We start from the raw sequence: 114483 nt of genomic DNA, 5'->3' as shown, positions 1-114483 counted from the left end.
GCACGAAGACGTCGACGGCGATGGCGTCGACCAGCTTGGTCATGCCGCCGAAGTGGGTGTAGACGGCCATTGTCGAGGTGCCCGCTTCGGCGGCGACGTTGCGCGCGCTCAGCGCGTCCAGGCCGTCGCGTTCCAGGAGCCGCACGCCGGCCACAACCAACGACTCCTTCGCACTCATGGTTGTCATCGTGCCATAACGGTGTTATACAGAGGCGGTATATAACGCTGTTATAGGGAGGCGGGCATGACGAACCGCTATCTGAGCGGAGTGTTCGCTCCGATCGCCGAAGAGCACACGCTGACCGACCTCGAGGTGACCGGCCACCTTCCCGGCTATCTCGACGGCCGCTATCTGCGCAACGGGCCGAACCCGATCGGCGAGATCGACCCCGCGTTGTATCACTGGTTCATCGGCGACGGTATGGTGCACGGAATCCGCATCCGCGACGGGCGCGCCGAGTGGTATCGCAACCGGTGGGTGCGGGGGCCGCAGGCGGCGCGCGCGCTGGGGGAGCCGGTGCCGGCCGGAGACGTCGCGATCTCGGGAATCGGCGCCAACACCAACGTCATCGGACGCGCGGGCAAGACGCTCGCACTGATCGAGGCCGGCGTGGCGAACTACGAACTGACCGAGGAGCTGGACACCGTCGGCCCGTGCGACTTCGACGGCACGCTGACCGGCGGCTACACCGCGCACCCCAAACGTGATCCCGACACCGGCGAACTGCACGCGGTGTCCTACAGCATGCTGCGGGGAAACACCGTGCAGTACTCCGTGATCGGCGCCGACGGCCGTGCCCGGCGCACCGTGGACATCGACGTCGGCGGCAGCCCGATGATGCACGACTTCTCCCTGACCGAGCGCTACGTCGTGTTCTACGATCTTCCGGTCACCTTCGACGTGCGGACCGCGGCCACCATGGGAGTGCCTCGCGCCCTGCGGCTTCCGGCGCGGCTGATGCTCTCCGCGGTGATCGGACGGATCCGCATCCCGGACCCGCTCGCCGCGCGCAGACCGAAGGGCCCGTCGTCGGACCGCCGCTTTCCCTACTCGTGGGACCCGAACTATCCGGCCCGGATCGGGGTGATGCCGCGCGAGGGCGGCAACCGTGATGTGCGCTGGTTCGACGTGGAGCCGTGCTACGTCTTCCACCCGATGAACGCCTACGAGTCGGACGACACCACCATCGTCCTCGACGTCATCCGACATCCGAAGATGTTCGACACCAACCGTTCCGGGCCCGACGAGGGTCCGCCCACGCTGGAGCGGTGGACCGTCGACCTCGCTGACGGCAAGGTGCGGGAGTCGCGGATCGACGACCGGCCGCAGGAGTTCCCGCGCGTCGACGAGCGGCGCGTCGGCAAGCGCCATCGTTACGGGTACGCGCCCTACGTCGGCGACAGCGATGGCGGTGACACCCTGCTCAAACACGATTTCGTCGGCAGCTCCACTACGGCCCACTCCTTCGGCGCCGACAAGGTGGTGGGTGAGTTCGTGTTCCAGCCGTCGTCACCGGTGGCCGCCGAGGACGACGGTGTGCTGATGGGCTTCGTCTACGATCGCCGCACCGACCGCAGCGAGTTGGCGTTCCTGGACGCCCAGACCCTCGACGAGGTCGCCAGCATCGCGCTGCCGCACCGCGTCCCCTCCGGTTTCCACGGCAACTGGGTGCCTGCCGACTGACGGGCCCAGAGCCGGGGTAGGTCGGTGCCGACGTGACAGATGGCCTACATTCTGTTGCATGTATGACACTGCTCTCGATGTCGGCGTGCTCATCCTGCGGGTCGTGCTGGGTCTGACCATGGCCGCGCACGGCTACAACAAGTTCTTCGGAAAGGGCGGACTGAGCGGCACTGCCGGCTGGTTCGACAGCATGGGCATGAAGCCGGGCATGTTCCACGCCCGTGTCGCCGCCACCACCGAGATGGCCGCGGGCCTCGGTCTGGCGGTCGGCCTGCTCACCCCGGTGCCGGCGGCCGGCTTCGTCGCGCTGATGCTGGTGGCCGCGTGGACGGTGCACAAGGACAACGGCTTCTTCATCGTCAAGGAGGGCTGGGAGTACAACCTGGTGCTGGCAGTGTCCGCGGTCGCGGTGGCCACGATCGGGGCCGGCAAGCTCAGCCTCGACTACCTGCTGTTCAGCGGCACCGGCTTCTACGACCTGCTGCACGGCTGGTGGGGTCTGGTGATCGCCGCGGTCCTGGGCCTGGCCGGCGGCATCGGTCAGCTGGTGATCTTCTACCGGCCGCCGGCCAAGACCGGAGCCTGAGACCGGCCGCCGGCCAAGACCGGAGCCTGCGACCGCCCGGCAGCCGAGACCGGGCCTGCGACCGCCCGGCGGCCAAGACCGGGGCCTGCGACCGGCCGCCGGGGATGGCGGCCGGTCCCGGCCGTCAGTCCGCCGGCGCCACCTTCGAGGCCATCACGGCAGGTGCCCGGTCCCACACCCGGTGCAGGCCGACCATGTTCGCCAGTGCCTCGCCGAAGTCCTTGTCGACCTTCTTCGCCACCAGGACACCCGGTGCGTCGGGGTCGATACCGGCTGCGGTGAGCGCCTCGACGCCGTCACCCCACGCCGCTATCGGCTTGCAATGCCGGTAGGCCTCCTGCAGCAACAACACCAGCTTGATGTCGCCGGTCGGCCGGGTGCCGTCGGCGACGACGAGCGCGTCGTACTCGATGGAGCGCGCCGTCAACAGGGTGCGCTCGATGACCGCTTGGTGCCGCCCGGACTCCAGCACACCGCCGAACGGGGCGGTCACCAGCACGCTGGCCTTGCGGTCCTCGATCGCCTCGGTGAGCGCGCCGACGCCCGCCAGATCGGAGTCCGCCGCGGCGATGATGCCGATCTTGCGGCCGTCGATCGGACCGGGGGTGTCCACGATCTGCGACAGCGCGGGCGACACCTCGACGTCGGCCGGCGGATTGCCGGTCGGTGCGGGCAGGCCCAACCCGGCCGCCACCTGCTCGCACAGCTGGGTGTCGACGTTGGCGAGGACCTGCAGTTGGCGTTCCTTGATGGCCTGCTCGTAGCACTTGCCGAGCTCGAAGGTGAAGGCCTCGACGAGATGGACCTTCTCCACCTCGGTGAGGCTGCGGTAGAACATCGCCGGCTGGGTGAAGTGGTCGTCGAAAGACGCGGGCTGGGCCCGCTCCGCCGGTCCGTCCACCTGTCTCGGGGTCTGCACATAGCCGCCTTCGTCGGCTCCGGCGACGACGGGCTCGCCGTCGTCGATGCTGTTGGGCCGGTAGGGCGCCTGGCCGGTGTGGATCGCCGTCTGGTGCATACCGTCGCGCAGCATGTCGTTGACCGGGCAGCGCGGCCGGTTGATGGGCAGCTGCGAGAAGTTGGGCCCGCCCAGCCGGGTCAGCTGCGTGTCCAGGTAGGAGAACAGGCGGGCCTGCATCAGCGGATCGTTGGTCGGTTCGATGCCCGGTACGAAGTGGCCGGTGTGGAAGGCGACCTGCTCGGTTTCGGCGAAGTAGTTGGTGGGGTTGCGGTTGAGGGTCAGCTTGCCGATCGGCTGCACCGGCACCAGTTCCTCCGGGACGATCTTCGTCGGGTCGAGCAGGTCGATGCCGGAGTGGGTCTCCGAGCCGTCGTCGGGCATCACCTGCACGCCCAGTTCGTACTCGAGGAACGCCCCCTCGTCGATGCCGTCGGCCATGTCGCGGCGGTGGAAGTCGGGATCGCAGCCGGCCGCGATCTGCGCCTCCTCCCACACCAGCGAGTGCACCCCGGCCACCGGCTTCCAGTGGAACTTCGCCAGACTGGTCTCGCCCTCGGCGTTGACCAGCCGGAAGGTGTGCACGCCGAACCCTTCCATCGTGCGGTACGAGCGCGGTATGCCGCGGTCGCTCATGTTCCACATGACGTGGTGGGTGGCTTCGGTGTGCAGCGACACGAAGTCCCAGAAGGTGTCGTGCGCCGACTGCGCCTGGGGGATCTCCCGGTCCGGGTGCGGCTTGCCCGCGTGGATCACGTCGGGGAACTTGATGCCGTCCTGGATGAAGAACACCGGCATGTTGTTGCCGACGAGGTCGAAGTTGCCCTCCTCGGTGTAGAACTTGACGGCGAAGCCGCGGGTGTCGCGCACGGTGTCGGCGGAGCCGCGCGAGCCCAACACCGTCGAGAAGCGGCAGAACACATCCGTTTTCGTGCCCTTCTTGCCGAGGAACCCGGCCTTGCACACCGATGCCGCGGTGCCGTAGGACTCGAACACGCCGTGCGCGGCGGCGCCGCGGGCGTGCACGACGCGCTCGGGAATTCGCTCGTGGTCGAAGTGGGTGATCTTCTCCCGGAGGTGGAAATCCTCGAGCAGGGTCGGGCCGCGTGATCCGGCCTTCAGTGAGTGGTCGGTGTCCGGGATCCGGACACCCTGTGCGGTGGTGAGGTACTCGCCCTGCTGAGCGCGGGGATCCTGGCCGTCGACGACGTCGTCGAGTCGGGCGCCGGTCGCGCTCGTCGGTCGGGGAGCAGCTTGCGATGGTTTACGTGAAGGGGGCATGGAAGAACTTCCTGCGTCGCGTGCCGGCCGCCCGCGGGTCTGGCGTGGCGGAGATCCGGCCCCCGGCCTGTACCCGAAAGTCCGCGGTTCAATCAGACGGCTGCGGTAGCTCGCCGGTGACCGCCAGGCTCTCGGCGACGTCGACGAGCTTGCGGTTCGCTCGGCGCGACGCCTGCTTCAACATCTCGAACGCCTCGTCGCCGGTGATGCGGTGCCGTTCCATCAGCACGCCCTTGGCCTGCCCGATCACGTCGCGGCTGGCCATCGCGCGTCTGAGCTGATCGGTGCGTTGCGCGTCGGCGAGGGCCACCGCAGCGTGCGTGGCGTACAGATCGGCCAGTTGCCCCGCCGCGGCGTCGAAGGCCTGCGTCGTCGCGCTGTACAGGCTCACCGAGCCCAGCCGCCGGTCGTCGACCCACAGCGGCACGCACAGCATCGAATGCACCTCCAACTCGAGTGCTGTCGACGCGAACTCGGGCCAGCGGGATTCGCAGGCCATGTCGGCCACGGTGATCACGCACTGCTCGCGCGAAGCGTCGAAGCACGGCCCCACACCGGTGCGTTGCTGCAGGGCGTCCAACCGCGGTGGTGCGGACCCGAGGGTGGCCTGCGGTTCGAGGCGGTCGCGCACCAGCAGGTTCACCCCGGCGTGATCGGCGCACCGGATCACCGAGGTCGCCGAGCGCAGGATTGCCTCCAACGTCCGGGTGAGGTCGGCCTCGTTGACGTGCAGCGCCCGGCCCAGCACCTTGAGCGTGTCGAACTGCGCGTCGTCGAGGTCCAGCAGTGCCGCCACGTCGGCGAACGCGTGCGGCGGATCGGCGGGCGATGCGCCGTCGCGGGAGCCTGACGTCTGGTGCGCAGCGGCCGTCGGGCTTTCGTGCGCAGCGGCCGTCGGGCTCTCGTGCGGAGCAGGCATCGGACCCCCGTGCGGAGCAGGCATCGGACCCCCGTGCGGAGCAGGCATCGGACCCCCGTGCGGAGCAGGCATCGGACCATTGTCACAGACCTCGTCGCGGACCCGCCGCGGCCGGGTTCACGCCGTTTTGGCGCGGTTCACCTCAGTCGAACTGGAACACGTTCTAATCTGATCCCCATGGGTTTTCTCAAGCAGGACGCGCCCGTCGTCGACTACGCCGAATGGAGCAAGGGCACGCGCGCCGAGAGGATCGTGCCGATGGCTCGGCACTGGGCCGAGGTCGGCTTCGGCACCAGGGTCGTCATGCACCTCTTCTACGTGCTGAAGATTCTGTTGTACGTGCTGGGCGCGTGGCTGGTCGTGCTGACCACGACCGGGATAGACGGATTCACGAACGTCAGTAGTTGGTATGCCGAGCCGATCGTCTACCAGAAGGTCGTGCTCTACACGATGCTGTTCGAGGTCGTCGGTCTCGGCTGCGGATTCGGGCCGCTGAACAACCGATTCTTCCCGCCGATGGGGTCCATCCTCTACTGGCTGCGGCCGAACACGATCCGGTTGCCACCCTGGCCCTCCCGGGTGCCGCTGACCTCCGGTGACACCCGCGGTCCGGTCGACGTGGCGCTCTACGCCGGGCTGTTGGTGATGCTCGTGGTCGCCCTGTTCTCCGACGGCTCCGGACCCATCCCCGAGCTCGGATCCGACGTCGGGGTGCTGCCCGTGTGGCAGACGGTGGCGATCCTGACGCTGCTGGCGCTCGCAGGCCTGCGCGACAAGGTGATCTTCCTCGCTGCCCGCGGCGAGGTCTACGGCGCGCTGGCGGTGTGCTTCCTGTTCAGTGGTGCCGACATCGTCCTGGCCGCCAAGCTCGTGTGCCTGGTGATCTGGATGGGCGCGGCCACGTCGAAACTCAACAAGCACTTCCCGTTCGTCATCTCGACGATGATGAGCAACAACCCGGTGATCCGGCCCCGCTCGATCAAGCGCAGATTCTTCGAGCATTTCCCCGACGACCTACGTCCGGGCCGGGCCTCGCGCTGGCTGGCCCACTTCTCGACCGCCATCGAGATGTTGGTGCCGCTGGTGCTGTTCTTCTCCCACGGAGGCTGGGTCACCGCGATCGCCGCGATCGTGATGCTGTGCTTCCACTTCGGCATCCTGTCGGCCATCCCGATGGGGGTGCCGCTGGAGTGGAATGTCTTCATGATGTTCAGTGTGCTGGCGTTGTTCGTCGGCAACGCCGGCATCGGTCTCGGTGACCTCAACAGCCCCTGGCCGCTGGTGCTGTTCGCGGTGTCGGCGGGGACGGTGGTGATCGGAAACCTGTTCCCGCGCAAGGTTTCCTTCCTGCCCGGTATGCGCTACTACGCCGGTAACTGGGACACCTCGCTGTGGTGCATCAAACCGTCGGCGGCGGTCAAGATCGAGAACGGCATCGTCGCGATCGCGAGCATGCCGGCCGCGCAGATGGAGAAGTTCTACGGCAGTAGGGAAACCGCCGAGATGTACCAGTACATGGGTTACGCCTTCCGGTCGTTCAACACCCACGGCCGCGCGATGTTCACGCTGGCGCACCGCCTGATGGCCGGTCACGACGAAGCCGACTACGTGCTCACCGACGGTGAACGGATCTGCAGCACCGCGATCGGATGGAACTTCGGCGACGGGCACATGCACAACGAGCAGCTGATCGCCGCGCTGCAGAAGCGTTGCCGATTCGAGCCCGGGGAGGTGCGGGTGCTGGTGCTCGACGCCCAGCCCATCCACAAACAGCGTCAGGAGTACCGGTTGGTCGACGCCGCGACCGGCGAGTTCGAGCGTGGCTATGTGATGGTCGCCGACATGGTCACGCGTCAGCCGTGGGACGACACGGTGCCGGTGCACGTGACGTGGTCGTCGTCGGTCAGCCCATGACGTCGCGCACCGGAACGCTTTCGAGCCCGGTGAGCAGCAACTCGCGTGAGGTGTCGAGGTGTTTGCGCCAGTGCGCCTCGGCGCGGTCGGCGTCGCCGGCGCGCAGGAACTGCAGCAGCTTGCGGTAGGACCGCATCAGTTTCTCGTAGTCGTCCCGCGACACCGGCCGGCGCTCGTTGAATACGAACGCGGTGTGCCGCACGGTGATCTCGTGGAGCATGCCGGCGACGATGCCCAGCGTCGCGTTGCCCGACAGCTGCACGACCCGCAGGTGGAACGCGCCGGTCGATTCGGCGAGACGGTCGGACTGGTGGTCCTCGGCCACCAGGCCGGCCAGCATCTGTTCGAGTTCGTCGAATGCCTCGGACGTGCCGGTCTCGGCGAGCAGCCGGGCCGCCATCGGCTCGATCGCCGACTTGGCGGTGAGCAGATCGGCGATCGTCGCGCCGGACAGTTCCAGCAGCAGGCCGGCCGGGCGGGCCACCACCTCGGGACCGGGCACCCGCACCCGCGCCCCGGTCCGCGAGCCACGCCGCACCTCGACCAGACGCTCGGACTCCAGGACCCGGACCGCTTCGCGCAACGTGGGTCTGCTGACGCCGAAGTGGGCCATCAACTCGGCTTCGTTGGGCAGGAAGTCACCGTCTTTGAGCTGGCCTTCCACGACCATGCGGCGCAGGGTCCCGGCGACCAGCTCGGCCGTCTTGGGGGACCGGACCGCGGTGCGGGACGCCACGGCGTCGGCGCCGATCATCGGGGCCAGGGGAGTGCTGCGTGCCACGGCACCCTCCTCCCGGTCGACTCCGCTGCCACAAAGCTGTGCAACTCAGTAAACCATGTGGGGCTGTTACCGGGCGGCATCGGACGGAACCGGCGGTCAGCCCCAGATACTGCCAGCGCGAGCGCGGGAAGGCTCAGCGGCGGGCGAACCCCTTGTTGCGCATCAGGAAGTCGGCCAGGTATCCGTCGTGCGGGATGTGCGGGGCCCCGTGGTGGGTCGCGACGGCGCCGCAGTAGAGATTGGTCACCGACGGCTCCCGGGCCAGGCTGTCGAGCAGCGTCTGGTCGGCGGTGATCGCGGTGACGACGAGGCTGTCGCGCAGCGGTGCCAGTCCGTTGTCGCGCGACCACCCCGCCACCCACACGCAGGGGAACGGCAGCTCCGTCCCGAGTGTCACCGGGTCCGGTGAGTCGAGCAGATGCACCGCGGGCCGCAACGCCGCGACGCCACCGCCCAGGTCGGCGACCACCTGCTCGGCGCCCAGGATGGGCTCTGTCGCGACCGCGCAGCGCGCCAGCCGGTCGGCGACTGCCCGGGCGTTGCCGATCGCCGACGTGGGAAGCGCCGCACGGGGGTCGGCGGCAGGGAGCACGGGCATCGCGCTGAGCCGTTCGGCGACCGCCCGCGCCAGCGGCCCGGCGTCGCCCTCGTACAGCACGGCGGTGGCGTTGACACACGCCGTGCCCGCCAGCGCCGCGACCGAGTCGACGATGACGTCGAGGTGGGCACGCCAGTCCTGCTCGGCGGTGACGACGATCTTGGCGCGGCCGGGACCGTTGACGCACACCGTCGGGTCGTCGGCGTACCGGTCGGCGACATGCTGCCCGCCGTAGACCAGCGCGAGGTCGACCGCACGCACGAGGTCGTCGGCACCGGTGTGTCCGGTCGGCAGACAGCCGGCGTCGACGTCCCGGAATCCGGCCGCCCGCAGCGCGCTCACGAGCCGGTGGGCGGTCAGGGGTTCGCGCCGCGAGGGCCGCACCGCCACGCGGTAGCCCAGCGCCAGGGCCTGCGGCCACAGTCCGTGCACACCGGGAGCGTTGCCCGGGGCGTGCACACCGAGCACCTCGCCGCGCCGCGCCCAGATCGCGCCCTCGCTCTGGTGGCGCCAGTCCAGTTCGGTTCGGGCGGGCCGCGCCGCGCGCACCGCGTCGAAGGTCGTCGCCACCGCCGACGCGACGGCGCGGGCACCGGTCTCGACCACGGCGATCGGCAATCCGGTGATGCGGCAGGTGAGCTCGACGTAGTCGGTGAAGTCCAGCCCGGCGAGCGTGGCCGAGGTGAACAGCTCGGCCGCGCGGTCCAACGCTGCGGCGCGTTCGCTGACGGGCAACGGCGCGGCTCGTCGCTGCGCGGCGACCGTTCGGGTGACGTACAGCCGCGGCGCCACCGACGTCTCGAGCACCGGAGCTCCGCCGGTGTCGGTGACGACCTCGCGCGCCCGGGTGCGGTAGACGCCCTCCGGCCCGAGCGCATCCAGATTGAGTGCGGCAGGGGCTGCAGCCATGGTCAGTACACGCCCTCGATCACCGGCTCGCCGTCGAACACCGCCACCGGCGCGACCTCGGCCAGCGAGTCACCGATCTGGCCGTCCGGGCCGGGCATCCGCAGTGCGGTGTCGCGTTCGAGGTTGTTGGGGATGAACATGCCCTTGCTGATGTGGTGCATCACCACCTGCCCGCGCTCGCCGTAGCCGACCCGCTCACCGGAGGCGGGGTCGACGACCCAGAACACCACGTAGGGCGAGCGGGGATCGAAGATCGCTGTGTCGCCGTCGATACGGGTGGCGGCCTGAGACAGGATCATGGTGCTGCCGAAGGCGATGGAGATGGCCGCGGCGGGGAAGACTGCGCGGAACAGGTCCATGGTGTCGGCATCCACGTGCGCGCCGCTGAGCAGGATGAAGCGGATGCGCCGGCGCACCAGATCGGTCAGTTCCGCGTCGGTGGCGATGGCCTCCAGCAGCGGCGGGGTGGCGTGCAGGTTCGTCACCCGTTGCGAGCGCAGGATGTGGCGAGCCTGGTCGAGCACGTGTGACACGTAGTCGCCGACCACGGCGGCCGAGCGTCGGTCGGGGCGCGCCGCCAGGCGTTTCACCCAGCGCGGATCGAGGTCGACGGTGTGGCACGGCGCCCCGAGCCGCTCGGCCACCGCGCGGTCGAAATAGCCGACGCCGTGCGGTCCGCCCGGCACCAGTGCCAGCAGCCCGGCGTCGGCGACGAAGCCGCCGGCGCTGAAATCCTCGACCTGCCAGCGGGTGACCTGCTCCACCCAGTCCGGCAGCTGTGCGGTGCGCTTCGGCGCACCGGTGGTGCCGCCGGACTCGAACACCTTCGGCACCGGGGCGGGGCACCCGTAGCCGCGGGGGATGAGGTCCTCGACGGCGGCGTCGCGCAACCGGTCGACGAGGGCGGGGAACCGGGCGAGGTCGTCGTAGCCGCGCACCTCGACACGCGGATCGAAATCCAGGATCTCAGCGATGCGCAGCCAGAACGGTGACCCGGTGTCCGCGCTGAAATGCCAGTCCAGCGCCGCGCGCAGGTACGCCCCCGGCTCGGGTGCGGTCGCTGTCGGGACGTCGAGCACCGGGTCGTGACGTGCGGCTGGGAACGCCATCAGCTCATCGTGTCCCAGCTGCGGGTGCGCGCCGGCGGACCGTCGGTGAGCGTCCGCTGTCCGGCCGGTGAATTCCCGGCGGAGCGGGCAGGCGCTCACGGGGTTGGTCGGGATCGGGGACGAGACGGCTGCGCCGCGTGGAAGGCTGGCTGCATGCCGCAGGAGCTCACCGCCGAGGACGCCGCCGCCCGCATCGATCGCCGCGACACGCTGGGCATCCCGCTCGGACCCGGCCAACCGCCCGGATTCCTGCGCGCGCTGGGCGAACGGACCGACTGGGCCGATCTGCGCGTCTACGGGGCGCTGCTGGCGGTGAGCACCGAACTCTTCGGCCGCTCCGGCGTGCACTACCAGTCGGGGTTCTACGGCCCGCTGGAGCGGGCGCTGCGCGACTCGGGCGCCGACATCGAGTTCACCCCGGCGGACTTCCGCCGCTTCGGGCCGCTGCTGCAACGCCAGTGCCCCCGCGTGATGACGACGGTCGCCGCCGCCCCCGACGCCGACGGATGGTGCTCGCTGGCGCTGCACGCCGGCGGCACGACCGACGAGCTACGGCGCGCCGGAGCCGACCCGGACCGGTTGCTGATCGTCGAGGCGTCCGACGGCTATCCACGCACGTTCGGGCACGGCGACCATCGGCATGCGCTGCACGTCGACGAGATCGACATCCTGATCCGCTCCTCGGAGAGCCCGCTCGAACTCCCCGAACCGGAGCCGTCGGATGCCGACCGGGCGATCGCCGAGCACGCCGTCGCGTTCATCCGGCCCGGCTCCACGCTGCAGACCGGCATCGGCTCGATTCCCAGTCAGATCGCGACCCTGCTGGCAGACGGGGACGGCGGCGGCTACGGCCTGCACAGTGAGATGTTCACCGACGGCTGCATGCGGCTGCACCGGGCGGGCAAGGTCACCAACGACGCGAAGGGGATCTTCGACGGGGTCAGCGTCACGACGTTCGCGTTCGGATCGGCGGAGCTCTACACGTGGCTGGACGGCAACGCCGATGTGGCGTTCCTGCCGGTCGAGATCGTCAACGCGCCCGAGATCATCGCGGCCAACCACACCATGGTGTCCATCAACGGCGCGCTCGCGATCGACCTCCACGGCCAGGTCGTCGCCGACACCGTCGCCGGGAACCAGTTCAGCGGGATCGGGGGCGCCGAGGACTTCGTGGCCGGGGTCGGGCTCGAGCTGACCGACCGCTCGCTGATCTGCCTGCCGTCCACGTACGACAAGGACGGCGAGCTCGTGTCGCGGATCGTGCCGTGGTTCGGTCCCGGCGCCGTCGTCACGACGCCCCGCCACCACGTCGACGTCATCGTCACCGAGTACGGGGTCGCCGAGCTGGAAGGCAAGACGGTGCGGCAACGCGGTCACGCGCTGGCCGAGATCGCCCATCCGAGGTTCCGCGACGAACTGGCCGAGGCGGCCGACCGCGCCGCCGCCGGCCGCTCGCCGGTGCGCTGAGTTACCGAATCCGCCTACCAACCAGTAGGTTGACCTAGTAAACCTTGTTCGTTTACGTTCGGGGTACCACATTTTTCGAAGGAGATCTTCCATGGCTGAAGCCGTCATCGTCGAGGCTGTCCGCTCACCCGTCGGCAAGCGCAACGGTGGCCTGTCGGGCGTGCATCCTGCCGATCTGTCCGCGCAGGTGCTCAACGGCCTCGTCCAGCGGGCCGGCGTCGACCCGGCGCTGGTCGACGACGTCATTTGGGGCTGCGTCATGCAGGCCGGTGAGCAGGCGCTCGACATCGGGCGCACCGCGCTGCTGACGGCAGGCTGGCCCGAGACCGTGCCGGGCGTGACCGTCGACCGTCAGTGCGGGTCCAGCCAGCAGTCGGTGCACTTCGCCGCCGCCGGGGTGGTGGCCGGGCACTACGACGTCGTCGTCGCCGGTGGCGTCGAGTCGATGTCGCGCACGCCGATGGGTTCGTCGCTCGCCAACGGCGGAAATCCGTACCCGGGTGCCTTCAAGGACCGCTACAGCCAGACCCCCAACCAGGGCCTCGGCGCCGAGATGATCGCCGAGCAGTGGGGCCTGTCGCGCACCCAACTCGACCAATTCTCCCTCGACTCGCATGAAAAGGCCGGGGCCGCACAGGATGCCGGCGCCTTCGACGACCAGATCGTCGCCATCAAGGATGCCGAGGGCAACACCGTCCTGAAGGACGAGGGCATCCGTCGCGGCACCACGCTGGAGAAGATGGGCCAGCTCAAGCCGGCGTTCAAGGAGGACGGCGTGATCCACGCCGGCAACTCGTCGCAGATCTCCGACGGTTCGGCCGCGCTGCTGTTCATGTCGGCCGAGAAGGCCAAGGAACTCGGCCTCAAGCCGCTGGCCAAGGTGCACACCGCGGTCCTGGCCGGTGCCGACCCGGTGATCATGCTGACCGCGCCGATCCCGGCGACGCAGAAGGCGCTCAAGCGGTCGGGCCTGTCGCTCGACCAGATCGGCGCCTTCGAGGTCAACGAGGCGTTCGCGCCGGTGCCGATGGCCTGGCTGAAGGACATCGGTGCCGACGAGAAGAAGCTCAACCCCAACGGCGGCGCCATCGCGTTGGGTCACCCGCTGGGTGGGTCCGGCGCCCGCATCATGACCACGCTGCTGTATCACATGCGCGACAACGGAATCCAGTACGGTCTGCAGACCATGTGCGAAGGCGGCGGCCAGGCCAACGCCACTATCCTGGAACTGCTGTGACGCAGGACAGTCCCGGCGCTCTGGTCGAGCGCCGGGGCAACGTCATGGTCATCACGATCAACCGGCCCGAGGCGCGCAACGCGATCAACTCGGCGGTCAGTATCGCGCTCGGGGACGCGCTCGAGGAAGCGCAGCAGGATCCTGAGGTGTGGGTGGTGGTGGTCACCGGCTCCGGTGACAAGTCCTTCTGTGCGGGAGCCGATCTCAAGGCGCTGTCCCGGGGCGAAAACATCGGGCACCCCGACCAGCCCAAGTGGGGCTTCGCCGGCTACGTCCGGCACTTCATCGACAAGCCGACCATCGCCGCGGTCAACGGCACCGCACTCGGCGGCGGCACCGAACTGGCGCTCGCCAGTGACCTGGTCGTCGCCGGCGAGAGCGCGAAATTCGGCCTGCCCGAGGTGAAGCGGGGTCTGATCGCTGCCGCCGGCGGGGTTTTCCGCCTGGTCGACCAGGTGCCGCGCAAGGTGGCACTGCAGATGATGTTCACCGGTGAACCCATCACTGCCGACGACGCGCTGAAGTGGGGCCTGATCAACGAGGTCGTCCCTGACGGAACGGAGTTGGAGGCCGCGCTGGCGCTGGCGCAGCGCATCACCGTCAACGCCCCGCTGGCCGTTCAGGCCAGCAAGCGCGTCGCGGTGGGTGCCGACGACGCCGTCGTCGCTGCCGACGAACCCGGGTGGAAACGCACGATGCGCGAGGTGGCGGTGGTCTTCAACTCCGAGGACGCCAAAGAAGGGCCGTTGGCATTCGCGCAGAAGCGCGAGCCGGTCTGGAAAGCCAAGTAGGCGCAGTAAGCCTTACAAGCGAAGGAAACTCATGAAGCGAACCATCTACGAGGCCGAGCACGAGGCGTTCCGCGACACCGTCCGGGGCTACATCGACAGCGAGCTGGTGCCCAACGCCGAGAAGTGGGAGGCCGACCGCATCGTCGACCGGTCAGCCTACGTGGCCGCAGGCAAGCACGGGCTCATCGGATTCAACATGCCCGAGGAGTACGGCGGTGGCGGCACCGACGACTTCCGGTTCAACGCGATCATCGACGAGGAGATCGCCAAGTCAGGCGTTCCGGCACCGGCGCTGAGCCTGCACAACGACGTCGTCGGCCCGTACTTCAAGGACCTGTCCAACGACGAGCAGAAGCAGCGCTGGCTGCCGGGTATCGCCAGCGGCGAGACCATCATCGCGATCGCGATGACCGAACCCGGTGCGGGCAGCGATCTGGCCGGTATCCGCACCTCGGCCGTGCGCGACGGCGACGACTGGATTGTCAACGGCTCCAAGACGTTCATCTCGTCGGGCATCAACAGCGACCTCGTCGTCGTGGTGGCGCGCACCGACCCCGAGGCCGGGCACAAGGGCTTCACGCTGCTGGTGGTCGAGCGCGACATGCCTGGCTTCACCAGGGGGCGCAAGCTCGAGAAGATGGGCCTGCACGCCCAGGACACCTCCGAGCTGCATTTCGAGAACGTGCGGGTGCCGGGCGCCAACGTGCTGGGCAAGGAGGGCCGCGGCTTCTACCACCTGATGCAGAACCTGCCGTCGGAGCGGTTGTCGATCGCGATCTCCGCGATCGCCGGGGCTCGCGAAACCTGGCGTCAGACAGTGCAATACGCCAAGGATCGTAAGGCATTCGGCCAGCCGATCGGCAGCTTCCAGCACAACCGGTTCCTGCTGGCCGAGATGGACACCGAGCTCGAGGTCACCGAGACCTACCTCGACCGCTGCCTGCAGGGCGTCGTCGACGGTGAACTCACCGCCGTGGAGGCGGCCAAGGCCAAGTGGTGGGGCACCGAGGTCGCCAAGAAGGTCGTCGACCAGTGCGTGCAGTTGCACGGCGGCTACGGCTACATGATGGAGTACCGGGTCGCCCGCGACTACGTCGACGGACGCATCCAGACCATCTTCGGCGGCACCACCGAGATCATGAAGGAGATCATCGGCCGGGACCTGGGCCTCTAGCCGGACGATTCCACAGCGAACGGGGCGCGCACAGCAATGCTGTGCGCGCCCCGTCCTTGCTGAGTTCTGCCGGCCCGCTGAGTTACTACGGCGCCTCGGCGGCCGGGGTCGGCGTCGGAGCGCTCTCCGCCGGCAGCGGAGTCGACGGAGCCGTCGTCTCCGTCGTCTCGGTCGAGGTCGTCTCGGTCGAGGTGGACTCGCTCGACGTGGTCGGCTCCGGGGTGATCGGCGCCGGAGCGTCGGCCGGGTTCAGCACCTGGTCGATGATGTAGATGCGGGCGTTCTGCGCCGTGATGCCGCCGCACTCCACCTTGGTCGTCTCGTTGACCGCGATGTCGCCGCCGGAGCCGGTCACCTCGACCTCGGTGCCCTCCTGCGTGGGGCGCTGGCCCTTGACGTCGTCGGGACCCAGCAGGCCCAGGAACGCGTGGTAGTACACCAGGCTGGTCAACACGGCCGGATCGGTGCGCAGGACCTCGAGCTGCTCGGGAGGCAGGGCCGCGAACGCCTCGTTGGTGGGGGCGAACACCACGTACGGGCCGTTGTCGAGCACGCCGGTGATGTCGACCGCCGGGTTCAGCCCGCCGGAGATGGCGGAGTTGAAGGTGCTGATCTGCGGGATGCTGGCCAGCGCGCTGCTGACCGGCAGGTTCGCCAGGCTCTTCCAGTTGGGCAGCGCTTCCTTGAAGGCACCGCACTCGGGGCCCTGAGGATCGGGGATCTCCGCGACCGGGGTGGTCGGCTCGGCGTAGGCGGTGACAGCCAGCGGAACCGACAGCGCGATCGCGGCGGCGCTCGCTACGACACCGATGGTCTTGCTGGTGCGGGACTTCACGATTCTGTTCCTCCTGCTTGTCAGGTCGCCTGGCATGGTAAGGGCACGAAATGATCACGGCCAAGTCGAGGCAGCGCCGCAGAACGCGGTAGCGGTCCGTGTTCAGCACGTTGACCTGCGTGTTCCACCGGTCGAGGGTGCGACAGCTCCGTCGCACCTCCTTGTTCATCGCGCCGCGGACACGGCGGCGTTACCGACGGCTGTTCTCAGCCGTCCACGCGAAACTCAGACCGTCGAGCCCAGACTCGGGCGGCCCGAGATGCAGATCTGTTCCGAGAGCTCCCACAGTTCCAACGCGCGGGCTTCGTCCACCGCGTACGGGGCGGCCGCGGCGATCTGGCAGTCCGACAGGTACACCCCCCCGACGTCGTCGAGGTCGCTGCTGACGGCGGCCCACACCTGGGTCGTGGCCCCGTGGTCGGGGGTGGTGAAGTCCTTCGTCACATCCAGGCGCCGCGCCGGCTTGTCCCGGCCGGTTCGGGGCGCCCGGTTGAGGCTCTCGAAATCCTCGGCGGTCATGTGCCGGGCCAGCGACGTCGCGACGATGCCCGGATGCACCGCGAAGGCCCGCACCCCGCTGTCGCGCAACCGGCGGTCCAGCTCGACCGCGTGCAGCACGTTGGCGGTCTTGGAGGCGCCGTAGGCGGCGAACTTGTCGTACGGACGGTGTTCCCAGTGCAGGTCGGTGACGTCGACGTCACCCATGCGGTGTCCCTCCGAGGACAGCACGACCACCCGGGCGCCGTCGGCGGCCAGCAGCACCGGCAACAGCGCGCGGGTCAGCTCGAAGTGACCCAGGTGGTTGGTGCCGAACTGGGTTTCGAAGCCGTCGACGGTGCGCCCGAACGGGGTGAACATCACCCCGGCGTTGTTCATCAGGACGTGCACCGCGGGGGTGAGGTCCTGGATCGCCGCGGCTGCCGCGGTCACCGACGCCAACGAGGTCAGATCGAGGTGCACGCTGGACAGCTCGGCGGCGGGAACCGACGTGCGCACCCAGGTCAGGGTGTCGGCGACGTCGTCGGCGTTGCGCGCAGCCAGGATCACGTGCGCCCCGGCGGCGGCCAGCGCCCGTGTCGACTCGCGTCCGAGACCGGACGACGCCCCGGTCACCACACAGGTCTTGCCGGTGAGGTCGACACCGTCGACCACCTCAAGAGCGGTCGCTGTTGAAGTCATCAGGCGAGGATCGCACGGACCGTCGGCGGTTCCCCCCGGCGGGGCCGTCCGATCGCCGCCCATACGATGGCGGCCATGCCGCAGCCGCTCATCCTGTCCGTCGCCGGACGCCGCCCCCAGCTGGACCCCGAGAGCTGGGCGGCCCCCAACGCCACTCTCGTGGGCCACGTGATCCTCGGGGCCCGGGCCAGCGCCTGGTACGGCGCGATCCTGCGGGCCGAGGCCGAACCCATCGAGATCGGCGCCGGCAGCAACATCCAGGACGGGGTCACCATTCACGTCGACCCCGGATTCCCGGCCCGCGTCGGGTCCGGAGTCAGCGTCGGACACAACGCGGTGCTGCACGGCTGCACCGTCGAGGACGACTGCCTGATCGGGATGGGCGCCGTCGTCCTCAACGGTGCGACGATCGGCGCCGGATCGCTGGTGGCGGCGGGAGCCGTCGTGCCCCAGGGCGCGGTGGTGCCGCCCGGTTCGATGGTCGCCGGGGTGCCCGGCAAGGTCCGGCGCGAACTCGGCGACGACGAGATCGCCGGAATCCGGACCAATGCGGAGCTCTACCAAAAGCTGGTCGAGCTCCACCGTGACGCGGATGACACCTGATCCGACGTAGGTCACACCCGGGTTCTGTTCTGAGGGGTTCGGGTACAGCCGTACCGTGAAAGCTGTGCGCACCTTGGTCACCGGCGCCACCGGGTACATCGGCTCCCGTCTCGTCACGGCGTTGCTCAGCGACGGCCATGACGTGGTCGCCGCCAGTCGCAACACCGACCGGCTCGCCGACTTCGGTTGGTCCGACCGCGTCTCGACGGTCGCGCTGGACGCCCACGACGAGGACTCCGCCCGGGCCGCGTTCGATCAGGCCGGGCCGATCGACGTCGTCTACTACCTGGTGCACGGCATCGGGCAGCCCGGTTTCCGGGAGGCCGACAACCGGGCCGCCGCGAACGTCGCCACCGCGGCCAAGGCCGCCGGAGTCCGTCGCATCGTCTATCTCGGTGGGTTCGTGCCCGACGACGACTCGCTGTCCGAGCATCTCACCAGCCGCGCCGAGGTGGCGGCCGCGCTGCACGTCGACGGCGGACCCGACGTGGTGTGGCTCGGCGCCGCGATCGTCATCGGCGCAGGTTCGACGTCGTTCGAGATGCTGCGCTACGTCGCCGACCGGTTCCTGCTGCTGCCCATGCCCGACTGGTCGGCCAACCCCATCGACCCGATCTCGGTGCGCGACGCGCTCTACTACCTGGTCGCCGCGGCCGACGCCGACACCGTGCCCGCCGGGAACTACGACATCTGCGGGCCCGAGACCACGACCTACGGGGACCTGCTGCGGACCTACGCGAAGGCTGCCGGCATCTGGCGCACCCCGGTGGCGGTGCACGGCATCGACACCGGGCTGGTCTCGAAGGTGACCGGCATCATCCTGCCCGTGCCCGGCGGCCTGGCCGGTGACCTCGTGGAGTCCCTCGACTACCCGATGATGGCCTCCGAGGACGGTCTGCTCGAACGGGTGCCCGATCCGCCCGGCGGGCGGATCGGCGTCGAGGACGCCATCCGGCGGTCGGTGACGAGCCCGCGCCGGCGTCCAATCGACGAGCTGGCCGACCCGCACCACCTCGCCGACACCGATCCCGACTGGGCCGGCGGCGACGCGTTGCGGCTGCGGCGCCTGGCCTGTGCGGTGACGCCGTCGCTGGTGCACCCGGTCCTCGGGTTGATCGACGAGATCCCCGGCCCCGTCGCCGCGGCCGTGCGCACCGGCGTGGACACGATGCTCGGGCTGGTACCGAAGGTCGGGCCGGCGTGACCCAGGACGACCGCTCCGGACTGCCCGGCGAGCTGTACGACATCGCCCGCACGAAGGCGCCCCAGTACAACGAGCCTCCGGCGGTGATCAGGCGCCGCAAGATCATGGTCGGAGTCGTCCTGCTCGTCGGCGGATCGCTGCTGGGGTATTCGCTGAGCCGTCCACCCGAGGACGCGACATTCATCTGGCTCACGCTGGCCCTGGCCGCCGTGTGGGCCCTCGGCGCGTTCGTCTCGGGCCCGCTGCACCTCGGGCACGTCAACTTCCGCGGCCGCAACCAGCGTCCCCTGATCACCGGTACCGGGGTCGGGCTGGCGCTGGGGGCGGTGTTCGTCGTCGGCGGGCTGGTGTGCCGGCAGATTCCTCCGGTGGCCGACTACATCACCCGGGTGCTGGAGTACTCCAACGTCGGCCCGCTGTGGCTGGTCGTCTTCATCACGGTCGTCAACGGAATGGCCGAAGAGCTGTTCTTCCGCGGGTCACTGTTCACCGCGTTGGCCAAGTACCGGCCCGTGCTGGTCTCCACCGTGCTCTACGTGATCGCCACGGGCGCCGCGACCGGCAACCCGATGCTCGGCTTTGCGGCGATCATCCTGGGCACGGTGTGCGCGCTCGAGCGCCGTGCGACCGGCGGCGTGCTCGCACCGATGCTGACCCACTTCTTCTGGGGCCTGATCATGGTGCTCGCCCTGCCCCCGATGTTCGGGGTGTGAACCGCGATCCCACGGCTAGAACCGCGCCCGGGCCAGGAAACGCTGCAGGGCAGCTGGTTCGCCGTCGACCTGAAGGCCATCGGCCGGGCGGCGACCCCACAGCAGCAGCAACAGATCCGACGCGGTGGCGGTCACGGTGACGTCGGCGCCCAGGCGCCCACGTGTCAGTACGGCCGCGCCGTCCCCGACGCGGATCGTCCAGTCGGTGCCGACATCGGAGGCACACAACCCGACGGTCTGCGCCGGACCGGCCAGGTCGGGTGAGAGGCCGGGCAGAACCTCGTCGAGGAACTCGTCGACCCCGTCGGCGGCGATGCACTGTTCGATCGGCTCTTCGGCCGCGACGGCGGACAGGGCGTCCCAACCATGCACCGCGGTCTCCTGAGCCACTCTGCGACAGATGAATCCCACGTCGTGCCGGCGCCCCCACGTCCAGGCGGGCCGTTCTGGATCCAGACCGGCCAAGGCGTCGACCGCGGTCTCCGCGCCCGTGCGAAACCACGCCAGCAGCTGGTCGTCGGTGGGACGGGCAGGTTCGGTCCACTGCTGCGGCCCGGACAGTTCGCCACGGGCGACCAGCTGCCAGAACAGCTGGACGATGCCCACATGCCAGACCAGATCGGCAACGTGCCAACCGGGGCAGCTGGGCACCGTCGCGGTGAGCCGCCCTTGAGCCGCGACGGCGATGCGGTGGCTGTCGCGTCGCACGGACACGAGGTGATCAACGGGTTTCATGGCTCGGGCATGGTATCGCCGGCGATCGAGGGGGCGACGTCGATGTCACTGCGCTGCCGTCATGTTCGGCGTCTACGTCAGCGGATGGGCGAGCTCGTCGCGCCGCATCTTCGCCGCCCAGACCGCCACCGCCCCCAACACCATCGGCGCCAGCCCCGCCGCCAGGAAGATGGTCTGCATCGAGACGACGGTCGACAGCGGGCCGGCGATCGCGAACGACACAGGCAGGAACGCCAGCGACACGAAGAAGTCCAGACTCGACACCCGGCCCAGCATCGCCGCGGGTACTCGGCGCATGAGCAGCGTCCCCCAGATCACCATGCCGGCGCCGTCGGTGAGCCCGACGACGAACGTGGCCGCAGCCATCGCCGGAAACGACGATGTGACACCGATGATCGCCAGCGGCGCCGAACCGAGGCCCCACGCCGCCATCATCACCGTCAGGTAGCGGCGGGGCAGCGGTCGTGACGACACCGCGACCGCGCCGAGCGCGCTGCCCACCCCGAAGCAGGCCAGGATCAATCCGAAGGCACGCTCGCCGTGCACGAATCGCTCGGACACGACGAACGGCAGCAGCACCTCGATCGGGCCGAGGACGACGAGCACGAACACGCTGGCGAACAGCAGCGTCCACAACAGCCACGGGGTGCCCACCACGAAGCTGAACCCGTCCCGCAGATCGCGCAGCAGATGCGGTCGATCCTGTTCTGCGACAACGGCTCGCAGGCTCGGTCGGGTCGCCACCAACAGTGCCAGACCCGCACCGAACAGAACCGCCACAGCCACCGCGCCCAGCGCCGGGAACGTCGCACCCACCAGCAGGCCGGCGACGGCCGGCCCGACAGCGCGCTGGAACACCGGCCGCACCACCCCTTCGACACCGTTGGCGGCCAGCAGGTGATCGGCCGGCAGGATCCGGGGCAGCAGTGCACTGTAGGCGGGGAAGAAGAACGCCGCGGCCACGCCGAGAGCGCCGGCGGCCACCGCCATGTGCCAGATCTGCAGTGTGCCAGTACTTCCCAGCACAGCAACGGCGGTGGCGATCACGGTGTTGACCGCTTCGACCACGATGATGATCGTGCGTTGGTTGAACCGGTCGGCGGCCAGTCCGCCCACCAGCACGAAGGCGACCAGCCCGGTGCCCAGGCACGTGGCGACCAGCGACAGTGACCTCGGATCGTCGTCCAGCGCGATCACCTGGAAGGCCATCACCACCGCCCACATGCCCTCGGCGAAGATCGACAGCGTCACCGCGGCCATCAGCAGCCGGTACTCGCGGAACCTGAAGGGTGCGACCACCCGCCAGCCGGCGGCGTGCGCCGGCTGTTGAACCGTCTCGGGTGTGTTCACGCCCTCGATGGTGACCGACGAGCGGTGTTGCCGTCGAGCGATTTTCGGGCGCTTGGCTGTCGTTCAGACTGCACCGGTGGCGGGGTCTACTCGCAAAACCTCGCGCGCAGCGCAGTCTCAACGAGGGTGGGTCAGCGGTCGGTGAACTTCGCCGCCCGGCGCTGCTGGAACGCCCGGGTGCCCTCGCGGAAATCGTCGGATTCCAGCAGCGTCAGCTGTCCCTTCTTCTCCCGCTCGAGCGCGTTCTCCAGTTCGGTCAGCGTCGCGGCATTGATCGCGTCCTTGGTCTTGCGCAGCGCCGCCGCGGGCCCGCCGACCAGCGTGTCGATCACCTTGTCGACCTCCGCGTCGAGGTCCGCAGCCGGATGCACCGCGCTGACCAGACCCCACTCGAAGGCTTCCGGCGCCGGAATGCGTTCGGCGAGCAGGGCCATCCGCATCGCCCGGGTGCGGCCGACCGCGGCGGCGATCAGCGCCGACGCGCCGCCGTCGGGCATCAACCCGATTTTGGTGAACGCGAGCATGAAGAACGCGTTGTCCGAGGCCAGTACCACGTCACAGGCCAGTGCCAGCGAGACGCCCACCCCGGCGGCGGGGCCCTGCACCACCGAGACGGCCGGCTGAGGCAGATTGACGATCGCGCGGATGCAGCGGTTGGCCGCGTCGAGTACGTCGGCGGGTGTCCCCGCCGCGCCGGGATTGGCGTGGTCCTCTTCGCTGATGCCCGCCCCGGAGGAGAAGCCGCGGCCGGCGCCGCCGATGCGCACGACCCGCACCCGCGGGTCGGTGGCGGCCTTCTCCAGGGCGTCGGCGAACGTGGCGAGCATCGGGGCGGTCAGGGAGTTCAGGCTGCCGGGCCGGTTGAGCGTCACGACCAGCACGCCACCGTCCAGCGTCACGGTGAGGTCGTCGATGCCGGCGTAGGTACCGGTGAATGCGTCGGTGGAGGTCATGCGGCATCCCTGCTGTCGTGGGGGCCGTCTCGAGCTGATGCCCCGCGGCCAGTCCGACTTGGTTATACAAGTAAGCTATGTCGGCGGTCAACCGAGCAGGCGCAACGAAGGGCGGTTAGGCATGACTGGACCCCAGCAGGGAGCTCCGACAGGACCTCTGGACGGACTACGTGTCGTAGAGCTGGCCGGCATCGGCCCGGGCCCGCATGCGGCCATGATCCTCGGCGACCTGGGCGCCGACGTGGTGCGCATCGAGCGTCCCGGCAAGGGCGCCGGCCCGGCCACCAAACCCGGCGGCGACTATCTGTTGCGCAACCGGCGTTCGGTGGCGGCCAACCTGAAGGATGAGCAGGACCGCGACATGGTGCTCGGTCTGATCGCCAAGGCCGACGTGCTGATCGAAGGCTTCCGGCCCGGCGTCACCGAACGGCTCGGGCTGGGCCCCGAGGACTGTGCCCGGGTCAACGAACGGCTGATCTATGCCCGGATGACCGGCTGGGGTCAGGACGGGCCCCGTGCCCAGCAGGCCGGTCACGACATCAACTACATCTCGCTCAACGGCACGCTGCACGCGATCGGCCGGGCCGGTGAGCGACCCGTCCCGCCGCTGAACCTGGTGGGGGACTTCGGCGGTGGGTCGATGTTCCTGATCGTCGGGGTTCTCTCGGCGCTGTGGGAACGGGAACGCTCGGGCAAGGGCCAGGTGGTCGACGCCGCGATGGTCGACGGCTCGAGTGTGTTGTCGATGATGATGTGGGCGTTCCGCGGAATGGGGATGTGGAGCGACGAGCGGGGCGTGAACATGCTCGACACCGGCGCCCCGTACTACGACACCTACACCTGTGCCGACGGACGGCATGTCGCGGTGGGTGCGATCGAACCGCAGTTCTACGCCCAGCTGCTGCAGGGGCTGGGGCTGGACGGCGCGGAGCTGCCCGAGCAGAACGACATGGGTCGCTGGCCGGAGCTGCGGGCCCGTCTCACCGAGGCGTTCGCCGCCCACGATCGTGATCACTGGGCCGAGGTGTTCTCCGGCACCGACGCGTGCGTGACGCCGGTGCTGTCGTTCGCCGAGGTGGAGTCCGAGCCGCACAACACCGAACGCGACACGTTCTACCGCGAGAACGGCTATCTCTATCCGGCGCCCGCTCCGCGGTTCTCGCGCTCCGTCCCGTCGGCGCCCAAGCCGCCGGGGGTTCCCGGTGCCGACACCGAAGCTGTTCTGCGGGAATGGGTTTGACGTCCGCATAGGACCGGTCAAGTAACAGAAAGGAACCGATCTGTGGAGATCAAGGACGCCGTAGCAGTCGTCACCGGAGGTGCCTCCGGGCTCGGTCTGGCGACCACCAAACGCCTGCTGGATCGCGGCGCATCCGTCGTCGTGATCGACCTCAAAGGTGAGGACGCGGTCAAGGAGCTGGGTGCGCGCGCCAAGTTCGTCGAAGCCAACGTCACCGACCCCGAGCAGGTCAGCGCAGCGCTCGACGCCGCCGAGGAGATGGGCCCGCTGCGCATCGACGTCAACTGCGCCGGCATCGGCAACGCCATCAAGACGCTGAGCAAGGACGGCCCGTTCCCGCTGGACGGTTTCACCAAGGTCATCCAGGTCAACCTGATCGGCACGTTCAACGTGATCCGGCTGGCCGCCGAACGCATGGCCAAGACCGAGCCGATCAACGGCGAGCGCGGGGTCATCATCAACACCGCCTCGGTGGCCGCGTTCGAGGGTCAGATCGGTCAGGCCGCCTACTCCGCGTCCAAGGGCGGCGTCGTCGGCATGACGCTGCCGATCGCGCGCGATCTGTCCCGCGAGCTGATCCGGGTGTGCACCATCGCCCCCGGTCTGTTCAAGACCCCGCTGCTGGGTTCGCTGCCCGAGGAGGCGCAGGCCTCGCTGGGCAAGCAGGTTCCGCACCCGGCCCGCCTCGGCGATCCCGACGAGTACGGCGCGCTGGCCACGCACATCGTGGAGAACCCGATGCTCAACGGTGAGACGATCCGCCTCGACGGCGCGATCCGGATGGCGCCGCGATGAGCATCAGGACGAAGTTCACCGAGACGTTCGGCGTCGAGCACCCCATCGCCCAGGGCGGCATGCAGTGGGTGGGGCGCGCCGAGCTCGTCGCCGCGGTGGCCAACGCGGGCGCGCTGGGTTTCATCACGGCGCTGACCCAGCCCACGCCGGCAGACCTCGCCAACGAGATCGCCAGGACGCGTGACCTCACCGACAAGCCGTTCGGGGTCAATCTGACCATCCTGCCGGCGATCAACCCTCCGCCCTACGACGAATACCGGCAGGTGATCGTCGACGCCGGTATCAAGATCGTCGAGACCGCCGGCTCGAACCCCGCGCCGCACCTGCCGATGTTCCACGACAACGGCATCAAGGTGCTGCACAAGTGCACGTCGGTGCGGCACGCGGTCAAGGCGCAGTCACTCGGGGTGGACGGCATCAGCATCGACGGGTTCGAATGCGCCGGGCATCCCGGCGAGGACGACATCCCCGGCCTTGTCCTGATCCCCGCCGCGGCCGACAAGATCGAGATCCCGATGATCGCCTCCGGTGGGTTCGCCGACGCTCGCGGTCTGGTCGCGGCGCTGGCCCTGGGCGCCGACGGCATCAACATGGGGTCGCGGTTCATGTGCACTGTCGAGTCGTGCATTCACCAGAACGTCAAAGAGGCGATCGTCGCGGGTGACGAGCGGGGTACGGAGCTGATCTTCCGCAGCCTGCACAACACGGCGCGGGTGGCGTCGAACGTGGTGTCGCGGGAAGTGGTCGACATCCTCAAAAACGGCGGTCAGTTCGAGGACGTCAAGGATCTGGTGGCCGGCGTGCGCGGCCGGAGGGTGTTCGACGAGGGCGACACCGACGCCGGCATCTGGACGGTCGGTACGGCGATGGGTCTGATCAACGACATCCCGACGGTGCACGAGCTGGTGTCCCGGATGGTCACCGAGGCCGAGGGGCTGATCACCGGCCGGCTCGCCGGCATGGTGGCCACCTCAGCGCAGTCGGCGACGGTCTGAGCTCACCTCAGCGGCAAACCGCATCAACGAGGAACGCGCGCCCCGCGGGGCGCGCGTTTTCTCATACTGCGGTAGGGAGGGTGATCTCGTCGTCGAGCTGCTCCGAGGTCTCGCCCTCGACCAGGACATCTCCGTGGTAGAGCGCGTCGAAGTCAACCTTGATGACATCAGCGTTGGTGTCGTCGATCCACATGTACTGAACAGTAACCAGCGCGATTAAGGATTCTTTGAGTCACGATTCGGAGTTTGGTGGCAATCCTTACCGCTGGGTAGGGTCCGCGGTCTACCGGCCGGTAGCAATCAGGACGACGGCGGCGTGAGGTGGATCGGGTTCACCCCGTAGAGCGCGACCCACGTCACCACCGCGGCGATCACCGCAAGCCCCACCAGCCCCAGGCGTACCGGCATCGACCAGGTGATGCGGGCCAGCGGTCCAGCGTCGACCGAGAACTGGCCGGCACCGGCGAACAACAGCGCCGCCGCGCCGACGCCGATCAGGAACGGCAGGTTGAACGGCTCGGACCAGAAGGCCGCGGCCGAGACGTTGACGGCCCACGCGCACAACATCGCGCTGAGCACCGCGCACGCTGCCAGCGGGGTCAGTGCCCCCAGCAGCAGACCGATCCCGCCGAGCGTCTCGGCGGCGGTGACCATGAACGCGGCCAGCCCCGGAAGGCGCCAGCCCGCGTCGGCCATGAAGCCGACGGTGGTGGAGAAGTCGAGGGCCTTGATCAGTCCGGCCTGCAACGCCGCCGCCCCGATGCCCAGTCGAAGGATGGCCAATCCCACGGAGCCGCCGACGCCCGCGCAGGGCGCGGGTGCGGTGAGGTCTGTCGCCATGACCGACGAGCTTAGGGCGGTGGAACCGCCTCGGGTGGAGTCGTGGTTCATGCAGGACTCGACTTCGCGGAGCCCGGAAAGTCATCGCGCGGCGGTGAACCCTCCCGTTGACCGGCCAACTTAACGTTGATAACTTAGCGCCGGTAACCTGCGTCGGTAACCAAAGGGGGACCCCGATGTTGCAGCGCATCGCACTGTTGGCCATCGCGGCGCCGCGCCGCATCCTCGTCGTCGCCCTGCTGGTGATGGTGGCCTGCGGGATCTTCGGAGTGCCGGTTGCCGGCACGCTGTCCGCCGGTGGATTTCAGGACCCGACCTCTGAATCGGCGAAGGCCACCCGGCTGTTGGTCGACGAATTCGATCAGGGCGACATGGAGCTCATCATCAGCGTCACCGACGAAGACGGGGTGCGGGCCCCCGCGGCGCGCGCGGTCGGCACCGACATCGCCGACCGGCTCGCGCAGTCGCCGCACGTCGGTGCCGTCACCTCGGCGTGGAGTGCGCCACCGGCCGCCGCCCCGGCTCTGGTCAGCGAGGACGGCAAGACCGGACTGATCGTCGCCGGAATCACCGGCGGGGAAAGCGAAGCGCAGAAGCACGCCAAAGCCCTCACCGACGAATTGGTCCACGACCGCGACGGGGTGACGGTGCAGGCCGGCGGCGTCGCCATGACCTACGTCCAGATCAACGCCCAGACCGAGCGCGACCTGTTGCGCATGGAAGCGATCGCGATCCCGCTGAGCTTCGTGGTGCTGGTCTGGGTGTTCGGCGGGCTGCTGGCCGCGGCGCTGCCGCTGGCCGTCGGCGCGTTCGCGATCCTGGGCTCGATGGCGGTGCTGCGGGCGTTCACGATGGTGACCGACGTGTCGATCTTCGCGCTGAACCTGTCGATCGCGATGGGGCTGGCGCTCGCCATCGACTACACGCTGCTCATCATCAGCCGCTACCGCGACGAGTTGGCCGCGGGCGAAGACACCGACACCGCGCTGGTGCGCACCATGGCCACCGCCGGGCGCACGGTGTTGTTCTCGGCGCTGACGGTGGCGTTGTCGCTGATCGCGATGGTGCTGTTCCCGATGTACTTCCTGAAGTCGTTCGCCTACGCCGGAATCGGTGTGGTCGGGTTCGCGGCGTTCGCCGCGATCGTGGTCGCGCCGGCCGCCATTGTGCTGCTGGGCGACCGGTTGGATTCCCTGGACGTGCGCCGGCTCCTCCGGCGCGCGCTGGGCCGGCCCGAACCGGCGCCCAGACCGGTCGAGCGGATGTTCTGGTACCGGTCGACGAAGTTCGTGATGCGCCGGTCGATCCCGATCGGGGTCGCCGTGGTGGCGCTGCTGCTGGTGCTCGGCGCGCCGTTCCTCTGCGCCAACTGGGGGTTCCCGGACGACCGCGTGCTCCCGGAGTCCGCGTCGGCCCGCCAGCTCGGTGATCAGCTGCGTGAGGACTTCGCGGTGGATTCGTCGACGAACGCGACCATCGTGTTGCCCGACACCCAGGGGCTCACCCCCGCCGACCTCGACGGCTATGCCGCCGAGCTGTCCCGGGTGCCTGACGTCTCGTCCGTGTCCGCTCCCGGCGGCACCTTCGTCGACGGGTCCCGAAACGCGCCGCCGGCCGCGGCGACCGGCTTCGCCGACGGCAGCGCGTTCCTGACCGTCGGCAGCACCGCGCCGCTGTTCACCGACGCCTCGGAGACCCAACTGGACCGCCTGCACGCGGTCGCACCGCCCCGAGATGTGCCGGTGCTGGTGACCGGGCTGGCCCAGATCAACCGGGACAGCTCCGAGGCGATCACGTCACGACTGCCCCTGGTGCTCACCGTCATCGCCCTCATCACCTATGTGCTGCTGTTCCTGCTGACCGGAAGCGTCGTGCTGCCGTTGAAAGCGTTGGTGCTCAACGTGCTGTCGCTGACCGCGGCGTTCGGCGCGCTGGTGTGGATCTTCCAGGACGGCCACCTCGGCGCGCTGGGCACCACCCCCACCGGCACGTTGGTGGCCACCATGCCGGTGCTGTTGTTCTGCATCGCGTTCGGGCTGTCGATGGACTACGAGGTGTTCCTGGTCTCGCGTATCCGGGAGTACTGGCTGGCCTCCGGCCACCGACCGGACACCGCCCACCTCGACGCCCACGCCCGCAGCGACGAGAGCGTGGCCCTCGGCTTGGCCCGGACCGGGCGGGTGGTGACCGCCGCGGCGTTGGTGATGTCGATTTCGTTCGCGGCGCTGATCGCCGCCGAGGTGGCGTTCATGCGCATGTTCGGGCTCGGGCTGACCCTGGCGATCCTGGCCGACGCGACGCTGGTGCGGATGTTGCTGGTGCCGGCGTTCATGCATGTGCTGGGCCGATGGAACTGGTGGGCGCCCGCGCCGCTGGTGGCCCTGCACAACCGCGTGGGTCTGAGCGAGGGCGGCGAGGACGACCGGCCGGGTGAACCGGCATCGGCCGGGCGGCACCGCATGCCCACGGGTAAGGGGGTCGGCTGAGGTGAGTGTGCCACCACTGCGGCGTCGCCGCGCCGCCCGCGGTGCCGGCGAGCACCTGCGTGAGGAGATTCTCGACGCCGCAACCGGTCTTCTGCTGGAAACCGGTGACGCCAAAGCGGTCTCGATCCGCTCCGTGGCGCAGCGGGTGGGGGTGACCCCGCCGTCGATCTATCTGCATTTCGCCGACAAGCAGGCGCTGCTGGACGCGGTGTGCAGCCGCTACTTCGAGAAGCTCGACGAACAGATGCAGGCGGTGGACGGTGCGGGTCGGCCGGACGTGCCGATGGTCGAGGTGCTGCGCGCCCAGGGCATGGCCTATGTGCGGTTCGCGTTGGCCAACCCGGAGCTCTACCGGATCGCCACCATGGGCCACGGTCACCCCGGGGGCGAGGTCGATGTGGCACTGACCAGTTCGGCGTTCCTGCACATCCGCGGGTCGATGGAGGCGATGATCGCCGACGGTCTGTATCCGCCCGCAGACCCGACCGCGCTGGCCCTCGAGATGTGGGCGGCTGTGCACGGCGTCGCCGCGCTGGTGATCTCGCGGCCCTACCTACCATGGGGAGACGTCGAGGAGTTCGCCGACCGTGTGCTGCGGTCCCTGTGTCTGGGCCTGGTCGCCACCACCGGGACCACAGCCACCGACTCGGCGGCCGACATGGTGAACTGGTTGAAGGAGGCCGCCGATGAGCGACGCAGTCGATAATCCGTTCTTCGCCCGGTTGTGGACGACCATGTCGAGCCGGGAGCCCGAGTCGTTGCGGCGACTACGCCGGCAGAACCTGGCAGGTCTGTCGGGGCGGGTGCTGGAGGTGGGCGCCGGCACGGGCACGAACTTCGAGTTCTACCCCGCCACGGTCACCGAGGTGGTGGCCGTCGAACCGGAGCGCAGGCTCGCCGTCGTGGCCGAGCGCGCCGGTGCCGCCGCGCCGGTCCCCGTCATCGTCACCGGCCAGACCGTCGAGGAGTTCACCGACGGTCAGACGTTCGACGCCGTGGTGTGCTCGCTGGTTCTGTGTTCAGTGCATGACCCCGAACAGGTTGTCCGGCAACTGTATTCGCTGCTGAGTCCGGGTGGGGAATTGCGCTACCTGGAACATGTCGCCGAAGGCGGGGGACGGGGCAGGCTGCAGAAGTTCGTCGACGCGACCTTCTGGCCCCGGCTGCTGGGCAACTGCCACACTCACCGCGACACCGAGTCGACGATCGCCGCGGCGGGATTGCAGGTCACCGGCGCCCACCGCGAGCGCGTGATGCCCGCGTGGGTGCCGATGCCGGCTGCCGAGTTCGCGATGGGCGTCGCCGTACGGCCGGACTGACCCGCTCGGCGTCGCCGCGTTGCAGCAACCGGCGAGGGGCAGGTCAGCCCAACAGCACCGGAAGGCGCTGCAGCAGCCCGGGCAGTGCGCTGGCCGCCTTCTCGCGCAGCGTCACCGTCGCGCTGTCGGACAGCGGCGTGGGCTCCGGGTTGACCTCGATGACGGGCGTGCCGTTGGCGACGGCCAACTCGGGCAGCCCGGCCGCGGGGTAGACCACCGACGAGGTGCCGACCACCACCACCAGGTCGGCGTTGACCACCGCATCGACCGACCGCTGCCACGCGTCGTCGGGCAGTGGCTCGCCGAACCACACCACGTTCGGGCGGATGAGCCCACCGCAGCCGCACCGAGGTGGTTCGACCGTCGCCACGGGCTCGGGCATGTCGGGCACCTCGTCGAGATAGCCGGCACGGCACCGGTCGCAGTGGAATTCGAACAGGCTGCCGTGCACGTGGTGCACCCGGTTGCTGCCCGCTCGCTCGTGCAGGTTGTCGACGTTCTGGGTCACGACGTGGACGTCGGCGTAGTCCTCCCAGGCGGCGACCGCGCGGTGGGCGTCGTTGGGTGCCACCGCGCTCATCATGTGGTGGCGCCACAGGTACCACGCCCACACCCGCTCGGGGTGAGCGCGCCAACCGTGCGAACTGGAGATCTCGTAGGGGTCGACCTCGGCCCACAACCCGGTTTCGGCGTCACGGAAGGTCGGCACGCCGCTCTCGGCGGAGATGCCCGCACCGCTGAATACCGTCACCTGCACCCCACCAAAGTAGCGGCTGTGGGTGATACTGGGCACGTGGCCGATTTGGGGGAATGGGTGCGCGTGGATCCGAACGCCGCCAGGCCGCTGTTCGATCAGCTGAGAACGCAGATCGTCGGCGGGATCCGGGACGGTCAACTCGAACCGGGCACCAGGCTGCCGACGGTGCGCGAGTTGGCCGGTCAGATCAACCTGGCAGTGAACACCGTGGCCCGCGCGTACCGGGAGCTCGAGGCAGCGGGGGTGTTGGAGACCAGGGGCCGGTTCGGCACCTTCGTGGCGCGGTCGGATCCGGCGGACGTGGCGATGGCCACCGCGGCGAACACGTTCGTGTCCGCGGCGCGGGCCCTCGGCGTGGACAAGGGCGAGGCGTTGCGCTACGTGGAGGCCGCGTTCGGCTGAGCAGCGTTGGGCTGAGGCTGCGACGGACGACGTGCCGTCAGCCGAATTCCAGCAGCGTCACCGTCGGTCGCACCGGGTCCAGCAGCGGCGTGCGCTGCACCGCCCAGACGAGCGCGCTGAGCAATCGCCCGCGCGGCGCTTCGCTGGGCAGATCGTGCACGGCGCGTACTCCCGGAACGGTGTCGACCAGTTCGGCAGCCTCGGCGACCGACAGCGTGAACGGCATCGGCGGCACCCGGTAACGCAGCGACGTCCGCATGCCCCGGCGCGCGAGCGCATGGAACGCCGACGGTGGCAGATCGAACATCATCTGCCCGCCCGGGAACCGTGCCGCGCAGGCGGTGATCAGCGCCATCGCGTCCTCCGGCGGCAGGTACATCAGCAGACCCTCGGCGGTGATGAACACCCCGTCGTCGGGGTTCACCCGGTCCATCCAGCTGAAGTCCAGGGCTGACTGGGCACACATCTGTATCCGGTCCGAGGCCGGCAGCAGCTTGCGGCGCAGCTCCACCATCGGCGGCAGGTCGACGGTCAACCACCGGAACTGGTCGCCCACACCCGCGGCGTCGAGCCGGTAGAAACTGGTCTGCAATCCCTCGGCCAGCGCCACCACCGTCGCACGCGGATGGTCGACGAGGTAGCGCCGGGTGTACTTGTCGAACACCTTCGCGCGCAGCGCCATGTCCTGGCGTTTGGTGTAGCCGAACTTGCCGAAGTCGACGTCGATCGAATCGACGAGGTGCACGGCCATCGGGTCGTCGATGATCCCGTCGGGCCGACGCGCCTCCGAGGCCCGTACCTGCAGCGTCATCAGTGCGGTCTCGGAGACCCCGGTCAGGTCTGCGGAATGCTTGGCGGTCATTGGCCCTCCCGGCCGGTCGGTGCGGCTAACCCCGCAGGACCTTGTCGATCGTGCGCAGGTTGCGCGTGGTGGTCGAGGATTTGTAGCGCTTGCGTCCCATTGTCCTGCCCATGACGCTCTGCAGAGTCGCCGAGCGCGGCACCTGCCAGTACACGACGCCGTCGCCGGGGGCGATGCGCTCACCCGGACCGGCCCGGCGGGCCAGCTCGGCCAGCTCGCGCAGCACGTCGTCATCGCTGACGAACGTGACGTAGGAGTGGTGGCCGTCGACCTCCCGCGGGAACGGGTACGCCGACGAGAGCTGCGCCAGGGTGTCCAGCCCGTAGACCAGAACCCATGCCTCGTAATCGAATTCGTCCCGCAGCGCCCGCTCGGCCCGGTCTCTGACCGCGGCGGCGTCCGCCTCGCTGTCGAGCAGCACGTTGCCGCTGGCCAGGATCGTCCTGACCCCGGTGAACCCGGCCGCTTCGAGCGCCCCGGTGAGGGCGGCCATCTTCAGGGTGACCCCGCCGACGTTGACCCCACGCAGGAACGCGGCGTAGCGCGTCATCGTCTCCGCTCCATCTGTTCGATGATCCCAGACCCGCGATCGTTCTAGTCTCGTGTCATGACGCGCGATGTCTTCGACGACAAGCTGTTGGCCGTGATCGCCGGGAACTCCCTGGGCGTGCTGGCCACGATCAAACGAGACGGACGGCCACAGCTGTCCAACGTCTCCTACCATTTCGATCCGCGTGCGTTGACGATCTCGGTGTCGATCACCGAGCCGCGGGCCAAGACTCGCAATCTGCGGCGCGACGCGCGGGCCTCGCTGCACGTCAGCTCCGACGACGGCTGGTCCTATGCGGTCGCCGAGGGAGACGCCCAGCTCAGTCCACCGGCGGCCGAGCCCGGGGACGACACCGTGGCCGGCTTGGTGCAGCTCTACCGCGAGCTGGCCGGCGAGCACCCCGACTGGGACGACTACCGCCAAGCGATGGTCGACGACCGCAGAGTGCTGATGACACTGCCCATTTCACATGTCTACGGCATGCCGCCGGGCAAGCGCTGAGCGACTAGGATTCGATCATGACAGCCACAGGTCAGGAACAGACCGGCGACGACGACACCAAGCGCAAGTTCCGCGAGGCGCTGGAACGCAAGAACGCCAAGTCCGCCAACGGAACCGCCCACCGCGACGGCGGCGCCAAGCAGCCCCGCTCACACGGCCCGGTGGAGAACCGCCGCGAATTCCGCCGCAAGAGCGGATAACGGCGGCTCACACGCGGACACGCCGGGTCTCGCGGGCGAGGATGGCGGCCAGGCAGCCGGCGGCCAGCGCCGCCACCGCCACCGCGAACGTCAACCCGGCGGTGTCCAGACCCCAGGCCTGCGCGGCGAGACCCTCGCCCATCACCGGCAGCGACAGAGCGACGTAGGCGACCACGAAGTACGTTGACGTCACCTCGGCGCGGCGGTCGGCCGGGGTGCAGTCGGAGACCGCGGCGAGCCCCCGGCCGAAGCTGACTCCCTGACCGATGCCGCACACGACGGCCGCGGCGATCATCAACGTCAGCGAGGCGACGTGCACCGCGAGCGCCAGGATCGCCATCCCCGCGATGAGGACCGCGCACCCGAACGCCACGGCCCGTTGCGGGTCGGCGCGCAGCGAGGCCAGTTGCGCCAGCGCGGACGACGCGAAGATCGAGCAGACGATCGCACCCGCGGTGGCGTGGTTGTCGATGCCCACGACGTCGGACAGGAACGACGGCGCCACCGCGGTGAACAGCCCGGTGGTGGCGAAGCCGGCGAACCCGGCCAACGCGGCGACGACGAACACCGCGCGTGCCTGTGGCGGCACCGCGAGCCGCTGGACGCCGAGTCGCCCGGTGCGTGGCGAGGTCTCGGGCACCATCAGCACGGCTACCGCGGCCAGCCCGGCGAGCACGAGGTGGACGACGAAGCTGAGTTGCAACGGATGCGGGGCGTACTGCACCAGCAGGCCGGCCAGCAGCGGGCCCGCTCCGAGCCCGCCGATGTTGGCCACGGTGGCGACCGCCGGCGCCCGTCCCCGCCAGACCGGCGGTGCCGCCTCCACCACCGCCGCGGTGGCGGTCCCGGTGAACAGCCCGGCGGACAGGCCCGACAGCACCCGACCCGCCAGCAGCACCGGCACCGAGTCGGCGAACAGGAACACCACCGCGCTGGCCATCGCGAACCCCACCCCGGCCAGCAGCACCGGACGCCGGCCCACGGTGTCCGACCACCGGCCGAACGCCAGCAACCCGACCAGCACCCCACCGGCGTAGGTGGCGTAGACGACCGTCGTCGTCAGCACCGAGAAGTCCAGGTGCTCGGCATAGAGCGCGTACATCGGCGTCGGCAGCGTGGTGCCGGCCATGATCGCGGTGAACGCGTAGGCGAGCAGGGCCATCGGATACGTGCGCACGGGACTCACAACGCGCAGGGGTACCCAGAACTTTCCCGGACACAGACCGGGCTCGCCCCGCGGCGGCGGGACGAGCCTGGCCTGGCGCCCAGAAGGGGACTAGTGGGCGACCGCCTTTTCGGCTCCGATGCCGGTCAGTGAACGCACCTCCATCTCGGCGGCGATCTTCGGATCCTCGTCGTCGGGCGAGGTCAGGGTCCCGACGATGCCGAGGATGAATGCCAGCGGGATCGAGACGATGCCCGGGTTGGCCAGCGGGAAGTACGAGAAGTCGACGCTGGGGAACATCGACGTCGGCCCACCCGACACCGCGGGGGAGAACACGATCAGCACGATGGTCGAGATCAGACCGCCGTACATGCTCCACAGGGCGCCGCGGGTGTTGAACCGCTTCCAGTACAGCGAGTAGACGATGGTGGGCAGGTTCGCCGCCGCCGCGACCGCGAAGGCCAGGGCGACCAGGAATGCGACGTTCTGGCCGTTGGCCAGGATGCCCAGCCCGATGGACAGCGCGCCCAGCACCACCGCGGTGATACGCGACACCCGGACCTGTTCGGCCTCGGTCACCGTGTGCCCCTTGCGGATCGTGGCGTAGATGTCGTGGGCGAACGACGCCGACGCGGTGATGGTCAACCCGGCGACCACGGCCAGGATGGTCGCGAACGCCACCGCCGAGATGATGCCGAGCAACACCACCCCACCCAATTGGAAGGCCAGCAGCGGTGCCGCGGAGTTCACTCCGCCCGCGGCGCCGAGGATCGTGTCCGGGCCGACCAGCGCGGCGGCGCCGTAGCCCAGCACCAGGGTGAACAGGTAGAAGGCGCCGATCAGCGTGATCGCCCAGACCACCGAGCGGCGGGCCTCCTTGGCGGTGGGCACGGTGTAGAACCGCATCAGCACGTGCGGCAGACCCGCGGTGCCCAGCACCAGCGCGATCGCCAGCGAGATGAAGTTGATCTGCGAGGTCAGCGACCCGCCGTACTGTGCGCCGGGGGCCAGCACGTCGCGGTTGGCGACGGCCTCGGTGGTGCTTCCACTGATCGCCGACTGTGCGGCGCCGAGGATTTCGGAGAAGTTCAGCCCGAACTTGCCGAGCACCATCAGCGTCATCGCTCCCGCACCGGCGATCAGCAACACGGCTTTGATGATCTGCACCCAGGTGGTGCCTTTCATGCCGCCGACCAGGACGTAGAGGATCATCAGCACGCCGACCACGGCGATGACGATGGCCTGTCCGCCGCTGGAGTTGACGTTGAGCAGCAGGGCGACCAGACCGCCGGCGCCGGCCATCTGGGCCAGCAGGTAGAACAGCGACACGGTCAGCGTGTTGGTGGCCGCAGCCAGCCGGACCGGCCGCTGCTTGAGCCGGAAGCTCAACACGTCGGCCATCGTGAATTTGCCGGTGTTGCGCAACAACTCGGCCACCAGAAGCAGCGCCACCAGCCAGGCCACCAGGAAGCCGATCGAGTACAGGAAGCCGTCGTAGCCGTACACGGCGATCGCGCCGGCGATCCCGAGGAAGCTGGCCGCCGACAGATAGTCACCGGCGATGGCGATGCCGTTCTGCGGCCCGGTGAAGCCGCGACCACCGGTGAAGAACTCGGCGGCCGTCGCGTTGCGCTTGCTGGCGCGGATGACGACCACCATGGTCACGACGACGAACAGGCTGAAGATGCCGATGTTGGCGGCGGTGTTGCCGACCGTCTCGGTCTGGGCGAGCAGAGTGGTCATTTGACTTCGCTTTCCAACTCGGTGCGGATGGCTTCGGCGCGGGGATCGAGCTCACGGTTGGCGAATCGCACGTACAGGCCGGTGATCAGGAACGTCGTGACGAACTGGCCCAGGCCGATGATCAGGCCGACGTTGATGTTGCCCCACACCTCGATGGCCATGAAGTCGTGGGCGAACGCCCCGAGCAGGACGTAGGTGGCGTACCAGATGAGGAAGAAGGCCGTCATCGGGAAGACGAAGCGGCGCAGGCGGCTTCGCAGCTCCTGGAACTCGGGGCTGGCCTGCACCTGCAGGTATCGCTCGCCGCTGATGGCCTCCGGGCGAATGGGTAGGTCGGTTTCGGACACCGTGGTCTCACTTCCTGGCTGTGTGTGAACAGGCTCTGGTCAGGAAGCTAGTTGAGACGTGAGTCACATATCTATGGCTGACGGTGCCCGCACGGTGAGGTCGGGAGCCCGTGCGGTGAACGGTCGATCGCCGGCGACGAACGGCGCCGCCTGGAATCGGCCGGCTCAGCCCCGCGGCATCCGCTCGATCCCCATCCCCAGATGCTCCGGCACGTGCATCCGGGCGAAGATCCGCGCGACGTCGGCGGGGATCTTCGCTCTGGTGGCCCAGCTGACGACGATCATCGTCGCGAATGCCAACGGCACGCTGACCGCGGCCGGGTAGCCGATCAGCACGGCCGGCCACCCGCCGAACATGTCCTCGTCCACGCCTCCGGCCACGGCGACGCTGACGGTGACCCCCGAGAGCAGCCCGCCGACGGCCAACCCGCTGGCGGCCCCCAGCGCTGTCAGCCCGCGCCACCAGATACCGAGCACCAGCAGGGGACACAACGTCGAGGCCGCCACCGCGAACGCCAGCCCGACGCTGCGGGACAACTCCAGCCCGCCGGCGGTGGTCAGCGCCAACGGAATCGGGATCAGCCCGCCAACCACGGCGGCGAGTCGGAAGTCGCGCACGCGGCCGGGCAGCACATCGGTGGCCAGCGCCCCGGCGAAGCTGACGAGCAGACCCGACGACGTGGCCAGGAACGCGGCGATCGCCCCGGCCGCCACCAGAGCGGCCACCACCTGCCCGACCGGACCGCCGATGGCCGCGGCGGGCGCCAGCAGCACCGCGGCGTCGGAGTTGCCGGTGATCAGCAGTTGCGGGACGTAGAGCCTCGAGAACACTCCGATCAGCGTCGGGAACAGATAGAACAGCGACAGCAGTGCGATCACGGCCAGCGCGGTGCGCCGTGCCGCGCGCCCGTCGGGGTTGGTGTAGAAGCGCACCAGCACGTGCGGCAGTCCCATCGTGCCCAGGAACGTGGCCACCATGATCGAGATGACCTGGTACAGCGGGTGATGGCCACCGAAGCCGCGACCCGAGGCGATCCAGTCGGCGCCGGTGCTCGGCGCGCCTGCCACCACGGGCGTCGCCGCGCCGGCCGCCAACGTCAGGGTGCTGCCCGCCCCGAGCGTGTGATCACCCGCGCCGCCGATGGCGGACGCGTCGACCGCGCGGCCGTCCAGCGTGCCCGACACCGCGACCCCCTCGGGTTCGGTGACGCTGACGACGACATCGGTGTCGATGCTGACAGTGGTGTCCTGCTGCACCGTCGGCGGCAGCGCGCCGCCCAGCTTCCAGCCCTCCGCGCCGCCGTTGTCGCTGAAGAACAGCGCGGTCAACGCCAGCGCGGGGATCGCGATCGCGGTGAGCTTGAGCCAGTACTGGAATGCCTGGACGAATGTGATCGACCGCATGCCCCCGGCGACCACATTGGTGATGACGATGGCCCCGACCGCGACCGGACCCAGCCACACCGGTGTGCCCAGCAGCGTCTTGAGCGCCAGCCCGGCGCCCTGGTACTGCGGTACCAGATAGAAGATGCAGACCACGACGACGACGAGCATCGCGACCTTGCGCAGCCGCGCCGAGCCGAGCCGGAATTCGGCGAAGTCGGGCACGGTGTAGGCGCCGGAGCGACGCAGTGGCGCCGCCACGAACAACAGCAGACCCAGATACCCTGCGGTGAATCCCACGGGGTACCACAGCGCGTCGGCGCCGTATTTGGCGATGAGTCCGGCTACGCCGAGAAACGAAGCGGCTGAAAGGTACTCACCCGAGATCGCGGCGGCGTTCCACTGCGATCCGACGGTGCGGGACGCGACGAGGAAGTCCGACGTCGTGCGGGAGAAACGCACACCGTAGGCGCCGATGGCGACGGTGGCCACGGCTGCGACGAGCAGCGCGGCCGCGGTCAGCGGGGAGCCGGTCACAGCTCGGCGTCGACGACGCCGACGAAATCGCGCTCGGCCTGTTCGGACAGGCGTACGTAGAACCAGCCGATGCCGTAGAGCAGCGGATACACCAGCACGGTCAGCACCAGCCAGTTCAACTGGATGCCGAACACGGTGATCGCGCCGAGGCCGGGGAACAGTGCGTTGAGCAACGGGATGGCTCCGGTCAGCACCACCACCACGGCGGCCAACCGCAGCGCCAGACCCAGCTGGGCCCGCATCAGGCCGCGCACCAGAGCGTCGCCGACCTGGGTCTGCTCGTGCACCTCGACACGAGTACGCACCATGCGGGCGCCACGGCGATGGGCCAGGACCACGCGTTGTCGCTGTGGCCGTTCGCCGCTAGTCATCGGCGCCGCCCGCCGGTCGTAGGTTGCGCATCGGGTTGCGCACCACCCGGTCCCGCAGCTCGCGGGCCTGGCGTCGGCTGACCGGAAGCTCGACCGCGGGGGAGGCGCCGTTGGCGCGCAGCCGGACCAGCATCGCGCCGTCGGTCGAGCGCAGACCGGTGACCAGGCGCAGCGCGACCAGATACGAGCGGTGTACCCGTTGGAAACCGTGGTCGCGCCAGCGTGTTTCGAGGGTGGACAGCGGGATGCGCACCAGGTGCGAACCCGACGCCGAGTGCAGGCGCGCGTAGTCGCCCTCGGCCTCCACCCAGCCGATGCTGTCGCGCGGCACCAGATGCGTGACGCCGCCGACTTCGGCGGGCACCACATCGGATTCGGGTTCCTTGGCCGGCTCCCCGACGGGTTCGACGGGTCCCGCCTCGCCCGTCTGCGCGCCGGCGGCGCGGCGTACCGCCTCGTCGAGGCGGTCGTCGCGAATCGGTTTGAGGAGGTAGTCGATGGCGCCGACGTCGAACGCCGCGACGGCCTTGTCGTCGTGCGCGGTGACGAAGACGATGGCCGGCCGCTCGGAGAAGTTGGCGAGCACCCCGGCCAGTTCGATCCCGGACAACCCTGGCATGTTGATGTCGAGAAAGACGGCATCGATGCGGCGGGCGTTGAGCTCGCGCAGGGCGGAGGTGGCGTCGCCGGCGCGGATGACTTCGGCGATGTCGGGGTGTCGGTCCAGCAGGTAGGCGAGTTCGTCGAGTGCGGGCGCTTCGTCGTCGACGGCGAGAACGGTCAGCAGCCTGCTTCCCGACCTGCCCACTGGCTTGGTCATTGGCTGCCCACCCCGAACGCACCTCCGCTGGCCCACACCCCGGACCGGAATTTCGGCACCCGCATCACGACCTTCGTGCCCGCACCGATCGCCGTCTCGACGACAAGACCGTAATCGTTTCCGAACGCTGCCCGCAGCCGATGGTCGACATTCGTCAGGCCGACGTGGGCGGAGTTTCCCTCCTGCGGCGACATGCCTGCGGACAGCGCATCACTCGGCCCCGCCCGCAGCGCCTCGGGATCCATCCCCACCCCGTCGTCTTCGACGGTGATCACGCAGTCGGAGCCCTCGTCGCGGGCGATCAGCTCGATCGAACCGCCCCCGCGACCCGAGAAGCCGTGCCGGACCGCGTTCTCCACCAAGGGCTGCAGCGCCAGGAACGGGACGACGACGTTGAGCACCTCGGGCGCCACCTGCACGGTCACCTTCAGCGAGTTGCCGAATCGGGCTCGTTCCAGAGTCAGGTAGCGGTCGATGTTGCGCAGTTCGTCGGCCAGCGTCGTGTACTGGCCGGCGGCGCGGAACGAGTAGCGGGTGAAGTCGGCGAACTCCAGGATCAGCTCGCGGGCGCGGTCGGGGTCGGTGCGCACGAACGACGCGATCGTGTTGAGCGCGTTGTAGATGAAGTGCGGACTGATCTGGGCGCGCAGTGCCAGCACCTCGGCGCGGTCGAGCCGGGCGCGGGAGGCGTCGAGTTCGGCCAGTTCCACCTGGCTGGCCGCGTAACGCGCGACTTCCCCGACCGCGCCGAGCATTCCGGGGGCGGGGGAGCGGGTCGTCACCACCACGAGCACCCCCAACGGGTCGCCCGCCTCGTCGAGCAGCGGTTGCGCGATCACCGCAGACACCCGGGCCGGCAGCATCACGCGGCGCTGACCCGAGATCGCCTCCCGGGCTGCTCCGTCGCACGCCTCGAGTACCTCGGCGTCCCAGATCGGATGCTCGTCGGGATCTCGGGCGAGTTGCTGGCCGTCACCGCCGTACAGTGCGAGCCCGTCGGTTCCGGTCAACCCACGCAGGAACGGTGCGGCGGTCTCGGCCGAATCGGCGTCCAGGCCGCGGCGCAGCGCCCGCGCCGCCAGAGACGCCGTGTGCAGCGCCGCGTGCACGGCCCGCTCGGTGGGGGTGGCCACCACCCGGCGGGTGCGCACCGCGAGCACCACCGCGGCGACCGCGAGCAGGATCAGCGCGGCCGTCAGCGCGATCGCGAGCTCGCCGGACATGTCTCTGCTCCTCGCCTGCGGGTTTTGGTCACCTTAATCCGGCGATGTGGCTTGGCCCCCGGGTTGTTCGACACAGCTGCCGACATGTTGCCCGGGTGGCCCGCTATGGCTGAAGGCGGCCCTGAATGCCAGCTCATCCGGACAGCGACATCGAGACGAGAACGATCACAAGATAGGCGAGAAACAGCCAGAACTGGATGGACTCGGACAATCGGTGCGAGATTCGCACACCGAGGGGTGAACCCAGAAGCGCGCCCACCGCCATTCCCGCGAACGCGGGGAGATAGAGGAACCCGATGGAGCCCGCGGGTAATTCGCCGGCCCCGAGTCCGCCGAGTAGATATCCAGTTCCTGCGCCGATCCCGATCACCGCAGACAACGCCGCAGCGATGGCGGAAGCCTGTTGTATCCGGTATCCGGCACTTTGCAGATAAGGCACGGTGACGATGGCTGCGCCGGCACCCAGCAGCGCACCGGTAAAGCCTGTGGTGACTCCGGCAGTCAGCCGACTCACGCGGGACGGCACGACAGGAGACGCCTCGCCGATTGCGCCGCCGGTGCGTGCTGTGCGCGATTCCACGAGGCGACGACGGAGCGCGCGAATGATCATGTATCCGACGAAACAGAGGAAGAAGATGCGGAGGGCGGTCCCAGGCAGCATCCCGCCGCCGAATGCGCCGAGGACCGTACCGAGCATCACCGGCAGTATCAGTCGCCTGAGCAGCGCCCAGTCCAGATCCCCGCACCGACTGCGCAAGAAGGTCGTGTAGAGCGCAGTGCAGAACATCACCGCGAGCGACGTCCCTATCGCGAGGTGCATGACATGCCCGGGTACCACACCCTGCAGGGGCAGAGCCACCGCCAGGGCCGGCACTATGGTCAGACCGCCGCCGAGCCCGAACAACCCGGAGACCAGTCCGGCCACAGTGCCGGCCAGAAGATAGATCAGGTAGATCCCCGCGCCGCTCATCGACGGTCGCGCGCGGTGAGGTCATCCGCGGCGGCTGGCGGAGAGACCACGATTGGGCCACCCATGAGGTCATCGTGACAGCGTTCGCAACCCGCCGCTTCGAATATCTACGGATCCCATGCTGGGAACCGCAGGGGTGCAGCTCGCGCCGGATAGGGTTGACCCATGACTGGGAAGCTGTGTCTGACGCAAGAACCCAGCGCCGATGCGCTGCTGGAGGAGAATCCGTTCGCACTGCTCGTCGGGATGCTGCTCGACCAGCAGATCGCCATGGAGGTCGCATTCGGCGGGCCCAAGAAGATCGCCGACCGGATCGGTGGTTTCGATGCGGCGACGATCGCCGACTACGACCCGGAGAAGTTCGCCGCACTGTGTGCGCAAACCCCTGCGATACACCGGTTTCCAGGGTCGATGGCCACGCGCGTCCAGGCGCTGGCCAAGGTGATCGTCGACGAGTACGACGGGAACGCCGCGGCGCTGTGGTCCGACGGCGCCGACGGCAAGGACGTGCTGCGCCGGCTCAAGGCGCTACCCGGTTTCGGAGATCAGAAGGCGAAGATCTTCCTGGCTCTGCTCGGCAAGCAGTACGGCGTCACCCCGAAGGGCTGGCGGACCGCGGCGGGGGACTACGGCAAGGCCGGGACGCACATGTCGGTGGCCGACGTGACCGGACCGGGTTCACTGCAGAAGGTGCGCACGTACAAGAAAGAAGCCAAAGCGGCCGCCAAGCAGGCGAAGGCCGCGAAGGCCTAGAGACAACCGCCGCGAAGGCCTAGAGACAACCGCCGCGAAGGCCTAGAGACAACCTCGGCACCGAGCCTGCGGCCAGATCGCCAAGACGGGCCGCGTCACGATCTCTGTGCAGACTCGGTGGAATCGTCGGCGTCCAGCATGGCCAGTTCGCCGAGGACGGCGGCGACCATGCGCCCCGACGCGGAGGCGGTGTCGAGCCCGTTGCGCAGGCAGCGCAGCGTGATCCCCCGGGCACTCAGATCGCTGACGGTCCGGGCCACTTCGGCGGCCGAGCGCCCCAGCCTCTCCAGGGCCACCACGATGACGACGTCGCCGGCGCGGGCGTAACTGAGCAGGGCGAGCAGTCCGGCGCGGATCTTGTCGCTCGATCCGCCGGCCTTGTCGGTGAAGATCCGTCGCGGGTCGACGCCCACCGCGGTGAGCTCGGCGAGTTGTTCGTCGAGGTCGGCGCAGGCGCCGGCATGACTCAACGCGTAACCCAGCGTGATCGCCACCTGTCCAAGGTCTCACGACACGGTGCCGTCGTCACAGTGCCGCGCCGTGGTCACAGTGCCGCGCCGTCGAATCTCTCCCAGGTGGCGAACTGGGCGACGGTTTTACGGGTCAGCCGGGTGGGCTGCCGCTGGGGTCTGCCCAGCGGCAACACCGCGGCGACCGCATGCCCTTCCGGGATCCCCAGCAGCGCCTTGACCCGCGGTTCCTCGGCTACCGCCATCGTTGTCAACACCCCGCCGAATCCCTCGTTGCGGGCAGCCAGCAGGACGTTCCACACGAACGGGTACACCGACGCACCCGCGACGACCCCGACACGGTCGAGATCCTGGTCGACGGCAGCCACCACCGCGAGATCGACACAGATCACCAACACCACCGACGACGTCAGCAGCGGGGCCGTGAAGTCGGCGGGCACCTCCGTGGCAGCGACTTGCTCGGCTGAAATACCGATGGGCCGCAGCGGGTTCCACGGGCCCTCATCGTTGCGCTTCTGGGCGAGGTAACGACGCGCGGCCGGCATACTCAGCTCACCGAGCGACGCGCGCGTGCCGGTGTCGCGGATCGCGATGACATGCACTCCTTGCCGGTTTCCTCCGCTGGGCGCGAAGCGGGCGTGGTCGAGAATCCGGACCAGCACGTCGTCGGGCAAGAGATCATCGGTGAATCGTCGGACGGCGCCCGTCGTACGCATCACGTCGTAGAGGTCCATACCGAAATCTTGGCTTAAGGTCGGGCCACGGCTGTGCCATTGTGAACACATGAAGACTCACCTGAACTGCCCCTGTGGCGAAGCGATCACCGGTAAGGATGAAGACGACCTCGTGGAGAAGGCCCAAGAGCACCTGTCGCAGGTGCATCCCGGCCGCGACTACGACCGGGACGCCATCCTCTTCATGGCTTACTGACCGTGTTTCAGCTCGGCGGCGCGACCGCCGGCGTGTTGGCGAGGGCATCCGGGACGACCGTCGAACCGATGGTCGGCATGAACTGGCACTGCTTCTCGGTCGTGGTCACCTGACCGAAGATGGTCGACATGATGCTGCCCGACCCGGTGTCGACGATCGCGGTCAGCGTCGTCGGACCTTCGGGGTTGATGTCGGGCCGCGGCTTCAGCGTCGCGCTGCCCGACTTGCCGGTGCTCAGGTTCACCCATGTGACGTTCAGCGGCAGCTTCTGCTCGGCGGCCGGGCCGGGCGTGCCGACCGCGGTGAACACGTAGGCGGTCTGGCCCGGTCCGGGTCCCGGAGCCGGGATCTTCGCCGGTCCTGCCACCGAGATCGCGGTGGCCAGCACGTTGCCGCCGTCGGCCAGGCAGCCGTTGCTGATCGACGGGTACAGGAAGTCCTGCTTGACGGGGGCGTCCGGGCCGAAGCCGGGAGCGGGTGCGGGTGCCGCGACCGGGGCTGCAGCGACGTCCGGGGCCGGCGGCGGCGCGATGGCGTCCGGCGCGGGAGCGGGAGCCGGGGCCACCGCCTCAGGAGCCGGCGCCGGGGCCTCAGGAGCCGGGGCAGGGGCCGCCGGAGCCGGGGCGACTGCTTCGGGGGCAGGCGCCGCCGCTTCCGGCGCCGGCCCTGGGGGTGACACCTCGGGCTGAGGCGCGTGGGCCACCTCGGGCGCGGCCGCGGGTAGCGCCTCCGGTGCGGGTCCGACGGCGTGTGCCGGGTCGACACCGGCGGGCAGGTGCGCCTGCGTGCCGGGAATCGCGCCGGTGGCCGGCACGTGCGCCACCGGCTGCACGAACTGGTTGACCGCCGACGCGACATCGCGGGACGGCGGCGGAGCCGCCGAGTCTCCGGCGAACACCGCGGCGGCGGCCATCAGCATCGAAGCAGCATTGGTGGGATCAGCGGCCGCCTGCTGGATGACCGGCCCGAGGCTCTGCACCGCGGGCAGGCCGGGCGCCTGCAGGCCGTCGATCGGCAGGGGCGCCGCCGCGGGGTCGGCGTGCGCGACACCGGTCACGCCGAGCAACGCGGCTGACGAGCCCACGGCGACGACGGTGGTGAGCATCGTCCTGATCGTTGACATGATCCCCCATTGCTTTCTTTGATGTGGCTGTCGTTGATGTGCCTGGTTGGTGTGGGGCTCGATCAGGGCAGCGCCGACAGCGGGGACATCGGCCCCAGCGGATCGGTCGTGCCGACGGGCCCGGTGGGTGCCGGCGCGGTTGCCGCGGGCGCGACGGCCGCCGGTGTCACGGCTGCCGGTGCGTTGCCGGTCGGCAGCAGTCCGCCCAGCGGGTTGTCGGCGGGCAGCAGCGAGGCGAGGCTGCCGGGGACACCCAGTGAGTCGGTGATGCCGGCCAGCGGCGATGCGGGCGCGGTCGCCGGGGTGGCGACGGCGGCCGGGGTGGCGACGGCCGGCAGTGTGTTGACCGGCTGGGGCAGCGTGACCGAGGCGGTTGCTCCGGGTGCGGTGGCCGGGGCGGTCGCGGGCGTCGCGGCGGACGCGGGGCTGATGGCGTTGGCGAAGGTCTGGATCAGGCTGGACGCCGCCGCCGGATTCACCAGCTGCTGCAGCATGTCCATGCCCGGGACCGCCGGTGCGGGCGCGGGCGCGGGTGCCGGGGCCGGCTGAGCAGCAGCGGAAGCACTGAGCGCCACGGCGGCCGACACCGCGCCTGCCGCCGCGATCATCGTTGTTGCAAACAGTTTTCGGGTGCGGTGCATGAAAGCCTCCAGTTCGTTGTGGCACGGTTGGGTCGCCTGAACCGAAGCTAGCTTGTTACTGGAGTTACTCAAGTGACATGTGTGGCATTTATGGAACCGTTACTGAGGTGAAGGCGGATGGTGACCGGTCGCTAGAGTCGTGCGCATCAACGACCCCGCACCCGCCCCAGCAACGTCAGGCTCCCTTCTGGCGGCCCGGCTGTCAGCCGTAGCGCCGCTGCTGCTGATCGCGAGCATCGCCGCGCGACTGGCGTGGACGTATCTGGTGCCCACCGGCGCGAATTTCGTTGACCTGCACGTCTATGTCGGTGGCGCCGCCACCCTGGGCCGGCCCGGCGAGCTCTACGACTTTGTCTACGCCGACCAGACCCCGGACTTTCCGCTGCCGTTCACCTATCCGCCGTTCGCCGCCGTGGTGTTCTATCCGTTGACGCTGGTGCCGTTCGGGCTGTTGGCGCTGGCCTGGCAACTCGGCATCGTCGCTGCGCTCTACGGGGTGGTGCGGACCAGCCAGCGCCTGCTGACCGTCGCGCCTTGTCACGACGCCCGGCGTGTCGCAATGCTGTGGACGGCGGTCGGTATCTGGACCGAGCCCCTTCGCAGTACGTTCGACTACGGCCAGATCAACGTCGTCCTGGTGCTGGCCGTGCTCGGTGCGGTGTACAGCAGCCGGTGGTGGCTCTCCGGCCTGCTGGTGGGCCTGGCCGCGGGCGTGAAGCTGACGCCGGCGGTGTCGGGTCTGTACTTCCTCGGCGCCCGGCGTTGGGGCGCGGCGGTGTTCTCGGGCGTCGTGTTCGTCGCCACGGTCGGCCTCTCGCTGCTCGTCGTCGGTGACCAGGCCCGTTATTACTTCACCGACCTGCTCGGTGACGCGGACCGGGTCGGACCGGTCGGCACGTCGTTCAACCAGTCCTGGCGGGGTGCCATTTCGCGGATCCTCGGTTATGACGCCGGATACGGGCCGTGGGTGCTGGCGGGGATAGTGGTGACCGCGGCGCTGGCGCTGCTGGCGTGGCGAGCGGTCGGTGGTGCACGGGATCGGTTGGCCGCCATCGTGATCGTGCAGTTGTTCGGCCTGCTCTTGTCGCCGATCTCGTGGACGCATCACTGGGTGTGGGTGATTCCGCTGATGATCTGGCTGCTGCACGGTCCACTGGCCCGTCGACCCGGCGCCCGGGTGCTCGGGTGGGGCTGGCTGGCGCTCACCCTGGTCGGGCTGCCATGGCTGCTGAGCTTTGCCCAGCCGACGATCTGGGAGATCTCGCGCCCCTGGTATCTGGCCTGGGCCGGGCTGATCTACCCCGTCGCCTCGCTGGTGACACTGGCGTGGGTCGCGGTAGATGGGCGTTCTTCCCAACGTCGCGGTTGATGTCAGGAGACCGACGTCGCCGGTGACGGGGGCGGTTCCACCGAAGCCTGCGCGCGTCCGAACAGGAAGCCCTGGCCGAGTTCACAACCCCACTCGACGAGCTCGCCACACTGATCCTGTTTCTCGATTCCCTCGGCGATGACCGTCAGGCGCAGACTGGCCGCCATACTCAGAATCGCCTTGACGATCGCCTCGCACCGAGCGTCGTCGGGCAGGCCACGAACGAATTGCTTGTCGATCTTGAGGATGTCGATCGGCAGATCGAGGATTCTGACCAGGCTGCTGAAACCGGTGCCGACGTCGTCGATCGCGATGAGCACGCCCATTCGGCGCAGGCGCTCCAGGTCGGCCTTGGCCGAATCCTCGGCCCGGCCGGCGTGGGTTTCGGTCAGCTCCAGAACGAGCCGGTCCGGGCTGAGACCGGTCTTCTCGAGCGCGTCGAGCACGTCGAGCACGTCGGCGTGCAGGTCGCCCACTTCCAACTGTCTGCCCGAGATGTTCACGTGCACCGCCGAATCAGCCATTGCGCCGGTCCACTGCTGGGCGTGGCGGCATGCCAGCAGAAGTGCGCGTCGTCCGATGGCGGGCATGTGCGACGAAGTCTCGGCGGCGCACAGGAACTCGTCCGGCGCGAGCAGCCCCCATCGGGGATGTTGCCAACGCAGAAGGGCTTCGGCCGCCACCGGGACACCCGTGCGAAGGTCGACGATCGGCTGGAAATGCACGACGAACTCGTCACGCTGCACGGCTCTGCCCAACTCGGGCACCAGTGCCGCCGCGCGCAGGGCAACGAGATCCTGCGATGGATCCTCGACGGTCACGCGGTCCTTGCCGAGTTGCTTGGCGTGGTACATCAACCTGTCGGCTCGTTGGACGAGCTCTTCGGCGTTGTTCTCCCGCTCCGAGATCACCACGCCCGCGCTTGCCGACAATTGGTTGTAGCTCACTCCGTCGGCAAGCTCGACAGGTCGGCCGATCGCTTCCCGGATTCGGTCGGCCACCCGCTGCAGCTGGCCGAGGCTCGAGACATCAGGACACAACACCACGAACTCGTCCCCACCCAGGCGGGCGGCGGTGTCGGCTGCTCTGATCGATGCTTCGATGCGCTTGGCCACCACTTTGAGCACCTCGTCACCCTGGGCGTGGCCCCAGGTGTCGTTGACGGTCTTGAACCCGTCGAGGTCGAGGAAGATCAGCCCGACGCGTCGGGTGTCGTCGCGGTCGGCACCGACCATGGCCCGCTCGATGCGGTCCATGAACAGCAGCCGGTTGGCCAGGCCGGTCAATCCGTCATGCAACGCCAGCCGCTGCAGTTCAGCTTCGGCACTCTTGCGGATGGTGATGTCCTCCACCAGACAGATGCCGTACGGCCGGGAGTCCTGCGGAGCGACGACCGAGGCGGACACCGCACCCCACAGCAGCGAGCCGTCAGCGCGCCGGAACGCTGCCTCCTCGTCGAAGGTGTCGCCGGCCTCGAGGTCGGCGAGTTCGCCCAAACCGATTGCTTCTCTGTGGTTTTCGCTGCCGTCGAGGTCGTGGACCGTCAACCGCAGCACGTCGACGGTCGAGCGGCCCAGAATGTTCGCCATGGCTTGATTGCAGCGTGTGATGCGTCCCGAACCACCTGGGCCGACCTCGAACATGAACATGCCCATCGGAGCGGTGTCGAACGCGAGACGAAACCGCTCTTCGCTTTCCATCAGTGCGACCTCGGCGGCCTTCTGCTCGGTGATGTCTGTGGCGACGCCGATGTAGCCCGTGCAGCGGCCGTCCTCGCCGGTCATCTGAGAGACGGCGAGACTGACGGCGGCATGGGTCCCGTCGCGGCGTACGAACGTCCATTCGCGCACCTCGGCTCTACCCGGCGCCACCTTGTGCACCAGCACCTCGAAGCCGTCGGGGATGCCGAGTTCTTCTGCCCGGGAGCGGATCTCGGAGGCGAGGTGAAGAGTTGTCAGTTGTCGTCCGAGCATCTCGTCCTCGGTCCAGCCGAGTAGTCGCTCCGCCCCGTGGTTGAACACGGTGATGCGCCCCGTCGGGTCGGTGCCGACGATCGCCTGCTCGGACGCGGCGTTCAGCACACCGGCGAACAGGTCACGGGCGATCCGGAGTTCGGAGATCAGTCGTGCGCGCGAATCGCGGAACAAGGCCAACGCCAGCACGACGATCGTCAGACTGCACACCATGGCCTGCGAGAGCAGGGCGCGTGTCTGCACGTCGGGCACGATGAGAGAACCCCGGTCCGACAGGGTGGCCAAGGTGATCCAGACCCCGGCGAAGACGAGAAACACCGTGCTGACCGTGGTGCTGTAGCGCAGCGCCACCCAGGTCGCGGGCACCAAAGCCAGGAAGGCCAACGGGATGCCGGTGTTCAGCCAGAAGTTCCAGAGGAACACCGCCACGACGCCCGCGCCGGTCAACAGGGCCTCGGCGATCGCCCGGGGTCTCGGCTTGAGCTTCGGTCGTGCCCAGGTGAGGTCCTGCACGCGGAGATAGAGGGCGACACCCAGCAGCGCCGAGGTGCCGTTGCGCACGGCGAACAGCGCGAACGTCTCACCGAGGGCCGCCTGAGTGAGCGGTCCCAGGTAAACCGTCGCCACGGCGGCCGCGGCGCAGCTCCCCCCTGCGACGGCGCCGATCAACTGCGCGAGATCGGCGGGGTCGCGCAACGCGACATCGACGCGCCGCGAGGTGAGAAGCGAGACCGTCACCACGGCCAGAACGACGTTGACGAGGACGAACCAGGCGCTGAGTGCCAGCGCAGCACCCGTCGCGAGGTTCACGACGAAGGTGGTGGCACCCAACAGCAGCACGTGCACGAGTCGTTGTGACTGCCCACAACGACGCGTCGCGAGCAGCCAGATGACCGCCACCGCCGCGGCCGGCCACACCAGGGCCACCTCGCCACCACCGAGCCGGGTGGCCCGACCTGCGAATACGGCCAATGCATACGCCAGCGGAAACGCGATCAGAGCGAGCGCGCTCCTACGTCGATCCACCGCACCCCCTTCGGTCCCGGGTGCCCCTCACCAGGATGCGGTCAAGATCAAGCTTTCGGGGGGTTATTCGCAGACTCGGCAAATCGCCCGGGGGTATCTACTTCCGGGGCGCATGCCGACCGCCGCGCGCAGGGGGGCACGCGCTCTGCCATGGGCCCGGCCCCAATGCCCCCACGGGCAGGGGCAACGCTAAGAACTCAGCCCACGATCCCGTCGATCTCGCGAGCCATCTGCACGTCCTTGTCGGTGATGCCACCTTCAGAATGCGTGACAAGTGCGAATGTCACTGTCCGCCATCGGATGTCGATGTCGGGATGATGATCCTGGGCCTCCGCGTGCTCGGCCACCCGGCGCACGGCGTCGATGCCGTCGAGGAAGGCGGGGAACTTGATGGAACGTCGCAGCGCACCGTCAGCGCGTTCCCAGCCGGCGAGGTCGGGCAGTGCGGCGTCTACCTGGTCGTCCGTTAACACAGCCATGTCCTCGACGGTACCGTCAGCGTCGATGGCCCAACAGATCGTCGTCGCCGGAGCGCTGATCTCGGCCGCCCGTCTTCTGGTGGCCCAGCGTGCGCGACCACCGCAGCTGGCCGGCTTGTGGGAGCTGCCCGGCGGGAAGGCGGATCCGGGGGAGAGCGACGCCGCCGCCCTGGCCCGCGAACTCCGGGAGGAACTCGGCATCGAGGTGACGGTCGGGGCGCGCCTGGGTGCTGACGTGGCGCTCAGCGAGACACTGACGATGCGCGCCTACGTCGTCACCCACCAGGCCGGCGAGCTTCGACCCCACGACCACCGGGCGCTGCGCTGGATCCGCGCCGACGAACTCGACGCGCTGGCGTGGGTGCCGGCCGACCGGGCGTGGCTGCCCGACCTGGCGCGGGCACTGTGCGCCCCGCAGAGCGCCGGCCAGGCCGAGACGTCGACTCAGTAGTGCAGGCGGTCGCCGACGACCCGCACGTTCGACCGGTCGGCCGGGTGCGTCAACGCGTGCAGCGGGTGTGTGAGCACCGGATGGCGACACTGCGGGCACGAGGCCTGTGGGGCGTTGCGGGAGTTGAACGTCAGGTGATGGCACGCCGCGCAGCGCACCACGTAGAACGCCCCGATCCAATTGGCCAGACCGAGGTAGAAGGCCACCGTCGTCGTCACGGCCAGCAACGCGACGAGAACCGCTGTGGGGATCAGATAAACCGTCATGATCGGCACCTCCAGAACACGCCTGACGGATACCTCGACGGTACTCCGGAAACAGTTCGCGATCAGGACTTCCGTGCGCGCTTGTACACCTTCTCGAGCTCCTTTCCGCGCAATCCGCTCAACTCGGCTTTGTGGACCTTGTTGATCACCACCGGGCAGCGTTTGCAGCGGGGCTTGCTGCGGCAGCATTTCTTCTTCGGTTTCTGGGCGGCGAGCTTGCTCGGCTTCACGTGAGCTGTCTCTCTCGTTTTCGCGATCGGCGCTGTGCACTGCGACAATCACCGGCGTGAATTCACGCCCCGCTTTTCGCAACGTCGCCATTGTGGCCCACGTCGACCACGGCAAGACCACCCTGGTCGATGCGATGCTGCGCCAGTCGGGGGCGCTGACCCACCGCGGCGACGACGCGATCGAACGCCTGATGGACTCCGGTGACCTGGAAAAAGAAAAGGGCATCACCATCCTGGCGAAGAACACCGCCGTGCACCGGGCGCACGCCGACGGCAGTGTCACCGTGATCAATGTCATCGACACCCCCGGCCACGCCGACTTCGGCGGCGAGGTCGAGCGCGGGCTGTCGATGGTCGACGGTGTCGTGCTGCTGGTCGACGCATCCGAGGGCCCGCTGCCCCAGACCCGGTTCGTGCTGCGCAAGGCGCTGGCCGCCCACCTGCCGGTGATCCTGGTGGTCAACAAGACCGACCGGCCCGACGCGCGTATCGCCGAGGTCGTCGAGGAGAGCCACGACCTGCTGCTCGACGTCGCCTCCGACCTCGACGACGAGGCGCAGGCGGCCGCCGAGAAGGCGCTGGACCTGCCGACGCTGTACGCCTCCGGGCGGGCCGGTATCGCCAGCACCACCCAGCCCGCCAACGGCGAGAATCCCGACGGCGAGAACCTCGACCCGCTGTTCGACGTGCTCCTCGAGCACATCCCGGCCCCCCAGGGCGATCCCGAGGCGCCGTTGCAGGCGCTCGTCACCAACCTCGACGCGTCGGCGTTCCTCGGCCGTCTGGCCCTCATCCGGATCTACAAGGGACGGATCAAGAAGGGGCAGCAGGTCGCATGGATGCGCGACGTCGACGGTCATCCGGTCATCACCAGCGCCAAGATCACCGAGCTGCTCCGCACGGTCGGCGTCGAGCGCACCCCGACCGACACCGCCGAAGCCGGCGACATCGTCGCGATCGCGGGCATCCCCGAGATCATGATCGGCGACACGCTCGCCGACCCCGAACATGCGCACGCGCTACCGCGCATCACCGTCGACGAACCCGCGATCTCGGTGACCATCGGCACCAACACCTCCCCGCTGGCCGGGCGCGTGTCCGGGCACAAACTCACCGCGCGCATGGTGAAGAACCGTCTGGACACCGAGCTCATCGGCAACGTGTCCATCAAGGTCGTCGACATCGGCCGCCCCGACGCCTGGGAGGTTCAGGGCCGTGGTGAGTTGGCGTTGGCGGTTCTCGTCGAGCAGATGCGCCGCGAGGGCTTCGAGTTGACCGTCGGAAAGCCGCAGGTCGTCACCCGCACCATCGACGGCAAGCTGCATGAGCCGTTCGAGGCACTGACCATCGACTGCCCGGAGGAGTACGTCGGCGCCATCACCCAGTTGATGGCCGCCCGCAAGGGCCGCATGGAGGAGATGGCCAACCACGCCGCCGGATGGGTGCGCATGGACTTCATCGTCCCCAGCCGCGGCCTGATCGGATTCCGCACCGACTTCCTGACCGAGACCCGCGGCACCGGCATCGCCAACGCCGTGTTCGACGGGTACCGGCCCTGGGCCGGGGAGATCCGGGCCCGCCACACCGGGTCGCTGGTCTCCGACCGCTCGGGCACCATCACCCCGTTCGCGATGATCCAGCTCGCCGACCGCGGGCAGTTCTTCGTCGAACCCGGTCAGGACACCTACGAAGGCCAGGTGGTGGGAATCAATCCCCGCGCCGAGGACCTCGACATCAACATCACCCGCGAAAAGAAGCTGACGAACATGCGCAGCTCCACCGCCGACGTCATCGAGACCCTGGCCCGCCCGCTGGAGCTGGACCTCGAGAAGGCGATGGAGTTCTGCGCCTCCGACGAATGCGTCGAGGTCACTCCCGAGATCGTGCGGGTTCGCAAGGTCGAGCTGACCGCGTCGCTGCGCGCCAGGGCCAAAGCTCGGGCCAAGGCGCGGGGATAGTCGATAGCTACCCTGTACAGCGTGCCGACGACTCCGCGACGCGTCAGCGCCGTCCGGTGGTCGGCGCTGGTGGCGATCCCGATGGTGCTGGCCGTGGTGTCCGGCTGCACCGTCAGCCCGCCGCCCGCCCCGCAGAGCACCGACACCACCGAGTCGACGCCACCGCCGCCGGTCAAGGTCACCCAGATCATCATGGGCATCGACTCGATCGGCCCCGGCTTCAACGCCCATCTGCTCTCTGACCAGTCGCCGGTGAACGCCGCGATCAGCTCGCTGGTGCTGCCGAGCACCTTCCGCCCCGTCCCGGATCCCCGGACGCCGACGGGGTCGCGCTGGGAGATGGACAGCTCGCTGCTGGAATCCGCGGAGGTCACCAGCCAGGACCCGTTCACCGTCACCTACAAGATCCGGCCGGAAGCCCAGTGGACCGACAACGCGCCGATCGCCGCCGACGACTTCTGGTACCTCTGGCGCCAGATGGTCAGCCAGCCCGGCACCGTGGATCCCGCAGGCTACGACCTGATCACCGGGGTGCAGTCGGTCGAAGGCGGCAAGACCGCGGTGGTGACGTTCTCGCAGCCCTATCCGGCGTGGCGGGAGCTGTTCAACGACATCCTGCCGGCGCACATCGTCAAGGACATCCCGGGCGGGTTCGCCGCCGGGCTGTCCCGCGCGATGCCCGTCACCGGTGGGCAGTTCCGCGTCGAGACGATCGACCCGCAGCGCGACGAGATCCTGCTGGCCCGCAACGACCGGTACTGGGGTGAGCCCGCCACACCCGATCTGATCCTGTTCCGCCGTGCCGGTGCCTCCGCCGCGCTGGCCGACTCGATCCGCAACGGCGACACCCAGGTCGCGCAGGTGCACGGCGGCGCCGCGGCGTTCGCGCAGCTCTCGGCGATCCCCGATGTGCGCACTGCGCGGATCGTCACCCCCCGTGTGATGCAGCTGACGCTGCGCGCCCGGCAGCCCGCGCTGGGCGAGACCCGGGTGCGTGAAGCGATTCTCGGCCTGCTCGACGTGGACCTGCTGGCCGCGGTCGGTGCCGGCGACGACAACACGGTCACGCTGGCGCAGGCCCAGGTGCGCTCCCCGTCCGATCCCGGCTACGTGCCCACGGCCCCACCGGCGATGTCGCAGGAGGAAGCGCTGTCGATGCTGGTCGAGGAGGGCTACCAGATCGACTCGGTCGAGACCTCCGCCCCGCCCTCGCCTGTCCCCGGCCCGCCGGAGAACCACCGCGGCAGGCTCACCCGCGACGGCGAGCCGTTGACGATGGTGATCGGGGTCGCCGACGACGATCCGACGTCGGCGGCCGTTGCCAATACCGCCGCCGACCAGTTGCGTTCGGTGGGCATCGACGCATCGGTGTCGGCGCTGGATCCTGTCGTTCTCTACGGTGACGCGCTGACCAACAACACCGTCGACGCCGTCGTCGGGTGGCGGCAGGCGGGCGGCGATCTGGCGACCGCACTGGCCTCGCGGTACGGCTGCCCGGCGCTGCAGGCCACCCCGGTGCCGACCACCACGGCGCTGCCCTCGGGGACACCGGCCTCCTCGACGACCACCCCGGCACGGCCGGCGCCTCCTCCGGAGCCGCCAGGCACCACCACCGCGGTGACGCCCGCGCCGGCCCCGGAATCCGACGAACTCATCCAGGCGCCGAGCAACATCACCGGGATCTGTGATCCGAGCATCCAGCCGCTGATCGATGCGGCGCTGCGTGGCGCCCGGCCCGTCGGCGAGGTGATCGACGACGTCGAGCCGGTGCTGTGGGACATGGCGGCGGTACTGCCGATCCTGCAGGACACCACGATCGTCGCCGCGGGGCCCAGCGTGCGGAACGTCAGCCTGAGCGGGGCGGTGCCCGTCGGCATCGTCGGCGACGCCGGCGAGTGGGTCAAGCTCCGTCAGTAGCCGCTCCCCGCTGGGTCTGTTTTAGCGGCTCGCCGCTGGGTCTGTTTTAGCGGCTCGCCGCTGGGTCTGTTTTAGCGGCTCGCCGCTGGGTCTGTTTTAGCGGCTCGCCGCTGTACGATCACGTGCGCGCCCCACGCGCTCAGCCCGAACACCGCCAGCAGCCACAGCGGCGGGCGGGCGAGTTCCCACACGAACAACGCCGCGAACAGCGGTGATCGCTGCGTGATCGCCAGCACCCCGGCCGCGCACGTCAACGACACCGCCGCGACGTTCAGCCCGGCCCCGGCCCACTGGTTGAGCGCCAGCGCGACGATCGACCCCGCCGCCGCTCCGGTCGCCAACGCCGGGGTGATCAGCCCGCCGACGGCGCCGGCCCGCAGGAACAGCGCCGTCAGCAGCGGTTTGAGCACCAGGATCGCCACCGCGGCGACCAGAGTGAGCCCGCTGTTGACGCTGACCTGAAGGATGCTGCGGCCGTTGCCGGGAAGCTCGGGCAGCCACAGCGAGCAGACACCGGTCAGCAAGCCGGCCGCCGCGATCGCCGGGATCAACCGCCAGGACCGCGGCTGCACTGTCGGACGGGCGTTGGCCATCACCGCGTCGAACGTCAAACCGACCGCCGCCGCCAGCGGCGCGAGGGCCAAAGCCAGGAACACGAACAGATACGACACGTCGGCCTGAGGCCACTGCACTGCGTGCTCGAAATGGGTGACCGGCGCCGCCACCGCGACCGCCAGGCTGGAGGTGATCAGTGCGACGCCCAACACCCGGGGATGCCACGTGCCCATCAGGATCCGCGCGGCGAACAACGCCCCGCCCAATGGCACGGCGTACACGGCGCCCAGGCCGGCGCCGGCCGCACACGCGAGCAGGATGTCGCGGTCGCGGGCCGTCAACGCCAACTTCGACGTACCCAGATCCCCCCACGACGCCGCCAGCTGACGGGGCGCGCCCTCCCGGCCCAGCGACGCCCCGGACCCGACCAGCAGTACCTGCAACGCGGCGTCGATCGACAATGCGCGCCGCGGCAGCGGCCCACCGGTGCCGACCGCTTCGGGGATCGCCGCCCCCAACGTCGGAACGTCGCGCTGCCGACGCAGCCACCACCAACCCAGCCCGGCCAGCGCGCCACCGAGCATCGGGCCCAGCGCGCGGCGCAGGTGGCCGCTGCCTTCCACGCCGGACAGCAGGGTTCCCAGGCTGTAGTGATAGGTGGCGTGTTCGATCGCGTGCAGCAGCAGCGTCGTCGCCGCACCAGCCACCCCGGCGAGCAGCCCGACGATGACGATGGCGCACCAGAACTGAACGGCACGTCGTCGCACGCGCCGAATCTATGCCAATCCTGGCGACTACGTGCCGTCCCGGCGGGCCCGGGCCACCCGCGTCACCAGTGCGACGTCGTCACGGTTCGCGCGGCGGAACGCGCCACCAGCGGCCACGAACTCGTCGCCGTGGGCCTTCAGATGGCGGGCGAACAACGGGCACACCGGCACCAGGGTGAGATTCCGGCGGATGCTGTCCGCGAGCGCCTCCCGCACCAGCAGGCCGGCCAGGCCGCGACCGCCGAACTCCTCGTCGACCTCGGTGTGAAAGAAGATCCGTTCGCCCCGCTGGACTGGCGAATCCATGAACTCGGCCTTGCCGACCGGCGCCCCGTCGTCGAATCCGATGGTGTAGGCGCCGATCGGGCTCGTGTCGTCGAATCTGATCGTCACTGCGGCGCCGGTCCGGTCGGTCACGCTCACCGGACGGTCAATCCCTCGGTCATGGTCACGAAGGTCGACGCTATGGGCGCGTGCGTTCCCGCGAATCGGGCAGCCAATCCGTCATCCGCGAAGGTGGAAATCGCCGGACATGTCGACCCGGGCGAGCTCGGCGCGTGAGGTGACCCCGAGCTTGAGATAGACGTTGGACAGGTGGTGGCCGACGGTGCGGTGGCTGATCAGCAGCTGCGCAGCGATCTGGCGGTTGGTCAGGCCGTCGGCGGCCAGCCGGGCGACGCGGAACTCCTGAACGGTCAGGCCCGCCGCGTCTTGATGGGTGCCCGCCCCGCCGGCCAGGTCGAGCTCGCGCACCGCCCGGTCCCGCAGCAGCGTCGCGCCGACCCGGCCGAAAGTCTCGGCGGCGGCGCCGAGGTGCTCGCGGGCGTCCGCGCGCCGACGCGCCCGCCGCAGCCACTCCCCGTACAGCAACCGGGTGCGGGCGAGCTCGAACGGGTCGTCACCCGCGCCGGCGTCGAGGGCCGCCCGGAAGTGGGGCTCGGCATCGGATCCGGCGAGGGCACGGAGCCGGTGTGCGGCCGCGCGGGCCCAGGTCGCTCCGGTCCGTCGGACCCAGGCGTCCATCACTGTGAGCTCGGACCCGACCACATCCAGACGATCGAGTTGCGCCGCCGCCTCGGCAGTATCCACCGCGGCCAGCAAGGCCGTCGTTCGGTGCGCGGCATCGTGACCGGGTTCGTGGAGCGGCGTCAGATGATGCAAGGCTTCCTGCGGCTGACCGCTGAACAGCGCAGCACGCCCGCGAATCCAGTACGCCGAGGCGCTCAGGGCCCGGACCCCCCGCGGAATCGAACCGAGCAGGGCCCGTTCGGTGTTCTCCAGAACGACGGCCCGGTCGCCCCGGCCCGCCGCCAGCCTGGCCAGGGAGAGCCGGCATTGGGTGGCGACGTGGTCGGCGCCGACCTCCTCGGCCAGCCGTAGCGCCTCGTCCGCGGCCGCCGCGGCGGTGTCCCAGCGACCCGAGAAAAGGTCCAGGACCGTCGTCTGGGACAACGCCATCGCGAGTGCGGGCAGCTCCTGGCGCCGCCGCAGCGCGGCGACCTGCAGGCCCAGCACGTCTCTCAGCGGGCCCTCGGCTCCCCAGGCCCACACCAGCAACGTCGGCGGAAGAAGCGCCCAGGGGACGACGCCGAGCAGACCAACCGTGTCGCCGCCCCCGCCGGGGGACGAGCCGGTCAGCTCCCCGGTCTCGTCGTAACACGCCCACCAGGACTGCAGCGCCGGCATGACCGGCGACAGGTCCGGGTCGTCGTCGGCGCGCAGCGACAGCAGCCGGTTCAGCGCGTCCTGTTGGAGGTCGGTCCGACCGGCCGACCACGCCGCCCGCACCGCGACCGCGCCCAACTCCACCGCAGCCCGACCACCGTCGACGACCGCCATGTCGCCGATGAGGTAGCGGTGGGCTCGATCGACCACGCCGTGGCTGAACTCGAGGATTCCCCGCAGCCCAGCGCTCAGACGGACGACTGCTTCTTCGCCGACCAGGCGCTCCGCGTCGTCGAGCAATCTCTGTGCTGCCCCGGCATTCCCGGCGCCCCAGCTGGCGCGCGCAGCCATGGCGAGCCGGCGCGCAGCGTCGGCCCGCTCCGGTGACAGCTCCGCGGCGCGCTGCAGCGCCCGCGCCGCCGTCGGTCCCGCGTCACGCTGCAGACATGCCTGTGCCGTCTGTTCCAGCAGCTCCGCCACGTGCTCGTCCGCCGTGTCTGCCGCGGCGGCCAGATGCCAGGCCCGTTCTCCGACGGCATTGCTCGGCAAGCTCGCAGCGAGTGCCCGGTGCGCGGCCTGGCGCTCGCCGAACGGTGCTCCGTCGTAGAGGGCCGCCCTGACCAGCGGATGCCGGAAATGTACCTGCGCCCCCGACGCCTCGAGCAGACCGGAACGCAGCGCTTCCTCCCAGGCGGACGCATCGACACCCCACCCGGCGCCCGCTCGCTGCACGAGGTGCCGGTCGCCGCGTTCCTCCGCTGCCGCCAGCAGCAACAGCGCACGCGTGGCGGGCTTCAGTGTGTCGGCTCGCGCGCAGAACGCGCGCCGTAGCCGGGGGCCGACCGGGATCGCACCGGGCAGCACCTCGTCCCGGTTCAGGGTGGGTAGCTCGCGCAGCGCCAGTGGGTTGCCCGTCGCGATCTCGACCGTGCGGCGGCGCAGGCTCTCGTCGGCATCCGGTGTCACAGCGTCGACCAGACGCCGTGCGTCATCGTCGGCCAGGCCCTTGATCTCCATTGACGCCAGGCCCTCCCACGGGCCCGCGTCGGGCTCCTCGTGTGCAGCGACCAGCAACGCGACCGAATCGGTTCGCACCCGCCGGGCGACGAAGCCCAGGCACTGAGCGGTCTCCTCGTCGACCCACTGCGCGTCGTCCACCACGACGAGTACCGGTCCATCCCGGGCCAGGCCCGCAACCAGGGACAGCACGGCAGCGCCGATCAGGAAGCGGTTGGCCGGCTCGCCGCTCATCCCCAGCGCCGAGCGCAGGGCGGCGGCCTGCGGCGCCGGAAGCGTCTCCAACCGGTCGCGCACCGGCCACAGCAGTTCGTGTAGCGCCGCGAAGGCGAGACTCGCCTCCATCCGGGTGCCCCGGCAACACAGCACCGTCGCCTCGGCAGCTGCCTCGACGGCGTAATCGAGCAGCGCGGACTTGCCGATTCCCGGCTCACCCCACAGGACAAGCCCGCATCCCGCGCCGCCGGCTGCCTGTGCCAGCAACCCGTCCAGGGCCGCGGTCTCGGTCCGCCGCCCGAACAGGTCCATGACTCCGAAAGTAGCCGCTCGGCGCCCCGACCGATTCACTGACCGATTCGCCGACACCGGCGTTGCCCGACACTGGGCACGGCGGCGCCACCAGAGCCGGCTCGGCACCGCGTATCAACGTACGTCCGTGGAAGGACTCCATGCCCGACTCCCGCAGCGACCGACCCGACTTCTCCGGGCTGCGCGCGTTGTACGTCAACTGCACCCTCAACCGCTCACCCGCCCTCAGCCACACCCAGGGCGTGATCGACCGCAGCGCGGCGATCATGGTGGCGAACGGGGTGACGGTGGACCAGTTTCGCGCCGTGGACCACGACATCGCCACCGGTGTCCGACCTGACATGACCGAGCACGGGTGGGAGCGCGACGATTGGCCTGACCTGCTGCCGCGGGTACTGGCCGCCGACATCCTCGTCATCGGCGGACCGATCTGGCTGGGCGACAACAGTTCTGTGACACGGCGGGTCATCGAGCGGCTCTACGGCTACTCCGGCGTCCTCAACGAGCAGGGGCAGTATTCCTACTACGGGCGGGTCGGTGGATGCCTGCTCACCGGAAACGAGGACGGGCTCAAACACTGTGCGATGAGCATCCTGTTCAGCTTGCAGCACATCGGGTACACCGTCCCGCCTCAGGCCGACGCGGGCTGGCTGGGCGAGGTCGGCCCCGGTCCGTCCTACCTCGACGAGGGGTCCGGCGGCCCGGACAACGACTTCACCAACCGCAACATCGCGTTCATGACCTACAACCTGATGCACCTCGCGTCCATGCTCCGCGCCGCCGGCGGTATTCCGGCCTACGGCAATCAGCGCACCGCCTGGGATGCTGGTACGCACCCCGACCACGCGAATCCGGAGTATCGATGACCACGAACACGAGCTGGCCGACACTACGGGTGTCGGACTGGACCCCCACCCGCGACACCCTGCACATGTGGACGCAGATCGTCGGCAAGATCCGGATGAGACACGCCCCCTTGCTCAACCACTGGTGGCAGACAACGCTCTACGTCAGCCCGCGCGGGTTGGCGACGTCGACCATCCCGTACCGCGGTGGGGCCTTCGAGATCGAGTTCGACTTCATCAGCCACCGACTCGATATCCGAAGCAGCGACGGGGGCGCCGAGAGTCTGCCGTTGCAGCCCATGTCGGTGGCAGAGTTCTACACCCGGCTGATGGAGCGCCTCGATGCACTCGGTATCGAGGCGCAGATCCGGGCGGTGCCCAACGAGGTCGACCCGGCGATCCCGTTCGCCGAGGATCATGAGCACGCCTCCTACGACGCCGAGGCAGTCACGCTGTTCTGGCGTCAGCTGCTCCAGGCCAACCGCACGATCGGCGAGTTCCGGTCGCACTTCGTCGGCAAGGTCAGCCCGGTGCACTTCTTCTGGGGTGCGATGGACCTGGCATGCACCCGCTTCTCCGGGAACTCGGCGCCGCCGCACCCCGGGGGAGCGCCCAACTGTGCGGACTGGGTCATGGTCGAGGGCTACTCGCATGAGCTGTCCAGCTGTGGCTTCTGGCCCGGCGGCGGGGAAGAAGGCGCCTTCTACTCCTACGCCTACCCGGCCCCCGAGGGATTCGCCGACCAGCCCGTCGGCCCCGATGGCGCGTTCTACAGCAATGATTTCCAGCAGTTCCTGTTGCCCTACGAGGTCGCCCGGGCGGCCCCCGACCCGGACCGGGCGGTCGCCGAATTCCTGCACAGCACCTACGCGGCCGCCGCCGAGCTGGGTGGCTGGGACCGGGCAACGCTGGAGGACGACCCGACGCGGTTGCCGGGCGCGCGGATCGGCTGACCCGGTCGGCGTTCGATCGCTCGTCGACGGCGCGGCGCCCTGAGGCTCACAAGGGTCGCCGCGTGAGGGCAAGCTGGTGACATGGAGACCCCGCGGCTGCTGTTCGTCCATGCCCACCCCGACGACGAGACCCTGACCACCGGGGCGACGATCGCCCGCTACGTCGCCCTGGGTGCGCAGGTGCAGGTGATCACGTGCACCCTGGGCGAAGAGGGCGAGGTGATCGGGGAGCAGTGGGCGCAGCTCGCCGTCGACCACGCCGACCAGCTGGGTGGCTACCGCATCGCCGAGCTGACCGCGGCGCTGCGCGAACTCGGTGTGGACCGGCCCCGCTTCCTCGGCGGTGCCGGCCGGTGGCGCGACTCCGGAATGGCCGACACGCCGCCGCGCCGCGGGCGGCGCTTCGTCGACGGCGACGTCGCCGAGCAGACCGCCGCACTGGCCGCGGCCATCGACGACCTGCGCCCCCATGTCGTCGTCACCTACGACCCGCAAGGGGGCTACGGGCACCCCGACCACATCCACACCCACCGGGTGACGACAGCGGCGGTCGACGCCGCGCAGTGGGAGGTGCCGAAGTTCTACTGGACCGTCACGTCGGCCACGGCGATCGCCGCCGAGTTGGCGGCGCTGGCCGACGTGCCCGCCGGATGGACCCTGGTCAGCGGTGACGACATCTGGTTCGGGGTTCCCGACGACGCGATCGACGCCGCGCTCGACATCACCGAGCACCTGTCGGCCAAGGTCGCCGCGCTGCGCGCCCACGCCACCCAGGTGCAGGTGTCCCCGGACGGCCGGGCGTGCGCGCTGTCCAACGGCGTCGCGTTGCCCGTCGGAGCGACCGAGTTCTACACGCTGGCCGCCGGGTCCACCGGGGAGCGCGACGGACGCGGATGGGAAACCGATCTGCTCGCCGGGCTGAGCCTGGGGTAACTTCCCATCGAGGCGGGTAAGCTGCCGGCAACCGAACCCGCGCGGAAGGGAAACACATGGACCCGGACCTGGATCCCAACCTGCAGCACTGGCAGGACCGGCTGGACAACTTCCAGTGGGTGGTCGGTTCGCTGGTGTCGCTGCTCGACAGCATCCCGACCTGACGGCCGCCGCCCCGCCGGCGTCGGATCGGCGTCGGCCGTTCCTGCTGGGTCTGCTCGCGGTCGACGGTGTGCTGTCGGCGCTGATGGCCATCTTCTTCCTTCCCGTACATCTGGGGTCGGTGTGGATCCCGATCAGTGCCCTGCTCAGCGGTCTGCTCAACGCGGCACTGGTGTGGGCGGCGCTGCAACTGCACGCCTCGCCGCGTTGGGCGGCGCTGCCGCTGTGGGCCTGGCTGGCGACTGTCGGGGTCTTCACGCTGGGTGGCCCGGGTGACGACATCGTCTTCGGCGGGCCCGGTGTCATGGAGTACGGGCTGCTGCTGCTCCTCGTTCTGGGTGCACTGCCCGCGGGGTGGTTGCTACTGCGGCGCCCGCCGGTTGCCCGCTGACGGGCCTCGCACCGAAGCGGGGGACTCCTACTACTGTGACCCCTATGCCAGGCGCACCGGTTTCAAATAGTGAGACGCGCGGATGATCCGCGACAGCCGTGGGGTTACAGAGGCGTGGCTCTGAACTCCCAGCACGGCGCGCAGCTGCCCACTCCGGTGGTACCCCCGAAGGTCGAGACGGCCAGTCCGGCCGCCATGCGGCGCGTCCTGCGACGTGCCCGCGACGGCGTCGCCCTCAACATCGACGAAGCCGCCGTCGCCATGGGTGCGCGCGGTGCCGACCTCGCCGACCTGTGCGCCAGCGCGGCCCGTGTCCGCGACGCGGGCCTGGAGGCCGCCGGTCGGCGCGGGGCCACCGGGCGCCTGCCGGTCAGCTATTCGCGCAAGGTCTTCCTCCCGGTCAGCCATCTGTGCCGGGACACCTGCCACTACTGCACCTTCGTCACCGTTCCGGGCCGGCTGCGCGCGGCGGGCAAGGGCATGTACATGGAGCCCGACGAGATTCTGGCGGTGGCGCGCCGCGGCGCCGAACTCGGTTGCAAGGAAGCGTTGTTCACTCTCGGCGACCGGCCGGAGGCGCGGTGGGACGAGGCCCGGCAGTGGCTCGACGAACGCGGTTACGACTCGACGCTGGACTACGTCCGCGCGATGGCCATCCGGGTGCTCGAGGAGACCGGGCTGCTGCCGCACCTGAACCCCGGGGTGATGAGCTGGTCGGAGCTCTCCCGTCTCAAGCCAGTTGCGCCGTCGATGGGCATGATGCTGGAAACCACCTCGCGGCGGCTGTTCGAGACCAAGGGGGAGGCGCACTACGGCAGCCCCGACAAGGATCCCGAGGTGCGGCTGCGCACCCTCGCCGACGCGGGCCGGCTCTCGATTCCGTTCACCACCGGCCTGTTGGTTGGCATCGGGGAGACGCGTGCCGAGCGGGCCGACACCATCCACGCGATCCGCCGGGTGCACCGCGAGTTCGGGCACGTGCAGGAAGTGATCGTGCAGAACTTCCGGGCCAAGGACCACACCGCGATGGCGTCGACGCCGGACGCCGACATCGACGAGTTCCTGGCCACTCTGGCGGTGACGCGGCTGGTGATGGGTCCCAAGATGCGCATCCAGGCGCCCCCCAACCTGGTCTCACGCGCGGAGTGCCTGGCACTGATCGGTGCGGGGGTCGACGACTGGGGTGGGGTGTCGCCGCTGACCCCCGACCACGTCAACCCCGAACGGCCCTGGCCGGCACTGGACGAACTGGCCGCGGTCACCGCCGAGGCGGGCTACGACCTGGTCCAGCGGCTGACCGCCCAACCGCCCTACGTCACCGCCGGTGCGGCCTGGATCGATCCGCGCGTGGCCGGCCACGTCGCGGCGCTGGCCGACCCGCAGACCGGGTTCGCGCGCGACATCAACCCGGCCGGTCGTCCTTGGCAGGAACCCGACGAGGCAGCCGAATCGCTGGGCCGGGTCGACCTGAACGAAGAGATCGACTCCCAGGGGCGCCGGACGGAGACCCGCAGCGACCTGGGCAGCGCGTTCGGTGACTGGGACGCCATCCGGGAGAAGGTCAGCGAGCTGGCCGCCCGGGCGCCCGAACGCCTCGACACCGATGTGCTGGCCGCCCTGCGCTCCGCCGAACGTGACCCCGCCGGTTGCACCGACGACGAGTACCTGGCGTTGGCCACCGCCGACGGCCCGGCGCTCGACGCTGTTGCAGCGCTGGCTGATTCGTTGCGCCGCGACACTGTCGGCGACGATGTCACCTACGTCGTCAACCGCAACATCAACTTCACCAATATCTGCTACACCGGCTGCCGGTTCTGCGCGTTCGCTCAGCGCAAAGGGGATGCGGACGCCTTCTCGCTGTCCACCCAGGAGGTGGCCGACCGGGCCTGGCAGGCGCACGTCGCCGGCGCGACCGAGGTGTGCATGCAGGGCGGGATCGACCCCGATCTGCCGGTGACGGGCTATGCCGATCTGGTGCGTGCGGTCAAGGCCAGGGTGCCCTCGATGCACGTGCACGCGTTCTCGCCGATGGAGATCGTCAACGGGGTGACCAAGAGCGGCTCGAGCATTCGGGAGTGGTTGACCGCGTTGCGGGAGGCCGGGCTGGACACCATTCCGGGCACCGCCGCCGAGATCCTCGACGACGAGGTGCGCTGGGTGCTCACCAAAGGCAAGCTGCCCACCTCGGAGTGGATCGAGGTGATCACCACCGCGCACGAGGTGGGACTGCGCTCCAGTTCGACGATGATGTACGGACACGTCGACACGCCCCGGCACTGGGTGGGGCACCTGCGGGTGCTGACCGGCATCCAGGACCGCACCGGCGGCTTCACCGAGTTCGTGCCGCTGCCGTTCGTGCACCAGTCCTCGCCGCTGTACCTGGCCGGCGGTGCGCGGCCGGGCCCCACGCACCGCGACAATCGGGCGGTGCACGCGTTGGCGCGGATCATGTTGCACGGCAGGATCTCCAACATCCAGACCAGCTGGGTGAAGCTCGGCGTGGAGCGCACGCAGGTCATGCTGCGCGGCGGTGCCAACGATCTGGGTGGAACCTTGATGGAGGAGACGATCTCGCGGATGGCCGGCTCGGAATTCGGCTCCTACAAGAGCATCGAGGAACTGTCGGCGATCGCGGAGGGCATCGGCCGCCCGGCCCGTCAGCGCACCACGACCTACGCACCCCTGGCCGCCTGAGCCTTCTCCGCGAGCACGTGCCTGTCTCCGCGAGGGCGCGAGTTTGCGCAACGCTGCGCGCCGCGAATCATGGCATTCTGCGCGCCGTCGCAGCTGCCGACTGCGCGCAGGAAGCATGCCCGTGGTGGTATGACTTTGAGGGTGAAGCTGCGACGGGTGTACTCCGGCGACCGGCTGGAGCTGCAGTCACTGCAATCCGACGGGTCGTGGGCCTCGGGCGCTGATGCCGGTGTGTTCGGTGGCGCGGTGTTCGACCCCGCCTGGGAGTTGGACAGGGCCCGTCGACACCACGACGCGGCCGGCCATGTGCTGCCGTTCCAGCCGGTGTCCTTTCGCGATTTCATGCTCTACGAACAGCACGCGGTCGACGCCGCGCGCGGATTGGTGCGCCGTTTCCATCCCGGCCAGTCCAGGGCCGCCGAAGGCGTCGAGCGGTTGACCAGGAAGCCGTTTCCGTTGTTCAAGCCCAAGGCGCTGTTCTACCGGCAACCGATCTATTACATGTCCAACCATCTGAGTTTCGTCCCCAGCGGCACCACGGTCGCCGTCCCCTCGTACTCGACCGCTCTGGATTACGAGTTGGAGATCGGATTCGTCCTGCACGCACCGCTTTTCAATGCCGCGCCGGCCGAGGCGCTGGATGCCATCGGCGCATTCGTCGTCGTCAACGACTTCAGCGCCCGCGACGTGCAACGTGCGGAGATGGCGACCGGGTTGGGGCCGCAGAAAGCCAAGCACTTCACGTCGTCGATGTCGGTGCACGCCGTCAGCGCAGACGAGATCCTGCCGCGCATCGACGACCTGACCGGATTCGTCGCGATCAACGGCGACGCCGTCAGCGCGGTGTCCAGCCGCGGGATGAGGTGGACCCTCGGCGAGCTGCTCGCACACGCCTCCCGCGACGAACACCTCTACGCCGGTGAGCTGTTCGCCACCGGCACCCTGCCGGGCGGCAGCGGAATGGAGACCGGGCACTGGTTGCGGCCCGGGGATCAGCTGACGCTGGCCATCGACCAGATCGGGGAAATCAGCCACCCGATCTCGAGTAGTTGAGGAGACACCATGACGACTGTCGCCGGCCTACCCGCGCACGCGCTGCTGGTACACGCCATCGTGGTTCTGGCGCCGCTGACTGCGTTGCTCGGCATTCTGTGTGCCGTGTGGCCCGCCGCCCGCCGCCGATTCGTCTGGCTCGTCGTCGCGTTCGCGGCCGTCAACCTTGCGCTCACGCCGTTGACCACGTCGGCCGGCGAGTGGTTGTACAACAGTTTTCCCACCCACAGCGCGATTCTGGAGACGCACGAGGAACGCGGCGAAACCATGATCTACTTCTCGATCGCGCTGCTCGTCATGGCGCTGGCGGTCGCGTTCCTGCATCTGCGCACCGTCAGGTCCGACGCCACCCCCAAGCTGACCGCCGTCGTGGTCACGGTTGTCGCTCTCGTGATCGGGGTTGCGACGACGGTGCAGGTGGTGCGGATCGGTCATACGGGCACCGAGGCGAAGTGGGGCGTGATCTCGGAGTGATGGCGTGACGCCACCGCGACGACGGGTGCCGTCGCGGTGGCGTCACGCTGCGTGCCTCAGGCCTGCTTGACGGCCTCGATTTCGAGGGTGATCGTGACCTTGTCGCCGACGACGGCGCCGCCCGTCTCGAGCGGCATGTCGATGTCGATGCCGAAATCCTTGCGGTTCAAGACCACTGACGCTTCGAAGCCGGCGACCTCGCCGTGGCCCATGCCGGGGTTGACGCCGTTGAAGTCGAGCTCCAGGGAGATCGGCTTGGTCACTCCCTTGAGGGTGAAGTCGCCGTCGAGGACGTAGTGGTCGCCGCTCTGCCGTACCCCGGTGGAGGTGAACGTCGCCACCGGGTGGTTCTCGACGTCGAAGAAGTCCGCGGACTTGATGTGCGCGTCGCGCTGGTCGTTACGCGTGTTCACGGAGTCGACGGCGACCTCGGCGCGCACGGAGGCCACACCGTCGGCGCCGACCGTGATGGTGCCGCTGAACGTTTCGAACTCGCCGCGGACTTTGCTCACCATGAGGTGGCGTACGGAGAAGCCGACGGCGGAATGCACCGGGTCGATGGTCCAGGTGCCGGTGGACAGTGCTGCGGTGGCGGTGGTCATGGGTGTCTCTTTCTCGGGGTGGAGCCGGATGGGCCGGCGGGGTACATCCCAATCAAACGGACCATGGTCCGATTGCATTCCCGGGTGGCGCACACTGCACCGCCGGCGGTCGCGACAGCGCGGTGAAAGCCACGTCGGTCCGGCGTGTCCTGTGCAGACCCGCGCGCAGACGGAACAAACGCGGTCAGGCGATCAGGGTGCGGGTGGTCTGGGTGCGGCCATCCACACCGGAGACGGTCGGCCACACCTCGGCCATCAGCCGCACCGCCCCGGCGAGCTCGTCCTCCGGCTTCGCGAACGGGATGCGCAGCCACCCGTCGGCGCCACCTTCGACGGTGAACACCGGCCCCGGTGCCACCCTGAGGCCGTGCCGCTCCAGCTCGACGGCCAGCCGTGTCGCGCTGCCGTGCGGCAGCCGGACCCACATGCTCAATCCGCCCTGCGGGACCCGGAACCGCCAGTCGGGCAGGTCCCGGTGCAGCGCGGCCGCCAGGACGTCGCGCCGGCTGCGCAACTCGGCGCGACGCTGCGCGACGATGCCGTCGGCGCCGAGGAGCTCGGCAACGACCAGCTGATCGAGCAGCGACGTGCCCAGGTCGGCGCGCACCCGGGCGGCAATCAACCGATCGACCAGAGCTCGCGGCGCTCTGATCCACCCCACCCGCAGTCCGCCCCAGTAGACCTTGGACGCGCTGCCGATCGTGACCGCCGACGGCTCGAACGACGCGAAGGGTGCGGGCATGGGCTCGTCGGTGAACGACAGTGGCTGCAGTGTTTCGTCGACGATCGCCGTGGTGCGCGTGTGACGCAGCGCGGCGCCGTAGCGGTCGCGGTCGGCCTCACTCATGAGGAACCCGGTCGGGTTCTGGAAGTCCGGGATCAGGTACGCGAGCTTCGGTGAGGACTGCCGCAGCGTGGCATCGACGCCGTCGAGATCCCACCCCGCATCGCCCAGCGGGTCGGCCAGTGGCCAGCTCACCAGCCGGGCGCCGCCCAGGCGGAGAGCGTCGATCGCATTGGCATAGACCGGAGACTCGACCATCACCCGGTCGCCGGGCCGGGTCAGCGCCCGGGCGACGGTGGCGACGGCGGCCAGGGCGCCGGTCGTGATGACGATCTGCTCGGGCTCGGTCGGCAGCCCGCGGGCAGCGAACGACTCGGCCACCCGCGACTGCAGGTCGGGCAGTCCCGACGGCAGATAGCCGTCCTCGGCCAGATACGACGGAAGCGCGGCCAGCGCCCGCTCGACGCCGGTCATCGTCCCGGGGGTGGCGGCGCCCGCGGCGATACTCAGATCCACCGAGTCGCCGCTCGACGGCATGCCGAGCGGGTGGCGCACACGGTCGTGGACCTTGCGGCGGTCCACGGGAACGGCGGCGAAAGTACCCGACCCCTGCCGCGCCACCGCGAAGCCGGCCGCCGCGAGCTCGGCGTAGGCCCGGGTGACGGTCGACCGTGACACCGCGAGTACGGCGGTGACGGTGCGTTCACTGGGCAACCGCGTGCCGATCGGGATCCGCCCGTCGCCGATCAGTTCCTGAAGTGCCTCGCAGAGGCCGCGGTAGGCCGGGGCCCGGTCGAAGTCACCCACCAATCGGGCGAGACGGTCAGGGCTGATCGTGGTGGACACGAAGCCAGTATTACGCAATTGGCTATATACCAAAAGGCCAATACTGAGCAATCTGACCGCATGGCAATAACCAATAGCCAGCCACAGCTGGCCAATCTCGGTCCGCTGGCACAGCTCACCGCCGGACGTCTGCCCGAACGGGTCAGTCGGCTCGTCATCGGCCTCTGGCTGTACGGACTGTCGATCGCATTGATGATCGAGGGGGCGGTCGGGGCGGCGCCCTGGGACGTCTTCCACGTGGGCGTGGCGCGACACCTGCCGCTGACACTGGGCGTGATCATCATCCTGACCGCCGGCGCGGTGCTGGCGGCGTGGATACCGCTGCGCCAGAAACCCGGCCTGGGCACCGTGCTCAACACCGTGCTGCTGGGGCCGTTCGCCGACCTCAACCTGATGCTGCTTCCGACGCCGGACGCGCTGGTCGCCCGCTGCGGCTACGCCATCGCCGGCGTGGTGGTGTGCGCGCTGGCCACCGCCCTCTACGTCGGCGCACAACTCGGACCCGGCCCCCGCGACGGCCTGATGACCGGACTCGCACGGCGCACCGGGTGGCCACTTCGCCGGGTGCGCACCGGCATCGAGGTCTCGGTGCTGGTGACGGGATTCGTCCTCGGCGGCACCGTCGGACTCGGCACCGTCGTGTTCGCCTTCGCCGTCGGCCCGCTGACCCAGTTCTTCCTGCGCTACCTGACCGTGCCTGTCGTGGCCGCCGCCGAATCTACAGGCGCGCCGCCAGCACGGTGCCCTGCTCGATCGCCCGCTTCGCATCGAGCTCCACCGCTTCGGCGGCGCCGCCGATGATGTGGGCGCACAAACCGGTTCGGCGCAAGGCCGCGTCGAGATCGCGCACCGGGTCCTGCCCCGCGCAGATCACCACGTTGTCGACCTCGAGCAGGCGTGGATCGCGGTGGTCGGAGCCGAAGCTGATGTGCAACCCGGAGTCGTCGATACGCTCGTAGTTGACGCCGCACAGCTGATGGACGCCCTTGGCGCGCAACGACGCCCGATGTACCCAACCGGTGGTCTTGCCCAGGCGGCGGCCCTGCGGGCCGGGGCTGCGCTGCAACAGGTACACCTCGCGGTCCGCGGCGGTGGGCAGCGGAGTCGTCACCGCGCCGCGGGCCTCCCAGGGGTCGACCGCACCCCATTCGGCCAGCCACTCCCGGCGATTCAGCGTGGGCGAGTGCGCCGTGGTGAGGAATTCGCTGACATCGAATCCGATTCCGCCCGCGCCGATCACGGCCACGGTCCGGCCGACGGGTGCGCCGGTGAGCGCCTCGGCGTAGGACACCACCATCGGATGATCGATGCCCGCGATGGCGGGGATGCGCGGCGTCACCCCGGTGGCGAGCACGACGTCGTCGTATCCCGCCAGGTCTGTTTCGGTGGCGCGGACGCCCAGCCGGACATCGACACCGTGCTTGTCGAGCATGCGGGTGAAGTAGCGGATGGTCTCGGCGAACTCCTCCTTGCCGGGAATCCTTCGGGCGAGGTCGAACTGGCCGCCGATGTGGGGACTGGCCTCGAACAGCGTCACCAGGTGGCCGCGCTGCGCGGCGGTCACCGAGGCGGCCAGACCCGCGGGACCCGCCCCGACGACGGCCACGCGTCGGGAGCTGCGGGTGGGTTGCAGCGTCAGCGTGGTCTCGTGCCCGGCCCGCGGGTTGAGCAGGCACGACACCGTCTTGTGGACGAACACATGGTCCAGGCAGGCCTGGTTGCAGGCGATGCAGGTGTTGATCTCGTCGGCAGCGTCGGCGCCGGCCTTGCGCACCCAGTCGGGGTCGGCCAACAGCGGCCGGGCCATCGAGACCAGGCTGACGTCGGTGTCGGTGAGGATCTGCTCGGCCGCCTCGGGCATGTTGATGCGATTGGAGGCGATGACCGGGACTGCGACATGCTGGGCCAGGGCGTGCGTGATGCCCACGAACGCGCTGTTGGGCACCGACGTCACGATGGTCGGGACCCGCGCTTCGTGCCAGCCGATCCCGGTGTTGATCAGCGTCGCCCCGGCTTTCTCGACTTCCTGTGCCAGCGTGACGATCTCGTCCCAGCTCTGGCCGTCGGAGACGAAGTCGGCCATCGACAACCGGTAGCAGATGATGAAGTCCGCGCCGACGGCCTCGCGAGTGCGGCGCACGATCTCGACCGGAAGTCGGCGGCGTTTCTCGGCGCTGCCACCCCACGCGTCGGTGCGCCTGTTCGTCCGTGGCGCCAGGAATTGGTTGAGCAGGTAACCTTCGCTGCCCATGATCTCGACGCCGTCGTAACCGGCCTCGCGGGCCAGCGTCGCCGCGCGAGCGAAGTCGTCGATCGTGGCCTCGATCCCGCGCCTGGACAGCCGCCGCGGCCGAAACGGGGTGGTGGGCGCCTTGATCGACGAGGCGCTCGCCGAAAAGGGATGGAACGCATAGCGTCCCGCGTGCAGGACCTGCAACAGGATCTTGGTCCCCGGCCCGGCCGCATGCACGGCCGCGGTGACGCGCCGGTGCCGGCGCGCATCGGCGCTCGAGGTCATCTGGGCGGCGAACGGCAGCAGCCAGCCCGTCCGGTTGGGGGCGTAGCCGCCGGTGATGATCAGTCCGACACCGCCACGCGCCCGCTCGGCGAAATACTCGGCCAGCCGGCCGATGTCACGGGAGCGGTCTTCCAACCCGGTGTGCATGGATCCCATCACCACGCGGTTGCGCAGCGTGGTGAAGCCGAGATCCAGCGGGGAGAGCAGACGCGGATAGGGCTGGGTCATGCTCGGTTGTCCTCCAGTGCGGTCGTCACCTCGTCGAGCCACCCCACGGCGCTCTCCTCGGCCCGGATGCCGCCACGGAGCACGAGGTACTGGTGCAGCTCGGCGCCGGTCAGCGCTTCCGGCTCGGGGAACTGCTGCTGCTGGAAACCCCGGTAGGTGTCCAACAGCTCGGCGCGTTCGCGGCGCAGTGCGCTCACCTGTGCGCGCAGTTCGGCGATGTCGCCGTAGGCCGCGCCGCGGACCTTGACGGCCAGATCGCGGATGCGGTGATCGCCCACCGAGCCGCCTCGGCCCACCAGCGCAGCCCCGATCCACCGCGCGAGCTCGGCGCGGCCGGCGTCGGCCACGGTGTAGACCTTCTTGTCCGGGCGGCCGTGTTGAGTCACCGCGGTGGCGTGCACCCAGCCGTCGTTCTCCATCGTTCGCAGCGTCCGATAGATCTGCTGATGGGTGGCCGCCCAGAAGAACCCGATCGATCGGTCGAAGCGCCGCGCCAGCTCGTACCCCGATCCGGACTGCTCGCTCAGCGACACCAGGATCGCGTGCGGTAACGCCACCCGCGCAGCGTAGGCGTCGACGGAATCCCTATGCAACTAGTTGCACTGCACCCGAATGCATAGCGGCGTGGGTACTAGGCGCGGGGTATGTGCGACGTCTAGTATCTGTAACCACGCGCAACCCTTACTGAGGGTTGCGCGTGCAGTTAGGGCACACTGAGACAGCCGTCCGACAACCGACATGGATACTTGCTCCAGACTGTTGGGGAGACCAGCGAAGCCCCTGCCCGGACAGCAGCCCACTGGACAGGTATTTCGAGAGGACTTGAGGAGACGTTCCGTGACGTACACGATTGCCGAGCCCTGCGTCGACGTCAAAGACAAGGCGTGCATCGAGGAATGCCCCGTCGACTGCATCTACGAGGGTGCTCGGATGCTGTACATCCACCCGGATGAGTGCGTGGACTGCGGCGCCTGCGAGCCGGTGTGCCCGGTGGAGGCCATCTACTACGAGGACGATGTGCCGGACCAGTGGAGCGGCTACACGCAGATCAACGCGGACTTCTTCGCCGAGCTCGGTTCACCCGGGGGCGCGTCCAAGGTCGGCCAGACCGACAACGACCCGCAGGTGGTCAAGGACATGCCTCCGCAGGGTGAGGACTGAGCGCCCCGCCCCGTTGTCCGAGGTCACCCGGCGTTCACTGAGGTCGGCGTCGCTGCCGGTCTTCCCGTGGGACACCCTGGCCGACGTGACCGCGGCCGCCCGCGCGCATCCCGACGGCATCGTCGACCTGTCGGTGGGCACCCCTGTCGACGAGGTGGCCCCGGTCATCCGGGAGGCGCTGGCCGCGGCCAGTTCGGCGCCCGGTTACCCCACCACCGCAGGCACGCAGGCCCTGCGCCAGGCCATGGTCGACGCGCTGCACCGCCGCTACGGCATCACCGGGTTGACCCCGGCCGCCGTGCTCCCGGTCATCGGCACCAAAGAGCTGATCGCGTGGCTGCCCACCCTGATGGACCTCGGGCCCGCCGACACCGTCGTGGTGCCTGAGCTGGCCTACCCGACCTACGAGGTGGGGGCCCTGCTGGCCCACGCCCGTGCGGTCCGTGCCGATTCGTTGACCCAGCTCGGCCCCAGCGTTCCGGCGCTGGTGTTCCTCAATTCGCCCAGCAACCCCACCGGCCGGGTGCTCGGCGTCGACCATCTGCGCAAAGTGGTCGGATGGGCCCGGGAGCGGGGCGTGCTCGTCGCGTCCGACGAGTGCTACCTGGGGCTCGGGTGGGACGACTCGCGGCCCGTGTCGATCCTGCACCCCGAGGTCTGCGGTGGTGACCACACCGGGCTGCTGGCCATCCATTCGCTGTCCAAGACGTCGTCGCTGGCGGGGTACCGTGCCGGCTTCGTCGCCGGCGACCCTGACGTGGTGGCCGAGTTGCTGGCCGTGCGCAAGCACGCCGGGATGATGGTGCCGACCCCGATCCAGGCCGCGATGGTGGCTGCCCTCGACGACGACGAGCACGAACACCAGCAGCGCCGTCGCTACGCCCGCCGCCGGGACATGCTGCTCCCGGCGTTGCGTTCGGCCGGATTCACCGTCGACCACTCCGAGGCCGGGCTGTATCTGTGGGCCACCCGCGGCGAGCCGTGCCGCGAGACGCTGGCCTGGCTCGCCGACCGGGGCATTCTGGTGGCGCCCGGCGAGTTCTACGGACCGCAGGGCGCCCGGCACGTGCGGGTGGCGCTGACCGCCACCGATGAACGGATCGCTGCGGCGGCGCAGCGACTGGCGGATCCGGCGCGCTGAAACACCCAGAGCGTCGCACAACGCGCCCGATTCGCACCATCATGGGTAGATGGACGATCAGCTTGTGGCGGAGGTCGAACATCTCGTCCGGCACTGGCTCGACGACGCCGCGGGCCGGCCGGTGGCCCCTGCTGCGCGTCGCCTGGCCGACGTGCTGCGCGACCCTTCCGGACTCGACTTCACCGTCGGGTTCGTCGACCGGGTGATCCGCCCGGACGACCATCGCGTCGCGGCGGCCAACCTGCGTGAACTGGCCCGGCATTCGCCGCGCTTCCTGCCCTGGCATCTGCGCCTGCTGATCAGACTCGGCGCGGTGGCGTCGCTCGTCGCGCCCGGTGTCGTCATCCCGATCGCGCAGCGGGCGCTTCGCGAGATGGTGGGCCATCTGCTGGTCGATGCCACCGACGCTCGGCTGGGCCGATCGATCGCCCGGATCCGCGAACGCGGCGTCCGACTCAACATCAACCTGCTGGGCGAGGCGGTGCTCGGCCGCCGCGAAGCCGAGCGCCGGCTCAGCGGCACCGAGAAGCTCCTCGCGCGACCCGACGTCGACTACGTGTCGATCAAGGTCTCGGCGACGGTCCCGCCGCATTCAGCGTGGGCGTTCGACGAAGCGGTGGACCACATCGAAGCCAGCCTGCTGCCGCTGTTCACGCAGGCGGCCACGTCATCGACGCGCAAGTTCATCAACCTGGACATGGAGGAGTACCGCGATCTCGAGCTCACGCTCGCTGTGTTCACCCGACTGCTGGACCGCCCCGAGCTGCTGAGGCTGGAAGCCGGCATCGTGCTCCAGGCCTACCTGCCCGATGCGTTGGCGGCGATGATCCGGCTGCAGGACTGGGCCCGGGCCCGCCGGGCTCGGGGCGGCGCCGCCATCAAGGTCCGTCTGGTCAAGGGGGCCAACCTGCCGATGGAGCACGTCGAGGCGTCACTGCACGGCTGGCCCCTGGCCACCTGGGACACCAAGCAGGACACCGACACCCACTACAAGCGAGTCCTGGACTACGCGCTGCACGCTGACCGCACCGAGAACGTGCGGATCGGCGTCGCCGGTCACAACCTGTTCGACATCGCCTACGCGTGGACGCTGGCCGGGCGCCGCGGGGTCCGCGACGGCGTCGAGTTCGAGATGCTGCTGGGCATGGCCGAGGCGCAGGCCGAGGCGGTGCGCGGGACGGTCGGCGGTCTGCTGCTCTACGTGCCCGTGGTGCATCCGCAGGACTTCGACGTCGCGATCTCCTACCTGGTACGAAGGCTCGAGGAGGGCGCCAGCCAGGACAACTTCATGTCCGCGGTGTTCGAATTACACAGCGACGACGCACTTTTCCAGCGTGAGAAAGACAGGTTCGTGGCGTCGCTGGCCGCTCTCGACGACCACGCTGCGATGACCGACGTACCGTCGCCGAAGCGCCGCCAGGACCGGCGCAGCGACGACCCGTCGGCCGCGGTGCGCGAGCCGTTCTCCAACGTTGCCGACACCGATCCCGCGCTGCCCGGAAACCGGGAGTGGGGGCGGACGATCACCGGGCACATTGCGGACTCGAGCGCCGGGGTGGCTCTGGTGGACGAGCACACCATCACCGGCGCGGACGCACTCGACTCGGTCATCGCCGACGGCGTCCGTGCGGGGGCGAACTGGTCGGCGCTCACCGGCGCCCAGCGCGCCGTCGTCCTCCGCCGCGCGGCCGCGAGCCTCGAGGCCAGCCGACCGGCACTGCTCGAGGTGATGGCCGCCGAGACCGGCAAGACCCTCGACCAGGGCGATCCCGAGGTTTCCGAGGCCGTCGACTTCGCCAATTACTATGCCAGCCTCGCCGAGAAGCTCGATCACGTCGACGGGGCGACAGCGGTGCCGGTGGGCCTGACCGTCGTGACACCACCGTGGAACTTCCCGGTCGCCATCCCCGCGGGCGGCACACTGGCCGCGCTCGCGGCGGGCAGCCCGGTCATCATCAAACCCGCCACCCAGGCTCGCCGGTGCGGCTCGGTGATGGTGCAGGCACTGTGGGACGCCGGAGTGCCGCGCGACGTGCTGCAACTGGTGCACGTCGACGAGAGCGACCTCGGCACCCAGCTGGTGTCCGACCCGCGCGTCGCCCGGCTGATCCTCACCGGCGCGTTCGACACCGCCGCGCTGTTCCGCAGCTTCCGGCCGGAGCTGTGCCTGCTCGCCGAGACCAGCGGCAAGAACGCCATCGTGATCACCCCGCACGCCGACATCGACCTGGCGGTCAAAGACCTGGTGTACTCGGCGTTCGGGCATGCCGGTCAGAAGTGCTCGGCGGCATCGCTGGGCATCCTCGTGGGATCCGTCGCGCGGTCGGCGCGGTTCCGCGACCAGCTCGTGGACGCCGTGACGTCCCTGAAGGTCGGGTATCCGGCCGACCCGACCGTGCAGATGGGGCCGATCATCGAACCGGCCCACGGCAAGCTGCTGCGCGCGCTCACCGAACTGGCGCCGGGGGAGCAGTGGCTGGTCGAGCCGCGCAGCCTCGACGACACCGGCCGGCTCTGGTCGCCCGGCGTGAAAACCGGTGTCCGTCGCGGCTCGGAATACCACCTCACCGAGTACTTCGGTCCGGTACTCGGTCTGATCGACGCCGCGGACCTCGACGACGCGATCGCCATCCAGAACCAGGTCGACTACGGCCTGACGGCGGGTCTGCACACGCTCGATCGCGGTGAGATCGAACGCTGGCTCGAGCGCGTCGAAGCGGGAAATGCCTACGTGAACCGGTCGATCGTCGGTGCCATCGTGCGGCGGCAGCCGTTCGGCGGCTGGAAGAAGTCCTCGGTGGGGCCCGGCGCGAAGGCGGGCGGCCCGAATTATCTGATCGGGCTCAGTGATTGGCGCAGCGCGGCCGCGACCAGGCGCGGGCAGCTCCGTCGCGAACTTCGCCAATTCCTCGACCACGCAGAGCACTTCGTTCTCGACGACGCCGATCGTGATTTCCTGGCGAGGTCGCTGCACTCCGACGCGCTGGCCTGGTCGGAGGAGTTCGGGGTGGCCCGTGACGTCTCGGGCTTGACCGCCGAGCGCAACGTCTTCAGGTACCGGCCGGTGCCGGTGACGGTCCGCGCCGAGGACGGCCATCTCGCGGCTCTGCTGCGGGTTGTCGGCGCAGGTCTTCTCGCCGGCTCCGACGTGACCGTCTCGACGCCGGCGCCGCTCGACGGCGCTGTGGCCGAACGGCTCCGGTCGTGCGGGGTCACCTATCGCGTCGACGACGCCGACGCGTGGCGTGCGGTGCTGCGCACCGATCCGCCGGCCCGGGTGCGTCTGCTCGGCGGCAGCAGAGCGGATTTCGCCGAGGCCAGCGACGGCAGGCCCGACGTCGCGCTCTACGCCCACCCGGTGGTCGAGGCGGGCCGTGTCGAGTTGCTGACGTTCCTGCGCGAGCAGGCGGTGGCGATCACCGCCCACCGGTTCGGCTCGCCGACCGCCCTCACCGAAGGCTTGTTCCCCTAGCCCCTTTGAGCGTTGAGACTGCGCTCAGCGCGGCGTCCACTCGCACAAGTCCGCGCTGGATGCAGTCTGAACGAGGCTTGTGGTTACTCGCGGCTACGCCGGGAGAACCTGCCCTCGGTCACCGCGTCCCACTTCAGATACACCTGATCGACCTGCGGACTGCCCTGCGCCCGGATCCACTCGCACGTCGTCACATACGTCGACGGATTGGTCACGATGATCGTGTGCAGGCCGGAGTCCTTGTGCGCCAGCGCCTCCAGCTCCTCGGGTGGGGTGGACGGGTCCGCGGCGCGCAGCGCGTCGCGGGGGTCGGGCAGCGCGCCGCGGGGCGCGTCGAAGGCGGCCAGGTCGCCGTCGTCGTCCTCGGTGCGGCGGGTGTTCAACAGCAGGTTCAACAGAATCGCGGTGATCGCGCCCGCCGAGATCCCCGAGTGGAAGATGGTCTGGAACCAGTCGGGGAACTGGTGATAGAGGTCCAGCGCCACGTTGACAGGTGCCTCGGCCAGCGCCCGGTCGGTGTAGTACAGCTTGGCCTCGGTGAGCATCGCGACGCCCACCGAGATCGCCACCACCAGGATGTTGGTGTTGTTGAACGCCACCTTCGTCAACGTGCGCACACCGCTGGCGGCCACCATCCCGAACAACGCCACCCCGGCGCCGCCCAGCACCGGCAGCGGGATTCCCTCCACCACCGCGGCCATCTTCGGCAGCAGTCCCAGCAGAACCAGGATGATGCCGGCGACGGTCGCGACGTGGCGCGTCTTGACCCCGGTGATCGCGACCAACCCGACGTTCTGCGCGAACGCGGTGTAGGGGAAGGTGTTGAACACCCCGCCGATGACAGTGCCCAGGCCGTCGGCGCGCAGTCCGTCGGCCAGCCGGCGGGGCGTGATCTTCTCCTCGACGATCTCGCCGACGGCGACGATGTCGCCGGTCGTCTCCGTCATGATCACGATCGCGACGATGAGCAGCGCGATGACGGAGCTGATCTCGAACGTCGGCACGCCGAACTGGAACGGCGTGACGATGCCGACCCAGCCGTAATCGGCCATGTGGCTCCAGTCGGTCATCCCGAACGGCACTGCGACGACGGTGCCGACGAGAAGGCCGAGCAGAATCGACACCCGCCGCACGCTCTCCGGCGCGAACCGTTCGATCGCGATGATCACCACCAGCGTGAAGAACCCCATCCCGATCGACGCGGGCGAGCCGAAATCGGCCCCGTTGCCGGTGCCGCCGCCGAACCAGCCGGCCGCCACCCGCATCAGCGACACCCCGATGATCAGGATGATGGTGCCGGTCACCAGCGGCGGGAAGAACCTGATGAGCTTGCCGAACACCGGCGCCATCAGCATCATGAACAGTCCGCAGGCGATCACCGAGCCGTAGATCGCGGTGACGCCGTGGTTGAGGCCGATGGTGATCATCGGGCCGACGGCGGCGAACGTCACGCCCTGCATCAGCGGAAGGCGCACCCCGAACCGCCAGAACCCGACGGCCTGGATGATGGTCGCGATCCCGGCGACGAACAGGTCGGCCATGATCAGGTGCACGATGTCGGACTGCTGCAGCTGGCCGGCGCCGACCATGGCGCCGCCGACGATCAGGGGGACCGCCACCGCCCCGGCGTACATGGCGAGGACGTGTTGGACACCGAGCGGCAGCAGTCGTCTCAGCGGGGGGATCTCGTCGACCGGGCGCGGTCGGGGGCTGCCCTCACTGAAGATCTTGGTGAACGTCGCCATGTCTCCCCACCTGTCAGACGCCGCGCGGCAGCGCGACCGGTGGACCCATCCTGGAAGAAGGGCGTTTCTGCCGCTTTGTGACGGTGTGACCGTTGAATTACGCGGGGTAGGCCGCCACCGGCATGATCACGGTGCCGCGGCAGAGTCCTTCGAGGATCTCGGTGCGCCAGGTGCCGTACATGGTGCCGTCGGGAGCCGGCGCATAGAACACCAGCGAGCGCGCGGCGGCGTACTCGGAGGGGACGTCGGACCCGCGGAAACACTCCCACTGCCAGGTGTAGTTGAACACCCACTGCTTACCGTCCCAGGTGTAGCGGCTGGGCTGCGGGATGGTGGGGTTGGTCGGCGCGGGGCCGTCGCCGGCCACCGCCACACACGTGCTGGTGCAACTGGTGCTGAACGTGTACTGCGCGCTGAAGTCGGGCTCGGGTTGGCGGGCGGCGACGCTGGTGCCGATCTTCTCCGAGGCGTAGGTGACCACGGTGTAGCGACCGCTCCACAGCGGTGCCGCCTGGGCCGGGCCTGCGGTGACCCCACCGGCCGCGGCGACGAGCGCCGCGCAGACAACAGCGGTCCGGAGGGCGGGCATGGTTACCTCACGTCGAGTCAAGAGATTTCCACCCCAACCTAATTGCCCCGATCATCGGGACCGTCACCCGACACGACCGGTTGGGCCACGGTTGCGTCACGGGTTGGTCTCGGTGCCGGGTGGGCCAATGACGTTCCCCGGGAACGGGCTTCGGTGTCAGCCGTCAGGCGCCGGCCAACAGCAGCAGCGTCCACGCGGCGATCGACTGCGCGTCGGTGATCACACCGTCGCGCATCATCTGCTCCACCTCACTGCGGGCGAACCATGCGCTGCGCATGTCCTGCTCCTCGTGCTCGCGATCGTGCGGGCCCTCGGTGATGCCGGTGGCCAGGAAGACACGGCCGCGCTGGCTGCTCATGCCCGGGGCCACGTCCAGCAGCCCGAGCTCGGTCAGCGAATCGGCCCGCAGTCCCGTTTCCTCACGCAGTTCCCGGGTCGCGAGCTCGGTGCCGTCGAGGTCCGCGCGGTCCGGCGCCGTGCCCTGCGGGAACTCCCAGCGTCGCAGGCCCAGCGGATAGCGGAACTGCTCGACCAGATGGAAGCGTTCCCCGTCGGAGTCAGACAAGCGGGGGATGACCAGCGCGTACGTTGGCTTGTCGACCACCGCGTAGATGCCGGGGCTGCCGTCCGGTCTGCGGATGTCGTCTTCGCGGATCGTCAGCCAGCTGTTCCGATACACCTCACGTGACCCGACGGCTCGGATGGAATCCACCGCCCCAGTATGCGGGGAGTAGCCTCAGTTGCCGTGCTGCTGGACTCCCTGAACCCCGCGGCCGTCGCCGCCGGCGCCGACATCGGCGACGCCGTGCGCATCGACGGCGTGACCCTGAGCCGCAGCGATCTGGTCGGGGCGGCGACGTCGGTGGCCGAGCGGGTGGCCGGCGCGCGTCAGGTCGCCGTGCTGGCCCGGCCCACCGCGGCCACCGTGTTGGCGATCACGGGCTGCCTGATCGCGGGGGTGCCGGTCGTGCCCGTGCCTGCCGACGTCGGGGCCGCCGAACGCCGCCACATCCTCACCGATTCGGGCGCGCAGGCGTGGCTGGGGGACAAACCCGACGACCTGGGCGGTATCGGTCACATCCCGGTGCGGCTGCACGCCCGGTCGTGGCATCGCTACGCCGAACCGTCGCTGGATGCGACGGCGCTGATCATCTACACCTCGGGGACCACCGGGTTGCCGAAGGGCGTGCTGGTGAGTCGGCGCGCGATCGCCGCCGACATCGACATGCTGGCCGAGGCCTGGCAGTGGACGCCGGCGGACACCCTGGTGCACGGCTTGCCGCTGTACCACGTGCACGGTCTGGTCCTCGGACTGCTCGGCTCGCTGCGTATCGGCAACCGCTTCGTGCACTCCGGCAAACCCGCGCCGGAGGCCTACGCGCACGCCGTCGCGGAGTACGGCGGGTCGTTGCTGTTCGGGGTGCCGACGGTGTGGTCGCGCATCGTCGACGACGGCGCCGCTGCGCGGGCGCTGGCTCCTGCGCGCCTGCTGGTCTCCGGCAGCGCGGCGTTGCCGGTGCCGGTCTTCGACGGGCTGGCGGCACTCAGCGGGCACCGGCCGGTGGAGCGCTACGGCAGCACGGAATCGTTGATCACACTGAGCACCCGGATGGACGGGGAGCGTCGACCCGGCTCGGTGGGGCTGCCGCTCAACGGCGTTCGGACCCGGCTGCGCTCGGAGAACGGCGGTGAGGTGGCACACGACGGCGAGTCGATCGGGCGGCTGTACGTGTCGAGCCCGACGCTGTTCGACGGTTACCTCAACCGTCCCGACGCCACGGCCGAGGTGCTGTCCGACGACGGGTGGTATCACACCGGTGACGTCGCGACGATCGACGGTGACGGGATGCACCGCATCGTCGGGCGCGAGTCGGTGGACCTGATCAAGAGCGGCGGTTTCCGGATCGGGGCCGGCGAGATCGAGACCGTGCTGCTCGGTCACGACGGGGTGCGCGAGGCCGCCGTGATCGGCGCGCCCGACGAGGATCTCGGTCAGCGCATCGTGGCGTTCGTCGTCGGTGACGCCGAACCCGAGGAACTGATCGAGTTCGTCGCCCGCGAGTTGTCGGTGCACAAGCGGCCCCGGGTGGTCCGCATCGTCGACAGCCTGCCCCGGAACGCGATGGGCAAGGTCCTGAAAAAGGAACTCACCCGGTGGCTCTGACGACTTTGCGACCGCGCGCGTCTGCACGCGACGCGCCCCGCGTTTCCGGCATTCTGCGCGCGCTCGCTGCCGTCGGCGGCGCGCTGTGCGTCGCGTTGACGGTCGGCGCCACCGGAGCCGCGCCGTCCCACGCCACTCCGGAGCCGCCGCAGCAACCTCCGCCGGCGACACCACAGCCTCCGGTGATGCCGCCACCACCGCCCGTGCCCCCGTCGCCGTCCGAGCCGCTGGCGTTGACGCCTCCACTCGCACCGCTGGCCCCACCGCCCGGGGGCCCGGTGCCGTCAGATCCGTTGCGCATCGGCGACGCCGCTGTCGACACCACCGGTGGCTGGCTGCCCGACGGCGTCACTCTCTCGCCGTTTGATGTTTCCAATCCGATTCTGTCGCAACTGGATCCGGGGCTGCTGCGGGCGGTCCAGGATGCCGCCCGTGCGGCCCAGAGTCAGGGCGTGGACATCAGGGTCAACTCCGGCTGGCGCTCGAAAGGTTTCCAGCAGAGGTTGTTCGACAACGCCGTGCGCAATTACGGCAGTGTGGCCGCTGCGGCCGAGCTGGTCGCCGGCCCCGACGTGTCCAAGCACGTCACCGGCCAGGCGGTGGACATCGCGCCGGTCGAAGCCGACATGTGGTTGATCGCCAACGGCAGACAGTTCGGCCTGTGCCAGATCTATGCCAACGAGATCTGGCATTTCGAGCTCGCCACCGACCAGTACGGCAACTGCCCCCCGCTGCTCCCCAACGCCGCGGGCTAGCGGCGCTCGTCGCGCAGCGGCCGGCCTCGGCTCCGGTAGAGCGCGGCATCGGCCTCGGCATACATCTCGGCGACGCGGGCATCCACAGAGCTCCGCGTCGCGACCCCGACGCTGACCTCAGGGGTATGCCGTTCGATCGCGTCCAAGAATCCTTGGATGCGATCCCCGGTGATGCAGGCGGCGAACTCGTCTCCTCCGAGACGGGCCAGCACCCCGTCCCGGGGCAGGGCGTGCTTCCAGTGGTCGGCGTAGTCGGTGATGCGACGGTCCCCGGCCAGATGTCCGTAGGTGTCGTTGAGGGTCTTGAGCCCGTCGATGTCGAGGGCGACGACGGTGACCGTCACCGGATCTGACTGAAATCGCTTCAGCAGCGACGTCGTTCCGACCTCCCAGCCTGCCCGGTTGAGCAGCCCGGTGAGCGGATCGGTGCAGGCGGCGGCGAACATCGCCCGGATCAGCACGCCGAACGACTCGGCAGCGCCGACGATCGCCACCGCGATGATGAGGAAGGTGATCACGCCGACGTGCGGGGCCGGCGCGACAGCCACGGCGACCAGACAGGCCAGCGTGAGGGCAGCAATCATGGCCCACGCCTGCCCGGGTGGATAGAAGGCCCGCAGGTACATCGCCAGAAACATCGGCGCGATCAGGCACATGTATTCGGCGGTGAGGGTGACGTGAAACGCCATCACCAGGGGTGTGGCGGCGACAGCGCAGACGATGGCCGGGGCCACCCGATCTGGCCGGAACGCGAGCCACCCGAGCGCCGCCAGACCGAGTGCGATGGCGACGATGCCGCCGGCCGGGTTTGCGAAACGTAGATCGGTGCGCACCGGGAACAACGTGAACACCACACCGTAGAGATACAGGAATGTGGTAGCGCCCAGATAGATTCGCAGCAATCGCGTGCGTTGCTTACCCAGACCGCCGCTGTCTGCGCCGGCGAGGGAGGTGGGGCGATACACGTTGCTCAATCTGCCTGCGCCGGCGCGAACCGTCAACAGCGTGCCGTCGCCACGCCTGCTCGCGGGTGATCTCCCGCGCCCGCGGGAGATCAGTTGGCGTGCAGGGCCTCGTTGAGCGTGATGCCGGTGCCGTCGCGCTTGACGACCTCGACGGCCCCGGTCACCGAGTTGCGGCGGAACAACAGGTTGTTCGCTCCCGACAGCTCGCGGGCCTTGACGGTCTGACCGTCGCCGGTCTGCACCTTGGTTCCGGCGGTCACGTACAGGCCGGCCTCGATCACGCAGTCGTCCCCGAGCGAGATGCCCAACCCGGCGTTGGCACCCAACAGGCAGCGTTGGCCCACCGAGATCACCTCGGTGCCACCGCCGGACAGGGTGCCCATGATCGACGCGCCGCCGCCGACGTCGGATCCGTCGCCGACGACGACGCCCGCCGAGATACGGCCCTCGACCATCGAGTTGCCCAGCGTGCCGGCGTTGTAGTTGACGAAGCCCTCGTGCATCACGGTCGTGCCCGACGCCAGGTGCGCGCCCAGGCGCACCCGGTCGGCGTCGGCGATGCGCACCCCGGACGGCAGCACGTAGTCGACCATGCGGGGGAACTTGTCCACGCCGTAGACCGTGACCGGGCCACGGCGGCGCAACCGCGCGCGCACGATCTCGAAGCCGTCGACGGCGCAGGGGCCGTGGTTGGTCCACACCACGTTGGTCAGCACGCCGAAGAATCCGTCGGCGTTCAGCCCGTGCGGAGGCACCAGCCGATGCGACAGCAGGTGCAGGCGAAGGTAGGCGTCGTAGGCGTCGACGGCCTTGTCGTCGAGCGACTCGATCACGGTGCGCACCGCGATGACCTCGACGCCGCGGTCGTCGTCGGTGCCGACCAGTTCGGCGAGGTCGTCGGGTACTTCGGCCACCGACAGCCGCACTGTGGCCGACGGGCCGTCGGCGCTGAGTTCGGGAGCCGGGAACCAGGTGTCAAGGACCGATCCGTCCGCCGCGACCGTCGCCAGCCCAATCCCAGATGCACCAGATGCAGAAGTCACGGTGCTTCAGGTTACCGGTGCGCCTAGCATCGCTTCACACCGTCCGCGAGCAGGTAGGAGGCCCATCACGACCGTCGACGTGACGCTGCGCCAGCTGCGGTATTTCGCCGTCCTCGGCGAGGAGCTGAACTATCGGCGGGCGGCGGAGAAACTGTTCATCACCCAACCCGCGCTGTCGACAGCGATCAAACAACTCGAGCAGCAGTTCGGAGTCGTGCTGTTCCGGCGCAACACCCGCGAGGTCGCGTTGAGCGACCTCGGCGCGGCGTGGCTGCCCCAGGTGCGGCAGGCCCTGTCCGGTGTCGACGCGGTGGTGGACAACCTGGTCATGCTGTCGGGCACCCGCCGGGGTGTGCTGCGGGTCGGCTACCTCATCGGTACGGGCGCCGACCTGTTGTTCCGGCTGGTCCGCCACTTCGAGGCCGCCTATCCGTTCGTCAGGGTGGAGCCCATCGAGTTCGACTTCGCCGATCCGACCGCGGGTCTCGCCGACGGCACCACCGAGGTCGCCATCATCCGCCCGCCTGTGGACCTGCCCGAGCACCGCATGCTCATCCTGGATTCCGAGTCGTGGGTGGCGTGCCTGCCGCGCGATCACCGACTGGCGCAGCGATCCGAGGTCGCCATCACCGAACTGCTCGACGACCCGATCGTGTGCGCTCCCCTGACCGCGGGTAGCTGGCGGGACTACTGGCTGGCCATGGACGTGCGCGGTAACCGGCCGCCGAACATCGCGGCGGTCGCGGCGACATACGAGGCAGAGACGACGGCCATCGCACGCGGTCTGGGGATCAGCTTCACCACGTCCTCGGTGGCCCGGTTCTACGACCGGCCCGGGATCGTCTACGTGCCGATCGCCGACCGTCCCCCGAGCCACACCGCGCTCGCCTGGCATCCGGCCGTACTCAGTCCGCAGGCCGAGGCCCTGGTCCGCCATGTCCAAACACAGTGGAATTTCGGGGAGACCGGTGATCGGGAGCCACCGGACGCGGACTTATAACCTGCGTTTATCACCACATCAAATGATCGAACTTCCGCTGTCGTACGGATGACTGTTCTCTGTCTTCAGGTATCCGATCCCACGCATTGACCTGGAGTGCCCATGACTGACGCAGTGGCAGCAACCACTCATTCACAACCGCCGAAGGACGGGAAGAACGCCGAAGACGCCAAGCTCGCCGAGCTGGGCTACACCCAGAAGCTGGACCGCTCGGTCGGCACGCTGGCCTCGTTCGCCATCGGCTTCGCCACCATCAGCGCCACCACCGCGGTGTTCACCGGTTTCGGCGCCGGCTACTTCACCGCCGGCGGCCCGTTCGTCTGGACGCTGCTGCTGGCCGGTGCGGTGTTCGCGCTGTGGGCGTTCATCGCCGCCGACCTGACCGCCAAGCTCCCGCTGGCCGGCTACTCCTACCAGTGGGTCAGCCGGATCAACGGCCCCAATCTGGCCTGGTTCACCGGCGTGATCGCGCTGATGGGCTGGGTGTGCGGCATGACCGGTGTCGGGTTCATCCTCTCCGGCTACCTCGGTGGCCTGTTCGGCTGGAGCATGAGCCAGAGCGCGCAGATCCTGGTCGCGATCGCCGTGGTGTTCGTGTGCGTGCTCATCAACATCTACGGTGTGCGGTTCGCCACGATGGTCAACAACATCGGCGTCAGCCTGGAGTTGGTGATCACCGTCGGAGCCACCGCGCTGGTCGCGATCATCGCGTTCTCGGCGCCGGAGAACCACCAGCCGCTGTCGGTGTTGTTCACCGGTGGCGAGGCCGGCGACAAGGACGCCTACGTGCTGGCCTGGCTGGCGGCCGCACTCGGCCCGTTCTTCGGCCTGATCGGGGTGGAGTCCGGCGCCGACGTGGCCGAGGAGACCAAGAACGCCCGCTTCGTCGTCCCGAAGACGATGTTCTGCGCGCTGGTCGCCTCGATCGTCATCGAACTGCTGATGTACATGGTCTTCGTGCTCGCGATCCGCGACGTCGACGCCGTCGAGGCGAACGCCGCGGCTCCGATCGAGGAGATCATCACCCAACAGGCCGGCCCGGTGGTCACCAAAGTCATTGTCGCCGTGGCCCTGACGAACATCCTGGCGTGCCTGCTGGCCAACATCCTGGTGGCCACCCGGTTGACCTACTCGATGGCGCGCGACAACATGCTGCCGTTCTCGCATGTCTGGCGCCATGTCTCGGCGAAGAGCAAGGCGCCCACCTATGCCGTCCTGGGACTCGGCTGCCTGTCCACGGTGCTGCTGCTGTCGGCCCTGGTCAACGAGAAGGCGTTCAACTACATCATCGGGATCGCCTCGCTGCTGTTCTTCTCCGTGTACATCCTGCAGACCATCGGCCTGCTGGTGGGCTACCGCAGAGGCACCATCCCGCAGGGCGAACCAGGCACCTTCGACCTCGGCCGGTTCCGGCTGCCGCTGTACGTGACGGCGCTGGTGGTCTTCATCGGCGTCGCGATCGCGCTGCTGTTCCTCCCGCAGTTCACCTCCAACAAGTGGGTCTTCCTCGGCATCGTCGTGGTCGCGGCCATCTGGTGGATGACCGGGCTACGGTCCCGGCTCCGCCAGGGCGAGGCCGGCGCCCACTTCGCCAAGACCCACGGCATCTGATCGACGAAAAGGAAAACCCTGTCATGACTTCTGTTTCCGACCTCACCACCTCGCACGCCGGCTCCTCCAACCTCGTCGCCGTGGAGCCCGGCGCCATCCGGGAAGACACCCCGCCGGGTTCGGTGATCCAGTACAGCGACTACGAACTCGACAGCTCGAGCCCGTTCGCCGGCGGGGTCGCGTGGATCGAAGGGGAGTACCTGCCCGCCTCCGAGGCGAAGATCTCGATATTCGACACCGGCTTCGGTCATTCGGATCTCACCTACACCGTCGCCCATGTGTGGCACGGCAACATCTTCCGGCTCGACGACCACCTCGACCGGCTGCTTGACGGCGCCTCCAAGCTGCGCTTGGACGCCGGCCTCTCCAAGGCCGAACTGGCGGACATCACCAAACGCTGTGTGGCGCTGTCACAGCTGCGGGAGTCGTTCGTCAACCTGACCGTCACCCGCGGATACGGCAAGCGCCGGGGTGAGAAAGACCTTTCCAAGCTGACCCACCAGGTCTACATCTACGCGATTCCCTACCTGTGGGCGTTTCCGCCCCACGAACAGATCTTCGGCACCAGCGCTGTGGTGCCCCGGCACGTGCGGCGGGCCGGTCGCAACACCGTCGACCCGACGATCAAGAACTACCAGTGGGGCGACCTGACCGCGGCCAGCTTCGAAGCCAAGGATCGGGGCGCGCGCACCGCGATCCTGCTGGACTCCGACAGCTGCGTCGCTGAAGGCCCCGGCTTCAACGTCGTCATCGTCAAGGACGGCAAGCTGGCCTCACCGTCGCGCAACGCGCTGCCCGGCATCACCCGCAAGACGGTGTTCGAGATCGCCGACTCGATGGGTGTCGAGGCGACCCTGCGGGACGTCACCAGCCACGAACTCTACGAGGCCGACGAGATCATGGCGGTCACCACCGCAGGCGGGGTCACCCCCATCAACACCCTCGACGGTGAGGCGATCGGTGCCGGTCAGCCCGGGCCGCTGACGGTGGCGATCCGGGACCGGTTCTGGGCGCTGATGGACGAGCCGTCCCCGCTCATCGAGGCCATCGATTACGAGGGCTGACGAGGTCACCGACGGGGCCGGGCGTTCCCGGCCCCGTCGGTGGCTCCGGGGAAGTGACGCGCCGACCCGCTACCGTGGTCTGTTGTGCTCGACTTACACGGTGACCCGGTCGCGCTGACGGCGGCGTTGGTGGACATCCCCAGCGAATCCCGGCACGAGAAGCGCATCGCCGACGAGATCGAGGCCGCGCTGCGCGCCCAGACCACCGGCTTCGAAGTCGTCCGCAACGGCGACGCGGTGCTCGCCCGCACCGACTTCGGCAAGCCGTCGCGGGTCCTGCTGGCCGGCCACGTCGACACCGTGCCCGCCGCCGACAACCTGCCCAGCCGGCTGGAGGACGGGGTACTGCACGGCTGCGGCACCTCCGACATGAAATCCGGCGACGCCGTCTTCCTGCACCTGGCCGCCACCGTCGCCGACGCCGCCCACGACATCACGCTGGTGATGTACGACTGCGAGGAGATCGAGGCCTCGGCCAACGGACTGGGTCGCATCGAACGCGAGCTGCCGCAGTGGCTGGCGGCCGACGTCGCGATCCTCGGCGAGCCCTCGGGTGGCTTCATCGAGGCCGGTTGTCAGGGCACGCTGCGCGTGATCGTGTCCGCGACCGGAACCCGGGCGCACTCCGCCCGATCCTGGCTGGGCGACAACGCGATTCACAAACTCGCACCCGTGCTCGCCCGGCTCAACACCTATCAGGCCCGCGAGGTCGACATCGACGGCTGCGTCTACCGCGAGGGGTTGTCGGCGGTGCGCGTGGACGGCGGTGTCGCGGGTAACGTGGTGCCCGACGCGGCGTCGGTGACGGTGAATTTCCGCTTCGCCCCCGATCGCACCGTCGAGGCGGCCTACGACCACGTCCGCGACGTCCTCGACGGACTCGACGTCGGCATCGAACTCACCGACTCAGCTGCCGGTGCCCCACCCGGGCTGACGAAACCGGCAGCGGCGGCACTCGTCAATGCCGCAGGCGGGGCGGTGCGAGCCAAGTACGGCTGGACCGATGTGTCCCGGTTCGCGGCGCTGGGCGTGCCCGCGGTGAACTACGGCCCCGGGGACCCCAACCTGGCCCATCGGGCCGACGAGCGGGTCGATGCCGCCCAGATCGGCGCCGTCACCGAGACCCTGCGCCGCTATTTAACCGGTTGACGAAGCCGATAACGTGACAACCATGCTGGGAGCAGAAGACATCTCCGGATAGTTCCCCGGAGCTCGCATCCAATCGCCCGTCCGGGCCATCTCGCGCCCCTGTCTCGGAGCCTTCCCGCATGTCTTCTCTCACCCTGTCCGACGTCTCGCTGCGCTGGGACGACGGCACCGCGTTGTTCACCGAGTTGTCGTTCGCGCCCGGCCCGGGACGTACCGGCCTGGTCGCCCGCAACGGCACCGGCAAGAGCGCGCTGCTGCGGCTCATCGCCGGTGAACTGACGCCGTCGAGCGGTTCGATCGTCGTGGACGGGACCGTCGGCTATCTGCCCCAGACACTTCCGTTGCTCGATGACCGCAGTGTGGCCGAGTTGCTCGGCGTGGCAGCGGTGATCGAGGCACTCGAGGCGCTGGCGGGCGGTGATTCCAGCGAGTGGGTGTTCACCGCGATCGGCGACGACTGGGATGTCGAGACGCGGGTGCGCGCCCAACTCGACCGCCTCGGCCTGGCTGACGTGAGCCTGGACCGATCGCTGCGCTCACTGTCCGGCGGTGAGGTGGTCAGCCTCGGGCTGGCGCGAGAGTTGTTGCGCCGCCCCGACATCCTGCTGCTCGACGAACCCACCAACAACCTCGACACCGCTGCCCGCCAGCGACTGGACGCGGCGCTCGACGACTACACCGGGTTGTTGGTGGTTGTCAGCCACGACCGGGCCCTGCTCGATCGCATGGATCGTATCGCCGAGCTGCGCGACGGCCGGATCTCCACCTACGGCGGGAACTTCAGTGGCTATCTGGCCGCCGTCGACGAGGCTCAGCGCGCCGCCGCGGAGGCGGTGCGCGGCGCCGAGCAGCACCTGAAACGAGAGAAGCGGCAGCGTCAGCAGGCCCGTGAGCGGGCCGACCGCAAGGCCGGCAACGCCAAGCGCACACTCTCCGACGCCGGCCTGCCGAAGATCGTGGCCGGGGCGATGAAACGTCGCGCCCAGGAGACCGCAGGCCGGGGCGACGGCGTGCACGCCCGGCGTGTCGACGACGCTCGGAACCGACTCGACGATGCCGAGCGGGCGTTACGCGAGGAGGACACTCTGGTGCTGGACCTGCCGGACACCGCCGTGCCCGCCGGTCGAACACTGTTGCACGCCAGTGGTGTACGCGTGTCGCGTGGCGGTCGCGCGGTGCTCGACGAGGTGGAATTCGCGGTGCGGGGGCCGGAGCGGATCGCGCTGACCGGTCCGAACGGGGCCGGCAAGACCACGTTGTTGCGCGTGCTGATGGGGGAGATCGAGCCGGAGGGCGGCGAGGTCCACGTCGCCGCCGGACGGGTCGCGTACCTGTCGCAGCGGCTGGACCTACTCGACGACGGCCGCTCGGTCGCGGAGAACCTGGCCGCGGCGGCGCCGAGCCTGTCTTTGACCCGGCAGCGGCATCTGCTGGCGCAGTTTCTGTTTCGCGGCGACAGCGTCGACACCGCCGCCGGGTCACTGTCCGGCGGGGAGCGACTTCGTGCCACGCTGGCTTGCGTGCTGTTCGCTGAGCCGGCCCCACAGCTGCTGATGCTCGACGAGCCGACCAACAACCTCGACCTGGCCGGCGTGGCGCAGCTCGAGTCGGCGCTGGCCGCCTACCGGGGAGCGTTCATCGTCGTCAGTCACGACGAGGTGTTCCTCGACCGGATCGGGGTGCAGCGGCGGGTGCGGCTCGCCGGAGGTCGGGTCAGCGAAACCGGCGGCGACCAGGACGGCCAGGACGAGTAGGGACGACTGGGGCGGCTGGGACGGCCAGGACGGCCAGGACGGCCAGGACACCCGGGCCGACGAGGACGCCCCGGGGCGCAGGGACGCCGGGACGACCTAGGTCGAGGGCCGGGCCTCACCGGCGCCGGAATCCGGGGACTCGACGGGTGCGGTACCGGTGCCCGGCTCCGTCCCCGGCGCTGCGCCGTCGGCAGGTTCGGCGTCGCCGGCTCCAGGTGGTCCGCTGTCCTCCGACGTGTCTGCCGCGGTGCTCTGGGAGACCTGCTGAACACCCTGCATGACCTGCTGGGGGAGTTGCTGCAACGGCTGTCCGAGCGCCGCCAACGGCGCGCCGAGCTGCTGCCCCATCTGCCCGAGCTGTCCGAGTTGACCGACCACCTGGCCGACCGCGTCGGAGCCCGACACGGCAGCTCCGGATGCCCCACCGGCTCCGGGCGCGCCGCCGGCGTTACCGGCCGCGCCGGCCCCGGCCGGTCCTCCGTCGGCGAGCGCGTCGGCGGCGGCCTTGATGGCGGCGGCGCCGCGCTGGTCACCGTGTTCGTACGCCACGGCCGCCTGCTGCAGGAGTTCCGAGATCCGGGCGCCGCTGTCCTGGGTGGCCGTCATGGTGCCCGAGCGGCTACCGAGTGCGGCTTGCAGTGCCGTCTGCACCGCATGGGCGATGGTGCCGTGTGAGGTCGCGACGGCGGCGGACCCCGGGGCCGCCGCATTCAGCGACCCCAACCCGGTCGCCACGCCGGTGTGGATTTCCGAGAGGGAACGCACACCGTCGGTGTCCACCGACAACGGCTCGACCATCACTTGCCTCCCAATGCCTGCTCCGCACCGAGTCTAGGGCCGCCGGGCGTGGCGCCCGATCACCAAATCGTCGTCACGACCCGTTGATCTCCGCAAGCGCATCGCGGCCGAACGCACAGTCCAGCTCACCGGTCAGCCGGGCCAGCGTCTCACCGGCCCGCGCATCCCCGAGTCGCGCACCGACATGGGCGGCCCGCAACGCCACCGCGGTCTGCCCGCCCCGCTCCGCGGCCTTGACCGCGGCTCGGGCCGCCTCGACGGCGCCGTGCGTGTCGTGCTGGGCGGCCAGTGTCGCGGCGCGAGCCAGGCTCAGTTCCGGGGCGAAGAGCATCGACTTGAGGCCATGTCGTGCCTCGGCGCGTGCCAGCGCCTTACCCGCATCAGCCGGCCTGCCGAGCCGGCCCAACGCCTGCGCAAGCAGCATCCAGGCCAGCGGCCCCCACGAGTATCCGGTCGGCGCGAGCGTGGTTGCAGCGTCCCGCAACAGCGAGACCGCTTGAGTGAGTTCACCTCTGGCGAGCAGCACATCAGCGGTGAGGACCTCGCCGATTGCGCGGCCGGGCTGTCTGCGCTGGGCGAACTCGGTGAGCCGCTGCGCCAGCGTCAGCGCGCGATCCGACTCGCCGGTCATCAGCAGCGCGGTCGTCTGTCCGAACCCGCTGGTGAAGCGCAGTAGGCCCGGTTGGCCCGCCGACACGGCGCGCTCGGCGAGGGCGTCCACGTCGTCGAACCGGCCCGTGCGCGCCGCGCACAGCGCCGCCGCCGACGCCGCCCAGCCGACCGCGGTCTCGTCGGGGTCAGTGGATTCCAGCACCTGCTCGGCCACCTCACGGGCCCGCTCGAGGTTGCCCGCATTCATCGCGAACGTGGCCGACAGCGCGTCCACCGCGGTGCGTGCCGCCGGATCGTCCACCTTCGCGCGGATGGACTGCAGGAACGCGGTCGCCCGCGCGGGTTCTGACAGCATCCAGAACTGGTTGGCCGCGGTGGGCAGCGCCCACGCGATCAGTTCGTCGTCGCTCAGCGATGCGGGGTCCAGACCGGCGAGCACCGCGTCGGCCTCCCGTCCGCGGCCCTGCCACGCCAGCGCGTAGCCGGCGGTCAATCGGGCGTCGAGATCGTGCCCGCCGCCCAGCCCCGCCCGCGCGAGCCGCTCGCTGAGTTCCAGGTCGCCGAGCCGCAGTGCCTCGCGGGCGGCCGCGCACAGGTCGGGCGCCGGGAGCGGGCTGTCGCTGCCGATCGACAGGGCGGCCACCCGCAGCCGGCCCACCACCCCGCGCGGGCCCGCCGACGACAACCGGCCCACCACCGCCGACCGCAGGCGTCGCAGGTCCGGGCCACCGAGCCGGTCGCGCACCGAGTCGACGAACAGCGGATGCGCGGGGCGCACCCCGTCCTGGCTGATGATCACGGCGCCCGCCTGCACGCCGTCGTCGACAGCGTGGGCACTGGTCAGCGCGGCGGCGTCCTCGAGGCTCAGCGGATCCGCGACCGCCAGGAACTCCAGCACGCGGCGGGTCGTGCTCGACAGCCCGGCGACGAACGTATCGACCTGCGCCCGCAGCCGGCTGTCCTCATGGCCCGGCGGCGTCACGTCCACCCGCGCCACGACGTCGTCGTGCCACAGAGCGGCGACCTCCGCCGGTACCGGCCACTCCCCGACGGTGGCGGTGAGCACCACGCGGACCGCCCGGCTCACCGCCAGTTGGTAGACCAGAGCCGCCGACAGCGCGTCCAGATGGTGCGCATCGTCGATCACCAACAACCTGCCGTCGCCCACGATCTGCCGAGCGGTCGCCAACACCGAGGCGGTTTTGCCGGACTCCGGCACATCCAGCAGATGCTCGAAGGCCCCGAACGGCACGTCCGGCGGCGACGCCGTCGCGAGCACCCAGTCCACCCGGTCGAATTCGGCCGACAGATGTTCGGCCGCGCGGCGGGCCAGCGTCGACTTGCCGACGCCGGCCGGGCCGATCAACACGGCCCCGGCCTGCGCATGCACGCCGCGTTCGACGAGCTCGAGTGCCGGATCCGACCGTCCGGTCACCCATCCGATCGGTGCGCGCACGGGCATCGCCGGAGTGTATGGCTAGGTTTGTCCGTGTGTCCCGAGAAGCGTCCCCAGAACCCGACCGCGAATGGGCGATCTGCGTGTACTGCGCGTCGAGCCCGACGCATCCCGAGTTGCTCGACCTGGCCCACCAGCTCGGCAAAGCCATCGCCGATCAAGGCTGGACGCTGGTCTCCGGAGGCGGCAACGTCTCGGCGATGGGCGCGGTCGCCTCGGCCGCGCGCTCGCACGGCGGCTACACCGTCGGCGTGATCCCCAAGGCGCTGGTCCATCGCGAGGTGGCCGACACCGAGGCCGACGAACTCGTCGTCACCGACACGATGCGGGAACGCAAGCAGGTCATGGAGGACCGCGCCGACGCGTTCATCTCGCTGCCCGGCGGCATCGGCACGCTGGAGGAATTCTTCGAAGCCTGGACAGCGGCGTATTTGGGTATGCACTCGAAACCGATCGTGATGCTCGACCCGTTCGGGCACTACGAGGGTTTGCTGGTTTGGCTACGCCAGCTGGCGGACACCGGCTACGTCGCCGACGAGGCGCTGCGGCGCCTCATCGTCGTCGAGGACGTGGACGCCGCACTGGCCGCGTGCGCACCGACCCGCTGACCCGCATCGGCCGCAACTAAGGTGTCCGACAAACGACCGGAGGAAGAAAGCACCGACATGACGACGTGTATCGATGGGCAGATGAAATGAGTGGGGCGCGCCGCAGCGTCGGAGTCCTCGACGTCGCCAAACAGCTTCCCGGCTTCCTCAAAGACACCCCGACGATTCTGCGCGGAGTGATCACTGGGTTCGGTGCCCGGCCGTCCGCCAAGACCTCGATCGGCAAGATCTTCCAGGACCGGGCGGCCAGCTACGGCGACCACGTGTTCATCAAGTTCGGCGATGAGCGGCTGACGTACCGCGAGTCCAACGAGACCGTCAACCGCTACGCCGCGGTGTTGGCGGCCAAAGGGGTCGGGCACGGCGACGTGGTCGGCATCATGCTGCGTAACTCGCCCCAGTCGGTGCTGCTGATGCTCGCCGCTGTCAAGTGTGGCGCCGTCGCGGGGATGATCAACTTCCACCAGCGCGGCGAGGTGCTCAAGCACAGTTTCGGCTTGTTGGAGGCCAAGGTCGTCGTCGCCGAGGTCGACCTGATCGACGAGATCAACGAGAGCGGCGCGGACACCAGCGGCCTGCTGACCGTCGACGAGGTCATCACGATGTCGGCGACAGCGCCCACCACGAATCCCGCCACCACCGATGCCGTGCTGGCCAAGGACAAGGCCTTCTACATCTTCACCTCGGGCACGACCGGTATGCCGAAGGCCAGCGTCATGACCCACTACCGCTGGCTGCGCGCGCTGGCCGGGTTCGGTGGTCTGGGACTGCGGCTCAACAGCAGCGACACGCTGTACTGCTGCCTGCCGCTGTACCACAACAACGCGCTGACGGTCGCGCTGTCGTCCGTGCTGAACTCCGGTGCGGCCCTGGCGCTGGGCAAGTCGTTCTCGGCGTCGAAGTTCTGGGACGACATCATCCGCTACGACGCCACCGCGTTCGTCTACATCGGCGAGATCTGCGGCTACCTGCTCAACCAGCCGGAGAAGCCGACGGATCGCCAGCACAAGGTGCGGGTCATCTGCGGTAACGGGTTGCGGCCTGCGATCTGGGACGAGTTCACCGAGCGGTTCGGCATCAAGCGGGTCTGCGAGTTCTACGCGGCCAGTGAAGGCAACACCGCGTTCGTCAACGTCTTCAACATCGACAAGACGACCGGCATCTGTCCCAGCCCGATCGCATTCGTCGAGTACGACCACGACACCGGCGAACCGAAACGCGGTCCCGACGGCCGTGTGCACAAGGTCGAGAACGGCGAGCCGGGTCTGCTGCTGTCCAAGGTCAGCAACTTCCAGCCGTTCGACGGCTACACCGACAGGGAAGCCACCGAGAAGAAGCTGGTCCGCGATGCCTTCAAGGAGGGCGACGTGTGGTTCAACACGGGGGACCTGATGCGGGCGCAGGGCTTCGGGCACGCCGCGTTCACCGACCGGCTCGGCGACACGTTCCGCTGGAAGGGCGAGAACGTCGCAACCACGGAGGTCGAGGCGGCGATCTCCACGCATCCGCAGATCGAGGAGGCGACGGTCTTCGGCGTCGAGGTGCCGGGTGCGGGTGGTCGGGCCGGCATGGCCGCGATCCAGCTGAAGAACGGTGACGAGCTCGACGGCAAGGCGCTGGCCGAGGCCGCCTACGACAAGCTGCCCGGCTACGCGGTGCCGCTGTTCGTGCGGGTGGTGACGGAGTTGGCGCACACGTCGACGTTCAAGAGCCAGAAGGTCGACCTGCGTAAAGAGGGTTACGGCAAGGCCAGCGGCGATGACGACGACAGCGAGGACGTCACGATCGACGACCCGCTGTACGTGCTCTCCGGCAAGGACGAGGGCTACGTCCCGTTCTACGACGAGTACCCCGACGAGGTCGCTTCGGGCAAGAAACCCAAGTAGCGCCCGCCAGCGCTGCGATCTGCGCATTCCGGCCGGAACCACGGGTCCGGCCGGAACGTAGCCTGAATGGCGTGGAGTCGACGTTTCTGGGCCGGCCGGTGGCCGGTGACCGTGCGCTGATCATGGCGATCGTGAACCGGACGCCGGACTCGTTCTACGACCGCGGCGCCACCTTCACCGACGAGGCGGCCAAAGAGGCCGCCCACCGGGTCATCGCCGACGGCGCCGACGTCGTGGACATCGGCGGGGTCAAGGCGGGCCCCGGCGAGGTCGTCGACACCGCAGAAGAGATCGCAAGGGTGGTGCCCTTCATCGAGTGGCTGCGCAGCACCTTTCCCGAGCAGCTCATCAGCGTCGACACCTGGCGTGCCGAGGTGGCCAAGCAGGCCTGCGCGGCGGGTGCGGATCTGATCAACGACACCTGGGGTGGGGTCGATCCCGAGCTGGCGGGCGTCGCGGCGGAGTTCGGGGCGGGCCTGGTCTGCTCCCACACCGGGGGCGCGGTGCCGCGCACCCGGCCGTTCCGCGTCAACTACGGGATCTCCGAGCGAGGGGTGGTCGACGACGTCATCGCCGAGGTGACCGCCGCCGCCGAGCGCGCGGCCGCACTCGGGGTCCGCCGCGACGGCATCCTGATCGACCCGACCCACGATTTCGGCAAGAACACTTACCACGGTCTTAGTTTGTTGCGCCACGTAAAAGAGCTTGTAAATACTGGATGGCCCGTCCTGATGGCGCTGAGCAACAAAGATTTTGTCGGGGAGACTCTGGGTGTGGGCCTCACCGAACGCCTCGAAGGCACCCTGGCAGCGACGGCGATGGCCGCCGCCGAGGGCGCGGCGATGTTCCGGGTGCACGAGGTGGGACCCACGCGTCGAGTACTGGAGATGGTTGCGTCAATCAAGGGCGCCCGTCAGCCGAAACGAACGGTGAGGGGACTGGCATGACTGTCTTGTCTGATCGAATCACGGGACTGGCCATCGACGATGTGGCCGACCACCGGTGGCTGACCGATCACAGCTGGAGCCGCCCGTCGTGGACGGTCGCCGAGCTCGAGGCCGCCAAGCGGGGCCGCACGGTTTCCGTCGTGCTTCCTGCGCTCAACGAGGAGGAAACCGTCGCCGGGGTGGTCGAGACCATCACCCCGCTGCTTGGCGGACTCGTCGACGAATTGATCGTGCTGGACTCCGGCTCCACCGACGACACCGAGATCCGGGCGGTCGCCGCCGGAGCGCGGGTGGTCAGCCGGGAGGTCGCGCTACCCGAGGTCGAGACGCAGCCCGGCAAGGGTGAGGTGCTGTGGCGGTCGCTGGCCGCCACGACCGGCGACATCGTCGCATTCGTCGATTCCGATCTGCTCGATCCCGATCCGATGTTCGTGCCCAAGCTGCTGGGGCCGCTGCTGACCACCGAGGGTGTGCACCTGGTCAAGGGCTTCTACCGGCGGCCGCTGCGGGTCAGCGGCAAAGAGGACGCCAACGGTGGTGGCCGCGTCACCGAACTGGTGGCCCGCCCGCTGCTCGCGGCGCTGCGACCCGAGCTGACCTGCCTCTACCAGCCGCTGGGCGGCGAGTACGCCGGCACCCGCGAGCTGTTGACCGCGGTACCGTTCGCGCCCGGCTACGGGGTGGAGATCGGCCTGCTGATCGACGCCTACGACCGGTTGGGCCTCGACGCGCTGGCCCAGGTGAATCTGGGCGTGCGGACCCACCGCAACCGGCCGCTGACCGAGCTGGCGTCGATGAGCCGCCAGGTCATCGCCACCCTGCTGTCGCGGTGCGGCATCGAGGACTCCGGCGTGGGGCTCACGCAGTTCTTCGCCGACGGCAACAACTACAGCGCACGCACTTCGGAGGTCTGCCTGGAAGACCGCCCGCCGATGAACACGCTGCGCCCGCGCTGACCCCGTGTCGGCGGCGTCGGGCACTATCGACGTGTGACCCTCGTCCTGCTCTACCTCGTGGTGTTCGTGTTGGTGGGCATCGTGCTGTTCGCCATCGGCAGTGTCTTGTTCGGCCGCGGTGAAGTGTTACCACCGCTTCCGCAGTCGACCACCGCGACCGTGCTGCCCGCCTCCGGAGTGACCGGCACCGACGTCGAGGCGCTCAAGTTCACCCAGACGCTGCGCGGTTACAAGGTCGGTGAAGTGGACTGGGTGCTCGACCGCTTGGGTCGCGAACTCGACCAGCTCAGAGGCGAGCTGGCCGCGGTGCGCGCCCGGCAGGGCCTCAGCGCAGAGACGGGCACCGCCTTCGGCGGTGACGACGTCTCCCATGTCGACGACGGCTCCCACGTCGACGACTTCTCCCACGTGGACGACGGCTCCCACGTGTCCCGCGTCTCGCACGCCGACGACGCCTCCCACGTCGAGGACGTGCAGGTGCCCGACGCCGAGTGGGAGGGCCGGTGACGTCGGTCACTGACGATCGCCGGGTCCGATGCGGCTGGATCGACCAATCCCGGCTTTCCGCAGAGGATTTCGTGCTCTACCGGGACTACCACGACACCGAGTGGGGCCGACCGCTGTACGGCTCGGCGGCGCTGTTCGAGCGGGTGAGCCTGGAAGCGTTCCAGAGCGGGTTGTCCTGGCTGATCATCCTGCGCAAGCGGGACAACTTCCGCGCCGCGTTCGACGGGTTCGACGTCGAACGGGTGGCCCGCTACACCGACGGTGACATCGAGCGACTGCTCACCGACACCGGCATCGTGCGCAACCGGGCCAAGATCGAAGCCACGGTGTCCAATGCCCGGGTGGTGGCCGACCTCGCCGACGCCGGTGTCGACCTCAGCGAGCTGCTCTGGTCGTTCGCGCCACCCGACCGGCTCACCCGCGACCGGCCTGCCGATCTGGCCGGTGTCGCCGCAGTGTCGCCGGAGTCGACCGCGATGGCCAAGGACCTCAAGCGGCGCGGCTTCCGCTTCGTCGGGCCCACGACGGCCTACGCCCTGATGCAGGCCACCGGAATGGTCGACGATCATGTCGCCGACTGCTGGGTTCCGCGCCTCGGTGAAACACCATCGGAGCAGCTATAGGCGGGTCTTTGCACACGAGCAGGCCAGGATAGGGAACAATAAGACTCTGTAGCAGTTCAAGGCCGGTTGCTGTCCGCGGCAGATGAGCGGGCAGTGCCGGCTCCGGGAACAGACCGGGCCCAGACGGGCACGCCTTTGTGGAGGGAGCACTCGATGGCGGCGATGAAGCCCCGGACCGGAGACGGTCCACTGGAAGCAACCAAGGAGGGGCGCGGCATCGTGATGCGGGTACCACTGGAAGGCGGTGGCCGACTGGTGGTCGAACTCACCCCGGACGAGGCAGCCGCTCTCGGAGAGGAACTGAGGGGCGTCACGAGCTAGCCCGAAGCAGGAACCGGTCGCGTAGCGCGCGGCCGGTTCTTTGCTGTGGGGCCTTGCCGGCGGGCTGGGTCAGTAGAGCTAGGTCAGAACGTGCTGGTAGATCCGTAGCGTCTGCTCGGCGATCTGCGCCCAAGAGAACTCGTCGATGCAGCGCTGGCGGCCCGCGGCCCCGAAATCGCGGGCCCGCTGCGGTTCCGCGACCAGCGCGTTGACCGCGGCCGCGAGACCGCGTTCGAAGCTCTCGGTGTCGTCGGGATCGTAGTGGACCAGCACTCCGGTGCGCTGATCGTCGACCACCTCGGGGATGCCACCCACATCCGAGGCCACGACCGCGGTGCCGCAGGCCATCGCCTCGAGGTTCACGATGCCCAACGGCTCGTAGACCGAGGGGCACACGAATGTGGTTGCCGCCGACAGTATCTCCCTGATCTTGTGGGTCGGCAGCATCTCCTGTACCCAGAACACGCCGGTGCGCGCGGCCGCGAGCTGCTGGACCGCGGCGGACACCTCCTCGGCGATCTCCGGGGTGTCCGGCGCACCGGCGCAGAGCACCAGTTGGACGTCGGGGGAGAAGTGGTGCGCGGCGGCGACCAGGTGCGCGACCCCCTTCTGTCGGGTGATCCTGCCGACGAACGCCACGATGGGTCGGGACGGGTCGACGCCGAGTTCCGCCAGCACCGAGCCGTCGTCGGGCGGGGATGCGGGGTACCAGACGTCGGTGTCGATGCCGTTGCGGACCACGTGCACCCGGTTCGGGTCCAGCGCCGGGTAGGTACGCAGCACATCGGCGCGCATCCCGGAGCTGACGGCGATAACCGCGGCGGCCGCTTCGACCGCCGTCTTCTCCACCCAGGACGAGATCCGGTAGCCGCCACCGAGCTGCTCGGCCTTCCACGGACGCATCGGTTCCAGCGAATGCGCGGTCAACACGTGCGGGACGCCGTAGAGCAGGGCCGCCAGGTGCCCGGCCATGCCGGTGTACCAGGTGTGGGAATGCACGACGGCCGCCGACGAGGCGGCGTTGACCATGTTCAGGTCGGCCGACAGCGTGGTGAGGGCGAAGTTCGCGCCCTGCAGGGCAGGGTCCGGCTGCGCGACGGTCGCCTCGGGCCGCGGAGCGCCCATGCAGTGCACGTCCACCTCGCACAGATGCCGCAGTTGAGCGACGAGCTCTGTGACGTGCACTCCTGCTCCGCCGTAGACCTCGGGTGGATATTCCCGAGTCATCATCGCCACCCGCATGCTGTCGACGGTAGCCGGTATCGAAGAGCGCCGCGCCGCATCCCCAATTGTCTTGATGGACAGTCCGACACCCCGCCCAATAGAGCGAATGGCTGGCCCCTGTCCCCACGTGCGGATAGGTTGGCAGCATGAGGGAAGCGCCACATGTGCTTGGCATCGTCCTCGCAGGCGGAGAGGGCAAGCGGCTGTACCCGCTCACGGCCGACCGGGCCAAGCCCGCCGTGCCCTTCGGGGGTGCCTATCGGTTGATCGATTTCGTGCTGTCGAATCTCGTCAACGCCCGATACCTGCGAATCTGTGTACTCACCCAATACAAGTCTCATTCGCTGGATCGCCACATTTCGCAGAACTGGCGGTTATCGGGGCTTGCCGGGGAGTACATCACCCCGGTGCCGGCGCAGCAGCGGCTGGGGCCGCGCTGGTACACCGGGTCGGCCGACGCGATCTATCAGTCGATGAACCTGATCTACGACGAGGACCCCGATTACATCGTGATCTTCGGCGCCGACCACGTGTACCGGATGGATCCCGAGCAGATGGTCCAGGCACACATCGAGAGCGGAGCCGGTGCGACGGTCGCCGGTATCCGGGCGCCGCGCTCGGAGGCCAGCGCGTTCGGGTGCATCGACGCCGACGAATCGGGCCGCATCCGCGGCTGGATCGAGAAGCCCGCCGACCCGCCGGGGACGCCGGACGACCCCGACCAGACTTTCGTGTCGATGGGGAACTACATCTTCACCACCAAGGTGCTCATCGACGCGATCCGCGCCGACGCCGAGGACGACGATTCCGACCACGACATGGGCGGCGACATCATCCCGCGACTGGTCGCCGACGGCATGGCCGCGGTCTACGACTTCAACGACAACGAGGTCCCCGGCGCGACGGAACGCGACCACGCCTACTGGCGTGACGTCGGCACGCTCGACGCGTTCTACGACGCCCACATGGACCTGGTGTCGGTGCACCCGGTGTTCAACCTCTACAACAAGCGCTGGCCTATCCGGGGCAGCTCGGAGAACCTGGCGCCGGCCAAGTTCGTCAACGGCGGGTCCGCGCAGGAGTCCGTCGTCGGTGCGGGCAGCATCATTTCTGCTGCGTCGGTACGCAATTCGGTGCTGTCCAGCAACGTCGTGGTCGAAGACGGCGCGATCGTGGAGGGCAGCGTGGTCATGCCCGGCGCCCGCATCGGACGCGGCGCGGTGGTGCGCCACGCCATCCTGGACAAGAACGTCGTGGTCGGCCCCGGCGAGATGGTCGGTGTCGACGTCGAGAAGGACCGGGAGCGTTTCTCCGTCAGCTCTGGTGGCGTCGTGGCCGTCGGTAAAGGCGTCTGGGTCTGACCCACCGGAACCGGGCGCGGTCGCCCCGCCCGCACGTACGGCAGGTGGTGTGCCGAGTCAGGGCATGACGCCGGGAGGCCCGGTGCTCAGCCAGGAGCCTCGGCGGCGGACGCACTGCGGGAGCGGCCTCGGCGCCTGCGGATCACCCGCACCGCCGCCCACATCATCACGACGACGGCCACCAGGACCAGCACCGGCACCAGAATCGCCAGGAACACCAGCGTCACGCTGGCCACGTCCTCCAACGTGCTCAGCACCGGCGCCGCGGTGCCCGCCGTCGCCACGTTGGCCGCCGGACGCACCGTCGACTTCGTCAGCGACACCATCAGCGCGACGGCCACGCCCACCGCCACCGGAACCCACTGCCCCGACTGCGCGAAGGCCCCCGGATCGGCGACCGCCGACGTCTGCGCGGCCGTTCCCGAGCCGAACACGATCCCGCCGGCGGTGGGGCGCACCAGCGTCTGAACGGTGTCGTTGACGGAATCCAGCGCGGGCACCTTGTCGGCGACGACCTCGACGCACAACAGCACCGCGACGATCGTCATGACCCAGCCGTTCTCCAGCCAGGCCCACGCCGCCGGCAGCGTCACCAGGTCGGTGAAGCGGGCCAGCAGCCCGAGCGCGAGCAGCGGAATGTAGGCGTTCAACCCCGCCGCGGCCGCCAGCCCGAAGCCGGTCAGCAGTTCCATCACACCAGTATGCGGCGCGTCACCACACCCCGGGCACGAGTCGGTAGCGAACCCGGGCCCGATACTGCGGATATCCGGCAAGTTCGGCGGTCAGCGCCCGCTCCTCATCGAGGATGCGGGCGACGAAGACCGGCGGGAACGTCGCGGCGACCACAAGCAGCCCCCACCACGATCCGAGCGCAGGCGGGATGCCGACGGTCATCACCAGCGCTGCGCTGTACATGGGGTGTCGGACGACGCTGTAGAGACCGGTCGAGACCAGCGGCTGGCCCTCCTCGATCCGGATACTGGCCCCGGCGTAGTTGTTCTGGACCACCACCAGCTGCGTGCTCAGCAGGCCGGCGGCCACCAGAACGTCGCCCACGATCACCGCCCAGACCGGCACGCTCGACCAGCCCATCCGCCAGTCGAGCACACTGACCACGACGATCAGGACGAACATCAGCCACGCTCCGACGATGATGAGGCGTTGCGCGGGCCGGGTTTCGGCTGTCGGGCCGACCTTCATCCGGCGGTCCAGCGCTGCGGGGTAGTGCACGGCCAGATGGATGCTCGGCCCGAGCGTGCACACTGCGAAGACCGCGAGAAAAACCCAGGCCTGCCAGTACCTGAGCGTGCCGGCAGGCACGAAAACCAGGGCAGCGAACAGCATCAGGCCGAGAATCGCCGACGTCGCGACGCGCAGCGCCGTCATGCGGCATCACGGCGCCGGTACGTCGAGCCGGCCAGCAGCGTGATCAGTGCCGCCACCGCCACCATCACGACCATGGCGCCGACGGGGACGTCGGTGGGCACGGTGGTCTGCCCGACCGGGGACAGGTCGATCAGCCACTGCGGCAGCCGCAGCAGTGCACCCAGGTAGAGCGCCGTGATCACGAATGTCACGGCCAGCCAGGCGATCCACGTCCGGCGCAAGGCAACCGCCAGCGCGGCGACGGCGGCCATCACCGCCAGGGCAGGCACATAGGCCAGCCCGGCCAGCGTCAGCCTCACCACCGTCTGGGGTTCGCCGATCGTCAGGCCCGCGCCGAGGCCGTTGCCCAGGCCCGCGAAGAACATCAGCACCGTCCCGCCGAGGACGGCGGTCATGACCGCACCTACCAGCCAGGACCAACGGGACACCGCGCCCGCCAGGACCGACTCGCCGAGCCCGGCCTGCTCGTCGGAGTACACCCGAAGCACCGCGGTGGTCACATAGGCCGCCGCGACGGCGGCGAGGAACTGCGACATCGTCGTGTAGATGCCGTCGTTGCCCTGCGCGGCCAGCATTCGCGCGATGAGCTCGTTGGTCTGCGCGGCGTCGCGCAGCGACTTGGTCATCGAGCCGAACGCCAACCCCGCCAGGAACAGGCCCACCGTCCAGCCGATCAGCGCGCCCCTCTGCAGCGCCAGATGTAGACCGGTCACGCCGCGGATCGGCTTCGCGTCGGGTCGTTCCCCGCTGGTGGCCAGGATTCCGTCGTCGTACTGCCTGCGCGCTTCGAGCACGGCCGCGAGCGCGATCAGCAGAACCGTCACCACCAGCAGAAGAGTGAGCGGCCACCAGCGCAGATCGACGAACGCGCGTATCTGCTGGGCCCAGGCGATGGGGGAGAACCAGCTCAGCGCGCTCCCCGAATGGTCGATGACGTCCCCGACACCTCGGATCAGCGCGGCCAGCGCAAGCAGCGCCATCGCCGCGCCGCTGGCGGTCCGAGCGACCCGCCACAGCTGGGCGGTCACCGCGGCGACTGCGCCGAACACGGTGGCCACGGCCGTGACGCCGATACACATCGCCGCGGTGTCCGCGACGGCGAAGCCACTGGCCGCCATCGCCGCGGTCATCGTCACGGCGATCACGGCATTCACGGCGCCGACGACGAGCAGGGCGGCCGTGGTGCGGGCATACCGGACGACCGGGGACGCCAGCACCAATTCGGCTGTCCCGCTTTCTTCTTCGGCTCGAGTGTGTCGAATCACGGTGAGGATGGCAAGGATCGACGTGGCAACGATCAACGTCAGCATCAACTCGTTGGCCATCATCGCCCCGAGATCGGTGTCGTTGCGGCCGAACATCGGCCCGCCCATCATGATTCCGGCCGGCGTCTGGAGAAGTTGCACGCGGGTGCGCCGCTGCGCCTCGTCGGGATAGGCGAGCTCCAGGGCGTTCGGGGTGTACAGCATCATCGCGGTCAGCACCGAGATCCACACCGTCAGCCGGACGCGGTCGCGGCGCAGCGCCAGCCTGACCAGGTGGGCTGTGCCGGTCCAGCGCGACGCTGACGGGGCGGCGTGGTGCCGGGGCCGGGTAGGTGCGGTGGCGGTGGCGCTCATGACCCCGCCCGCTGATACTCCCGCAGGAACATGTCTTCCAGCGAGGCCGGTGCCACGGTCAGGTCCTCGATACCGAGTCCGCTGAGGTCGGCCATCGCCCGGTCCAGATCGCCACGGTCCACCGCGAACCGCACCCGACCGTCGTCGACCTCGAGTTCTCTGACGTAGTCCGCGTCTCGGAGCCGTTGCGCATCGCCGCGGGTGCGCGCGGAGACAGTGGTCGCCATCAAATGACGCATCTGCTGCAGGGTCCCCGATTTCACGGTGCGTCCCGCACGGATGATCGTCACCGTGTCGCAGAGCTTTTCGACCTCGCCGAGGATGTGGCTGGACAGCAACACGGCGGCACCGCGCTCGGCCACCTCACGGACACACTCCTGAAACCGCTGCTCCATCAACGGATCCAGGCCGGCGGTGGGCTCGTCGAGGATGAGCAGTTCACTGTCGGTGCTGAACGCGGCCACGATCGCAACCTTCTGCCGGTTGCCCGTCGAATAGGTGCGGGCTTTCTTGCTCGGGTCGAGTTCGAAGCGCTCGATCAGGTCGTCACGCCGCTTCGTGTCGACGTTCTCGGTGCCACGCAGCCGGGCCAGGAAGTCGATGGCCTGCATGCCCGTCAAGTTGGGCCAGATCGTCACGTCGCCCGGGACGTAGGCGATTCGGCGGTGCAGGTTCACCGCGTCGCGCCACGGGTCGCCGCCCAGCAGCCGCACTGTGCCCCGGTCGGCGCGAAGCAGGCCCAGCAGCACCCGGATCGCGGTGGACTTACCGGCCCCGTTGGGGCCCAGGAAGCCGGTCACGCTGCCGGCGGCGACGCTGAGGTCGAGGCCGTCGAGCGCCTTGGTGTGTCCGAAGGACTTGGTCAGCCCCCGGATGTCGACGGCGAGTTCACCGCCGTGGGTGTCGGCCATCGTCATCCCTTTCTGTCGGTGTGAAGGCAAGGCCCTGCTCGCGTCTGGCCAGAAACGCCTCGTACATCGTCGAGCTCGTCATCAAGCCGTTGGTGTACAGCTCGAGCGCGGGGAGCACCATGTCCTCGCTGTAGTCGCGGAGCACGGCGCGCAGATCCGACGGGTCGTCGTGCAGCTGCAGGTACAGCAGGAAGGCCCCGCCGCCCGTCATGGCCAGGAAGCGGGCCCTGGCCCGCGGATCGGCGCTCGGCTTGACGGTGCCGGCGCGCACGCCGGCTTCGATGTACTGTTCCGTGTTGTCGATCATGGTGCGCCACAACGTTTTCGCCAGCTCGCCACCGGTCTGCAGACTGCGAACCAGATAGCCCATCATCGGGGCGTAATCCTCGATTTCGGCCAGCTGCGCGAACCATGTCGCGGCGTCGGTGGTCTGGATCGACTCGGTCTTGGATTCGAGGACGGTCCGGGCGATGTGCTCGTCACAGGCCTTTCGCAGCCCGTCTTTCGATCCGAAGTGATGCATCACCAGCGCGGGGCTCACCCCGGCTGCCGCCGCGATCGAGCGGATCCCGACCGCGAAGCCCTCGCGGCCGAAAATCTCGATGGCCGCGTCCCGGATCCGCGCCACCGCGGTCAGATCGTCGCCTGAACGCATGTTCAGTACACTAAACGCTCGTTCAGTGGACGGTCAAGGGTTTTCCGCGGGTGTCGGTGGCCACCTGATCGCGGGCGAGCTGGTCGGGGGCCAATCGATCGGTGAGGCGACCGCGGGGGCCATCGATCGGTCAGCCGGCTACCGGGGCCAGCTGATCGGTCAGGCGGCCACGGGCGCCAGCTGGCCGCTGATCGGTCAGGCAGCCACGGGCGCCGACGGGCTCGCCGAACGTGAAGTCTCTGCGAAAACTTCGCGGATCTTTCGCAGTAGCTTCACGCTCGGCGCAAGGGGCCGCTCAACCGCACCCGCCGCTCACCCGCGCACCGCGGTAAGCGGGGCGCCGCAACAGCGCCAGCCGCGCACCAGGCAAGCGGGGCTCAGCCGCGCCGGTCGCTCAGCCGCGCACCGCGGCGAGCAGGCCGTCGCCCAGCGGAATCAGGACCGGGGTGAGCCGTTCGTCCTCGGCAATGAGCCGGGCGGCCTCGCGCACCGCGCTGACCTCGGCGTCGTTGGCCGACGCGTCCCCGGCCCGGCCGCCCAGTGCGGCACGGTGCACGATGACCGCGCCCCCCTCACGGAGCAGGCGAATGCCCTCGACCACGAACTGCGGCTGATCCGCGGGATCGGCGTCGATGAACACCAGATCGTAGGTCTCATCGGCCAACCGTGTCAGCACCTCCTGGGCGCGGCCGCTGATCAGCCGGGTCCGGCCCGGCCCCACCCCGGCCTCGGTGAACGCCTGCTTGGCAATGCGCTGGTGCTCGGGCTCGACGTCGATGGTGGTCAGGACCCCGTCCTCGCGCATCCCCGACAGCAGCCACAGCCCGCTGACGCCGGCGCCGGTGCCGACCTCGACCACGGCGCGCGCATCGGTGAGCTTGGCCAGCACGCACAGCAGCGCGCCCACCGCAGGAGTGACCGCCCCGGCGCCGATGTCCACTGCGCGTTCGCGGGCGGCAGCGACGATGGCGTCCTCGGAGATCGAGTGCTCGGCGTGGTTGACGATCGCCTCGGCCTGGCTCGCCGGGGCCGAGGACTCCCGGGACTCCCGGGACTCCCGGGACTCCCGGGACCCCTGAGACTCCTGGGGGCCGGCGGCGGGCTCGTCGGTGCTGGACATGCCCGCAGCGTAGAGCGCGCGAGCGGCGGCCGACACCCCGACACGCCCGGCCCCGGCGGCCATAAATATCCGGTTCCGGTGACCCGTTTGTGCAGGTGAAAAAAGGGGTTGCGAATGTTCTCAGGAAATGTTCAGTTATCTCATATGCCTGGCACACCAGCACGGGAGACGGTAAGCGCATGACAGACGGCGCACCCAGCGCACGCGGTGACCACCGGCGCTTCGGGAACAACCCCCTGCTGCACCGTGTTGTGCGAACCGAGCGGCCGTCCGAGGACGATCGCGACCGTCACGACCTGGAGGATCCGACGACCACCAACTCCGCCCCCGCGACTTCATCCGTTGCCGCCCCGGTGTCGATGGCGCACCTGGAGCAGTACACCGATGCCGAGTGGGTCGAGCCGTCCGACGAACTGACCGGAACAGCGGTGTTCGACGCCACCGGCGACCACGCCGCGATGCCGAGTTGGGACGAGCTGGTCCGCCAGCACGCCGACCGGGTCTACCGGCTGGCTTATCGCCTCTCGGGCAATCAGCATGACGCCGAGGACCTGACCCAGGAGACGTTCATCCGCGTCTTCCGGTCGGTGCAGAACTACCAGCCCGGAACGTTCGAAGGCTGGCTGCACCGCATCACCACCAACCTGTTCCTCGACATGGTGCGCCGCCGCGGCCGAATCCGGATGGAAGCCCTGCCCGAGGATTACGACCGGGTGCCCGCCGACGAGCCGAATCCCGAGCAGATCTACCACGACTCCCGCCTCGGTCCGGACCTGCAGGCGGCGCTGGATTCGCTGCCGCCCGAGTTCCGTGCCGCTGTGGTCCTGTGCGACATCGAAGGGCTGTCCTACGAAGAGATCGGTGCGACGCTGGGCGTCAAGCTCGGCACCGTGCGCAGCCGCATCCACCGCGGCCGTCAGGCGTTGCGCGACTACCTGGCGCATCAGGCGAACACCAGCGGCCAGATGTTCGACGAGGCACGCCCGGCCTGAGTTGCATGCGCTGACCCACAGCTTGGCGCGCTACATTCGAAGCAGTCCTGTCGAGCCGAGAGGAGTTGGGCGATGTTCGATCCCGGACACGCTTTCCGGCGCGCCTTCTCCTGGCTTCCGTCGCATTTCGCCTCGCAGAGCGACGCACCCGTCGGTCCGCGCCAGTTCGGATCCACCGAGCATCTGTCGATCGAGGCGATTGCCGCGTTCGTCGACGGCGAGCTACGCATGAGTGCGCATCTGCGCGCCGCGCACCATCTGTCGTTGTGTCCGGACTGCGCGATGGAGGTCGATGCCCAGCGGCAGGCCCGCGCGGCGTTGCGGGACTCCCTTCCTGTGGACATGCCCAGTTCGTTGCTGGGACTGTTGTCGCAGATCCCGAACCACTCACCGGTGGAGCCTCCTGAGGCTGACGATGGGTCGCCGTTAGCTGAGGACGCGCGGCGCGCTCGCCGCAGACGCCGGTAGGGTAGAGACATATTTCGGCCGGCGGCCTGCGTCGACGGTTGCTGACGCCGAGTGAACATGAGCGAGCAGGTGCCGCGACAAAAGAAGGATCATGTACCCGTGAGCAATCTGGACCAGACCGGCCGGGAGCGTCTCGAGCCGCGCCCGGTGTCGCGTCCGCCGGTCGATCCGGCGGCCCAGCGCGCGTTCGGCCGGCCGTCCGGCGTCGAGGGCTCGTTCCTGAACGCCGAGCAACACCGCGACCAGGGTGAGTACACCCCGAAGGACCAGGCGCCCGACCCGGTGCTCGCCGAGGCCTTCGGACGCCCGGACGCGGGCGGTGATTCGCTGCAGCGCCATCCCACCGATGCCGGCGCGCTGGATGCCGAACGTGAGGGCGGGGTCGACGACGTCGACGATCCGTGGCGCAACCCGGGCGCACCCGTCGGGCTGGGCACCCCGGCGCTGGCCCCGAGCGGCCCGCAGGTTCAGAGCGCACCGGCCGGCAAGCTCGGCGTCCGCGATGTGCTCTTCGGTGGCAGGGTGTCCTTCGCCGCGCTGGCGTTGCTGGCGATCGTGGCGCTGGTCATCGGTGTCGCAGGCGGTTGGGTCGGTCGCAAGACCGCCGAGGTCGTCGAGGCGTTCACCACGTCGAAGGTGACCCTGGAGACCACCGACGATCCCGCCGTGCACGGTGGCGAGTTCGCGGAGGTCGCTGCCGCGGTGGCCGATTCGGTGGTGACGATCGAGGCGACCAGTGACACCGAGGGATCCCAGGGTTCAGGCGTCGTGGTCGACGAACGGGGCTACGTCGTCACCAACAACCACGTGATCTCCGAGGCCGCCACCAACCCCAGCAAGTTCCAGATGTCGGTGGTGTTCAACGACGGCACTGAGGTCCCCGCCAACTTGGTGGGCCGCGACCCCAAGACCGATCTCGCGGTGCTCAAGGTCGACAACGTCGACAACCTGGTGGTGGCCCGGATGGGTGACTCGGACAAGCTCACCGTCGGTGAGGAAGTGATCGCCGCGGGTGCCCCACTCGGGCTGCGGAGCACCGTGACCCACGGCATCATCAGCGCGCTGAACCGGCCCGTGCCGCTGTCGGGCGACGGCTCGGACACCGACACCGTCATCGACGGCGTGCAGACCGACGCCTCGATCAACCACGGCAACTCCGGCGGGCCGCTGATCAACATGAGCTCCGAGGTCATCGGCATCAACACCGCGGGCAAGTCGCTGTCCGACAGCGCCAGCGGTCTCGGGTTCGCGATCCCGGTCAACGAGGTCAAGCAGGTCGTCGAGACGTTGATCGAGAACGGCAAGATCTCGCATCCGACGCTGGGTCTCACCGCCCGTTCGGTGAGCAACGACCTCGCCAAGGGGGCCCAGATCGCCAACGTCGCCGCCGGCGGTCCCGCCGAGCAGGCGGGGATCCTGGAGAACGACGTGGTGGTCAAGGTCGGCGACCGCACGGTCGCCGACGCCGACGAGTTCGTCGTGGCCGTCCGTCAGCTCAAGATCGGCGAACCGGCACCCATCGAGGTGGTTCGGGAAGGCCGCACCGTGACGCTGACGGTGACGCCCGGCGCGGATACCAGCACCTAGCCCATGTTCGCCAACGTCGGCTGGGGCGAGATGTTGGTCCTGGTGATCGCCGGATTGGTGATCCTCGGGCCGGAGCGGTTACCCGGTGCCATCCGGTGGACGGCGGGCGCGGTTAAGCAGGCACGCGACTACCTCACCGGTGCCACCAGCCAGCTGCGCCAGGATTTCGGCCCGGAGTTCGACGACCTGCGCGAGCCGCTGTCGGAGTTGCAGAAGCTGCGGGGGATGACGCCGCGCGCGGCGCTGACCAAGCATCTGCTCGACGGCGACGACTCGATCTTCACCGGCAAGTTCGACGGCGACCCGAAGGCCCAGGCGCCGGGGAGGCCCGACAAGCCCGAAAAGCCTCAGTCCGGCCCCGGCCCGGCTGCGGTCACGCCGCCGGCGGACACGTCCGCGGCGACGAAGTTCGACACCGACGCCACCTAGAAGTTCGCGGCCGGCGGCTCGGTTGTGCGTGGCTCAGCGGCTCGCGGCTCGGTTGCCGCGTGCCTCACCGGCCGGCGGCTCGCGGCTTGATTGCGGCGCGGCTCAGCGGCCGGCGGGATCGAGTCCCAGTGACATGCCGGCCAGGCCGCGCTTGCGGTTCGAGAGGGCGTCGGCGATCTTGTGCAACTCCTGGCCGGCCGCGGAGTTCGGGGCGCTGAGCACCAGCGGGATACCGGTGTCGCCGGCGCCCACCAGCTCGGGATCCAGCGGCACCTGGCCCAACAGCGGCACATCGGTGCCCGTCGAGCGCGACAGGCTGTCGGCCACATGCCGGCCGCCGCCCTCGCCGAACATCTTCACGACCGGACCGTCGACCATGTTCTCGACGACACCGGCGATGCGCTGCCGGGTCTGAAGCGCGATCGCGCCGGCCCGTTCGGCCACCTCGGCCGCCGCCATCTGCGGCGTGGTCACCACCAGGATCTCAGCACCCGGGATCAACTGAGCGACCGAGATCGCGATGTCACCGGTGCCGGGCGGCAGGTCCAGCAGCAGCACGTCCAGGTCACCCCAGTACACGTCGGCGAGGAACTGCTGCAGCGCGCGGTGCAACATCGGACCGCGCCACACCACCGGTGTGTTGCCCTGGGTGAACATCGCGATCGAGATCACCCGCACGTTGTGGGCGATCGGGGGCAGGATCATCGAGTCGACCTGGGTAGGTCGGTCGGTCGTCCCCATCATCCGGGGCACCGAATGCCCGTAGATGTCGGCGTCCAGCACGCCCACCGAGAGGCCCCGGGCGGCCAGCGCCGCCGCCAGGTTGACCGTGACGCTGGATTTGCCGACCCCGCCCTTGCCGGACGCGACGGCGTAGACCTTGGTCAACGAGCCGGGCTGGGCGAACGGGATCACCGGTTCCCGCGAATCGCCGCGCAGCAGCTTGCGCAGCTCGGCACGCTGCTCGTCGTTCATGACGTCCAGGCTCACCCGCACCGCACCGGTGCCGGGCACGTCGCTGACCGCCCGGGTCACCTGCTCGGAGATCTCGGTCTTCTTCGGACAGGCAGAGGTGGTGAGATAGATCTCGACATGCACCGAGTCGTCGCTGTCGACGGTGACGTTCTTGACCATGCCGACTTCGGTGATCGGACGGCGCAGCTCGGGGTCGACCACCTTGGACAGGGCGGCGCGGACCGCCGATTCCAGGTCATGGGGAACTGAGGACTTCGATGACATCGCCGTCGAGTCTAGGCCGCCGACCCGTGCGGACCCGAATTCGGCCGGGGGCCGGGTTCAGCCGGCAGGGCCGGGGGC

At 69.3% G+C, this 114483-nt stretch carries 109 protein-coding genes (1 of these 109 only partly in view); 55 read left to right on the top strand and 54 right to left on the bottom strand.

Going from position 1 to position 114483, the window contains the following annotated elements:
* Positions 1-178, bottom strand: partial view of a TetR/AcrR family transcriptional regulator gene (locus tag J3476_RS21345; protein ID WP_207068352.1) — the 5' portion only. Its footprint begins 494 nt before the window's first position; the window shows 178 of its 672 coding nt (coding positions 1-178); its start codon is at positions 176-178; the stop codon falls past the left edge of the window.
* A 66-nt stretch (positions 179-244) separates the two neighbouring features.
* Here J3476_RS21345 and J3476_RS21340 point away from each other — a divergent pair, with 66 nt between their 5' ends.
* Positions 245-1684, top strand: coding sequence for a carotenoid oxygenase family protein (locus J3476_RS21340; RefSeq protein ID WP_207068351.1), 1440 nt, complete (start codon positions 245-247; stop codon positions 1682-1684).
* A gap of 58 nt (positions 1685-1742) precedes the next feature.
* On the top strand, positions 1743-2270 hold the full coding sequence (locus J3476_RS21335; RefSeq protein ID WP_207068350.1) for a DoxX family protein: 528 nt from the start codon (positions 1743-1745) through the stop codon (positions 2268-2270).
* 124 nt (positions 2271-2394) lie between these two features.
* On the opposite strand, the gene J3476_RS21330 is transcribed toward J3476_RS21335, so the two are convergent.
* Positions 2395-4509: a catalase gene (locus tag J3476_RS21330; protein ID WP_207068349.1), complete on the bottom strand. Its 2115-nt coding sequence runs from the start codon at positions 4507-4509 to the stop codon at positions 2395-2397.
* Between the two features lie 88 nt (positions 4510-4597).
* On the bottom strand, positions 4598-5428 hold the full coding sequence (locus J3476_RS21325) for a GAF and ANTAR domain-containing protein (RefSeq protein WP_207068348.1): 831 nt from the start codon (positions 5426-5428) through the stop codon (positions 4598-4600).
* Positions 5429-5605: 177 nt separating this feature from the next.
* On the opposite strand from J3476_RS21325, the gene J3476_RS21320 reads away from it, so the two are divergent.
* On the top strand, positions 5606-7342 hold the full coding sequence (locus tag J3476_RS21320) for a DUF3556 domain-containing protein (protein WP_207068347.1): 1737 nt from the start codon (positions 5606-5608) through the stop codon (positions 7340-7342).
* Here the strand turns inward: J3476_RS21320 and J3476_RS21315 are convergent.
* From J3476_RS21315 to J3476_RS21305, 3 genes are all read right to left on the bottom strand, one after another.
* Complete coding sequence (locus J3476_RS21315) at positions 7332-8123, bottom strand: FadR/GntR family transcriptional regulator (protein WP_207068346.1); 792 nt, start codon at positions 8121-8123, stop codon at positions 7332-7334. The genes J3476_RS21320 and J3476_RS21315 overlap by 11 nt on opposite strands.
* A gap of 133 nt (positions 8124-8256) precedes the next feature.
* Positions 8257-9630 (bottom strand): aldehyde dehydrogenase family protein, encoded by a 1374-nt coding sequence (locus J3476_RS21310; protein WP_207068345.1) that lies wholly within the window; start codon positions 9628-9630, stop codon positions 8257-8259.
* A 2-nt stretch (positions 9631-9632) separates the two neighbouring features.
* Positions 9633-10739: an AMP-binding protein gene (locus J3476_RS21305; protein ID WP_207068344.1), complete on the bottom strand. Its 1107-nt coding sequence runs from the start codon at positions 10737-10739 to the stop codon at positions 9633-9635.
* 153 nt (positions 10740-10892) lie between these two features.
* Between J3476_RS21305 and J3476_RS21300 the strand changes: the two genes are divergently transcribed.
* The 4 genes from J3476_RS21300 to J3476_RS21285 all read left to right on the top strand — a co-directional run bounded on the left by J3476_RS21300 (position 10893) and on the right by J3476_RS21285 (position 15408).
* Positions 10893-12206: an acetyl-CoA hydrolase/transferase family protein gene (locus J3476_RS21300; protein WP_207068343.1), complete on the top strand. Its 1314-nt coding sequence runs from the start codon at positions 10893-10895 to the stop codon at positions 12204-12206.
* Positions 12207-12297: 91 nt separating this feature from the next.
* A complete protein-coding gene (locus J3476_RS21295) occupies positions 12298-13443 on the top strand; it encodes a thiolase family protein (RefSeq protein WP_207068342.1) in 1146 nt (381 codons plus the stop codon).
* On the top strand, positions 13440-14234 hold the full coding sequence (locus J3476_RS21290) for a crotonase/enoyl-CoA hydratase family protein (protein ID WP_207068341.1): 795 nt from the start codon (positions 13440-13442) through the stop codon (positions 14232-14234). Before J3476_RS21295 ends, J3476_RS21290 begins: the two co-directional genes overlap by 4 nt.
* A gap of 31 nt (positions 14235-14265) precedes the next feature.
* Positions 14266-15408, top strand: coding sequence for an acyl-CoA dehydrogenase family protein (locus J3476_RS21285; protein ID WP_207068340.1), 1143 nt, complete (start codon positions 14266-14268; stop codon positions 15406-15408).
* An 85-nt stretch (positions 15409-15493) separates the two neighbouring features.
* On the opposite strand, the gene J3476_RS21280 is transcribed toward J3476_RS21285, so the two are convergent.
* Positions 15494-16243 (bottom strand): fasciclin domain-containing protein, encoded by a 750-nt coding sequence (locus J3476_RS21280; RefSeq protein ID WP_207068339.1) that lies wholly within the window; start codon positions 16241-16243, stop codon positions 15494-15496.
* A gap of 225 nt (positions 16244-16468) precedes the next feature.
* The gene (locus tag J3476_RS21275; RefSeq protein WP_207068338.1) at positions 16469-17422 is read right to left on the bottom strand and encodes an SDR family NAD(P)-dependent oxidoreductase; all 954 of its coding nucleotides are present in this window, start codon (positions 17420-17422) and stop codon (positions 16469-16471) included.
* A 75-nt stretch (positions 17423-17497) separates the two neighbouring features.
* Here J3476_RS21275 and J3476_RS21270 point away from each other — a divergent pair, with 75 nt between their 5' ends.
* The 3 genes from J3476_RS21270 to J3476_RS21260 are packed head-to-tail and all read left to right on the top strand — an operon-like array spanning position 17498 to position 19942.
* Positions 17498-18025, top strand: coding sequence for a gamma carbonic anhydrase family protein (locus J3476_RS21270; RefSeq protein ID WP_207068337.1), 528 nt, complete (start codon positions 17498-17500; stop codon positions 18023-18025).
* A gap of 55 nt (positions 18026-18080) precedes the next feature.
* Positions 18081-19229: an NAD(P)H-binding protein gene (locus J3476_RS21265; RefSeq protein WP_207068336.1), complete on the top strand. Its 1149-nt coding sequence runs from the start codon at positions 18081-18083 to the stop codon at positions 19227-19229.
* Positions 19226-19942 (top strand): CPBP family intramembrane glutamic endopeptidase, encoded by a 717-nt coding sequence (locus J3476_RS21260; RefSeq protein ID WP_286183441.1) that lies wholly within the window; start codon positions 19226-19228, stop codon positions 19940-19942. Before J3476_RS21265 ends, J3476_RS21260 begins: the two co-directional genes overlap by 4 nt.
* A 15-nt stretch (positions 19943-19957) precedes the next feature.
* Here J3476_RS21260 and J3476_RS21255 read toward each other — a convergent pair whose 3' ends face one another.
* From J3476_RS21255 to J3476_RS21245, 3 genes are all read right to left on the bottom strand, one after another.
* On the bottom strand, positions 19958-20677 hold the full coding sequence (locus J3476_RS21255) for a maleylpyruvate isomerase family mycothiol-dependent enzyme (protein ID WP_207068335.1): 720 nt from the start codon (positions 20675-20677) through the stop codon (positions 19958-19960).
* 72 nt (positions 20678-20749) lie between these two features.
* Entirely contained in the window at positions 20750-22027 is a 1278-nt protein-coding gene (gene tet(V), locus J3476_RS21250) for a tetracycline efflux MFS transporter Tet(V) (protein WP_207068334.1), read from the bottom strand.
* A gap of 131 nt (positions 22028-22158) precedes the next feature.
* Positions 22159-22980 carry an enoyl-CoA hydratase gene (locus tag J3476_RS21245; RefSeq protein WP_207068333.1) on the bottom strand — a complete coding sequence of 274 codons (822 nt, stop codon included), beginning with the start codon at positions 22978-22980 and terminating at the stop codon, positions 22159-22161.
* A 121-nt stretch (positions 22981-23101) separates the two neighbouring features.
* On the opposite strand from J3476_RS21245, the gene J3476_RS21240 reads away from it, so the two are divergent.
* The 3 genes from J3476_RS21240 to J3476_RS21230 are packed head-to-tail and all read left to right on the top strand — an operon-like array spanning position 23102 to position 26010.
* Positions 23102-24220, top strand: a complete 1119-nt coding sequence (locus J3476_RS21240; protein WP_207068332.1) for a CaiB/BaiF CoA-transferase family protein — start codon at positions 23102-23104, stop codon at positions 24218-24220.
* 42 nt (positions 24221-24262) lie between these two features.
* Positions 24263-25015, top strand: coding sequence for a 3-hydroxyacyl-CoA dehydrogenase (locus J3476_RS21235; protein ID WP_207068331.1), 753 nt, complete (start codon positions 24263-24265; stop codon positions 25013-25015).
* Positions 25012-26010: a nitronate monooxygenase family protein gene (locus J3476_RS21230; RefSeq protein WP_207068330.1), complete on the top strand. Its 999-nt coding sequence runs from the start codon at positions 25012-25014 to the stop codon at positions 26008-26010. The genes J3476_RS21235 and J3476_RS21230 overlap by 4 nt, the downstream gene beginning before the upstream one ends.
* Positions 26011-26071: 61 nt before the next feature.
* Here the strand turns inward: J3476_RS21230 and J3476_RS28015 are convergent, their stop codons facing one another.
* Both J3476_RS28015 and J3476_RS21225 read right to left on the bottom strand, forming a co-directional pair.
* On the bottom strand, positions 26072-26203 hold the full coding sequence (locus J3476_RS28015) for a hypothetical protein (RefSeq protein WP_152518257.1): 132 nt from the start codon (positions 26201-26203) through the stop codon (positions 26072-26074).
* A 107-nt stretch (positions 26204-26310) separates the two neighbouring features.
* A complete protein-coding gene (locus tag J3476_RS21225) occupies positions 26311-26850 on the bottom strand; it encodes a DoxX family protein (protein WP_286183437.1) in 540 nt (179 codons plus the stop codon).
* A 176-nt stretch (positions 26851-27026) separates the two neighbouring features.
* Between J3476_RS21225 and J3476_RS21220 the strand changes: the two genes are divergently transcribed.
* From J3476_RS21220 to J3476_RS21210, 3 genes are read left to right on the top strand one after another with little or no spacing between them, the layout of a single operon-like run.
* Positions 27027-29336 carry an MMPL family transporter gene (locus J3476_RS21220; RefSeq protein ID WP_207068328.1) on the top strand — a complete coding sequence of 770 codons (2310 nt, stop codon included), beginning with the start codon at positions 27027-27029 and terminating at the stop codon, positions 29334-29336.
* Position 29337: 1 nt separating this feature from the next.
* Complete coding sequence (locus tag J3476_RS21215) at positions 29338-30042, top strand: TetR/AcrR family transcriptional regulator (RefSeq protein ID WP_207068327.1); 705 nt, start codon at positions 29338-29340, stop codon at positions 30040-30042.
* The gene (locus tag J3476_RS21210) at positions 30023-30655 is read left to right on the top strand and encodes a bifunctional 2-polyprenyl-6-hydroxyphenol methylase/3-demethylubiquinol 3-O-methyltransferase UbiG (RefSeq protein ID WP_207068326.1); all 633 of its coding nucleotides are present in this window, start codon (positions 30023-30025) and stop codon (positions 30653-30655) included. Before J3476_RS21215 ends, J3476_RS21210 begins: the two co-directional genes overlap by 20 nt.
* A 43-nt stretch (positions 30656-30698) precedes the next feature.
* Here J3476_RS21210 and J3476_RS21205 read toward each other — a convergent pair whose 3' ends face one another.
* Entirely contained in the window at positions 30699-31412 is a 714-nt protein-coding gene (locus J3476_RS21205) for an NAD-dependent deacylase (RefSeq protein WP_207068325.1), read from the bottom strand.
* Between the two features lie 36 nt (positions 31413-31448).
* Between J3476_RS21205 and J3476_RS21200 the strand changes: the two genes are divergently transcribed.
* Positions 31449-31814, top strand: a complete 366-nt coding sequence (locus tag J3476_RS21200) for a GntR family transcriptional regulator (RefSeq protein ID WP_207068324.1) — start codon at positions 31449-31451, stop codon at positions 31812-31814.
* Between the two features lie 37 nt (positions 31815-31851).
* On the opposite strand, the gene J3476_RS21195 is transcribed toward J3476_RS21200, so the two are convergent.
* Entirely contained in the window at positions 31852-32676 is an 825-nt protein-coding gene (locus tag J3476_RS21195) for a class I SAM-dependent methyltransferase (protein ID WP_207068323.1), read from the bottom strand.
* A gap of 25 nt (positions 32677-32701) precedes the next feature.
* The gene (locus J3476_RS21190; RefSeq protein ID WP_207068322.1) at positions 32702-33226 is read right to left on the bottom strand and encodes a DUF1697 domain-containing protein; all 525 of its coding nucleotides are present in this window, start codon (positions 33224-33226) and stop codon (positions 32702-32704) included.
* A gap of 57 nt (positions 33227-33283) precedes the next feature.
* Between J3476_RS21190 and J3476_RS21185 the strand changes: the two genes are divergently transcribed.
* Together J3476_RS21185 and J3476_RS21180 are read left to right on the top strand one after the other, a co-directional pair.
* The gene (locus tag J3476_RS21185; protein WP_163678041.1) at positions 33284-33727 is read left to right on the top strand and encodes a PPOX class F420-dependent oxidoreductase; all 444 of its coding nucleotides are present in this window, start codon (positions 33284-33286) and stop codon (positions 33725-33727) included.
* 17 nt (positions 33728-33744) lie between these two features.
* Positions 33745-33927: a DUF5302 domain-containing protein gene (locus tag J3476_RS21180; RefSeq protein ID WP_207068321.1), complete on the top strand. Its 183-nt coding sequence runs from the start codon at positions 33745-33747 to the stop codon at positions 33925-33927.
* Between the two features lie 7 nt (positions 33928-33934).
* On the opposite strand, the gene J3476_RS21175 is transcribed toward J3476_RS21180, so the two are convergent.
* The 8 genes from J3476_RS21175 to J3476_RS21140 form a co-directional block, all read right to left on the bottom strand.
* A complete protein-coding gene (locus tag J3476_RS21175) occupies positions 33935-35089 on the bottom strand; it encodes an MFS transporter (protein ID WP_207068365.1) in 1155 nt (384 codons plus the stop codon).
* 114 nt (positions 35090-35203) lie between these two features.
* Positions 35204-36835, bottom strand: coding sequence for a cation acetate symporter (locus tag J3476_RS21170; RefSeq protein WP_207068320.1), 1632 nt, complete (start codon positions 36833-36835; stop codon positions 35204-35206).
* Positions 36832-37182: a DUF485 domain-containing protein gene (locus tag J3476_RS21165; RefSeq protein WP_152518246.1), complete on the bottom strand. Its 351-nt coding sequence runs from the start codon at positions 37180-37182 to the stop codon at positions 36832-36834. The genes J3476_RS21170 and J3476_RS21165 overlap by 4 nt, the downstream gene beginning before the upstream one ends.
* Positions 37183-37347: 165 nt before the next feature.
* The gene (locus J3476_RS21160) at positions 37348-39102 is read right to left on the bottom strand and encodes a cation acetate symporter (protein WP_207068319.1); all 1755 of its coding nucleotides are present in this window, start codon (positions 39100-39102) and stop codon (positions 37348-37350) included.
* A complete protein-coding gene (locus J3476_RS21155; protein WP_207068318.1) occupies positions 39099-39473 on the bottom strand; it encodes a hypothetical protein in 375 nt (124 codons plus the stop codon). Before J3476_RS21155 ends, J3476_RS21160 begins: the two co-directional genes overlap by 4 nt.
* On the bottom strand, positions 39466-40293 hold the full coding sequence (locus J3476_RS21150) for a LytTR family DNA-binding domain-containing protein (RefSeq protein ID WP_207068317.1): 828 nt from the start codon (positions 40291-40293) through the stop codon (positions 39466-39468). The genes J3476_RS21155 and J3476_RS21150 overlap by 8 nt, the downstream gene beginning before the upstream one ends.
* On the bottom strand, positions 40290-41516 hold the full coding sequence (locus tag J3476_RS21145) for a sensor histidine kinase (RefSeq protein ID WP_207068316.1): 1227 nt from the start codon (positions 41514-41516) through the stop codon (positions 40290-40292). Before J3476_RS21145 ends, J3476_RS21150 begins: the two co-directional genes overlap by 4 nt.
* Before the next feature lie 133 nt (positions 41517-41649).
* The gene (locus J3476_RS21140) at positions 41650-42486 is read right to left on the bottom strand and encodes a sulfite exporter TauE/SafE family protein (protein WP_207068315.1); all 837 of its coding nucleotides are present in this window, start codon (positions 42484-42486) and stop codon (positions 41650-41652) included.
* A gap of 165 nt (positions 42487-42651) precedes the next feature.
* Between J3476_RS21140 and J3476_RS21135 the strand changes: the two genes are divergently transcribed.
* Positions 42652-43239 carry an HhH-GPD-type base excision DNA repair protein gene (locus J3476_RS21135; protein WP_207068314.1) on the top strand — a complete coding sequence of 196 codons (588 nt, stop codon included), beginning with the start codon at positions 42652-42654 and terminating at the stop codon, positions 43237-43239.
* 95 nt (positions 43240-43334) lie between these two features.
* On the opposite strand, the gene J3476_RS21130 is transcribed toward J3476_RS21135, so the two are convergent.
* Together J3476_RS21130 and J3476_RS21125 are read right to left on the bottom strand one after the other, a co-directional pair.
* The gene (locus J3476_RS21130) at positions 43335-43733 is read right to left on the bottom strand and encodes a recombinase family protein (RefSeq protein ID WP_207068313.1); all 399 of its coding nucleotides are present in this window, start codon (positions 43731-43733) and stop codon (positions 43335-43337) included.
* A 50-nt stretch (positions 43734-43783) separates the two neighbouring features.
* Positions 43784-44443, bottom strand: a complete 660-nt coding sequence (locus J3476_RS21125; RefSeq protein ID WP_207068312.1) for a nitroreductase family protein — start codon at positions 44441-44443, stop codon at positions 43784-43786.
* Positions 44444-44492: 49 nt separating this feature from the next.
* Here J3476_RS21125 and J3476_RS21120 point away from each other — a divergent pair, with 49 nt between their 5' ends.
* Positions 44493-44639 (top strand): DUF1059 domain-containing protein, encoded by a 147-nt coding sequence (locus J3476_RS21120; protein WP_152518237.1) that lies wholly within the window; start codon positions 44493-44495, stop codon positions 44637-44639.
* A 7-nt stretch (positions 44640-44646) separates the two neighbouring features.
* Here the strand turns inward: J3476_RS21120 and J3476_RS21115 are convergent, their stop codons facing one another.
* Complete coding sequence (locus tag J3476_RS21115; protein ID WP_207068311.1) at positions 44647-45762, bottom strand: hypothetical protein; 1116 nt, start codon at positions 45760-45762, stop codon at positions 44647-44649.
* A gap of 62 nt (positions 45763-45824) precedes the next feature.
* Positions 45825-46403 carry a hypothetical protein gene (locus tag J3476_RS21110; RefSeq protein WP_207068310.1) on the bottom strand — a complete coding sequence of 193 codons (579 nt, stop codon included), beginning with the start codon at positions 46401-46403 and terminating at the stop codon, positions 45825-45827.
* A 139-nt stretch (positions 46404-46542) separates the two neighbouring features.
* Between J3476_RS21110 and J3476_RS21105 the strand changes: the two genes are divergently transcribed.
* On the top strand, positions 46543-47772 hold the full coding sequence (locus J3476_RS21105) for a mannosyltransferase (protein WP_207068309.1): 1230 nt from the start codon (positions 46543-46545) through the stop codon (positions 47770-47772).
* 2 nt (positions 47773-47774) lie between these two features.
* Here J3476_RS21105 and J3476_RS21100 read toward each other — a convergent pair whose 3' ends face one another.
* Both J3476_RS21100 and J3476_RS21095 read right to left on the bottom strand, forming a co-directional pair.
* The gene (locus J3476_RS21100) at positions 47775-50771 is read right to left on the bottom strand and encodes an EAL domain-containing protein (protein WP_207068308.1); all 2997 of its coding nucleotides are present in this window, start codon (positions 50769-50771) and stop codon (positions 47775-47777) included.
* Positions 50772-50968: 197 nt separating this feature from the next.
* Positions 50969-51250: a 4a-hydroxytetrahydrobiopterin dehydratase gene (locus J3476_RS21095; protein ID WP_207068307.1), complete on the bottom strand. Its 282-nt coding sequence runs from the start codon at positions 51248-51250 to the stop codon at positions 50969-50971.
* Positions 51251-51275: 25 nt separating this feature from the next.
* Here J3476_RS21095 and J3476_RS21090 point away from each other — a divergent pair, with 25 nt between their 5' ends.
* Positions 51276-51701, top strand: a complete 426-nt coding sequence (locus J3476_RS21090) for a (deoxy)nucleoside triphosphate pyrophosphohydrolase (protein ID WP_207068306.1) — start codon at positions 51276-51278, stop codon at positions 51699-51701.
* Here J3476_RS21090 and J3476_RS21085 read toward each other — a convergent pair.
* Together J3476_RS21085 and J3476_RS21080 are read right to left on the bottom strand one after the other, a co-directional pair.
* Complete coding sequence (locus J3476_RS21085; protein WP_152518230.1) at positions 51695-51967, bottom strand: hypothetical protein; 273 nt, start codon at positions 51965-51967, stop codon at positions 51695-51697. The two genes, J3476_RS21090 and J3476_RS21085, sit on opposite strands and share 7 nt — an antisense overlap.
* 62 nt (positions 51968-52029) lie before the next feature.
* Entirely contained in the window at positions 52030-52197 is a 168-nt protein-coding gene (locus J3476_RS21080) for a hypothetical protein (RefSeq protein ID WP_207068305.1), read from the bottom strand.
* A 56-nt stretch (positions 52198-52253) separates the two neighbouring features.
* Here J3476_RS21080 and typA point away from each other — a divergent pair, with 56 nt between their 5' ends.
* Positions 52254-54155: a translational GTPase TypA gene (gene typA, locus J3476_RS21075; RefSeq protein WP_173012087.1), complete on the top strand. Its 1902-nt coding sequence runs from the start codon at positions 52254-52256 to the stop codon at positions 54153-54155.
* A 21-nt stretch (positions 54156-54176) separates the two neighbouring features.
* Positions 54177-56072: an ABC transporter family substrate-binding protein gene (locus J3476_RS21070; protein ID WP_373889103.1), complete on the top strand. Its 1896-nt coding sequence runs from the start codon at positions 54177-54179 to the stop codon at positions 56070-56072.
* 71 nt (positions 56073-56143) lie between these two features.
* Here the strand turns inward: J3476_RS21070 and J3476_RS21065 are convergent, their stop codons facing one another.
* The 3 genes from J3476_RS21065 to J3476_RS21055 all read right to left on the bottom strand — a co-directional run bounded on the left by J3476_RS21065 (position 56144) and on the right by J3476_RS21055 (position 60604).
* Positions 56144-57394: a chloride channel protein gene (locus J3476_RS21065; protein ID WP_207068304.1), complete on the bottom strand. Its 1251-nt coding sequence runs from the start codon at positions 57392-57394 to the stop codon at positions 56144-56146.
* 27 nt (positions 57395-57421) lie between these two features.
* The gene (locus J3476_RS21060) at positions 57422-57817 is read right to left on the bottom strand and encodes a GNAT family N-acetyltransferase (protein ID WP_307726944.1); all 396 of its coding nucleotides are present in this window, start codon (positions 57815-57817) and stop codon (positions 57422-57424) included.
* Positions 57818-57898: 81 nt separating this feature from the next.
* Positions 57899-60604 (bottom strand): AAA family ATPase, encoded by a 2706-nt coding sequence (locus J3476_RS21055; protein WP_207068303.1) that lies wholly within the window; start codon positions 60602-60604, stop codon positions 57899-57901.
* 140 nt (positions 60605-60744) lie between these two features.
* On the opposite strand from J3476_RS21055, the gene J3476_RS21050 reads away from it, so the two are divergent.
* From J3476_RS21050 to J3476_RS21020, 7 genes are all read left to right on the top strand, one after another.
* Positions 60745-61470 carry a flavodoxin family protein gene (locus J3476_RS21050; protein ID WP_207068302.1) on the top strand — a complete coding sequence of 242 codons (726 nt, stop codon included), beginning with the start codon at positions 60745-60747 and terminating at the stop codon, positions 61468-61470.
* On the top strand, positions 61467-62402 hold the full coding sequence (locus J3476_RS21045; RefSeq protein WP_207068301.1) for a DUF5996 family protein: 936 nt from the start codon (positions 61467-61469) through the stop codon (positions 62400-62402). Before J3476_RS21050 ends, J3476_RS21045 begins: the two co-directional genes overlap by 4 nt.
* 81 nt (positions 62403-62483) lie before the next feature.
* Complete coding sequence (gene mshB, locus J3476_RS21040; RefSeq protein ID WP_207068300.1) at positions 62484-63335, top strand: N-acetyl-1-D-myo-inositol-2-amino-2-deoxy-alpha-D-glucopyranoside deacetylase; 852 nt, start codon at positions 62484-62486, stop codon at positions 63333-63335.
* Between the two features lie 115 nt (positions 63336-63450).
* Positions 63451-63888 carry a hypothetical protein gene (locus J3476_RS21035; protein WP_207068299.1) on the top strand — a complete coding sequence of 146 codons (438 nt, stop codon included), beginning with the start codon at positions 63451-63453 and terminating at the stop codon, positions 63886-63888.
* A gap of 114 nt (positions 63889-64002) precedes the next feature.
* Positions 64003-66582, top strand: coding sequence for a bifunctional FO biosynthesis protein CofGH (locus J3476_RS21030; RefSeq protein ID WP_207068298.1), 2580 nt, complete (start codon positions 64003-64005; stop codon positions 66580-66582).
* Positions 66583-66723: 141 nt separating this feature from the next.
* On the top strand, positions 66724-67635 hold the full coding sequence (locus J3476_RS21025; protein ID WP_207068362.1) for a fumarylacetoacetate hydrolase family protein: 912 nt from the start codon (positions 66724-66726) through the stop codon (positions 67633-67635).
* Positions 67636-67644: 9 nt separating this feature from the next.
* Positions 67645-68109, top strand: a complete 465-nt coding sequence (locus J3476_RS21020) for a DUF2231 domain-containing protein (RefSeq protein ID WP_207068297.1) — start codon at positions 67645-67647, stop codon at positions 68107-68109.
* A gap of 56 nt (positions 68110-68165) precedes the next feature.
* On the opposite strand, the gene J3476_RS21015 is transcribed toward J3476_RS21020, so the two are convergent.
* The gene (locus J3476_RS21015) at positions 68166-68711 is read right to left on the bottom strand and encodes a YceI family protein (RefSeq protein ID WP_207068296.1); all 546 of its coding nucleotides are present in this window, start codon (positions 68709-68711) and stop codon (positions 68166-68168) included.
* A 184-nt stretch (positions 68712-68895) separates the two neighbouring features.
* Entirely contained in the window at positions 68896-70341 is a 1446-nt protein-coding gene (locus tag J3476_RS21010) for a PLP-dependent aminotransferase family protein (protein WP_207068295.1), read from the bottom strand.
* 60 nt (positions 70342-70401) lie between these two features.
* On the opposite strand from J3476_RS21010, the gene J3476_RS21005 reads away from it, so the two are divergent.
* Positions 70402-71142, top strand: a complete 741-nt coding sequence (locus tag J3476_RS21005) for a YitT family protein (protein WP_207068294.1) — start codon at positions 70402-70404, stop codon at positions 71140-71142.
* On the opposite strand, the gene J3476_RS21000 is transcribed toward J3476_RS21005, so the two are convergent.
* A complete protein-coding gene (locus J3476_RS21000) occupies positions 71060-73087 on the bottom strand; it encodes an NADPH-dependent 2,4-dienoyl-CoA reductase (protein WP_207068293.1) in 2028 nt (675 codons plus the stop codon). The genes J3476_RS21005 and J3476_RS21000 overlap by 83 nt on opposite strands.
* Positions 73084-73644, bottom strand: coding sequence for a PadR family transcriptional regulator (locus J3476_RS20995; protein ID WP_207068292.1), 561 nt, complete (start codon positions 73642-73644; stop codon positions 73084-73086). Before J3476_RS20995 ends, J3476_RS21000 begins: the two co-directional genes overlap by 4 nt.
* A gap of 280 nt (positions 73645-73924) precedes the next feature.
* Between J3476_RS20995 and fdxA the strand changes: the two genes are divergently transcribed.
* Genes fdxA through J3476_RS20980 form a run of 3 tightly spaced genes read left to right on the top strand, consistent with a single transcriptional unit; the run spans position 73925 to position 78861 of the window.
* Positions 73925-74248 (top strand): ferredoxin, encoded by a 324-nt coding sequence (gene fdxA, locus J3476_RS20990; protein ID WP_152518213.1) that lies wholly within the window; start codon positions 73925-73927, stop codon positions 74246-74248.
* A gap of 37 nt (positions 74249-74285) precedes the next feature.
* Complete coding sequence (dapC, locus tag J3476_RS20985; RefSeq protein WP_207068361.1) at positions 74286-75389, top strand: succinyldiaminopimelate transaminase; 1104 nt, start codon at positions 74286-74288, stop codon at positions 75387-75389.
* Between the two features lie 49 nt (positions 75390-75438).
* Positions 75439-78861: a proline dehydrogenase family protein gene (locus J3476_RS20980; protein ID WP_207068291.1), complete on the top strand. Its 3423-nt coding sequence runs from the start codon at positions 75439-75441 to the stop codon at positions 78859-78861.
* An 83-nt stretch (positions 78862-78944) separates the two neighbouring features.
* On the opposite strand, the gene J3476_RS20975 is transcribed toward J3476_RS20980, so the two are convergent.
* The 3 genes from J3476_RS20975 to J3476_RS20965 all read right to left on the bottom strand — a co-directional run bounded on the left by J3476_RS20975 (position 78945) and on the right by J3476_RS20965 (position 81907).
* A complete protein-coding gene (locus tag J3476_RS20975) occupies positions 78945-80606 on the bottom strand; it encodes a nucleobase:cation symporter-2 family protein (protein WP_207068290.1) in 1662 nt (553 codons plus the stop codon).
* 97 nt (positions 80607-80703) lie between these two features.
* A complete protein-coding gene (locus J3476_RS20970) occupies positions 80704-81195 on the bottom strand; it encodes a hypothetical protein (RefSeq protein ID WP_207068289.1) in 492 nt (163 codons plus the stop codon).
* A gap of 163 nt (positions 81196-81358) precedes the next feature.
* On the bottom strand, positions 81359-81907 hold the full coding sequence (locus J3476_RS20965) for an NUDIX hydrolase (protein WP_207068288.1): 549 nt from the start codon (positions 81905-81907) through the stop codon (positions 81359-81361).
* Between the two features lie 33 nt (positions 81908-81940).
* Here J3476_RS20965 and J3476_RS20960 point away from each other — a divergent pair, with 33 nt between their 5' ends.
* Positions 81941-83359 (top strand): acyl-CoA synthetase, encoded by a 1419-nt coding sequence (locus J3476_RS20960; protein WP_207068287.1) that lies wholly within the window; start codon positions 81941-81943, stop codon positions 83357-83359.
* Between the two features lie 185 nt (positions 83360-83544).
* Positions 83545-84114, top strand: a complete 570-nt coding sequence (locus J3476_RS20955) for a M15 family metallopeptidase (protein WP_207068360.1) — start codon at positions 83545-83547, stop codon at positions 84112-84114.
* Here the strand turns inward: J3476_RS20955 and J3476_RS20950 are convergent.
* Positions 84111-85079: a diguanylate cyclase gene (locus tag J3476_RS20950; RefSeq protein ID WP_207068286.1), complete on the bottom strand. Its 969-nt coding sequence runs from the start codon at positions 85077-85079 to the stop codon at positions 84111-84113. The two genes, J3476_RS20955 and J3476_RS20950, sit on opposite strands and share 4 nt — an antisense overlap.
* A gap of 89 nt (positions 85080-85168) precedes the next feature.
* Entirely contained in the window at positions 85169-86122 is a 954-nt protein-coding gene (gene dapD / locus J3476_RS20945; protein WP_207068285.1) for a 2,3,4,5-tetrahydropyridine-2,6-dicarboxylate N-succinyltransferase, read from the bottom strand.
* Positions 86123-86201: 79 nt separating this feature from the next.
* On the opposite strand from dapD, the gene J3476_RS20940 reads away from it, so the two are divergent.
* The 5 genes from J3476_RS20940 (at position 86202) to J3476_RS20920 (ending at position 92700) form a co-directional block, all read left to right on the top strand.
* On the top strand, positions 86202-87122 hold the full coding sequence (locus J3476_RS20940; RefSeq protein ID WP_207068284.1) for a LysR family transcriptional regulator: 921 nt from the start codon (positions 86202-86204) through the stop codon (positions 87120-87122).
* 102 nt (positions 87123-87224) lie between these two features.
* Entirely contained in the window at positions 87225-88733 is a 1509-nt protein-coding gene (locus tag J3476_RS20935) for an APC family permease (protein ID WP_207068283.1), read from the top strand.
* A gap of 23 nt (positions 88734-88756) precedes the next feature.
* Positions 88757-89797 (top strand): aminotransferase class IV, encoded by a 1041-nt coding sequence (locus J3476_RS20930; RefSeq protein ID WP_207068282.1) that lies wholly within the window; start codon positions 88757-88759, stop codon positions 89795-89797.
* Between the two features lie 84 nt (positions 89798-89881).
* Positions 89882-90946, top strand: coding sequence for a succinyl-diaminopimelate desuccinylase (gene dapE / locus J3476_RS20925; RefSeq protein WP_207068281.1), 1065 nt, complete (start codon positions 89882-89884; stop codon positions 90944-90946).
* A gap of 119 nt (positions 90947-91065) precedes the next feature.
* Positions 91066-92700, top strand: coding sequence for an ABC-F family ATP-binding cassette domain-containing protein (locus tag J3476_RS20920; RefSeq protein WP_207068280.1), 1635 nt, complete (start codon positions 91066-91068; stop codon positions 92698-92700).
* A gap of 96 nt (positions 92701-92796) precedes the next feature.
* Here the strand turns inward: J3476_RS20920 and J3476_RS20915 are convergent, their stop codons facing one another.
* Both J3476_RS20915 and J3476_RS20910 read right to left on the bottom strand, forming a co-directional pair.
* The gene (locus J3476_RS20915) at positions 92797-93498 is read right to left on the bottom strand and encodes a type VII secretion target (protein WP_207068279.1); all 702 of its coding nucleotides are present in this window, start codon (positions 93496-93498) and stop codon (positions 92797-92799) included.
* A gap of 73 nt (positions 93499-93571) precedes the next feature.
* On the bottom strand, positions 93572-95572 hold the full coding sequence (locus tag J3476_RS20910) for an AAA family ATPase (protein WP_207068278.1): 2001 nt from the start codon (positions 95570-95572) through the stop codon (positions 93572-93574).
* 29 nt (positions 95573-95601) lie between these two features.
* Between J3476_RS20910 and J3476_RS20905 the strand changes: the two genes are divergently transcribed.
* From J3476_RS20905 to J3476_RS20875, 7 genes are all read left to right on the top strand, one after another.
* On the top strand, positions 95602-96174 hold the full coding sequence (locus tag J3476_RS20905) for a TIGR00730 family Rossman fold protein (RefSeq protein ID WP_286183424.1): 573 nt from the start codon (positions 95602-95604) through the stop codon (positions 96172-96174).
* A gap of 86 nt (positions 96175-96260) precedes the next feature.
* The gene (fadD6, locus tag J3476_RS20900) at positions 96261-98060 is read left to right on the top strand and encodes a long-chain-acyl-CoA synthetase FadD6 (RefSeq protein WP_207068276.1); all 1800 of its coding nucleotides are present in this window, start codon (positions 96261-96263) and stop codon (positions 98058-98060) included.
* 122 nt (positions 98061-98182) lie between these two features.
* Positions 98183-99007, top strand: coding sequence for a dihydropteroate synthase (folP, locus tag J3476_RS20895; RefSeq protein ID WP_286183454.1), 825 nt, complete (start codon positions 98183-98185; stop codon positions 99005-99007).
* On the top strand, positions 99004-99963 hold the full coding sequence (locus J3476_RS20890; protein WP_207068274.1) for a glucosyl-3-phosphoglycerate synthase: 960 nt from the start codon (positions 99004-99006) through the stop codon (positions 99961-99963). The genes folP and J3476_RS20890 overlap by 4 nt, the downstream gene beginning before the upstream one ends.
* A gap of 33 nt (positions 99964-99996) precedes the next feature.
* Complete coding sequence (locus J3476_RS28210) at positions 99997-100470, top strand: DivIVA domain-containing protein (protein WP_373889102.1); 474 nt, start codon at positions 99997-99999, stop codon at positions 100468-100470.
* Positions 100467-101093 (top strand): DNA-3-methyladenine glycosylase I, encoded by a 627-nt coding sequence (locus tag J3476_RS20880; protein WP_207068273.1) that lies wholly within the window; start codon positions 100467-100469, stop codon positions 101091-101093. Before J3476_RS28210 ends, J3476_RS20880 begins: the two co-directional genes overlap by 4 nt.
* A gap of 153 nt (positions 101094-101246) precedes the next feature.
* On the top strand, positions 101247-101414 hold the full coding sequence (locus J3476_RS20875; protein WP_068532479.1) for a DUF3117 domain-containing protein: 168 nt from the start codon (positions 101247-101249) through the stop codon (positions 101412-101414).
* A 78-nt stretch (positions 101415-101492) separates the two neighbouring features.
* On the opposite strand, the gene glgA is transcribed toward J3476_RS20875, so the two are convergent.
* Complete coding sequence (gene glgA / locus J3476_RS20870) at positions 101493-102656, bottom strand: glycogen synthase (protein WP_207068272.1); 1164 nt, start codon at positions 102654-102656, stop codon at positions 101493-101495.
* Between the two features lie 128 nt (positions 102657-102784).
* On the opposite strand from glgA, the gene glgC reads away from it, so the two are divergent.
* A complete protein-coding gene (glgC, locus tag J3476_RS20865) occupies positions 102785-103999 on the top strand; it encodes a glucose-1-phosphate adenylyltransferase (protein WP_152518190.1) in 1215 nt (404 codons plus the stop codon).
* 86 nt (positions 104000-104085) lie between these two features.
* On the opposite strand, the gene J3476_RS20860 is transcribed toward glgC, so the two are convergent.
* The 6 genes from J3476_RS20860 to J3476_RS20835 form a co-directional block, all read right to left on the bottom strand.
* Complete coding sequence (locus J3476_RS20860) at positions 104086-104691, bottom strand: DUF4126 domain-containing protein (RefSeq protein ID WP_207068271.1); 606 nt, start codon at positions 104689-104691, stop codon at positions 104086-104088.
* 19 nt (positions 104692-104710) lie between these two features.
* On the bottom strand, positions 104711-105385 hold the full coding sequence (locus tag J3476_RS20855) for an isoprenylcysteine carboxylmethyltransferase family protein (RefSeq protein WP_207068270.1): 675 nt from the start codon (positions 105383-105385) through the stop codon (positions 104711-104713).
* Complete coding sequence (locus tag J3476_RS20850; protein WP_207068269.1) at positions 105382-107004, bottom strand: ABC transporter permease; 1623 nt, start codon at positions 107002-107004, stop codon at positions 105382-105384. Before J3476_RS20850 ends, J3476_RS20855 begins: the two co-directional genes overlap by 4 nt.
* Positions 107001-107915, bottom strand: coding sequence for an ABC transporter ATP-binding protein (locus tag J3476_RS20845; protein WP_207068268.1), 915 nt, complete (start codon positions 107913-107915; stop codon positions 107001-107003). The genes J3476_RS20850 and J3476_RS20845 overlap by 4 nt, the downstream gene beginning before the upstream one ends.
* Positions 107893-108570 carry a TetR/AcrR family transcriptional regulator gene (locus J3476_RS20840; protein WP_207068267.1) on the bottom strand — a complete coding sequence of 226 codons (678 nt, stop codon included), beginning with the start codon at positions 108568-108570 and terminating at the stop codon, positions 107893-107895. The genes J3476_RS20845 and J3476_RS20840 overlap by 23 nt, the downstream gene beginning before the upstream one ends.
* 394 nt (positions 108571-108964) lie before the next feature.
* Complete coding sequence (locus J3476_RS20835; protein WP_286183421.1) at positions 108965-109690, bottom strand: O-methyltransferase; 726 nt, start codon at positions 109688-109690, stop codon at positions 108965-108967.
* Positions 109691-109869: 179 nt separating this feature from the next.
* Here J3476_RS20835 and sigE point away from each other — a divergent pair, with 179 nt between their 5' ends.
* The 4 genes from sigE (at position 109870) to tatB (ending at position 113166) form a co-directional block, all read left to right on the top strand.
* Positions 109870-110682 carry an RNA polymerase sigma factor SigE gene (gene sigE, locus J3476_RS20830; RefSeq protein ID WP_207068266.1) on the top strand — a complete coding sequence of 271 codons (813 nt, stop codon included), beginning with the start codon at positions 109870-109872 and terminating at the stop codon, positions 110680-110682.
* Between the two features lie 72 nt (positions 110683-110754).
* Positions 110755-111150, top strand: a complete 396-nt coding sequence (rseA, locus tag J3476_RS20825) for an anti-sigma E factor RseA (protein ID WP_207068265.1) — start codon at positions 110755-110757, stop codon at positions 111148-111150.
* Positions 111151-111249: 99 nt separating this feature from the next.
* Positions 111250-112737 carry a S1C family serine protease gene (locus J3476_RS20820; protein WP_286183419.1) on the top strand — a complete coding sequence of 496 codons (1488 nt, stop codon included), beginning with the start codon at positions 111250-111252 and terminating at the stop codon, positions 112735-112737.
* Between the two features lie 3 nt (positions 112738-112740).
* A complete protein-coding gene (tatB, locus tag J3476_RS20815; RefSeq protein WP_207068263.1) occupies positions 112741-113166 on the top strand; it encodes a Sec-independent protein translocase protein TatB in 426 nt (141 codons plus the stop codon).
* Between the two features lie 102 nt (positions 113167-113268).
* On the opposite strand, the gene J3476_RS20810 is transcribed toward tatB, so the two are convergent.
* The gene (locus J3476_RS20810; RefSeq protein WP_207068262.1) at positions 113269-114405 is read right to left on the bottom strand and encodes an Mrp/NBP35 family ATP-binding protein; all 1137 of its coding nucleotides are present in this window, start codon (positions 114403-114405) and stop codon (positions 113269-113271) included.
* Positions 114406-114483 lie beyond the last annotated feature (78 nt).

The organism is Mycobacterium sp. PO1 (assembly GCF_017312405.1).
Classification (GTDB): Bacteria; Actinomycetota; Actinomycetes; order Mycobacteriales; family Mycobacteriaceae; genus Mycobacterium.
Note: the sequence above shows the minus strand (reverse complement) of the source record. Positions and strands in the feature narration are given on the sequence as shown.

Coding starts and splice junctions, on each gene's coding strand:
- J3476_RS21340 (WP_207068351.1), top strand. CDS start 245: ATGACGAACCGCTATCTGAGCGGAGTGTTCGCTCCGATCGCCGAAGAG.
- J3476_RS21335 (WP_207068350.1), top strand. CDS start 1,743: ATGTATGACACTGCTCTCGATGTCGGCGTGCTCATCCTGCGGGTCGTG.
- J3476_RS21330 (WP_207068349.1), bottom strand. CDS start 4,509: ATGCCCCCTTCACGTAAACCATCGCAAGCTGCTCCCCGACCGACGAGC.
- J3476_RS21325 (WP_207068348.1), bottom strand. CDS start 5,428: ATGCCTGCTCCGCACGAGAGCCCGACGGCCGCTGCGCACGAAAGCCCG.
- J3476_RS21320 (WP_207068347.1), top strand. CDS start 5,606: ATGGGTTTTCTCAAGCAGGACGCGCCCGTCGTCGACTACGCCGAATGG.
- J3476_RS21310 (WP_207068345.1), bottom strand. CDS start 9,630: ATGGCTGCAGCCCCTGCCGCACTCAATCTGGATGCGCTCGGGCCGGAG.
- J3476_RS21305 (WP_207068344.1), bottom strand. CDS start 10,739: ATGGCGTTCCCAGCCGCACGTCACGACCCGGTGCTCGACGTCCCGACA.
- J3476_RS21300 (WP_207068343.1), top strand. CDS start 10,893: ATGCCGCAGGAGCTCACCGCCGAGGACGCCGCCGCCCGCATCGATCGC.
- J3476_RS21295 (WP_207068342.1), top strand. CDS start 12,298: ATGGCTGAAGCCGTCATCGTCGAGGCTGTCCGCTCACCCGTCGGCAAG.
- J3476_RS21285 (WP_207068340.1), top strand. CDS start 14,266: ATGAAGCGAACCATCTACGAGGCCGAGCACGAGGCGTTCCGCGACACC.
- J3476_RS21275 (WP_207068338.1), bottom strand. CDS start 17,422: ATGACTTCAACAGCGACCGCTCTTGAGGTGGTCGACGGTGTCGACCTC.
- J3476_RS21270 (WP_207068337.1), top strand. CDS start 17,498: ATGCCGCAGCCGCTCATCCTGTCCGTCGCCGGACGCCGCCCCCAGCTG.
- J3476_RS21255 (WP_207068335.1), bottom strand. CDS start 20,677: ATGAAACCCGTTGATCACCTCGTGTCCGTGCGACGCGACAGCCACCGC.
- J3476_RS21245 (WP_207068333.1), bottom strand. CDS start 22,980: ATGACCTCCACCGACGCATTCACCGGTACCTACGCCGGCATCGACGAC.
- J3476_RS21240 (WP_207068332.1), top strand. CDS start 23,102: ATGACTGGACCCCAGCAGGGAGCTCCGACAGGACCTCTGGACGGACTA.
- J3476_RS21230 (WP_207068330.1), top strand. CDS start 25,012: ATGAGCATCAGGACGAAGTTCACCGAGACGTTCGGCGTCGAGCACCCC.
- J3476_RS28015 (WP_152518257.1), bottom strand. CDS start 26,203: ATGTGGATCGACGACACCAACGCTGATGTCATCAAGGTTGACTTCGAC.
- J3476_RS21225 (WP_286183437.1), bottom strand. CDS start 26,850: ATGGCGACAGACCTCACCGCACCCGCGCCCTGCGCGGGCGTCGGCGGC.
- J3476_RS21220 (WP_207068328.1), top strand. CDS start 27,027: ATGTTGCAGCGCATCGCACTGTTGGCCATCGCGGCGCCGCGCCGCATC.
- J3476_RS21210 (WP_207068326.1), top strand. CDS start 30,023: ATGAGCGACGCAGTCGATAATCCGTTCTTCGCCCGGTTGTGGACGACC.
- J3476_RS21195 (WP_207068323.1), bottom strand. CDS start 32,676: ATGACCGCCAAGCATTCCGCAGACCTGACCGGGGTCTCCGAGACCGCA.
- J3476_RS21190 (WP_207068322.1), bottom strand. CDS start 33,226: ATGACGCGCTACGCCGCGTTCCTGCGTGGGGTCAACGTCGGCGGGGTC.
- J3476_RS21185 (WP_163678041.1), top strand. CDS start 33,284: ATGACGCGCGATGTCTTCGACGACAAGCTGTTGGCCGTGATCGCCGGG.
- J3476_RS21180 (WP_207068321.1), top strand. CDS start 33,745: ATGACAGCCACAGGTCAGGAACAGACCGGCGACGACGACACCAAGCGC.
- J3476_RS21175 (WP_207068365.1), bottom strand. CDS start 35,089: ATGGCCCTGCTCGCCTACGCGTTCACCGCGATCATGGCCGGCACCACG.
- J3476_RS21170 (WP_207068320.1), bottom strand. CDS start 36,835: ATGACCACTCTGCTCGCCCAGACCGAGACGGTCGGCAACACCGCCGCC.
- J3476_RS21155 (WP_207068318.1), bottom strand. CDS start 39,473: ATGACTAGCGGCGAACGGCCACAGCGACAACGCGTGGTCCTGGCCCAT.
- J3476_RS21150 (WP_207068317.1), bottom strand. CDS start 40,293: ATGACCAAGCCAGTGGGCAGGTCGGGAAGCAGGCTGCTGACCGTTCTC.
- J3476_RS21145 (WP_207068316.1), bottom strand. CDS start 41,516: ATGTCCGGCGAGCTCGCGATCGCGCTGACGGCCGCGCTGATCCTGCTC.
- J3476_RS21140 (WP_207068315.1), bottom strand. CDS start 42,486: ATGAGCGGCGCGGGGATCTACCTGATCTATCTTCTGGCCGGCACTGTG.
- J3476_RS21135 (WP_207068314.1), top strand. CDS start 42,652: ATGACTGGGAAGCTGTGTCTGACGCAAGAACCCAGCGCCGATGCGCTG.
- J3476_RS21125 (WP_207068312.1), bottom strand. CDS start 44,443: ATGGACCTCTACGACGTGATGCGTACGACGGGCGCCGTCCGACGATTC.
- J3476_RS21120 (WP_152518237.1), top strand. CDS start 44,493: ATGAAGACTCACCTGAACTGCCCCTGTGGCGAAGCGATCACCGGTAAG.
- J3476_RS21115 (WP_207068311.1), bottom strand. CDS start 45,762: ATGTCAACGATCAGGACGATGCTCACCACCGTCGTCGCCGTGGGCTCG.
- J3476_RS21110 (WP_207068310.1), bottom strand. CDS start 46,403: ATGCACCGCACCCGAAAACTGTTTGCAACAACGATGATCGCGGCGGCA.
- J3476_RS21095 (WP_207068307.1), bottom strand. CDS start 51,250: ATGGCTGTGTTAACGGACGACCAGGTAGACGCCGCACTGCCCGACCTC.
- J3476_RS21090 (WP_207068306.1), top strand. CDS start 51,276: ATGGCCCAACAGATCGTCGTCGCCGGAGCGCTGATCTCGGCCGCCCGT.
- J3476_RS21085 (WP_152518230.1), bottom strand. CDS start 51,967: ATGACGGTTTATCTGATCCCCACAGCGGTTCTCGTCGCGTTGCTGGCC.
- J3476_RS21055 (WP_207068303.1), bottom strand. CDS start 60,604: ATGGACCTGTTCGGGCGGCGGACCGAGACCGCGGCCCTGGACGGGTTG.
- J3476_RS21050 (WP_207068302.1), top strand. CDS start 60,745: ATGCCCGACTCCCGCAGCGACCGACCCGACTTCTCCGGGCTGCGCGCG.
- J3476_RS21045 (WP_207068301.1), top strand. CDS start 61,467: ATGACCACGAACACGAGCTGGCCGACACTACGGGTGTCGGACTGGACC.
- mshB (WP_207068300.1), top strand. CDS start 62,484: ATGGAGACCCCGCGGCTGCTGTTCGTCCATGCCCACCCCGACGACGAG.
- J3476_RS21020 (WP_207068297.1), top strand. CDS start 67,645: ATGACGACTGTCGCCGGCCTACCCGCGCACGCGCTGCTGGTACACGCC.
- J3476_RS21015 (WP_207068296.1), bottom strand. CDS start 68,711: ATGACCACCGCCACCGCAGCACTGTCCACCGGCACCTGGACCATCGAC.
- J3476_RS21005 (WP_207068294.1), top strand. CDS start 70,402: ATGGCAATAACCAATAGCCAGCCACAGCTGGCCAATCTCGGTCCGCTG.
- J3476_RS21000 (WP_207068293.1), bottom strand. CDS start 73,087: ATGACCCAGCCCTATCCGCGTCTGCTCTCCCCGCTGGATCTCGGCTTC.
- J3476_RS20980 (WP_207068291.1), top strand. CDS start 75,439: ATGGACGATCAGCTTGTGGCGGAGGTCGAACATCTCGTCCGGCACTGG.
- J3476_RS20975 (WP_207068290.1), bottom strand. CDS start 80,606: ATGGCGACGTTCACCAAGATCTTCAGTGAGGGCAGCCCCCGACCGCGC.
- J3476_RS20970 (WP_207068289.1), bottom strand. CDS start 81,195: ATGCCCGCCCTCCGGACCGCTGTTGTCTGCGCGGCGCTCGTCGCCGCG.
- J3476_RS20955 (WP_207068360.1), top strand. CDS start 83,545: ATGCCGCCACCACCGCCCGTGCCCCCGTCGCCGTCCGAGCCGCTGGCG.
- J3476_RS20935 (WP_207068283.1), top strand. CDS start 87,225: ATGACTGACGCAGTGGCAGCAACCACTCATTCACAACCGCCGAAGGAC.
- J3476_RS20930 (WP_207068282.1), top strand. CDS start 88,757: ATGACTTCTGTTTCCGACCTCACCACCTCGCACGCCGGCTCCTCCAAC.
- J3476_RS20920 (WP_207068280.1), top strand. CDS start 91,066: ATGTCTTCTCTCACCCTGTCCGACGTCTCGCTGCGCTGGGACGACGGC.
- J3476_RS20915 (WP_207068279.1), bottom strand. CDS start 93,498: ATGGTCGAGCCGTTGTCGGTGGACACCGACGGTGTGCGTTCCCTCTCG.
- J3476_RS20910 (WP_207068278.1), bottom strand. CDS start 95,572: ATGCCCGTGCGCGCACCGATCGGATGGGTGACCGGACGGTCGGATCCG.
- fadD6 (WP_207068276.1), top strand. CDS start 96,261: ATGAGTGGGGCGCGCCGCAGCGTCGGAGTCCTCGACGTCGCCAAACAG.
- folP (WP_286183454.1), top strand. CDS start 98,183: ATGGCGATCGTGAACCGGACGCCGGACTCGTTCTACGACCGCGGCGCC.
- J3476_RS20890 (WP_207068274.1), top strand. CDS start 99,004: ATGACTGTCTTGTCTGATCGAATCACGGGACTGGCCATCGACGATGTG.
- J3476_RS20875 (WP_068532479.1), top strand. CDS start 101,247: ATGGCGGCGATGAAGCCCCGGACCGGAGACGGTCCACTGGAAGCAACC.
- glgA (WP_207068272.1), bottom strand. CDS start 102,656: ATGCGGGTGGCGATGATGACTCGGGAATATCCACCCGAGGTCTACGGC.
- glgC (WP_152518190.1), top strand. CDS start 102,785: ATGAGGGAAGCGCCACATGTGCTTGGCATCGTCCTCGCAGGCGGAGAG.
- J3476_RS20860 (WP_207068271.1), bottom strand. CDS start 104,691: ATGGAACTGCTGACCGGCTTCGGGCTGGCGGCCGCGGCGGGGTTGAAC.
- J3476_RS20855 (WP_207068270.1), bottom strand. CDS start 105,385: ATGACGGCGCTGCGCGTCGCGACGTCGGCGATTCTCGGCCTGATGCTG.
- J3476_RS20850 (WP_207068269.1), bottom strand. CDS start 107,004: ATGAGCGCCACCGCCACCGCACCTACCCGGCCCCGGCACCACGCCGCC.
- J3476_RS20845 (WP_207068268.1), bottom strand. CDS start 107,915: ATGGCCGACACCCACGGCGGTGAACTCGCCGTCGACATCCGGGGGCTG.
- J3476_RS20840 (WP_207068267.1), bottom strand. CDS start 108,570: ATGCGTTCAGGCGACGATCTGACCGCGGTGGCGCGGATCCGGGACGCG.
- J3476_RS20835 (WP_286183421.1), bottom strand. CDS start 109,690: ATGTCCAGCACCGACGAGCCCGCCGCCGGCCCCCAGGAGTCTCAGGGG.
- sigE (WP_207068266.1), top strand. CDS start 109,870: ATGACAGACGGCGCACCCAGCGCACGCGGTGACCACCGGCGCTTCGGG.
- rseA (WP_207068265.1), top strand. CDS start 110,755: ATGTTCGATCCCGGACACGCTTTCCGGCGCGCCTTCTCCTGGCTTCCG.
- tatB (WP_207068263.1), top strand. CDS start 112,741: ATGTTCGCCAACGTCGGCTGGGGCGAGATGTTGGTCCTGGTGATCGCC.
- J3476_RS20810 (WP_207068262.1), bottom strand. CDS start 114,405: ATGTCATCGAAGTCCTCAGTTCCCCATGACCTGGAATCGGCGGTCCGC.